The sequence below is a fragment of the Vibrio sp. Vb2131 genome (assembly GCF_033338535.1).
Lineage (GTDB): Bacteria > Pseudomonadota > Gammaproteobacteria > Enterobacterales > Vibrionaceae > Vibrio > Vibrio alginolyticus.
In genome coordinates this window covers 23369-138711 of record NZ_JAWOSW010000013.1, presented here as the reverse complement: position 1 = coordinate 138711, position 115343 = coordinate 23369, and the positions used below count along the sequence as shown (strand labels likewise).

Sequence of the window (115343 nt, the reverse complement as noted above, 5' to 3'; positions counted from 1 at the left end):
AGCTTACATCGCTAATGGCCAGCGCGTACCAGAAGACATTGTGATAGCGCAACCAAAATATATGCTTGCGAAAGCAAATGAACTGTTAGAGAAGTCGACAGAGAACGAACCTCACTTTTGGAACAGTGACAGTGAAGGACTCTAAGGCGGCGGACTACTATGACTGAGAATATGATACACGATCAAGCAAGCGGCCTCCGTCGCTTAACACAACCATCGTTGACCAAAGTGATTGCTGTTACTGGCGGCAAAGGTGGTGTGGGGAAATCAAACGTAACACTGGGTCTGGCGATTTGTATGGCTCGCCAAGGCAAGAAGGTGATGGTTCTCGACGCTGATTTAGGTCTGGCCAATGTGGACGTGATGCTCGGAATTCGTGCAAAACGTAATCTAGGACATGTCTTAGCGGGTGAATGTGAGCTAAAAGATGCGATTGTCGAAGGGCCTTATGGTATAAAGATAATTCCTGCAACTTCTGGCACACAGAGCATGACAGAGCTTTCTCACGCTCAGCATGCCGGACTCATCCGAGCATTTGGTAGTCTTGAAGACGAAATGGATGTCCTGCTGATTGATACCGCTGCTGGTATCTCTGACATGGTAATCAGTTTTTCGCGAGCAGCTCAAGATGTGGTTGTAGTTGTGTGTGATGAACCGACGTCAATCACAGATGCCTATGCATTAATCAAGCTGTTGAGTAAAGAACACCAAGTTCAACGCTTTAAAGTTGTAGCAAATATGGTCAGAAGCTACCGTGAAGGGCGAGAATTGTTTGCAAAGTTGACACTAGTCACAGAGCGATTCTTGAATGTTAGCCTTGAACTCGTAGCATGTATTCCATTAGATGATAAAGTACGACAGGCTGTAAAAAGACAAAAAATTGTCGTTGATGCGTTCCCACGCTCGCCTGCCGCTTTAGCTATCAGCTCACTAGCAAACAAAGCGTTGACGTGGCCACTACCGAAAACACCAAGTGGACACTTGGAATTTTTTGTGGAAAGGTTGCTAAATCGTACCGAATTCGCAGAGGACCCTTTTGGTGAATAAAGCGATAACCTATGACCAACATGGCAAATTTAATAGCCAGCAGGCGTTCATTGAACGTTATTCAGTGTTGGTTAAGCGCATTGCTCACCACCTACTAGGCCGTTTACCGCCGAGTGTTCAGGTAGAGGATTTAATTCAGGCCGGCATGATCGGTCTTATCGAAGCTCAGCAGAATTATGATGGTTCTAAAGGTGCGAGCTTTGAAACTTATGCAGGTATCCGTATTCGTGGCGCAATGTTAGATGACATGCGTAAAGGCGATTGGGTACCGCGTTCTGTTCATAAAAATAATCGAGAGATTAACCAAGCGATTGCGGAGCTGGAAGGCGAATTAAATCGAGATCCTACTGATTCTGAAGTAGCCACGCATCTCGGTATGACACTGGATCAATATCATAGTGCTCTTACCGATATCAACTGCTCAAAATTAGTCGGTATTGAAGATTTAGGCGTTTCTGATGATGTGATTTCACCGGCGGATGAAACCGATGACAGCAACCCATTCAAAGGGGTAGTTGATGAATCATTTCGAAAAGCACTGGTTGAATCAATAAAACAGCTTCCAGAGCGTGAAGCTTTGGTTCTTTCGCTTTATTATGATGAAGAACTCAATTTGAAAGAAATTGGCGATGTGTTAGGCGTAAGCGAATCTCGCGTAAGTCAAATACTGAGTCAAGCGATGCAACGTTTACGTACCAAGCTCAGTGCGTGGACACAAAATGACTAAAAACACTGATTTTACGATTCAGTGGAGGCAATTTTGAATAAAAACATGAAGATCCTTATTGTTGATGATTTCTCAACAATGCGCCGTATTGTTAAAAACCTGCTTCGTGACTTGGGTTTCAATAACACTCAAGAAGCGGACGATGGTTTAACCGCATTACCAATGCTGAAAAAAGGTGACTTCGATTTTGTTGTAACTGACTGGAACATGCCAGGTATGCAAGGCATCGATTTGCTTAAACACATCCGCGCGGATGCAGAACTTAAGCATCTGCCAGTTCTAATGATCACGGCTGAAGCGAAGCGTGAGCAGATCATTGAAGCTGCTCAAGCAGGTGTAAACGGCTACATTGTTAAGCCATTTACTGCTGCAACATTAAAAGAAAAATTAGATAAAATTTTCGAGCGTTTATAACTCTCTCTTTCTCTTTGTTATTCGAGTCATTCATACCAATTATTAAATACCTATTAAATGACTCGTTTAGCGTTTTCAAAGTGATAAGAAGAACTAAACGTAAAAGGGTCTATTCAGAATGATCTCACTAGAGCAGGCGAAGTCACTCGTTCAAATGCTAGAAAACGGGGAACAAGACCAAGCCAATATGCTTGTTGCCTCGATCTACGAAGGTGCCGATAACCCAATGCTGCAAGAAATTGGAGCGTTAACTCGAGACCTTCACGAATCACTCAAGCAGTTCAGTCTCGATCAGCGCATGACCGAAATTGCGAAAGACGAAATCCCTAACGCTAGGGATCGTCTCAATTATGTGATCGAGAAGACAGAGCTTGCAGCCAACAAAACAATGGATGCGGTCGACTGCTGCCTTCCTATCGCTGATAACCTGCATGATTGCCTTCTAAAAGTTCGTCCTCAATGGAATGAACTCATGCACGGGCGCATAGAATTAAGCGAATTTAAAGCACTGTGCCACCGAATTGACGGGCTATTAGTGCAAGTCGAAGGTGACAGCACTGAATTGCGCGGCCAATTGACCGAAATTCTCATGGCGCAAGACTTCCAAGACCTAACTGGCCAAATCATTCGCCGCGTAATTACGTTGGTTAATGAAGTTGAAGGCCGCTTAGTGGAAATCCTAACCGTATTCTCTGGAAATAAACTTGAAGAACACATTCAAGTTTTGTCAGAACCGGCAGATAAAAAGAATACACAAACAAGCGAAGCCGAAGGCCCGATTCTTCATCCAGAACTGAGAGAAGATGCGGTTTCATCGCAGGACGAAGTCGATGACTTGTTGTCCAGTCTTGGATTTTAAAGGTAACGTATGAGCTACGATTTAGACGAAGATATTCTTCAGGACTTTCTCATTGAGGCTGGGGAAATTCTCGAGCTGCTTTCTGAGCAGTTGGTTGAATTGGAAAATAACCCAGAAGACAAAGACTTACTTAATGCTATTTTCCGCGGGTTTCATACCGTAAAAGGCGGTGCCGGCTTCCTTTCATTGGCAGAGCTAGTCGATACTTGTCATGGTGCGGAGAACGTGTTCGACGTTTTACGAAACGGTCAACGCACGGTAACGCAAAACTTAATGGATACGATGCTAAAAGCCTTGGATACGGTTAATACCCAGTTCCAGGCTGTTCAAGATCGTGAGCCGTTAGAAGCTGCGGACCCTGAGCTTCTTGAAGAACTTCATCGTCTATGCAAACCTGAGTCAGAAGATGAAGTAGCGGCAACCGTAGTTGAAGAACCAGTGGCTACTCCAGAACCTATTATTCCCGAGCCTATCATCGAAGAACCTGCTGCACCGTCAGCACCATCAAGTGTCGGCTCTGTTGATGAAATTACCCAAGACGAATTCGAAAAGCTATTGGATGAGCTTCATGGTAAAGGTTCAGCGCCAGGCAACTCAATGTCTGCGACACCTACAACGCCATCTGAACCGCCTCAATCGAGTGCACCATCAGTTGAAAGTGGTGATATCACTGATGATGAGTTTGAACGTTTACTCGATGAACTGCACGGTGTAGGAAAAAGCCCTTCTACGGCAGAGGCTGCTGCATCTGTACCAGTAGAGCCACCTAAAGCGGCAGAGCCTTCCGCTCCAGTGGCATCTTCATCAAATCAAGACAGTGACTTAATGACGGACGAAGAGTTCGAAAAGTTACTCGATGAGCTACATGGTTCAGGTAAAGGTCCAACGCTAGAAGAATTGGACATGGCAACGAAGCCTGCTTCAGCAAACGTAGAGCAAAGCCCTGCGAAACCTGAGCCTGTTGCTAAGCCAGCACCTGTTCAAGCAGCGCCAGCACCAAAGCCAGAATCTAAACCAGTCGCGGTAAAAGAAGAAGCCAAAGCACCAGCGGTTAAAAAACCTCAGGCTGAAGCAACCGTTCGTGTTGATACCTCGACGCTTGATACCATCATGAACATGGTGGGTGAGCTCGTATTGGTGCGTAACCGTCTACTAAGCCTTGGTTTGAATAGCGACAACGAAGAGATGTCCAAAGCGGTCGCTAACCTTGATGTGGTAACTGCGGATCTACAAGGCGCGGTAATGAAAACGCGTATGCAGCCAATTAAGAAAGTGTTTGGCCGTTTCCCACGCGTTGTCCGTGACTTGGCTCGTAACCTAAATAAAGACATCGTGCTAGAAATGCGCGGTGAAGAAACCGATCTCGATAAAAACCTTGTAGAAGCATTGGCCGATCCGTTGATTCACTTGGTGCGTAACTCGGTTGATCACGGTATTGAAATGCCAGACGCACGCGCGAAGGCAGGCAAATCACGCACAGGTAAAGTGATTTTGTCAGCATCGCAAGAAGGGGACCATATTGAACTATCCATCGTAGATGATGGTGGCGGTATGGACCCGAACAAACTGCGTGGCATCGCGGTGAAGCGTGGCATGATGGATGAAGATGCGGCGGCACGTTTAACAGATAAAGAGTGCTTCAACCTTATCTTCGCACCTGGCTTCTCAAGTAAAGATAAAATTTCTGACATTTCTGGTCGTGGTGTGGGTATGGACGTGGTTAAGACGGCGATCAATACCTTAAACGGTTCAATCGATATCGATTCTGAGCTAGGCAAGGGCACTAAGATTACGATCAAAGTACCACTAACGTTAGCGATTTTACCGACTCTGATGGTTGGTGTTGGCGGTCATCCTTTTGCTCTACCACTGGCTTCGGTGAGTGAAATTTTCCACTTGGATCTTAGTCGTACAAACGTGGTAGATGGTCAGCTGACGATCATTGTGCGTGAGAAATCTATCCCACTATTTTACTTACAAAACTGGTTGGCATCCAAATCGCAAAACGTTCAAGAGCGTACTGGTCACGGTCACGTGGTGATTGTACAGATTGGTAACCAGCGCGTTGGTTTTGTTGTGGATACGCTTATTGGTCAAGAAGAAGTGGTTATTAAGCCACTCGATAATCTATTACAAGGCACTCCAGGTATGGCTGGTGCGACAATTACTAGCGATGGCCATATTGCATTAATTCTAGATGTGCCTGATTTACTTAAGCGATATGCTGCGGCTTCACGCCTTTAAGCAAAGCTGACGTTATTAAAAGGAATAAGATGGCGATTAAAGTACTAGTCGTTGATGATTCGAGTTTTTTCCGACGTCGCGTGAGCGAAATCATCAACTCAGAATCGCGCCTAGAAGTGATTGACGTTGCGGTAAATGGTAGAGAGGCGGTTGAGAAAGCCAAATCTCTCAAACCTGACGTCATCACGATGGATATTGAAATGCCAGTGATGGATGGCATTACAGCTGTACGTGAAATTATGGCCGCTGCTCCAACGCCAATTCTAATGTTTTCGTCCCTGACCCACGACGGGGCGAAAGCTACGCTTGATGCGCTAGATGCGGGCGCATTGGACTTCTTACCGAAAAAGTTTGAGGACATTGCGCGTAACCGTGAAGAAGCGGTGTCATTACTTCAACAGCGTGTGATTCAGATTGCCTCGAAGCGCGCTTTCATGCGTCGACCTATCGCTCGCCCAACAGCGAGTACCAGCACGACTACTCGATCATTAGGTTCAAGAACGGCTTCACCTGTGACTCCAACACCAACTCGACCTGCTGCGACAAAGTACCGTGCTTCTGGTAAGAAGTATCAACTGACGGCAATTGGCACATCAACAGGTGGCCCCGTTGCTCTACAAAAAATTCTGACGCGTTTGCCGATGAACTATCCGCATCCGATTGTATTGATTCAACACATGCCAGCAACGTTTACTGCTGCGTTTGCCAGTCGTTTGAACACCTTGTGTAAGATTCAAGTGAAAGAAGCACAAGATGGCGATGTGTTACAGCCCGGTGTGGCATACCTTGCACCAGGTGGGAAACAAATGATGGTAGATGGACGAGCGGGCGCTGCTCGTCTTCGCATTATTGATGGCGGTGATCGCATGAACTACAAACCATGTGTGGATGTGACTTTTGGTTCTGCCGCAAAAGTATATGGCGACAAAGTGCTCTCTTTAGTGTTGACAGGCATGGGTGCAGACGGTCGTGAGGGCGCTCGCATGTTGAAGTCTTCAGGCTCAACAATTTGGGCACAAGATGAAGAAAGTTGTGTTGTTTATGGCATGCCCCAAGCGGTTGCTAAAGCAGGCATTTCTTCAGAAGATTTACCGCTTGACCGCATTGCTGAACGCATGTTGGTGGAAGTTGGCCTAGCTTAGGATTCATCATGATTGTTTGGAGTGTAGCTAACCAGAAAGGAGGCGTGGGTAAAACCACCTCAACAGTGACATTGGCGGGCTTATTGAGCCAGAAAGGCCATCGAGTATTGATGGTTGATACTGATCCTCACGCCTCACTGACTACTTATCTCGGTTATGATCCTGATGCAGTAACTTCGAGCCTATTTGATTTATTCCAGTTGAAGACGTTTTCTCGTGAGACGGTTAAGCCGTTGATTTTAGAAACAGAGCTGGAAGGAATGGATATCATTCCCGCGCATATGTCCCTTGCCACGCTTGATCGCGTAATGGGTAATCGCAGTGGTATGGGATTAATCTTAAAACGGGCGCTGCAAACTGTCTCACAAGACTATGACTATGTGTTGATTGATTGTCCGCCAATCCTTGGCGTGATGATGGTGAACGCGTTGGCAGCCAGTGACCGAATTTTGATTCCTGTTCAAACAGAGTTTTTGGCGATGAAAGGTCTAGAGCGCATGATGCGTACGCTAACCATTATGCAAAAATCTCGCCCGGGCGGTTTCAAAGTGACTATCGTCCCAACCATGTACGATAAGCGCACGAAAGCGTCATTGCAGACATTGATGCAACTGAAAAAAGATTACCCAAATCAAGTGTGGACCTCAGCGGTGCCTATTGATACCAAGTTCCGCGATGCCAGTTTAAAGCACTTGCCAGCGTCGCATTTTGCATCTGGTAGTCGTGGTGTGTTTGCCTATAAACAGCTACTGATTTATCTGGAGAGGTTGGCGTTCGATGAGCAGTAATGATGTGCTGTCCAGTGAACAAGCACTTGATGACTACTTTAATGCATTACTGGATGATGAAACTGAAATAACGACTCTTGAGGAAGACCTTGACCTGTTGGCTCAAGAAGTATCATCTGCAGAGCCAGAGCCAGAGCCAGAGCCAGAGCCAGAGCCAGAGCCAGAGCCAGAGCCAGAGCCAGAGCCAGAGCCAGAGCCAGAATTACAGCTACAATACTCGGAGCCAGAAACGTACCAGTTTCAAGAAACATATCCGCCAGAGTTGGAAGCTCCAAACCTGGAAGATGTTCAAAGGCTATTAAGTCAGCTTGAAGCAAGCAACCCAGTGGCTGAGTTGGATATTGATAGTATTCTTGAACAAAATACGATTGATATTGCCGCAGAGATAAAAGCGGCTGAGCCTGAGGTACAAACCTTTAGTGAGGTGCCTGAGCTTCAGGGTGTTGAGGAAATACAGGACTGGGTGATTGATGAGCCAGTTTTTGAGGAAGCGCAACCAGAGGTGGATGAACCTCACGCAGTGATCGAACAAAGTATCAATATAGAATCGAACGTCGATACTGAACTCGAAACACAAGCAGATTCCGATATACCAACGGTCTGGGAAAGCACGAAGCGAAGTGAGGACTTCCAAGTTCTTTACTTTGATGTGAATGGTGTCACGTTTGCTGTACCTCTTGATGAATTAGGTGGTATTCATCGCATTAGCGAGCTTAACCATTTGATAGGAAAACCCGCCTGGTATTTGGGGCTACAAACAAATCGCGAGCAGCAGTTTGATGTCATCGATACCGCGAAATGGGTGATGGCAGATAAGCTTCGTGATGATAGCTATAAAGATAACTACCAATATGTCGTCATGCTTGGTGAGAGCATGTGGGGGTTGGCCAGTAACCAATTAATGGGGACTGAAACGCTTAATATCGACAAGGTTCGCTGGCGTGAGCAGGCGGGTAAACGCCCTTGGCTAGCGGGCATGGTAAAAGAAAAAATGTGTGCCTTAATTCATGTCCAGGCGCTCATTGACATGCTAAACGCCGGTTTAGATGTCAAATCACTGAATTAGATTTAAGTCGGGAACGACATTAACGAGGATTAACTATGTCTCAAGCTTTTGAAGTAGAAGTGAAGAAAGATGCATCGAATGACGAAGTTCTTCAGTGGGTGACGTTCCAGCTAGAAGAAGAAACGTACGGCATCAACGTAATGCAAGTTCGTGAAGTACTTCGTTATACTGAAATTGCCCCTGTTCCAGGTGCACCAGATTATGTACTTGGTATCATCAACCTACGCGGTAATGTAGTTACTGTTATCGATACACGTTCACGTTTTGGCCTGATGGAAGGCGAAGTCACCGACAACACTCGTATTATTGTGATCGAGTCTGAGCGTCAAGTGATTGGTATCTTAGTAGATAGCGTGGCAGAAGTCGTTTATCTGCGTTCTTCTGAAATTGATACGACGCCTTCAGTTGGTACCGACGAGAGTGCGAAGTTCATCCAGGGTGTGAGCAACCGTGACGGCAAGCTTCTTATCCTTGTGGATTTGAACAAGCTGCTAACAGATGACGAGTGGGACGAGATGGCTCACCTTTAATGGCTGAATGATGATGGCTGAAGAGACTCTTTTATCTGCTCCATTCCTTGCGGGTGGCGTCGCTTTTATCGTGTTAGTATTGGTTGTTTTGCAACTGCGGATTCGCTCGGGGTTACAAAAGCAGTTAGACCAACAACGAGCTCAATCTCGACACGCAGATAAAGAAGTGCAAAAGTTGAGTAAGCAGTTACTCGAAGTGCGCTCGGTTGTCGTTGGTCTTGGGCAAAAAGTGACGGAGCAACAAGACATTATCCAGCACTTAAACGAGAGAATTCGCGAACTCGAACACGCTGATACTGATGGTCGCTTGTACAGTCGCGCTTCTAAAATGGTACAGCTTGGCGCTGATATCAACGAGCTGATTGAAGAGTGCGAACTACCAAAAGCCGAAGCTGAGTTGATGCTTTCACTGCAGAAGAAACTGGCAGGGAAAGAGAAGATTCCACCATTAAGTGGTCAGCCATCAGATGACGCAGAATATCCAGCGCGTGGACGTCGTCGACGCTAAAGGTTATCAAGCGATAAAAAAGAGGCGTTATTACGCCTCTTTTTTTGTTTTTAGCCGCTAATGCTCTTCTTAAATACACCCCTAGATAACCTTCAGTCGATCTTGCTCTTAGCTCTGGCCTCTCAAATTCAAAATGAGCGCTTATAACTACTTATAGTTAATTTTATTAAAGTGTGATGATTAATTAACAAAAATACATGAACTTACATGTAACCTAGCCCTCTTATCCTGTTTTGTCATAACTAAGCTGTGCTAATATAGCGGCTCGTTCATTTTTTAGTTGAAGCTCTATGTTAGAAGTGTCTAACCTGACAGCAATCCGTGATGAAAGGGTTCTGTTTGAAAACCTGCAGTTTGAAATTAAGCCTGGTGAATTGGTCCAGATCGAAGGGCGTAATGGTACTGGTAAAACTACATTGCTACGGATTGTGACAGGGTTAGGTGATAGAGAAGAAGGTGTCATTAAATGGAAAGGCGAAGAGGTTGAAAAATCTCGTGATGTTTTCCATCAAGATCTGCTTTTCTTAGGACATCAAACAGGAGTGAAACGAGAGCTTACCGCATTAGAAAACTTACGTTTTTATCAATCTATTCAAAATAATCGCTCTTCAGACGAAGAAATCTTCATCGCTTTGACTCAAGTAGGATTAGCTGGCCGAGAAGATGTGCCTGTAGCACAACTTTCCGCAGGTCAGCAACGACGAGTCGCATTGGCAAGGTTATGGCTCAGTAAGCAAATTTTATGGATCTTAGATGAGCCGTTGACTGCCATTGATAAGCAAGGTGTCAAGGTGCTTGAATCTTTGTTCGCAAGTCATGCTGATAATGGCGGTATTGTTGTGTTGACGACGCATCAAGATATGTTTGCGGACAGCCCGAAACTTAGAAAAATAAAGCTGGGTGACTGATATGATTTCCTCGATGACCACCATCATTCGTCGTGAGCTCTTAATCGCATTTCGCCGTCAGGCAGACATTCTGAACCCGCTGTGGTTCTTTATTATTGTCATTACTCTCTTTCCTCTGAGTATTGGACCAGAACCTAATTTGTTAGCACGTATTGCAGCGGGCATCGTTTGGGTTGCCGCATTGCTGTCCGCCTTATTATCATTAGAGCGTCTATTTCGTGATGATTTTCAAGACGGTGCACTAGAACAAATGATGCTAATGCCGATTCCATTGCAACTTGTCGTGGTTTCAAAGGTCATAGCACATTGGTTGTTAACAGGGTTACCTCTGATTTTAATTAGCCCATTATTGGCGGTTTTACTTTCGCTCGACTTCAATACTTGGCTATCGGTTGTATTAACCTTGATGATCGGTACACCAACACTAAGTTTTATTGGCGCCATTGGTGTGGCGTTGACTGTTGGGTTGCAAAAGGGTGGCGTTCTTTTGAGTTTGCTTATTCTTCCGCTCTACATCCCAATTTTGATTTTCGCAACATCGGCAATTGATGCTGCGGCACTCGGTATGGCGTATAACGGTCAACTAGCGATTTTAGGTGCGATGCTAATGGGGGCGATGACATTAACGCCTTTTGCCATCAGTGCCGCATTGCGAGTTAGTGTTAACTAACTCAATAAAGTGCCAATGAAGCGGCGCTTGATCAAAGAATTATTATTAAAGCACTGCTACGGTCTCAACCCTTTAGACAGTGTCCCTGAAGTAAGAGTGAGAACAAAACATGTGGAAATGGCTACATCCTTATGCCAAGCCAGAAGCAGCTTATCGTTTGAGTGGTAAGTTTCTGCCTTGGTTTTCTGTATTGGCCCTCGTATGCTTATCGGTTGGTACGGTTTGGGGGCTTGCATTTGCGCCTTCAGATTACCAACAAGGTGACAGTTTCCGAATCATCTACATTCATGTCCCATCAGCTATTTGGTCTATGGGCGTTTATATGTCGATGGCGATCGCTGCATTTATTGGCCTAGTATGGCAAGTTCGCCTATCTGATATGGCGGCACTTGCGATGGCTCCGATTGGTGCAGTATTTACTTTTATTGCTCTACTTACAGGTGCTGTTTGGGGCAAGCCTATGTGGGGCACTTGGTGGGTATGGGATGCCCGTCTTACATCTGAATTGATTCTTCTATTTCTCTACCTTGGTGTGATTGCGCTTTACCATGCGTTTGACGATCAAAAAACCGCCGCAAAAGCTGCTGGTATTTTAGCGATCGTAGGCGTAGTAAACCTACCTATCATTCACTTTTCCGTGGAATGGTGGAACACGCTTCATCAAGGTGCGACGATCACGAAATTTGAACAACCTTCTATTTCATCCGACATGCTTTGGCCGTTATTGCTGAACATCTTTGGCTTTGCGTTCTTCTTTGGTGCCGTGACGATGGTCCGTTTTCGTAACGAAATCATCAGTAAAGAAAGTCACCGCCCCTGGGTGCGCAAACTCGCAACAGAACAAACTCAGTGAGGTAACTGATTATGCATTTTGAATCTCTGAGCGACTTTTTTGCCATGGGTGGCTACGCATCATACGTATGGAGTGCGTTTGGTATTACTTTCTTATCCATGCTGATTCTTCTGATCACTAGCCTTCGCCGCGGTGATGCATTATTGAAAGAAGTGAAAGCAAAAATTGACCGTCAAGCTCGTATCGACGCAGCGAAGAACATGGAGAACACCTTATGAACCCGAGACGTAAAAAGAGGCTAGGTATTGTACTAGCGATCTTTATCGGTATTAGTGCCACCATTGGTTTGATACTTTATGCGCTTAATCAAAATATGGACCTTTTCTATACTCCAACGGAATTGGTTAATGGTAAGCCAGATGGCACCAAGCCAGAAGTAGGCCAGCGTTTGCGTATCGGTGGAATGGTGGTTGTGGGCTCAGTTCGTCGAGATCCTAATTCTTTGAAAGTGAGTTTTGACCTGCACGATGTCGGTCCGAAAGTGACGATTACCTATGACGGTATTCTTCCTGACTTGTTCCGTGAAGGGCAGGGTATTGTTGCTCAAGGTGTACTGAAAGATGCCACGACAGTTGAGGCATTTGAGGTCCTAGCGAAGCACGATGAAGAATACATGCCACCAGAAATTGCAGAAGCGATGAAGAAAACGCATGAACCGCTTCAATACAGCACCGAACAAAAACAAGGAAGCGGCCAATGATTGCTGAAGTCGGTCACTTTGCTCTCATTCTTTCGCTTGCAATGGCAGTGCTGTTGAGCGTATTGCCATTGTGGGGAGCAGCGAATAACAACACCATGCTCATGAACACAGCGCGACCGCTATCTTGGTCTATGTTCCTGATGCTGTTGTTCTCTTTCGCCATTTTATGTTGGGGATTTTATACCAACGACTTCACGTTACAGTATGTAGCGAGCAACTCGAATAGTCAGCTTCCTTGGTACTACCGTTTAACCGCAGTATGGGGTGCACACGAAGGTTCACTGTTGCTATGGGTGTTAATCCAAGCTGCTTGGACTGTCGCTGTAGCGACGTTTAGTCGTGGTATGCCGCAAGAGTCGGTTGCACGTGTACTTGCTGTTATGGGCATGATCTCAGTGGGTTTCCTACTGTTTATCATCCTAACGTCGAACCCATTCCTACGTACGTTACCGTTCTTTCCGGTTGACGGACGTGACTTGAACCCTCTGCTTCAAGACCCTGGTTTGATTGTTCACCCGCCAATGCTTTACATGGGCTATGTTGGTTTCTCGGTTGCATTCTCTTTTGCGATCGCATCCCTAATGACCGGACGCCTTGATACGGCTTGGGCTCGTTGGTCTCGTCCTTGGACAACCGCAGCATGGGTATTCTTAACACTTGGTATCGCACTAGGTTCTTGGTGGGCTTACTACGAACTTGGCTGGGGTGGCTGGTGGTTCTGGGACCCAGTAGAAAACGCATCATTCATGCCTTGGTTAGCGGGTACCGCATTAATGCACTCTCTTGCCGTGACAGAAAAACGCGGCACATTTAAAGCGTGGACGGTACTATTGGCAATCTCTGCATTTTCGTTGAGTTTGTTGGGCACCTTCTTAGTCCGTTCCGGTATTTTAGTATCGGTGCACGCGTTCGCGTCTGACCCGTCGCGCGGTATGTTTATTCTAGGCTTCCTCGTTTTCGTTATCGGCGGCTCTTTATTGCTGTTTGCCGTAAAAGGGGCAGCAGTGCGTGTACGAGGTAACTTCGACTTAGTCTCACGTGAAAATGCGCTCTTAGCCAACAACGTATTACTTATCGCCGCTCTTGTTGTGGTGTTAGTGGGGACACTGTTGCCGCTCGTACACAAGCAGCTTGGTTTGGGGTCGGTCTCTATCGGTGCGCCATTCTTTGACATGCTATTTGCGTGGTTAATGATGCCATTTGCTTTTCTGCTTGGTATTGGTCCTCTTATTCGCTGGAAGCGAGACAGTTTATCTAAACTTGTGAAACCAATGCTCGTTTCAGGTGTGCTTGCTTTCGCCTTGGCCGCGCTATGCGTGTACCTGTTTGCCGATTTCTTCTCAACCATGGCTTACATTGGTTGGGTGATGGCGATTTGGATTATTGCGATGCATGGCTTTGAACTGTACGAGCGCGCAACGCACCGTCATAGCTTTAGTGAAGGTGTTCGCAAGCTGCAACGTAGCCACTGGGCAATGATGTTGGGTCATGTTGGTCTGGCGGTATCTGTTATCGGTATTGCGATGGTACAGAACTACAGCATCGAGCGTGATGTACGTTTAGCACCTGGCGAACACTTCCAAATTCAAGGCTATGATTTCTACTTCTCAGGCTTGCGTGATAAAGATGGTCCAAACTACGATGGCTACATCGCAGACTTTGAGATCACACACGATGGCAAATACGTGAATACGCTTCACGCAGAGAAGCGCTTCTACCGTACGGCTAAGTCTATGATGACTGAAGCAGCCATTGACCGTGGTATTAGCCGCGACTTATACATTGCAATGGGTGAACGTTTAGACGACAACCGATCTTGGGCTGTTCGTATTTACTATAAACCGTTCGTTCGTTGGATTTGGGCTGGCTCTTTGATTATGGCATTAGGCGGCGCACTAGCGATTTCTGATAAACGCTACCGCTTCCGTAAATCGCCGAAGAAAAACGCGAAGTCAAAAGAGCAGGAGGCATAACATGAATAAGAAAATCTTATTTATTCCGCTTGTCGCTTTCATGATTCTAGCGGGCATTTTCGCAACCCAATTAATGCGTAACCAAGAGGGCGATGATCCAACTAAATTGGAGTCGGTTTTGGTTGGCAAGCCAGTTCCTGAATTTCATTTAGAAGACCTGGCTGAGCCTGGAAAACAGTACGACCAATCAATTTTTAAAGGTGAACCGTTGCTCTTGAACGTTTGGGCAACGTGGTGCCCAACGTGTTATGCAGAGCATAAATACCTAAACGAATTGGCGGGTAAGGGCGTTAAGATCATCGGTATGAATTACAAAGATGATCGTAATAAAGCAATAGGTTGGCTGAATGATCTCGGCAACCCGTACTTGATCAGCCTATTTGATGGCAGTGGTATGCTTGGCCTTGACCTTGGCGTTTATGGTGCTCCAGAAACATTCATTATTGATGCAAATGGTGTGATTCGCTATCGCCATGTAGGGGATGTAAACCCACGTAATTGGTCAGAAACACTGGAGCCGCTTTACAACAAATTGGTTGAGGAGGCGAAGCAATGAGAAAGCTAATTCTTGCCGTTTTTGCTGCGATGACATTATCTCTTGCTGCTCATGCGGCCATTGAAGTGTACGAGTTTGATAATTTGGAACAAGAACAGCAGTTCAAAGAGTTAAGCCATACGCTCCGTTGCCCTAAATGTCAGAACAACACGATCTCGGATTCTAACGCTGAACTTGCTCAGGACTTACGCCATAAGGTGTACGAAATGACCAAAGAAGGTAAGTCCAAAGATGAGATTGTTGATTACATGATCGCCCGTTACGGTAACTTCGTGACTTACAACCCACCATTTACGGTCGCGACTGCGATTTTGTGGCTCGGGCCACTCGCTGTAGTACTGGGTGGTTTTGGTTTGATTGTACTGCGTAGCCGTAAATCTAAAGTTAAGGCAAAAGCGAGCAGTGACGAGCAATGGGATGAGCAAAAAGAAGCTCGTTTAAAAGCATTGCTTGAAGAAGAGAACAACGGAGATAAGAAGTAATGACACTATTTTGGATTTCCACCGTTGCTCTCACGCTTATTGCTTGTGCGCTGGTGGCTTTGCCGCTGATTAAACAAAAAGCGAACAATGATGATGTGTTACGCGATGAGCTCAACAAGGCATTTTATAAAGACCGACTATCTGAGCTTGCAGAAGAAACTGACGAAGGTCTGGTTGAAAGTGAAGACGAACTGATTTCTGATCTAAAGCAATCACTGCTTGACGATATCCCTGGTGATAAAGCGCAAAAAGAAACCAAGGTTTCTCCAATCGCGGTTTTAGTTCCATCGGTAATTCTGACGGTGGTGCTGAGCTATGGTTTGTATTATAAATTTGGCGCGTCAGACGATATTGTTCAATGGCAAGAAGTGTCTGCAAATCTACCTGAGTTATCGAAAAAGCTGATGTCGGCTTCTTCTGAGCCGCTGAGTGACGATGAAATGGCGGATTTGACCCTTGCGCTTCGAACTCGCTTACATTACCAGCCGGAAGACTCGACAGGTTGGTTACTGCTAGGTCGTATTGCGTTAGCAAATCGTGATGTCACCACGGCTATCGATGCGATGGAAAAATCATACCGCCTAGAGCCCAAAGATCCTGATGTGATGTTGGGTTATGCACAAGCTCTGATGCTGTCTCAAGAGGAAATGGATCAAGCGACGGCTCGCTCATTACTCGGCAAGCTGATGCAGCAAGACTATGTCGACCTGCGTGTGTTTTCTTTGTTAGCGTTCGATGCGTTTGAGCGTCAAGACTTCCCGGCAGCCATCAAGTATTGGGGAATCATGCAGCAAATGATTGGTCCAGAAGATAGCCGCTACGAGATGTTGTCACGCAGTATTGAGAGTGCTCGTAAGCAAATGGGCGAAGCGGTTTCACCGGATAAGAGTGTAGCTGTGACAATTAATGTGACACCAAATGCTCAGTTGGATCCAAACGCAGTTCTGATTGTGTCAGTACATCGTTCAGATGGCTCTCCAATGCCTGTGGCTGCTGCTCGTTATCCGCTAGGTACTTTCCCTCGCACAGTCGTATTAGATGATGGCAATGCCATGATGCAAGGGCAAAAGTTATCTTCACTCGATAAGCTAATCGTCCGTGTGCGTGTAGATTCTGACGGTAACGTAGCAACGCGTGATCAAGATTGGCACGGAGAAAGTGACGTCGTTGAATTTGGCGCACCAGTAGAAGTGACCATTGATCAGCAGTATTAATTGTTAACATCTGTCTCTGAAACATGACAACGAGGTAGAGTCAGTTGCCTTTAGTGGTATGACTCTAAACGATCGAGTAGAATACCGAAGGCCAGCGATTGCTGGCCTTTATTTATTCCCATATCTGAGTCATCTTTACTATGTATCCTGCTCAACATACGTACTATGGTTAATCGGGGTGACTTAGGTACATTAATAGTCGTTATGGAAAATAAAATGTATAACAAGGGTAAATCTACCTTCTTGTTGCTGTTAGCCGTTGGACTGGTTGGCTGTTCAAGTGCGCCTGATGAAGCAGTAACAGGACAAGAAACAAATCAAACGACTTCTGATGTGTATGACCCGTTGGAAGGCTTTAACCGAACCATGTGGGAACTCAACTACGAATATTTAGATCCGTATTTGGTTCGTCCTGTATCACTTGCGTATGTAGAATACACGCCAGTTCCTATTCGTTCTGGTATTGCTAACTTCTTATCGAACTTAGATGAGCCAGCAAGCATGGTTAATAACTTAATCATGGGTAATGGTACGAAAGCCGTGGACCACTTTAACCGTTTTTGGATTAACTCGACGTTCGGTATTTTCGGTTTATTCGATATTGCAAGTGCCGCGGGTATTACGAAGTACGACGAGAAAGCGTTCAGTGATGCAGTAGGCCACTATGGTGTTGGAAATGGTCCTTACTTCATGGTTCCAGGTTATGGTCCGTATACCTTACGTGAAGTGACAGATACCGTAGATAGTACGTATTTACCCCTCTCTTATCTCAACTTCTGGGCGAGTTTGGGTAAGTGGGCGTTTGAAGGAATGGAGAAGCGTGCTTTATTAGTACCGCAAGAAGCGCAGCTAGACTCGTCGCCGGATCCATATATTCTAACTCGCGATGTTTATATCCAGCGTCAAAACTTTAAAGCAGAAGTTGAAACGGTAGAAGAAGTTAACATCGAAGAAGAAGAGTATTTAGATGAATATCTAGAAGACTTTTAAGCGTTGTTCTTCATAATCGAGAAATGAAAAAAGGCTTAGCTGATGCTAAGCCTTTTTTGTATTTTGCAGCTTGGTTAGAAACGGTAGTTTGCTTGAACACCGATTAGCCAAACATTACCCGTAGTTTCGCCTACAAATTGGCCGCCGACTTGTTCTGCAGTGTCGTCTGACTTGTAACCACGAGACTCAACGATTGGTGCGTCTTTCGCAAAAATATAGGTGAAGCCAGCGTCTAGGCTGAAGTCTTTCGTCCAATCGTACGTTGCGCCAATACTTAGCCAAGTGCGGTCAGTTTCTGGAATAGTAATCGTGCGGTTTTTGTCGCTTACCGCTGAAGTATCGTATGCAATACCAGTGCGTAGCGCTAGCTTAGGATCAAGCTGGTAAGTAGCACCAACAGCAAAGCGATAGTTGTCTTCCCAGTTTTCTACTTTAACCATATGCGTGCCAGCAGTATTTAGACGTGCTTCCAATTTCTCGAAAGAGCTCCAATCCGTCCAGTTAACGCTTGCGTGTAACGCAAGTTGGTCTGTTACTTGGTGGAAGCTTGCCAACTCAGCCGTTGCAGGCAGGTTTAGATACATGTAGCCGTTGTCGCGTTCAGAAGTACCGAAGCCAAAACCAAGACCTTCAGCATGGCCTTCAAGCTTCAGTTCAACTTCAGATTTGTACGCGAAGCCGATACGGTTATTTTCATTGATCTGCCATGCTGTACCAACTTGCCAGCCCCAAGCGGTATCGTCACCTTCCATGTATTTTAGAGCGGTACCTTGAGGAACACTGATTGGTTGATTAGTTTCAGGATTTAACCCTACAACGTTATTCTTAGGAGCTGCTGCGCCAAAGCTGCCTTCGCCGATGATGTAACGGATACCACCACCAACGCTGATCGATTCATTGACTTTGTAAGCTGCGTTTAAGTTCGCTTCCATTGTCGTTACGCTTGCTTCGTTACCAAAGTGCGATGCACCAAAGCCTTTACCTAAATCGGTTTCCATGCCGTAGTTGGTGCCAAATGCCAAACCAATCGCGAATTTCTCATTATATTGGTGTGATAGGTAGAAGTTTGGAATGATTGCATCATGTGCGAAGTCATCTGAAGATGCAGAAGAAGTGCTACCGTGGAAGTTTACATCACCTTCAATATCAATATTTGGGTTCACATAGATTGCACCAACGGACACTTGAGTGCCTTCCAAATAAGTTAGCATTGCTGGGTTACGCCATTGTGCACTTGCGTTGTCAGCCATTGCAGCTTCACCAGCATATGCTCGACCTAGGCCTGTTGCAGAATATTCAGCAAGTTGGAAACCTGCTGCGTTAGCCATGCCCGTTGTGCCAAGTAGGCTTAATGCCACTGCTGTTGATAGAAGAGTCTTGTTGGTTTTCATTCGAATGTTCGCTGATTTGTTTATAACGTGGGACGAAAGTTTAAAGGTAGAGTTTTTACTTTAGAAATGAAAATCCAGCGCAAGTGGTCATTTGGAATATTATCCTTTCAAATATTATTTATGTGGTTTAATAATCTAACTGTGAAAGGCTTGTAAACGGAATTCAGCGAACAGCTGTGCGTCCTAATTGTGAGATTTAGATACACGTGTTCACTCAAATTGAGTGGGCAATAAATCGCAGATATGAAAAAAGGCTGGAAATCCAGCCTTTTATATAAAGTATTTTTCTACTAACTAACAGCGAAGCGTTTAGAAGCTACGGCTGTATTGTAAGCCGAATAGAATTGCATCAGCATGAGTTGTTGCTGTTACACCGGTAGAAAGACCAGGAGCTAATTGAGTATTCTCATTAACTTTTACATCTTCACCTAACAAGTACGTGAAGCCAAAATCGATGTTTGAGCTATTATCAATATGGTAAGAGAAACCTGTGGAGAACCACTGGCGATCTGAGTCTGGTACCGAGATAGACGTTACTTTATCTTGAGCGCTTGTGTCGTACATGTAACCAGCACGAAGTGTCCAGTTGTTGTTTAGGTAGTAAGTACCACCAATTGCGTAGTGCCAGCCATCTTGCCATTGATAGTCTTTCGAGTAACCACCTTTAAGTAAACCCTGATTTAGGTTCTCAAAATCAATTTGGTCGAAATCTTTCCAGCCGATGTATTGGATGCTGTAGTGTACAGCAAATTTAGTGTCTTGGATTTTGTGGAAACCGGAAAACTCGGCCATATCTGGTAGAGGTAGCGTGATTTCCTGACCTTTGTCGTCTTTCGCCGTAAATTCAGGGCTGTAACGATACGCTAGACCAAAACGGTTGTTTTCATCTAGTTCGTACACAGTACCTACGTTAAAACCAACAGCCCAACCATCAGCTTTATCTACGTCCAGAATTTTTTGACCGCCAACCCTTGGGACTGAAGAGCTAGTTGTACGCTTCATTGTGCCTTGGCCGTAGATTAAATCTAAACCAGCACCAAAGCTCCATTGTTCGTTTAAACGGTAAGAACCCGCCAATCCAAAGTTGAAGCTTTTTACATCCGTAAGACCACCGTACTCTTTTGCGGTGTAGTTATCTGAAAATTCAGTTTTAGTGCCGAAATTAGAGTATGCGTTTACGCCCCATGCAAACTTGTCATTTACTGGAACGATTAGGTGAATGTTTGGAGCTATTGACGTATCACCCACATCATCAGTATCAGCAACACTTACAGTATTGGAGCCCAAAGGAGTATTAACGTTATATTTCGCATCTTTCACTTCAATCATTGAAGTAATGCTTTCGAAACCTAGCGACAGTTCCATTTTATCAAACAGAGCCATTGCTGCTGGGTTACGAGCCATTACTGCTGCATTATCTGCGATTACCGCATCACCAGCAAATGCACGGCCGATGCCAGTTGCTGATTGAGCGTTGATTTGGAAACCCGCTGCCATCGATTGACCTGAGGCAAAAGCTACCGTTACTGCTAGGAGAGTCTTTTTAAACAGACGCGTGTTCTGAGTCATTTGTTTTTCCTTATTAGATTCGTCTCTTTGGACGATAAATTGAGCTTTTGCTCAGTGGCGCAGATAGTAGTATCAATAGTTGCTTGGACAAATCCGACCATTGGATAAAATTGAATAAAAATTGCAGAAATGATGTCTAAAAGACGGGAAATTGCACTTAAAATGCATAATTTAGAGTTTAAGCTCTAAATGCGATAGGGGTGGTGAATGTTTTGTGTTCTATTTATACAAAAATGCCGCTAAATAAGATCATTTAGCGGCATTTAACCTTTTGAAGGCTGGAAATCGTCGAAGTTGTTACATCGGCTTAATCATTGATGCAAGAGTCGTAGCGAGCGCATCAATATTTTCACCTTCTTCCCCGACTAAAATCAGGCTTGAACTCCCGACGGGCTGAACGATTCCGGTCATGCCATCCTTACTAAAGTCGGTACTTTGTTCGCTTGGAATACCAGTAATAAATAACGTTACTTTACCTTTTGGACCTTGGAACACCATATGCACCGCATTGGATTCGCCAAAACCGCAGTGGTTTAGGTAGTAAACGTGATATGGAAAGTTTTCACTAAACTGGTAATGAAATGGCGACATTTTCGCATTAATTTGCGAGCTCGGTACATCCTCATCAAGATGACGAACAAACGGTTCTTCATGAATAACGTGTTTCATCGCGGTATCCGCTAAACTGGCTTGTGCTGGAGACACCAAAACATTTCCCCAGTTTACTTGGCCAACTAATAACCCTGCGGTGAACGCAATAGAAGCGGCAAGTGCCATTGCTTTGCGGACAAAGTTTGGTCTTACGACCTTCTCTTCATCAAGTGCACTCGACGTCTGGCTAAATAAAATCTTATCTGCGAGATCTTCGGGTACATCCACATTCATGGCTTGTTTAATTTTTACATCGAGATCCAAAACGTCATCAACAAACTTATTGTTGGCGTCGCTACCAGCTAAAGCTTGCAGAATCTCTTCATCCTTTTGTTTTGGATCCGACAAAATACGACGACGAAATTCTAAATCATCCATTCTTTTGTCCTCTCTTGGTATCTTGAGAATCCAACATCTCTTTAAGTTGATTACGAGCGCGAAATAGTCGAGTCATCACTGTGTTTTTATTTAAATCAAGAATGTCGCCAATCTCTTCTCCACTGAAACCACCGACAACTTGGAGAAATAAAGGCTCACGGTATTCAACATCGAGCTTCATGATCTGTGCCTGCAGCCATTCTTGCTGATGATGTGAGTCATCGCTGACTTTAGCATCATTGCCGTAATCATCGATATCAACTAAATCAAATTGTTTACGTTCGAAGCGGCGCGCGTTTTCTCGTCTCAATATTGTGATGAGCCAAGACTTGGCAGCTTTTTCGTCCTGGAGGCTATCGAGTGACTTCCAAGCTCTAAGACAGGTTTCCTGAACTAGATCTTCCGCGACCGCTTTATCTTTGCACAACCAATATGCGTAGCGGTACAAGTCACGATGATACCCTCGGACGAGCGCTTCGTATTTTCTTTGCTTGTCCATATCAGAGTTGACCGGACTGTTGGAATTTTTCTTTCCAAACATTTTTAATATGGCCACAGGAGCCTCCATCCTCGCTCTGTGAGTTTCTTATTTGTTCTGAGCATGACTTTACTTGCTTTATCGCTTAGCGGTTTTGGTTGCAGGATTTGTCATGCAACCCCTTTGACACAATAAGCCATGTGGTTACCTAAAAGTGTATACGCAAATGTCAGATATCATCGAACACGAATTGATATATATTGTTAACAATATCATCATTAGTAATCAATGGCTTGGATAAGTTCACTAGATGGAGCATTAAAAGGGACTTCTGATGGTGGATTCTTGAATTGTTTTGAATCAATAATCGCTTTAGGTGAGCTTAAAACTCGTAAAATCACTATAAAATTGATCTATTTCAAAATATCAAGCAGTGAAGGGGTTATAGTACACCTTGTCATCTCGTTAGTCATTGCGACTAACATGTTGAGCAAGATGACACTTCCTTTTGAAGGCTGACTTTACTTTCTCCTAATCAGGAAACTGATTACTTTTCAATTGGCGTAAGTTAATTGTTTTATAGATATTCCGACCACACAGTTATGTGTGGTTTTTTTTTTGCTTCGATTTTACTTTCCGTATACCTCTTACCGTTTTAACTCTCTATAGTTAACCATTAGTAATCGCATAAGAATCAAAGAAGTAGAGTAATTGAACTACTTGCTTCACGTTTATTTAAACGCACGTTTGATAAATTTAACAAATTCATTACAATGCATCAGGTCAGACCTCTTGTATTTAAGGAGAAACAATGGGCAAGCAGGAAGTAAAAACACGCAATGGTGAGCGTGTCGCTATTGTCGCGGGGCTTCGAACTCCCTTTGCTCGTCAAAGCACGGAATTTAGCCAAGTGCCAGCGGTCGATTTAGGGAAAATGGTAGTAAGCGAAATGCTTGCTCGAACAGATATTGATCCGAAGCTAATCGAACAAGTGGTATTTGGACAAGTAGTACAAATGCCTGAAGCGCCAAACATCGCACGAGAAATCGTGTTAGGCACTGGTATGAACATCCATACTGATGCATACAGTGTGACTCGAGCGTGTGCGACGAGTTTTCAAGCGGCGGTTAATGTCGCAGAAAGCATCATGGCGGGAACCATTGATATTGGTATTGCTGGCGGTGCAGACTCTTCTTCCGTCCTGCCTATTGGCGTATCAAAGAAACTGGCCGCTAATCTGCTTGCTCTTAGTAAGACAAAAACAATGGGTCAGAAGCTTAGTATCCTCAAAAACTTGAGCTTTAAAGACCTGATGCCAGTGCCACCAGCAGTAGCAGAGTACTCTACGGGTTTATCCATGGGACAAACTGCAGAGCAAATGGCTAAAACACATGGTATTTCTCGCGCAGAACAGGATGCGCTTGCACATCGTTCTCATACGCTGGCTTCTCAAGCTTGGAAAGAAGGAAAAATCCAAGATGAAGTGATGACGGCTTTCCCTGAACCATACAAAAAGTGGATTTCGGAAGATAACAATATTCGTCATGACTCAACGGTTGAGGGATACGCGAAATTGCGACCTGCGTTTGATCGTCAGTATGGCAGTGTTACGGCTGCGAACAGTACGCCATTGACTGATGGTGGTGCGGCAGTGATGTTGATGCGAGAAGGTAAAGCGAAAGAGCTCGGAATGGAGATCCTTGGTTACATCCGAGGTTATGCATTCTCTGCTATCGGCGTGGAAAAGGACATGCTGATGGGGCCGACTTATGCCACAGCGAAAGTGCTTGAAAATACAGGCTTGGAACTGTCAGACCTGACGTTGATCGACATGCACGAGGCTTTTGCTGCTCAAGCATTGGCGAATGTGAAGATGTTTGCTTCCGATAAGTTTGCTCAAGAAAACCTTGGTCGCTCAAAAGCGATTGGTGAAATTGATATGGATAAGTTCAACGTGCTTGGCGGATCAATTGCTTATGGTCACCCATTTGCTGCGACTGGTGCGCGTATGATGACGCAAACCCTACGAGAGCTAAAACGCCGTGGCGGTGGTATTGCATTGAATACTGCATGTGCTGCTGGTGGTCTTGGTGCGGCAATGATTCTGGAGGTTGAGTAATGAGCGAGCAAAAAGCATTTAGTCTAAAGGTTGATGAGCAAAATATTGCTTGGTTAGCCATCGATGTTCCTAATGAAAAAATGAATACGCTGCAGGCGGCTTTTGCTGACGAAATGAAAGAAATTTTTGCTCAGCTAAAAGACTCCAGTGGTATTAAAGGGATGATCATCCACTCCCTAAAACCGGACAATTTTGTTGCGGGCGCAGATGTTAGAATGCTAGAAGCATGCACCACAGCAAGTGAAGCGGAAGCCTTAGCAAGGCAGGGTCAGGAGTTGTTCCAGCAGCTATCGGACTTACCTTATCCTGTCGTTGCGGCTATTCATGGCCCATGTTTGGGCGGTGGTTTAGAACTGGCTCTTGCATGTGATTATCGTGTTTGTACGGATTCTGACAAAACGCGTTTAGGTCTGCCAGAAGTACAACTTGGTTTATTGCCAGGTTCTGGTGGTACTCAGCGTCTGCCACGTTTGATTGGCCTGTTACCGCCGTTGGACTTGATCCTGACGGGTAAACAACTTCGTGCGAAGAAAGCTAAAAAACTGGGCGTTGTGGACGCCTGTGTGCCGGACACCATTTTGCTCGACGTAGCAAAACAGTTTATCGACAAAGGTAAAAACAAGGGTACGAAAAAGCTATCGACGAAAGAAAAGGTGATGTCTGGTAGCGGGCTAGGGCGCAAGTTTGTATTTGAGCAAGCTGCGAAGAAAACGAATCAAAAAACCCGTGGTAACTATCCAGCAACGGTTGCAATTCTAGAAGTTATTCAACATGGCTTAGAGAAAGGCTTCGCTAAAGGCCAAGAACTTGAAGCGAAGCGCTTCGGTGAGCTTGTAATGAGCTCAGAGTCAAAAGCGCTCCGTTCGATCTTCTTTGCCACAACAGAAATGAAGAAAGAAAATGGCACGGATGCGAAACCAGCACCAGTTCATAAAGTTGGTGTGCTTGGTGGTGGTCTGATGGGCGCCGGAATCAGCCATGTGTCTGTTGCAAAAGCAAAAGTACCTGTTCGCATCAAAGACGTTAGCAACGATGGCGTTTTAAACGCGCTCAACTACAACTACAAGTTATTTGAGAAACAGCGCAAACGTCGCATTCTATCCAAGGCCGACCTGCAAGCGAAAATGCTGCAACTGTCTGGTGGTGTCGACTTTACCAGTTTTAATCATATTGATGTCGTAATTGAAGCCGTTTTTGAAGACCTAGATCTTAAGCAAAAAATGGTGGCGGACATTGAAGCGAACGCTAAGACAGAAACTATCTTTGCGACCAATACTTCTTCGTTGCCTATCCACAAAATTGCAGAAAAAGCGGAGCGTCCAGAAAACGTAGTGGGTTTGCATTACTTCAGCCCGGTAGAAAAAATGCCGTTGGTGGAAGTGATTCCGCATGAAACGACGTCAGATGAAACCGTTTCAACAGTTGTTGCACTTGCTAAGAAGCAAGGTAAAACCCCGATCGTAGTGAAAGACAAAGCGGGCTTTTACGTGAACCGCATTCTTGCTCCATACATGAACGAAGCGGCGCATATTTTGTTGGCTAACGAACCGATCGAAAAGATTGATACGGCGTTGCTTGATTTTGGTTTCCCTGTTGGCCCGATTACCTTGTTGGATGAAGTTGGTGTCGACATTGGCGCGAAAATTATGCCGATCCTGGTTAATGAGTTAGGTGACCGATTCAAAGGGCCGGATGTGTTTGATATCTTGTTAAATGATGGACGTAAAGGACGCAAGAGTGGTAAGGGGTTTTACACTTATAAGGGCAAGAAGAAAGATGTCGACAAATCGGTTTACAAACTGCTTAAGCTCGACCCTGAATCTAAGCTAAGCGATAACGATATTGCGTTGCGCTGTGTGCTGCCAATGCTGAATGAAGCGGTACGTTGTTTGGATGATGGCATCATTCGCTCGCCACGTGACGGTGATATTGGCGCGATATTTGGTATTGGTTTCCCACCGTTCTTGGGTGGCCCGTTCCGTTACATGGACCAATTTGGTATTAAGGAGCTCGTAGAGAAAATGAATGAGCTTGCATCGAAATATGGCGATCGTTACGCGCCATGTGATGGTTTGCTTACTCGAGCTGGTGAAGGGACAACGTTCTATTAAAGGTTGCTTCGGTAGAGAAAAAGGCTTGCCAGTGGCAAGCCTTTTTCATAAAGAAGAAATGGTTACTTCTTCTTGTCTTTCTTATCTTTATTGTGGCCTTTACCAGGGTTGTCGTCCCCGTGAACGCTGCTATTACCTTTTTTGTCTTTATCATTCCACTGTTTTGAAGAGCAATCATCTGATTTGATGGATACATTGTCTCCGCTAAGGCGCACACAGTCGTCACTTAGTTCGAAACCATCGCCTTTGACTGAGATTTCAGCGTGAGCAGATGCCAATGGCAGTATAAGAGCCACAAGTAAAAGTGCTTTTTTCATGATTACCTCATTAAGTTATTTTTAGTGCGGTAATTAGAGCATAAGCCGCAATGGCGCAATTTCAATTTTCTGCCAATTATGGTGCCGATTCAATCTATGAGACCGACAACCTCATGGGTTTGTAGGTTCATTCTAGTAATCGACAATTTTATTTCTGCGCAACTAGATCACCCCAAGCCGCAATCTTTTGGCCGAAGTTGGAACTCTTCAATCGATCCTATTTCTTGTCCTAGATGGATGCGCGGAGCCTCCGAATGCGCTTGACCTTGAGAGTGCATGATCAAACGATTTGCAGTACGAGGTTTCAATTCGTTCACAACGAAGCGAATCATGTCTGCGCGCGTCAGCTTCTTCAACTCCGCAAGTACCTTGTCACGTTGGTTAAACTCAGTGTCTTTGTTTCCTATCGCAACCCAAAGACGTTGAGCCCGTCCTCGAAGTGTGGTGTCCGGCGTTGCTATTTGGTTCCACAAGCCGCGCTTACTGCTGTGCCATTGGTAATCGTTTAACTCTAACAGCACCATATAAAAGGCATTTAAAAACTCATCGATTGAGGTAACCAGCTCGGCAGGTGCTGCATTAGGTGACTGCACATACAGTACAATACCAGGGTGACGATTTAGCGGCATATTGCCAGTGCCTACCATGTAACCTAATTGCTGCTTGGTACGGATTTCGTGGAAAAACGTTGCCGACATAAGGTGATTGGCCAATGAGTATAGCGCGATACTACGAGGCTCAATATCCTCGCACTGGTGGTAAATAACGACCGCGGAATCTTGCTGGTTACAATGCACCTCACGTTGAAAACTGCCATTTTTACCTAGCATAATGAGCGGACGAAGTGCCTCTTCATAACGTTGCTCGTTAACTCTTAGAGCATCCTTCAAGGTCGTAGCCATGTCATGGGCTTGCTGGCGTTGCCAGTCTCCGTAAACAAACATTTCAACGTGCAGTTCTGCAAGAATGGATTCTACGAATACCGAGAGTTCATCGACTTCGATTTCTTCTAGCGCTTCGACTAAGGTTGTGAAAGGCGGGTTATTGGGTTGAAGTAACCCAGTAAGTGCGTTAAACAGCTGCGAAATAGGGCGATCTTGTGAAGCATTTCTCCAGTTTCGTAACAGTTGTTGTTTGATGGTTTCAAAGCGAGCAGGGCTGAAATCTCGAGAAGCAAAACGGTGTAGAATCATTTCTAGCAACTGAGGCAGCTTTTGACTGAACCCTGAGAGGGTTAAGGTCACGCCACCTTGGTGAGCGTACATGTTGTAACCCATCCCTGCGATTTCTGCTTGATAGGTTTCTTTTGCTAGCGAATCGAGGAACATCTCTACACATAAGCGCGTTTTGACGATGTTCTTTGGTGATGCAACGGCATGAGAGCTGTCGATAGCGACATAAACGACACCTTTTGGCACGCGAAATTCGTCATCTTGCAAATGCCACAGCCGAAACCCTTCGAGATCCTCAATCAACTCTGGCAGTGAATCACCATTTTCGAGTGGCATGGGGTCGAGGTCGTAGCAAATATAAGGGTTCTTTTCCGGTAAGACGAATTGCCAGCTTGGGTCGATTTGTTGATAGAAACGACGTTGGTCTTCACTAAAAGGTGTGACGGAGTACGGGGTAAAGTACCATTCGGCAGTACGGTTGTATTCCAGGCCTTTAGCAATCAAAGTGACGCGTACATTATCGATGGTTAAGTATCGCAGCAATGAACGCTGTAACTCCTCATCGTAGCCCGCCATTTTGTAGTCACCATAAACCGTGTCTTCCGGTTGATAGTGCTGCATGTTGATCACCAGATGGCTGACGAGATCCATTGGGCGCGATGGCTCTTGGAAGCGAAAAGCCGATTCTAATACCGCTTGTTTTTCGAGATAGCGCCATTCATCTAACCCGTCTTGTTTGATCATCGAGAGGTATTGAAAAACTGCTTGAACGATATCATCAACATGATCTAAGCCGTTTGGCGTCAGGGTGCAGCTTACGGTAAAGTCTCGGTAGTTACTGCCACTCGCGCCGCCGCCCGCTGAGAGAGAAGTAATCCAGCCTTTTTCTTTGAGTTGAAGCATCAAACTGCCTTCTCCTTCATAACCCAACAGGTGAGCAAAGTAGGAGAGTGGCTTCACGCTATAATGCGCATCCATTCCCGGCATGGGGAATGTGAGAATCAGTTTACGGAACTCTTTGAGCGGCTCGACTTGAACCAAAATGCCCGTGCTTTCCTCAGTGCCTATCGGTACATCAATCGATTTTCCACGAAGGTGGTGATTTGGGATGTCGGCAAACATGGTTTCTACCCAAGCTTGCTGTTCATCGAGCGACTGTGGCCCAAATAGAGTCAGTGTCATCAAATCGGCGGAATACTGAGAGTGGTGAAACTCCACAATTTCGTCGCGGATGGATTTACCATCTCGGTCGCCAAGAGTATCTAAGTTTCCGACAGAGAATTTTGAAAACGGGTGCTCTGGATTGATGACTTCTTTGTTAACTTGATACAGGCGACGAGAATCATCATTGAGTTTGAGCTTGTATTCGGAGTCGACAGCCTGGCGTTCTTTGTCTAATGCTTCTTCGTTAAACAAAGGTGCGGTAAAGAATTGGCTAAATCGATCTAAGGCACTTTCAAAGGCATTTGGAGCAATGTTGAAAAAGAAACAAGTGTGCTCTGTACCAGTCCAAGCGTTGTTTGTTCCACCGTGTTGGCTAATATAGCTTTGAAACTCGCCCACTTTAGGGTATTTTTCCGTACCCAAAAAAAGCATGTGTTCTAAATAGTGTGCCAGACCTTGGCGATCGTTTGGGTCGTCGAAGTGTCCAACGTTCACTGCCAGAGCAGCTGCCGACTGTTGAGCTGTATCGGAATGAATCAGCAGTACACGCAGTTCATTGCTCAAGGTAATGTAGCGGTATTGATTTGAATCGTTAGGACTTAGATGCACGATGCGTCTCCAGATTTCGCATTACAGTAATTTAGGCTCCCCTCGCGGGGGGCGCAAAGTTTGCGTTTCGACAAATACTGCTTGCCGTATTTTTGTTATTCGTAGACTTCTGCACAGGCCCATCGCGTTTGCGTATGGGGAAGAACTGTTTGAGTGAATGCTCTGAACTCATTGCACAGTTAAATAGTGTGATGAACTGAGTACATTCTTTTAATAGATTGTTAAGAAAGTCGCTATCTTTAACAAGCGAATTGGTATAATGAACAGATAATTATATCAGTATTTTTGTTTCGTCATTGTTAAAGTTAGCCCCGTCTATCTAATAAAGATAGCAGTCAACCTTTTGGTAGCGTTAGCTATCCCTAGGAAATAACATGAAAATATTCATCATGCGTCACGGTGAAGCCGAGCATTTTGCAGATTCAGACGCAGCACGACAATTGACCCCAAGAGGCAGAGTCGAATCAGAAGCGGTTGCGAGAGCCTGTAAAGAACAGGGTTTTGCGCAATTCAATAAAGTGTTGGTGAGTCCGTACATTAGAGCTCAACAAACTTGGCAAGAGATCAGTGCGTATTTCTCTGCAAAAAGCATTGAAACTTGTGAAGATATTACACCTTATGGCCAGTCCGAGCATGTCTTCGATTTCGCAAGTGCGTTAATAGAAGTCGAACAATTGGACTCGCTTTTGTTCGTATCGCATTTGCCTTTGGTCGGTTATCTGACTTCAGAGTTTGTAAAAGACATGACACCACCGATGTTTCCTACATCAGGGCTAGTGTGCATTGAATATGATTTACAAACACAAAATGGTGAAGTGCTATGGCATATTACGCCATAAGTGTCTAAACCAAAATAAGCGTTTGCAAATTAGAGACAGAATAAGAAAGGCAGGAGATCCCTGCCTTTTCGTTTCGTCGTGTCTACAGCAAGCTTGTTACTTTTCAGGAATTGAAAGCAACACTAACAACGCACCATCACCACCAAATTCTAGTGGCGCTTGGTGAAAAGCCATAACGTCAGGATGCTGTGCTAACCAAAGTGGGGCTTTCTGTTTCAGGATGTGTTTCCCAATACCATGTTGCACACACGCACAATGAATCTCGTTTTTGATGCAATAGGCTATCATCGCACCAAGCTCGCGTTTTGCTTCTTGCTGTGTCATGCCGTGCATATCGAGGAACACGTCCGGTACATACACGCCACGACGTAGACGTTTGACTTCATAAGTGGAGACGTCGTCACGTGCATAACGAGTTGGACCTTCATCGTTTAATAGAGGGACAAACTCGTCTGAAAAGTAAAATTCAGAGTCACTCGCTTCACGGTTGGAGCGCTTGATTTCTTTTTGCTTAGTATTTTTTTTTGGTTGCTGGATTATGGTATCCTGTCGCAACTTTTTTACGCCCTGTACTGCTTCCTGAAACAAGGCGAAATCGTCATCGTTCTCGGTGTCTTTTTTGCTCATTAGGTAAACAATTTCATTAATAAACTTTATTGGCAGTATTGTAGCGCTTTTCGGAGGCAATTTTGGATAAGATTTTTGTAGAAGAAGCGGTATCGGAACTGCATACCCTTCAAGATATGATTCGTTGGACGGTAAGCCGCTTTAATGCAGCGAACCTGTTTTACGGTCATGGTACTGATAATGCGTGGGATGAAGCAGTTCAGCTTATCCTGCCAACCTTATACTTGCCGATTGATGTGCCTCCGCACGTATTGAACTCTCGCCTAACGACAAGCGAGCGTCTGCGTATTGTTGAGCGCGTAGTAAAACGCATCAACGAGCGTACGCCAACAGCATACCTAACAAACAAAGCATGGTTCTGCGGTCTTGAGTTCTTCGTTGATGAGCGTGTACTTGTGCCACGTTCTCCTATCGGCGAATTGATTCAAGCGGAATTCCAACCTTGGTTGGTGGAAGAGCCTACGCGCATCATGGACCTATGTACGGGTTCTGGTTGTATCGCGATTGCTTGTGCGCACGCTTTCCCTGAAGTAGAAGTGGATGCTATCGACATCTCTACAGATGCTCTACAAGTGGCTGAGCAAAACGTACAAGATCACGGCATGGAGCAGCAAGTGTTCCCAATTCGCTCTGATTTGTTCCGTGATCTTCCAAAAGAGAAATACAATCTAATCGTGTCCAACCCACCATATGTGGATGAAGAAGACATGAACAGCCTGCCAGATGAGTTCACGCATGAGCCTGAGCTTGGGCTAGCTGCGGGTACGGATGGTCTAAAACTAGTGCGTCGTATTCTTGCTAACGCGCCAGATTATCTAACAGATAACGGCATTCTTATTTGTGAAGTCGGAAACTCAATGATTCATATGATGGAACAGTACCCAGAGATTCCATTTACTTGGATTGAGTTCGAGAACGGCGGTCATGGCGTGTTTATGCTAACGCGTGACCAGCTGGTTGAGTGTGCAGAAGAGTTTAAACTGTACAAAGACTAATAGAGTCTTGCACTAAACATCAAAACACCGAGCTTTATGCTCGGTGTTTTTTTATGCATACCTCGCCGATATTAACTCTTTACATCAAAACGTAATAAAGCCACTATGAATCCACGAAGAATTGGAAAGCAGCTATGCTCTGTTTTGAGAGAGCGTGGCGATAAAAACTTGAGGAAGTAATGGCAGGAAACAGTATCGGACAACATTTCCGAGTGACGACATTCGGGGAAAGTCACGGTATCGCACTGGGATGTATCGTAGACGGATGTCCTCCGGGGTTGGAAATTACAGAAGCAGATCTACAAATTGATCTCGACCGCCGTCGTCCAGGCACATCACGTTACACCACACAACGTCGTGAACCGGATGAAGTTAAAATTCTTTCTGGCGTTTTTGAAGGCAAAACCACGGGCACATCGATCGGTTTGCTAATTGAAAACACCGATCAGCGCTCAAAAGACTACTCTGACATCAAAGATAAGTTCAGACCGGGTCATGCTGATTACACTTACCACCAAAAATATGGCATCCGCGACTATCGCGGTGGCGGCCGTTCTTCAGCTCGTGAAACCGCAATGCGTGTGGCTGCTGGTGCAATCGCGAAGAAATACTTAAAAGATGAGTTTGGTGTTGAGATTCGTGCTTACTTGTCACAAATGGGTGATGTATCTATCGACAAGGTAGATTGGAACGAAATCGAGAACAATGCATTCTTCTGCCCTGATGCTGACAAAGTAGAAGCATTTGACCAACTTATCCGTGACCTGAAAAAAGAAGGCGACTCTATTGGCGCAAAAATCCAGGTTGTGGCAACTAACGTGCCTGTTGGTCTTGGGGAACCCGTATTTGACCGTTTGGATGCAGACATCGCGCACGCACTAATGAGCATAAACGCGGTGAAAGGCGTGGAAATCGGAGACGGTTTCGACGTGGTAAACCAAAAAGGCAGTCAGCACCGTGATACGCTTGCTCCTGAAGGTTTTGGTAGTAATCATGCGGGTGGCATTCTTGGCGGTATCTCGACTGGTCAAGACATTGTCGCTAACATTGCGCTTAAGCCAACATCAAGTATCACTGTGCCGGGTGAGACCATCACAAAAGAAGGTGAACCAACTCAGTTGATCACCAAAGGTCGTCATGACCCATGTGTGGGTATTCGTGCTGTGCCTATCGCAGAAGCGATGCTGGCAATTGTGGTGATGGATCATTTACTACGCCACCGTGGTCAAAACCATGGCGTAACAACTGAAACACCGAAGATTTAAGAGCTTTGTGTCATTCCAGCGAGCTATAGCGAGACTAGGAATCTAATTTCAGCACGATGAAAAGAGAAAGAAACATCTCTGACAACAGAGTGCTCGGATAATAGATCCTGAATCATGCTCCTTCGTCGCTGTTCAGGATGACTGAATATAAAATTATGCCACTCACTGAATCGCGGGTGGCACAATTTTATCAGGCAACCTTTTTTGTTTAAGTAGTTTTTGCTTAATGAATCGAGCCTTCGGTTTCCAAATGGAAAGAAGGCAGACGCCACTTAAAGCGCACTGCAGCCATACGCAGCATGTAACCAGTAACCAGTGTAATGATCGTGGCAGTGACATCGGGAACATTAAATTCTAATAGCGCTAAGTACATTCCTGATGCGATAAGAGCGACAGAAGCGTAAAGCTCTTCATGCAGTACCAATGGTGTTTGGCGACAGATTAAGTCACGAAGTAGCCCACCGAATACACCAGTTACTAACGCTGAAACCATACAAATACCAGGGTGCAAGCCCATGCCCATCGCAATTTTTGTTCCGATGATACTAAACACGATTAAACCTAGTGCATCGAGGCGAATGAACAGACCTTTCAGCTTAATCACCCATTTCGCTAAACCTGTTGTTAGCACACCTGCAACACACGTAATTGCAAGGAACTCTGGGTTTTTTACCCAACCAAGAGGGTAGTGGCCTAATAGAATGTCACGTACGGTGCCACCACCAATGGCCGTTGCGCTGGCCACCAACATAACACCAAACCAGTCCATCTTTCTTCTACCAGCACTTAACGCACCTGTCATGGCTTCAGCCGTGATACCAATGATATACAACACACTTAGCAACATAGGGAAACACTCAACGTAAAAAGTCACTACGTTCTACGAGAATCAGCGTAGGCGAAGTAACAACACTTACAAACGGTTCTATCTCTCTTAAAAAGTGATTAAAACCAGCAACATGCTTGTAATCAAACGGCTTAAAAATAGCGGTTTGAACGGCATCAAAATAAGGCGAGAGTGTAGTGGTAAATAAGTACGCTGACGAATGAGAAATTGTATGGAGAAAGCGATGTTCAGATAAATTCAACTAATAACCAAAAATGTGGGGTTGCCTTTACCTCATAGCTAAAAACAGCGACAATATGCAGCGCATGTCAAACTGAAGTACAAACTCGACGATGACCCACGAATACCAAGACTTAATCACCATTTTTAATGACACCTTTTTAGAACAATTTAATACGAAATTAGAGTTAGGTGGTGATGAGCCTATTTATCTTCCTGCTGATGATGAACACCCTCATCATCGGATTATTTTTGCTCGGGGTTTTTACGCCTCTGCTTTACACGAGATCTCGCATTGGTGTGTGGCTGGTCCAGAGCGTCGTTTGCTGGAAGATTTTGGTTATTGGTATGAACCTGATGGGCGAACAGCAGAAGTTCAAGCGGAGTTTGAGAAAGTTGAAGTGCGACCTCAAGCTTATGAATGGATTCTGGCACAAAGCGCTGGCTTCCCTTTTACGGTGAGTTGTGACAATCTACACGGCGATTTTGAACCAGATAGGCTCGGCTTTATGAAAAAAGTGCATAAAGAAGTGCTAGGTATTTTGGACGTTGGCTTGCCTTTGCGAGTGAAAATGCTTTCTGATGCCCTGCGCGCATTTTATCAAACTAAGCCACTGGAAGCGTCGGACTTTTGCGTTAAATAACCACTAATAACCTCAGAGATACACCATGATTATTGAATTTGAAGAAAAACTACTGGAACTGATTGATGCTCGAATTGAAACAGCATCTGACGATGAATTGTTTGCTGGTGGTTATTTACGTGGTCACATCTCTTTATCCGCGGCGTCTTGTGAAGAAGAAGGGATTAGCGATATTACTGAGCTGAAGTCACGCATTGAGAGCAGCTTAGAAAATGCGCGTACCGAGTTAAGCCCGGCCGATCGCGTGATTGTCAGTGATTTGTGGCAGGAGCTCCAGGCTCAGGCTTAGTCCCTAAGCAGCGTTCTCCCTTTATTTAATCCTAGTCATTTACTACTTCGAAAAATTCGAACCTCTCCATAAAATTTTTGTGGTTGTAGCGAAACTGTTCAACTTTTATTCTGATCAGCATAAAACGTGAACAAAGGATTACAACCATGAAAATTGTCGCATTTGGTGCATCTACCAGCTCTACCTCAATCAACAAACTACTTGCTACATACGCAGCAAATCAAGTCGAAGGCGCTCAAGTGAATGTTCTAGACTTAAACGATTATCAAGCGCCAATGTTTAGCGAGGACAAAGAGAAAGAAATAGGTCAAGCTGAAGGGGCTGTCGCGTTTTTACGTGACTTGGCGGAGGCTGACGCTCTCGTTGTTTCCTTCGCAGAGCACAACGGTTCGTACCCAGCGGCCTATAAAAACTTGTTCGATTGGGCGACGCGCATTGAGCGTAATGTATTTCAAAACAAACCTGTCGTTTATTTAGCAACTTCCCCAGGTCCCGGTGGTGCGCAAAGTGTTCTTGCGGCGGCGACAGGTTCTGCACAATTTTTTGGCGCGGATGTAAAGGCATCGTTATCTGTGCCGAGCTTCTACGAAAATTTTGACGTGGAATCGGGTAAGGTTGTAAACCCAGAAGTGGCAGAGCAAGTGAAACAGGCAGTTGCACTGCTGAAGTAATCTCAGTACGAGCGACTTAATGAGTTAGCGATTCCCGACACGTGTCTGTGTCGGGAATCAAAACAGAGAATACTCTTACAGCTCGGTAATGGCTTTGCCTTTTCTTAGTTTACGAACCCACATTCGACTTGGGTGAAGTTCGGTCAATACATCAACCGGTAATGGCAGCGGGTCCCCACAGATCTGGGAGGCCAACACTTCAGCTAATAATGGTGCAGAGCTCAGTCCACGAGATCCTAAACCTAAGAAGCAGAATAGGTTAGGGTACTGATGAATGGTTTCTACCTCTTCTTCTTTTTGATTTTGTAAGTTGGTGTATTGCGTTTTGATCGTCTCAAAGTCACCCACATTTCCGACAAATGGTAAGTGATCTCGGCTAACACAACGAATACCTTGGCGAGATTGATTACCAGTGATATCTACCTCTTTTGCCCATGTTTGATTCGGTACACATTTCACTAGCTTTTCTGCATTATCTTTTTGGGCGTTTTCATCAAATTCGTAGTCAAGGTGACTGCGGTCGTAGCTTGCACCGATACACAAGTGTTGATTACTTGGGTTAACAGGTGTCATGTAACCGTCGTAACACAACACCGTTTTCAGCTGACTCAGCGTTTCGGTTGCTGGCGCATGACTGACTTGTCCTTTCACCTGCCCCATTGGGAGGGAAGCGGTTTGACTCAATGTCTGGAACTCATGGCCGTTCGCAATCACAACCGTTGAGTGCTCAAATGTTTGACCACTCGCTGTTAGTAGCCAGAGCTGACGCTTTTCATCCCAATCTAATGCCTCAACATGGTGTTCAAACTTCGTTGAGAGTAACGACGTCTTCTCCAATTGTTTTATTAACCCACGAGTTAACTCGGCAGGGCACAGCCACCCTCCCATTGGGTAGTGCACAGATGCCATATCAATAGGTAACCCGATAGTGTTCGCAGTCTCCTCGGCGGACAGCTTGTGAATGAGCTCTGGTGTGAAGTTACCCGCAAGTATTTTCTCCAGTTTGTCTGTGGATTTGTCATCCCACATCAACTGAGTTACGCCACACCAGTCATGATCAAAATCGATCTCTTGTGCTGCTTGTTCAACAAACTGACGTGCGAACAAAAATGCAGGAGCAAACACACGCGAAACGCCAGTATGGGGACCGTTCAACAATGGATACACGGCCCCTTGACGATTACCCGACGCTCCTTTGGCTGGTTGTTTGTCTTTACAGTAAAGGGTGACGTTTTGGCCACGACGAACTAACGTTTTCGCTAACGCCGCGCTGGCTATACCACCGCCAATGATGGCAATCGAATCAAGATTGCTAGATGCTGTGCGATTGAACCAAGGGAGATGGTTCGACTGCTTTTCACGTTGCTCCATAGAGCCGGCGATCATTTCTCGCTTAGTGCCGAAACCTTTCACCTTTTTCATTGTAAAGCCAGCTTCGTTCAAACCACGACGTACAAAGCCTGCTGCGGTAAACGTGGCAACTGTACAATCTTGCTTGGCTAGCTTTGCCATGTTGTTGAACAGGCCTTGGTTCCACATCTCTGGGTTTTTGCTTGGCGCGAATCCATCTAAGAACCAAGCATCAATCAAACCTTGTTCGTTGTATGGGACTTGCGGCATGCAGTCTTTAATGTCACCAAACCAAAGGTCGAGTGTGATTGCGCCGTCTTCTAAAACGATGCGATGACACTCCGGCACAGCGGCAGGGTAGTGCTTTTGTAACTTTTCCGCGTATTCAGCTAGCTCAGGCCAAGCTTCATGCGCCTTCTTTAAATCGGCTTTGCTTAATGGGTATTTTTCAAAGCTAATAAAATGCAGCTCTTTCAATGTTGCGTCCGGATGCTGACGACGAAACTCACTAAACCACTGGCATACTGCTAAGAAGTTTAATCCCGTGCCAAATCCTGTTTCACCAATGACAAAACGTCTTTGGTCAAATTCCTGCCATCTTTCTGGGAGATGATTTTGTTTTAAGAAAACGTAGCGTGTCTCTTCAAGACCGTTTACGTTAGAGAAGTAAACATCATCAAATTGGTCTGAAACCGGAGTACCAGCTTCGTTCCAACCAAGTTCTGCGTTTTTTATTGAAGTCATAATGGTGCAAATTTGTGATTTGGCGCGGTAAGAATGGGGCGATTGTACGAATTTATGGGAAAGCTGACCACTTTTGTTGACTATCTTAGTTATCATCTAGCGGATTTTTGAATTATAGGAATGTCATAATGAAACGAGTCGTAATCACCGGTATGGGTATTGTTTCAAGTATCGGTAACAACGTCGAAGAAGTTCTAGCGTCTCTTAAAGCGGGCAAATCTGGCATCACTGCATCTGAGCAGTTCAAAGAACACGGTCTTCGTTCGCAAGTATGGGGTGATCTAAAAATCAACCCGGCGGAACACATCGACCGTAAGCAGATGCGCTTTATGGGTGATGCGGCTGCTTATGCATACCTATCAATGGAGCAGGCAATCGCAGACGCTGGTCTTACAGAAGAGCAGGTTTCAAACGATCGTACCGGTATCGTTGCAGGTTCTGGCGGTGCTTCTGCATACAATCAAACGGTAGCGACAGACACGATGCGCGCCAAAGGCGTAAAGCGAGTTGGTCCTTACATGGTTCCTCGTACTATGTCTTCTACTGTTTCTGCTTGTCTTGCTACGCCATTTAAGATTCGTGGCGTGAACTACTCAATGAGCTCTGCATGTGCAACATCTGCACACTGTATCGGCCATGCTATGGAGCTTATTCAACTAGGCAAACAAGATATTGTTTTTGCTGGTGGCGGCGAAGAGCTAGATTGGTCTCAAACTATGATGTTTGATGCGATGGGCGCACTGTCAACCAAATACAATGACACGCCAGACAAAGCATCTCGTACATACGATGCAGACCGTGACGGTTTTGTTATCTCGGGCGGCGGCGGCATGCTGGTTATTGAAGAACTAGAGCACGCACTGGCACGTGGTGCGAAAATCTACGGTGAAATCGTAGGTTACGGTGCGACATCAGATGGCTACGACATGGTAGCGCCATCAGGTGAAGGCGCAATTCGTTGTATGAAGATGGCGATGCAAGACGTTGATGGTGTGGATTACATCAACACGCACGGCACATCGACACCAGTTGGTGACGTGAAAGAGCTTGGTGCTATCCAACAATTGTTTGGTGAGAACAGCCCTGCAATCTCTGCAACAAAAGCAATGACTGGCCACGCACTCGGCGCAGCGGGCGTGCACGAAGCGATTTACTCAACACTTATGCTAGACAAAAACTTCATTGCTCCAAGCATCAATATTTCAAACTTGGACGAAGCAGCACAAGGTCTGGACATCGTGACAGAAGCACGTGATGCAGAGCTAACGACCGTAATGTCAAACAGCTTTGGCTTTGGCGGCACAAACGCAACTTTGGTTATTAAAAAGTACCAAGGTTAACTGAATTTGTTGGCGCCTTGCGAGAGTACTGTAAACGCCAACAATCCAGTTTCCAGAGCTTGATCAGTCACACTGATCGAACAGACGCAGACTCTATCCCATGGAGAGCGGGATAGGATCCTTTTGTTCTGGAACTTTGCCCGGCTATTTAGCCGGGCTTTTTCTTTTCTCTGTTTCTGCTTTTCTCTAGGCTTCCCGTCAATCGATTCTATAGGAGTTACCTCCTTGAGGTTTATTGGTGTTATATCTTGAGATTTTTCGGGAAAAGGGCACAATCGCTTTAGTTTCGCATCTTGCGAATAAACGAACTCTTACAAATGGATGTTAGAACGCTGGCGCTATGAAAATTATTGTTGATGAAAATATGCCGTATGCTGAAGAGCTATTCAGCCAACTCGGTAACGTAATTCTAAAACCAGGTCGTACACTGACCGCCGATGATTTAGTGGATGTTGATGCCCTAATGATTCGCTCAGTCACCAAAGTTAATGCTGACCTGATCAGCAAAGCAAACAAGCTGAAGTTTGTTGGTACGGCCACGGCAGGCATGGATCATGTTGACCAAGCACTCTTAAAAGAGAAAGGCATTTTCTTCACTGCGGCGCCAGGGTGTAACAAAGTGGGTGTGGCGGAATACGCGTTCAGCGTGATGATGGTGCTCGCTCAGCAACAAGGTTTCTCGGTATTTGACAAGACGGTAGGTATTATTGGTGCAGGCCAAGTAGGTAGCTACCTAGAGAAATGTTTGAAAGGCATGGGTATGAAAGTTCTCATCAATGACCCATTCAAACAAGAGTCTGGTGATCCTCGTAGCTTTACTCCGTTGACAGAACTGATTGAAAGCTCAGACATCATTACACTACATACGCCAATCACCAAAGATGGCCCATACCCAACGCATCATTTGATTGATGAGAAGGTATTAAATGGTCTCCGCAGCGATCAAATTTTGATTAACGCGGCTCGAGGTCCCATCGTTGACAACGCTGCTTTGAAGCAACGTCTTTTGAAAAATGATGGCTTTACAGCGGCACTCGACGTATTTGAATTTGAACCAGAGGTTGATATGGAGCTTCTGCCTCTGCTAGCATTCGCAACCCCTCACGTTGCAGGCTACGGCTTGGAAGGGAAAGCTCGCGGTACAACGATGATTTTCAACAGCTACTGTGAGTTCTTAAATAACGAATTACGTGCGCATGCCAGCGATTTACTGCCAACCGCGCCTGTTCCTACTATGGTATTGGACAGAGCTTGGGACGAAGCAACACTGCATAACATCACGCAGTTAATCTATGATGTGCGTAGAGATGACGCTCTTTTCCGCCGTGAAATCAGTAAGCCAGGCGCTTTTGACCTGATGCGTAAAAACTACTGGGATCGCCGTGAATACAGCGCTGTCACGCTAGTGGGTAACAAAACATGTAACCTTGCTCCATTAGCAGAACTAGGTTTTCAGATTGAGGTAAGTCAATGAGCCAGCAATATAATGTTGCCATTTTAGGTGCGACCGGTGCGGTCGGTGAAACAATTTTGGATGTGCTTCAAGAGCGCAAATTCCCAGTAGGCGAAATCTTCCTACTCGCGAGTGAGCGCAGCGAAGGCAAGACTTATCGCTTCAATGGTAAAACGGTACGCGTTCAAAACGTAGAAGAGTTCGATTGGTCTCAAGCGCATATCGCACTGTTTTCTGCTGGTGGTGAGCTATCAGCCAAGTGGGCTCCAATTGCCGCTGATGAAGGCGTGATTGTTATCGACAATACATCACACTTCCGTTACGAGTACGACATTCCTCTTGTTGTGCCAGAAGTAAACCCAGAAGCGATTGCAGAGTTTCGTAACCGTAACATCATCGCGAACCCGAACTGTTCAACCATCCAAATGCTGGTGGCACTAAAACCAATTCACGATGCGGTGGGCATTGAGCGTATTAACGTATCAACTTACCAATCGGTGTCTGGTGCAGGCAAAGCGGGTATCGATGAGCTAGCAGGTCAAACGGCGAAGCTGCTAAACGGTCTGCCTGCAGACAAGAAGCAATTCTCTCAACAGATCGCGTTTAACTGTATTCCACAAATCGATCAAATGATGGAAAACGGCTACACCAAAGAAGAAATGAAAATGGTGTGGGAAACACAGAAGATCTTTAACGATCCATCAATCACAGTCAATCCAACGTGTGTACGTGTTCCTGTATTCTACGGTCACGCAGAAGCACTTCACATTGAGACTCGTTCACCTATCGATGCACAAGAAGTCGTTAACTTGCTTGAGCAAACTGACGGTATCGAAGTGTTCCACGGTGAAGACTTCCCTACACAAGTCCGCGATGCGGGCGGTAAAGACCATGTAATGGTTGGCCGTATCCGTAACGATATCAGCCATCATAGCGGCGTAAACCTGTGGGTTGTTGCTGATAACGTGCGTAAAGGCGCGGCAACTAACGCGGTGCAAATCGCAGAAGTTCTGATCCGCGATTACTACTAAGTCGCTTACAGTTCATTTCAAAGCCTCGCACAGTGCGAGGCTTTTTTGTACGAACGAAACAAAATAGTGTGAGATTAGTACGAATATGGCGAGAGCCACACATTTTTTATTCTCAACGCTATAGTTTTGCATGCGATATCCGATATATTTAACCGATCACCATTTCAAATTGTATTTAGCACAAAACTGAGCCTTCTATGCGTCAAAATTATAAGCGTTTGTTAGCAGCCCTTGTGTTGATGAGCGCGACTCAGACATCATCAGTGGTTCAAGCCGAAGGAATTCGTCTTGTTGGACCGTCTGGTGAAGTGCAATCATCTCCGAGCTATGCTGAAGATATTGAGCGAGCATTACCTGCTCCTCCTGCGAATACTCAACCGTCACGTTTCTTTGGTCCGACTGGTGAAAATCAAACACTATGGTCGATCGCTTCAGAATTACGACCTTCACGCGGTGTTACCGTTCAACAAACGCTTCTTGCCATTTACCGAATTAACCCTCAAGCGTTTGAGAACCAAAACATTCATGAATTGATCCCAGGGAGTCGGCTACGAGTACCTTCTCTAGAGCAAGTGCAAAGCGCGACCACAGCGCAAGCTGTTGCGATTATGAAGGCGCATGAAGCTAAGTTAAAACAGCCGAAGCCGACAAATAGAGCGACGCCAGCACAACGAGTCACCGAGCAACCAAAGCCACAAATTAAAGTAGAACCCAAGCCTGCGACTAAGCCAGAGACAGTGGCAGCAAAGGAGCCAAAACCAACTCCGAAAACAATACCCGTCATCCCTGCGCCACCAGTAACCACCTCTCCGCAGGGTGAAAAGCAGGTCAGTGCGCTGAAGGACAAACTTCAAGGCTCACAAAGTGAATTAGAGTCATTAGAAGAGAAGAACCATCGTCTTCGATTGATGCTGTCAGAAGTGCAAAGCGAAGTCGAAACTTTGAAAAGCGAGTTGAATGACGAAGAACGCATTCGCTCAGAAGTCGAGAAGCTGCTTGCTGAAGAGCGCCAACGCCTTGCTGAACAACAGCGCATGCAACCAAGCACCATGGACAAAATTTTGTCTAATGGTTGGCTCGTTGGTCTTGCGGCATTAATTCCTGGTGCTTTGATTGCGTTGCTAGTTGTTATGCTTCTTGGCCGACGCTCTAAAGCGAAAGAGGAAGAAGCGGCTGCGCAGGAACAGCAAAACGTTGATCCTCTTGCGGCGCCAATCGGTTTAGCGGCGGCGGATGAGCTGGATGAAGAGCTCACGCTTGATGATGAATTGTTTGCAGATGAAGATATCAACGCACAGTCTTTACAAGAAGAGAAGTCAGATTTAGAAGAAGACGTCTTTGCTAACCTCGACGATGAAGAACTTGATTTCAATCTGGAAGGGGACGATGACCCATTTGCAGATATTGGCGATGACGGTGACCTAGATGTTGGTCTGGATGAGTTTGAGTCATCGAACAATGGTATCCAAGTCAACGGCGAAGAAAAGGCGCTTGGTTTAGAAGAAATGGAGCGAGCCTTAGATGAGGTTGCTCCAGAACTAGAAGTGCTCGATGACGATGAGTCTGGCTTCGATCTTTCGGATGATGCGAATGAGAAATCAGACTCGCTTTCAGACGACGCATTTGCCGAGTTACTTGCAGCCGATGAGCCGTCAGAAGAGTTACCAAGTGACACTGTCGACCAGGATATGCTTGATGACTTGTTTGCTGAACTTGGCAACGATGACTTCGATTTAGATACTGATGAGCCTGAGTTAAAACAGCCCGTTTCGGATGATGACTTTAGTGTAGGAGAGGCATCTGACGACGATATCGATAAGCTATTGGCCCAGTATGAACAACCGGCTAGTGAATCGGAAGTTCGAGAAGCTGACGCCAATGAAGGTCCTGTTCTAGATGAAAACAGTACAGAGCTACTCGATGAACTCATTGATTTTGATGAAGATGACACAGACGAGTTTGATCCACTAAACGAGCTAGAAGCAATCTCTGGTTTTGAAGGTGATGACTCGATCGAAGAGTTAGACGCAGATAGCACAGACTTACTGGACGAACTCATTGATGATGTTACCTCTGAACTTGATGAAGAGACTGAAGCTGATTTAGATCCGTTTGATGATCTGATTCGAGAGGACGAGAGCCCAGAGCAGAATAAATCGGAAGAGGAAGAGTTACTGAAATCACTTGGTTTTGGTGAGCCAGACGCCGACGAAAAGCCATCTCCCGTAGTTGGGTCAGAACAAACTCATGAAGATCAGGACATTGAGTCTGGGTTGGACATCGACGCTTTATTAAGTGAAAGCCAGCCAGACACGCAACAAGCTGTAGAAGATCAACCATTAACCGAGCCAGAGGCTGCCTCAGAGCCATTTAGCAGCGATGAATTTCTTGGTGATTTAGAGGACCTCTCACCAGAGAATGATCCTTTAATGAGCGAGCTAGACGACCTATTTGAGTCAGACAGTGAAGAACTTCTGCCAACAGAACAAGAAAAAGCGGATTTTTCTGCTGAACTTGACGCTCTATTTGATAGTGAAGACGATTTACCGCAGCAAGTTGAAAAAACACAAACGGAGATAGAGGAAGCTTCATCACTACAACAAGAGGCTACCGATACTGATTCAACACAAGAACCATCCGTGGAGTCCGATGCTGAGGTACAGCCTCACGTTGAGCAAGAGGAAGACATTCCAGCCTTCACGCCGACACCAAATACAATAGAAAATGAATTCGGTGTTCCACAAGAAGAAGATTGGCTACTGGATGAGCCTGAATTGGAGCCGGAAACTGAGTCGACCAACGATTCAGAAGAAGAATTCAATTTTGATGAGCTAGATCTTCCAGAATTCAGCGAAGAAGATGCTCTAGCATCTATGGCTGGCGAACCTGCGTTAGAAACGTCCGAGTCCGTTGAACCAGAACAAATTGAAGCCGACTTGCCAGCTGAGTCCGAAGAAGAGTTCAATTTTGACGAGCTGGATCTTCCTGAGTTTAGTGAAGAAGACGCATTGGCGTCCATGGCTGGCGAACCTGCGTTAGAAACGCCCGAGTCCGTTGAGCCAGAACAGGTTGAAGCAGACTTGCCAGCTGAATCAGAAGATGAATTCAATTTTGATGAGCTGGATCTTCCTGAGTTTAGTGAAGAAGACGCATTGGCGTCTATGGTGGATGAGCCGGAGTTAGAAACGTCCGAGTCCATTGAACTAGAACAAGTTGAAGCCGACTTGCCAACTGAGTCCGAAGAAGAGTTCAATTTTGATGAGCTCGATTTGCCAGAGTTCAGCGAAGAAGATGCCTTGGCGTCGATGGAAGAAGAGCCAGAATTACCGAGCTCTGAGACTGCAGATATAGAACCAATCTCCGGTGAGGATGAAGAGTTAAGTTTTGACGACCAAGATCTTCCAGAGTTCAATGAGGAAGATGTTCTCGCGTCAATGAACGAGGGTGCTTCAGGGAGCCCTAAGGTTGAAGCAGAGACATCGAGACCAGCTATTCAAGCCGATAACGATCATGATGCTTTGTTTGAAGTATTTGCGCAGCAAAACGGCTTTGATACTGACCCAGAAGTGCAGCCAACAGCGACAGAGGGTGAGCCGCTCAGTAATTTGGATGATGAATCATCAATGGCTAACCTTCTTGCGGAAGACGCAAACTCAGAAGTATTTGAAGGTAAACTAGACAGTGACACCATCGCAAGTGCAGGTATGGATTTTGAAACCATGCTTGATGTTGGAGATGATTGGGATGGCTTTAAACCCGCTGCTGATAACGTAAGTTCTACTGAAGAAGTGCCTGAGGACCAGCGTGATGTTTGGAATTCGAGTGATGCACTAAGTCAGCCAGAGATCGCGCAAGAAAACTGGGCAGAGCAAAGCGACTTGGATGACTTCGACCCGAAGAAAAATCAATTTATGACGATTGATGAATTGATGGCTCAGGTCGACAGAGAAGGTGGTGAGTTCGAAGAAGAAGACCTTAAGCTCGATGTCGGATTGAACGAGTTTCCAGATGTTATCGGTGAGATCGGCGATATTGACGTAGATAGCAATGCTGAAGCGGCTGGGAAACTGGATTTGGCTAAAATCTATCTCGAGATGAACGATTCTCAAGGGGCGATTAAACTACTAGAAGAGGCGATTGTTTACGGTGAGGATGATATTCGCCGCGAAGCAAAAAGCCTGATTGACGCCATTAATGGCCGATAAACCGAAACAAAAGGGTAGCGTTTGCTACCCTTTTTGTGTCCCGTTAGTAGGATGCTACCTTTATGTCACCCTTGGTGAAACTGGCAACTTGAGGTGACTTGAGTATATACTTCCCGCCCCATTTTAGAGTTCGAAGGTTAAGATGAGAATCGCATTAGGTATCGAGTACAACGGTACAAACTACTTTGGTTGGCAGCGCCAAAGAGAAGTGAAAAGTGTCCAAGAAGAGCTAGAGAAAGCATTGTCCGTCGTCGCTAATCACCCAGTTGAAGTTCAGTGTGCTGGTCGGACAGACGCAGGCGTGCATGGCACGGGACAAGTTGTGCACTTTGATACCAACGTTACTCGAAAAATGGTAGCTTGGACCATGGGCACAAACGCGAACATGCCGAGCGATATAGCGGTTCGTTGGGCTCAAGAAGTTTCAGATGATTTCCATGCAAGATTCTCAGCGACAGCGCGCCGTTATCGTTACATTATTTTCAATCATGCTTTACGTCCAGGCATCTTAAACTCGGGGGTTAGTCACTATCATGGTGAGCTCGACGAGAAAAAAATGCATGAAGCAGGGCAGTTCCTACTCGGCGAAAATGATTTTACGTCGTTTCGCGCGGCGCATTGTCAGTCTCGCAGTCCATTTCGAAACTTGATGCATCTGAACGTTACGCGCCATGGAAACTATGTGGTTATTGATATTAAAGCCAATGCGTTCGTGCATCATATGGTTCGTAATATCACGGGTAGCTTGATAAAAGTTGGACGTGGCGAAGAGAGTCCTGAATGGATCAAGTGGTTATTAGACGCCAAAGATCGCAAAGTAGCGGGTGCGACAGCGAAAGCGGAAGGTCTGTACCTGGTAGATGTAGACTACCCAGAAGAGTTTGGGTTACCTGAAGTGCCGATCGGTCCACTGTTTTTACCAGATAATTTGAACTAATTTTACAAACTTATTTCAAAATATCGGTAGTGTTTATATTGAATGTGAACGGAAAACATACGCTATTTACGATATCAAAAATAGGTACAACCAGTTTTTTATCTACAGTAGCTGCAAGATATGGTTTAATCCGTCGGTATTATGTCGAATTTATATCTTTCGCAATGAAGCGGAAGAGTTGAGAGAAAAGGTCTTCCATGAGTTGGCTTGAAAAGATTTTAGAGAAAAGCAATCTAGTAAGTTCACGCAAAGCTTCTATCCCAGAAGGTGTGTGGACTAAATGTACCTCTTGTGAACAGGTTTTATACCATGCTGAACTAGAGCGTAACTTAGAAGTTTGTCCAAAGTGTAACCATCACATGCGTATGAAAGCGCGTCGTCGTTTGGAAACATTTTTAGATGAAGGTAATCGAGTTGAATTAGGTTCCGAACTTGAGCCACAGGATAAACTGAAATTTAAAGATTCTAAGCGATACAAAGAGCGTATCTCTGCTGCACAAAAAAATAGCGGTGAGAAAGATGCGCTAGTTGTGATGCAGGGTGAATTGCTTGGTCTGCCGCTTGTGGCGTGTGCGTTTGAATTCTCCTTTATGGGTGGTTCAATGGGTTCAGTCGTTGGTGCTCGCTTTGTGAAAGCAGTGGATGCAGCCATTGAAAATAACTGTGCGCTTGTTTGTTTCTCAGCAAGTGGTGGTGCTCGTATGCAAGAGGCTTTAATGTCTCTTATGCAAATGGCAAAAACCAGTGCTGCGCTTGAGCGTTTATCAGAAAAAGGTCTGCCGTTTATTTCTGTTCTAACTGACCCTACAATGGGTGGTGTATCAGCAAGTTTGGCTATGTTAGGTGATATCAACATCGGTGAACCTAAGGCCCTCATTGGCTTTGCTGGTCGTCGTGTAATCGAGCAAACTGTACGTGAAGATCTTCCTGAAGGTTTCCAGCGTAGTGAGTTCCTACTTGATCACGGTGCTATTGATATGATCGTTGACCGTCGTGAAATGCGTCAGCGTGTGGGTGGTCTTATCGCTAAGATGACTAACCACAAGTCTCCTTTGGTGGTTTTGGTTAACGAATCTCCAAATGAAGAGCCATATTCTGTACCAGAAGCGGACGAAAAAGGGTAAAGTATCAACTAACATAAAAACCAAAGAATTTAATGGTTAAAGTTAGATGACCCAAAACCCAATTCCTCAAGCCACATCTTCATTAGAGATGTGGCTTGATTATTTAGCAAATATTCATTCCTCAGCAATTGATCTAGGCTTAGACCGTGTCCAAGCGGTAGCAAACAAAGCCAATCTTACCAAACCAGCTCCAACCGTAATCACCGTTGCCGGAACCAATGGCAAAGGCTCAACGTGTGCGTTAATGGAAGCCATTTTACTTGATGCTGGCTATTCAGTCGGTGTTTATAGTTCTCCGCACCTGATTCGTTACAACGAGCGTGTACGCATTAATGGCGTTGACGTTGTAGATGCCAAGCACTGTGAAGCATTCGATTATGTAGAAAAGCAGCGTGGTGATGTTAGCCTTAGCCTCTTTGAATTCGGTACGCTTGCTGCGCTACGTATTTTCCAAGTAGAGAAAGTTGACGTTGTCTTACTTGAAGTAGGACTTGGCGGCCGTCTAGACGCCACTAACGTTGTTGACCATGATGTTTCTGTTATTACGAGCTTAGCGATCGATCATGTGGATTGGCTTGGTGATGACATCAATGTTATTGGTTTTGAAAAAGCGGGCATTTACCGTTCAGGGAAGCCAGCAATTTGTGGTCAACCGACGCCACCAGCGACCGTGGCGGCTCATGCTGACGATATTGGTTCTGAGTTCTTCCAAGTAGGTATTCAGTACGATTACCAACTAACTGATAATGGTTGGAAATGGAGCAGTGGGGCATTTGAGTTAGAGGATTTACCAATCCCATCGCTACCATTACAAAATGCAGCCACTGCACTGATGGCACTAGGGGCTTCGGAATTGCAAATCACTGACATAAATATTGTCAATGGCTTGAATAATGCTCGTTTGGCGGGGCGTATGCAGGTACTGCATCACGAACCTGAAATAGTCCTTGATGTCGCTCATAACCCGCACTCTGCTGAGTATTTGGTAGAGAGAGTGAAGCAACAATATCTGGGTAAGAATATCCATATTGTGGTTGCAATGCTGCATGACAAGGACATTAAAGCAACCATTGAAGCTCTAACTCCAGTTGCAACACAATGGTATCCAGCGTCGCTTACTGGACCGAGAGCGGCGACCGCTGATGAATTGTGCCAATACTTACCTGATGGGCAAGTTCATTTTGAAAACCCTGTTGACGCCTTCGAGAGTGCGAGAAGCCACGCAAAGACAGGAGACGTTATTCTGGTGGTTGGCTCATTCCATACCGTCGGAGAGGTATTGGAACATTGGCAATCAAATAATAAATAAGTAAAGGTATTTTGATGGCAAGTAAATTCCAAAGTCGTTTAGTCGGCACCATCATTCTAGTCGCAGTCGGAGTCATTGTTCTTCCCGATGTGCTAGATGGTAAGAAACTGCACTACAAAGAAGAATTTGCCAGTATTCCTATCAAACCAGAACTTGATAGTGATGTGGAAAACTTCGAAATATTAGAGCCAGTGGAAGACGACATTACGTTACCGGATTCTCCGGTTGAAGCTGTAGTGCAAGAACGTGAGGATGCTCAAGTAGCCGTTTCTGAGCCCGAGCCAGCGCCAACATCTAAACCTGAGGTCATCAAACAACCAGAGCAAGTTGAGGTCGTCACTCGTCCTGTTCAAGAGAAAAATCAATATGAAGATTCAGCTTGGATCATTCAGTTGATGGCACTTAAGAATCACGAAAATGCTGTCGCGCTTGTCGCGGATTTGCAAAAGCGTGGTTATCAAGCTCACACAAAGAAAGAAAACGAGTTTACGAGAGTGATTGTTGGCCCTGATGTGTCAAAAAGTAAACTTGAACGACAAGTTCAAGAATTACAAAAAATTACAGGTTCAAAAGGTCAATTGCTTAAATTTAAGCCATTAAATCCATAAGAAAACGTTTGCGTCAGCATTTTTTCTGTTAAAATGCGCGCCAACTTAAGATGAAGAAAAGATGAATTGGATAGATTTTATCATTTTAGGTGTGATCGGATTTTCAGCTCTGATCAGTTTAGTTCGCGGTTTTGCTAAAGAAGCTTTGTCTTTGGTGATTTGGTTCGGAGCGTTTTTTATCTCCAGTAATTACTATGCCAAATTGGCGGTGTACTTCACCAACATCGAAGATGATATGTTTCGTAACGGAGCGGCGATTGCGGCGTTATTTGTCGCAACCTTGGTAGTTGGTGCAGTGGTGAATTACGTCATTGGTCAACTGGTACAAAAAACAGGGCTATCAGGTACGGACCGAATTCTCGGGATTGTATTTGGTGGTCTACGCGGAGTCTTAATTGTTTCTGCGGTGCTGTTTTTTATGGATGCGTTTACTGCATTCCCAAGCTCGGATTGGTGGAAAGATTCACAGTTGATCCCTGAGTTCAGCCGTATCATCGCCCCATTCTTCGAGCATTTACAAGCAACATCAAGTTTTCTGTCTGGCACTATCTAGTAGTGCCAGCTACTGTCGCAAATCGAGGATTAGGACATGTGTGGTATTGTTGGAATCGTGGGCACAACGCCTGTAAACCAGTCTATTTATGACGCGTTAACGGTGTTACAGCATCGTGGCCAAGATGCCGCTGGTATTTGTACCATAGAAAGCAATCGTTTTCGTCTGCGTAAGGCGAACGGTTTAGTCAAGGATGTATTTGAAGCAAGACACATGCAGCGCCTGCAAGGCGAGGTCGGAATTGGTCATGTTCGTTACCCTACAGCAGGCAGTTCAAGTGCTTCAGAAGCTCAACCTTTCTACGTAAACTCTCCTTTCGGTATTACACTTGCCCACAACGGTAACTTGACCAACGCTAACGAAGTTCGTCAGAAGCTGTTTGAAAAAGATCGCCGTCATATCAATACCACTTCAGACTCTGAAGTATTACTAAATGTACTGGCGCACGAAATTGACTCAGTAAAAGGAAATGTCACGACCGAAGACGTATTCCGCGCAGTCACCAATGTTCATCGCACAATTCGCGGTGCTTATGCTGTGACCGCCATGATCATTGGTCATGGTATGATTGCATTTCGTGACCCACACGGTATTCGCCCGCTGTGTTTAGGTAAGCGTGAAGTTAACGGCAGAGCAGAGTACATGGTTGCGTCTGAATCGGTGGCATTGGATGCGGTCGGTTTTGATTTCGTCCGTGATGTTGCACCTGGTGAAGCGATTTACGCAACGTTTGACGGTGAGCTTTACACGAAGCAGTGTGCAGATAATCCTAAGCTTAACCCTTGTATTTTCGAGTTCGTGTACTTTGCTCGTCCGGATTCGTTCATCGATAAAATTTCGGTATACAGCGCTCGCGTTGAAATGGGTAAAAAGCTGGGCGAACGTATTCGTGAAGATTACGCAAACCTTGATATCGATGTTGTCATTCCTATCCCTGAAACGTCTTGCGACATTGCACTGCAAATCGCTCAAGCGATCGATATCCCTTATCGCCAGGGTTTCGTGAAAAACCGTTATGTTGGACGTACGTTTATCATGCCTGGCCAGCAACAACGTAAGAAATCAGTACGTCGCAAGTTGAATGCTATTCGTTCGGAATTCAAAGGTAAGAATGTGTTGCTGGTGGATGACTCTATTGTTCGAGGTACAACGTCAGAGCAGATTATTGAGATGGCTCGTGATTCTGGTGCCAAGAAAGTGTACATGGTCTCAGCGGCTCCTGAAGTTCGTTTCCCGAACGTATACGGCATTGATATGCCAAGTGCTACAGAGCTTATTGCCCATGGCCGTGACAACGATACAATTTGTAAGCAGATTGGTGCCGATGCGCTTATTTATCAACGTCTAGAAGATTTGGTAGAGGCTGTAGGTCTTGGAAACCAAGACATTACTCAGTTCGATACTTCCGTGTTTAACGGCGAATACGTAACGGGTGATATCGACCAACAATACCTAGATTTCTTAGATGGTCTTCGTAATGATGATGCGAAAACACAACTTGAAATCCAACAGGATTTAGCAAACCTAGAGCTTCATAACGAAGGCGCATAGGATGCGCTTTCTTAAGTCGTAAAAAAACCAGAGCTTCGGCTCTGGTTTTTTGTTTTCGCTATCTAGTTAGTGAATGTTATAAGCGATCACAAAGTCAATAAAGAGGCGAACTTTCTCTGGCAGGTGGTCTTTGTGGTTGTAAAGCATATAAATGTCGCGCGGGTTTGCACTCCAATCTGGCAGTACGCGTACCAAATCGCCGCTCTCGATGTACTCTTTGATCATTACATCTGGCATTAGTGTGATGCCTAAACCTTCGGAACAAGCGCTGCGCACCACATTGAGCGCGTTTGCTTGAAAACGACCACGATCAACATTCACCACAGACTCGCCTTTGCTATTAATCAAGGTCCACTTAATAAGTGGGTACCCTTTTAGCAATGAATGGTTAGATAGCTCTTCTGCATGGTGTGGCGCAGGATTCGAGGTTAGATAGTCAGGGCTTGCAACGAGAATATCCTTCACTTCGCCAATCTTACGCGCGATGAGGCTAGAGTCGCGTTGCGGTCCCACTCGAAAAATTACATCCCATTCAGTAGGGTCAAGCTTGTCCGCATTATTCTCTGTCGTTAGCTCAATGTTGATGTCCGGGTACTGCTTCATAAAGCTGTTGAACATCGGCATCATCATTCGTTTAGTTAAGTTGTAAGGCGCGGATATCTTAATCTTGCCGGATGCTCCTCGGCAGTCGTCAGTGATTTCCTCTGCTGCGGTTGTTAGCCTTTGTAGTAAAGGAGAGCACTCATGGTAAAAACGTTCCCCTGCTTCAGTGAGCGAGAGTTTGCGAGCATGACGGTTCAATAGTCGAAGATTGACAGAGTCTTCTAGCGCTTGAATGCGTCGGGTGATGGTCGCAACCGGGATCATGGTTTTTCGCGAAGTTGCGGTGTAGCTCCCATTTTCGACAACCAGTCGAAACAGGTTTAAGTCATCTAATTTCATATTTCCAGACACATTAAATTACCGATTACGGTTAATTTATAATTAACTTTGTGATCAAAGCTTGCTTTAAGTCAACATGTTGCATCATTTGAACACAGCAACCCTGTTTGAGTAAATACTGTTATACGCCGTAATATTTGTATTAATGCAGTTTCCGAGCTAAGTTTTATAACAAGGCGAAGCGGCCTCAGGTCTTGCTGTGACACGTTTTGCTGGAAGTAAACACAACAAAAATAATGACTTAATAATAAATCTGTTTTTTTGACTGAGCTTTGTGAGGGATAAAGGTATGTTTAAGACTCACAGTCAAACGGCAATGGTCTCGGCACAGGAAGTGATTAATCAAAAACTAATAATGTTGGTGGACGATGATCCAATATTTCGTAAAGTAACCAATGCCTATTTAGAAAGTCAGGGTTTTAAAGTAGTAGAAGCAGAAAACGGCCTAGAAGCGCTTCAACAACTCAGGGAATGCCAACCCGATCTTATCTTATGTGATTTATCGATGCCGGTCTTAGATGGTATCGAGTTCGTCGAAGAAGTTAGTCTCGAATATCCATATATGCCGCTTATCGTGGTATCAGGCACGGATGAAATGTCCGATGTCGCGAAAGCGTTGCGATTTGGTATTAAAGATTTTCTTCCTAAACCGATAGGTAATTATGAGCACCTATCTCAGGCGATAGAGAATACGCTAGAAGATACCGATAGCCACTTCTCAGAACAACGTGACTTTTCAAGTCAGTGGTTCAGGGTTGATGATGGTGGTGAAATCCCAGATGAACAAGAGCTGTATTGGCATCTGGAATATTTACAACAGAATCCGAGTGCGGCAAGAGATTTACTGCAAGCTCTATTGCCAGAGAAGGATGCTGCTCAGGGAGATTGGCGCTGCTCGTACCGTTTATTGCAATCGACGGATGTGATGCCCTTGGTTTTCGATTATCGTTGGTTAATGAATGGTCAATTTGCGTTTTATCTCGTTGATTCTGCTTCCCAAGCTAATGATGGAGTTGCGACGACATTGCTCGTTAGGGCATTGTTTGACGATTATCTCCGTAACTTGAAAAGTTTCAGTGCTGATCTCAAGGACATGGTAGGGATCATTGAAAAAGGAATTGAGTGTTCGGAGTGTGCGGGTGCAGTCAATGCTGTGTTTGGTGTCGCCGACCTCGCTTCATCCTCGGTCTCTATATTGCCTGCGGGTTTAGATAGCCATTGGTCTGACGGAAATACGAATCAACACATCGCAGCAGGTAACCGTTTAGGGGGAGGAAGTATGAAAAACTTCATCACCCGCGATTTACCGCTTAGTGTTGCAGGACAGTTGTCCATCGGGTGTTTAGGTTCTTCAAGTTTTAGTTTAAGTATTACCCGGAAATCCCGACTAGTATAATTATGACTTGCAAACCAATAAGCAGCGTCCTGACGCTGCTTATTATCTTTTTAGAACCACCAAAACAACATACGTTTAGTTCAATAACCTTACTTTTTACTGGTGTTTAGATTTGGCTGTTTAATGTATAGTCAGCGCTTAAAACAATAATGACCCATTTGTGCAACGATAATTTAACGCTGTGCCTTGGGAGAAGCAAAGTCAACTAGTGAGAAGACACATCATGGCAGACAAAGATTTTAAAGAGCCTTATAATATTTTTTACTTTTTAGGTTTTATTGCAGTTCTTTTGATCCCAACACTTCCTGCAACGCTAACCTGGCTTCGTGTAATGAATGGTTACGCAGGCTTTTAATCTAGCTATTTTGTACCGGAGTTCACCATTCGTATTAAGCGTTACTTTTTCAATACTGTTGGTGGACTCTGTATTGTGCTCGGCATAGCCGGCATAGCCCTTCCACTTTTACCCACCACACCTTTTATTTTGCTTGCTAGCGCATGTTTTATGCGTGGTAGCCCCGCATTTCATCAATGGTTACATAACCACAAAACGTTTGGACCCATTCTCGACAATTGGCATAAGCATCGGGCTGTTACTTCAAAAGTAAAAAAGCGTGGTGCGATTTTTATTGCGCTTAGTTTCATGGTTTCAATCGTTGTTGTCCCCCTCGTTTGGGTAAAAATTGGTCTTTTAGTGATGCTAATCGTTTTACTCAGCTGGTTTATGCGTCTGCCTGTGATTGAGTTGGTTGCTGACCGAGAAGAAAATCACTAAGATTGTAGAGAATAGTGTGCCCGCTCTTCGAGTGGGCGTTTGTATTTTCAGCGCCTGTGACTTTTACGAAAATAAGCACATAGTGGTGAAAACCTATTGTTCGTTGCCCTCGTGATACTGCGATTAGAGAGGGCGATGAGCCAATCTAAGTAAATCGGTATTATGACTACAGAAACAATTTCACTGATCAAATCTAGCATCAAAAGCATCCAAGACTACCCAAAGCCAGGCATTCTATTTCGTGATGTGACGAGCCTTCTTGAAGACGCGAAAGCATACCAAGCAACGATCAACTTACTTGTTGAACGTTACAAAGATATGGGCTTTACCAAGGTTGTGGGTACGGAAGCTCGTGGCTTTCTATTTGGCGCGCCTTTAGCGCTTGAGCTAGGTGTTGGTTTTGTACCAGTGCGTAAACCAGGCAAGCTACCACGCCCTACTGTTGCTCAATCTTATGAGCTTGAATACGGCGTTGATACACTAGAAATCCATACAGATGCCATCGTTGAAGGCGACAAAGTACTGGTTGTCGACGATTTATTGGCAACGGGCGGTACTATTGAAGCGACGACTAAGCTGATTCGCCAACTGGGTGGTGAAGTTGAGCACGCTGCGTTCGTTATCAACCTACCAGAAATCGGTGGCGATAAACGTTTAGAAGCATTAGGTCTAAACGTGTACAGCATCTGCGATTTTGAAGGACATTAATACATTCAATGAGTTATTTAGCTTTAGCGCGAAAATGGCGTCCTAATCAGTTTGACCAAGTTGTCGGACAAAAACATGTCCTGACGGCGTTGGAAAACGCACTGGCGCAAAACCGTTTACACCATGCTTATCTGTTCAGCGGGACTCGTGGTGTGGGTAAAACGAGTATCGGTAGGCTGTTTGCCAAAGGCTTGAACTGCGAAACCGGCATTACCGCGACACCTTGTGGTAAGTGTGATACTTGTCGTGAAATTGATGAAGGTCGCTTTGTCGATCTTCTTGAAATCGACGCAGCATCACGTACTAAAGTTGAAGACACTCGTGAACTGTTAGACAACGTTCAATACAAACCTGCTCGTGGACGTTTTAAAGTGTACCTCATCGATGAGGTGCACATGCTATCGCGTCACTCTTTCAATGCGTTGTTGAAAACCCTGGAAGAGCCGCCAGAGTATGTGAAGTTCTTACTCGCAACAACTGATCCACAAAAGCTGCCTGTCACTATATTGTCGCGTTGTCTTCAGTTTCATCTGAAACCAATCAGCGTTGATGATATTCACCAGCAACTTGATTACATCCTAGGTCAAGAGCAAGTTTCAGCAGAGCCAAAAGCGTTGGGTATGATCTCACATGCTGCAGATGGCAGTATGCGTGATGCTCTCAGCTTGACTGATCAAGCAATTGCATTAGGTAACGGTGCGGTGCAAGCCGATATTGTCAGCCACATGTTGGGGACGATTGATACCGACCAAGCGATTCACTTACTAGAGTCAATCAGCAGCAAGAAACCTCAACAAGCTATGGATAAAATCCAACAATTAGCGGCAAATGGTGTTGAGTGGGATGGTTTGTTGCAGCAAGTCGCAACACAGTTACACCGAATTGCGATGTATCAAGCGTTGCCCGCGTCGTTAGACCGAGCACAACCAGATGCAGAGAAAATTGAGCTGTTGAGTAAAGCTCTAAGCCCGCAAGACGTTCAGCTTTACTATCAAATTGCATTGAAAGGTCGTGAAGATTTGACCCTCTCGCCAAATGGGCGAGTCGGTTTGGAAATGATTGTGCTGCGTATGATGGCGTTCCGCCCATCAAATAACAGTGGGGCAAATGTTGTTTCTAGTAACTGCGAGCCAGCGTCATCTCCGGCTCAAAGTACCAGTCAACCAAAGGCTGCGCCAGCTCAGACAGCCGCTGCTCCTCGAGCTCAGCAGCCGAGTCCAGCACAAAGCACACCACAAGTGGCGCCTCAACCTTCATCCAGTTCGCAACCTGAGTATCAAGCGAGTGGATATGAGACGGTTCCACCACAGTATGATATGGCGCCGCCGATGAGTGAAAACCCAGCGCCGCAGCATGAAACGCCACCTCAACAAATGCAAGAGAGCGTTTCAACACCAGCGCGCGGTGGTCTAAGCGGTTTACGTCACCAATTACGTTCTCAGCGTCAAGGCCTACAACAGAACACTCCTCAAAATGGTGGCTCAAAAAAGCCTAAAGCGGCATCTGCACAACCAGAATCGGTTATCGACCGAGTAGCGCAATTGCATGGCAGTTCCGCGCAGGTGTCGCCAAACTCAGCTCCGAAGTCGACGGAGCCACAAGTTGAGGAAGCGTATCGCTGGCGTCCAAGCAAGCCTGTTGAGACAAAAGTAAATACAAAACTGACACCTACGCAGCTCAAGCAGGCACTTGAGCATGAGAAAACGCCTGAAATGGCACAAAAGCTCATCGATGAGTCATTAGAACATAATGAATGGGCGAAGCTAATCAGCTTAATGGAGATCCCTAAGCTGGTAGAGCAACTTGCGCTAAACTCTCATTATAGTAAGGAAGGAACAACCGTTTCGTTACTATTGAGAAGCAGCCAAGCTCATTTGAATACTGATAGAGCTCAAGCCGAATTGCTTAAAGCACTTAATACCGTGTTGGGTGAAGAGTGCCACATGAGCATCGAAATAGGGGAGAGTGGAGAAACACCACTTGAACTGAGAGATAGGCTCTACCAAGAGAAATTACAGCAAGCGCTGAACAGTTTAGAAAACGATCCAAATGTTCAATTTATTGAACGTCGTTTTGCTGCAGAGCTTGATAAAGATAGTGTGCGCCCTATCTAATAATCGAATGGAATGGGGTTGAAAACCCAAAGGTATAACCCCATTAATTGATGCAACACCTCATTAAACCAGAGAGATAAACATGTTTGGTAAAGGCGGTATGGGCAACCTAATGAAGCAAGCCCAGCAAATGCAAGATCGCATGCAAAAGCTTCAAGAAGAAATCGCGAATATGGAAGTAACTGGCGAGTCTGGTGCTGGCCTAGTTAAAGTTACTATCACTGGTAGTCACAGCGTACGTCGTGTTGACATCGATGAAAGTTTGATGGAAGACGACAAAGAAATGCTTGAAGATCTGATCGCTGCGGCGTTCAACGATGCAGCCCGTCGTGTTGAAGAAACTCAAAAAGAGAAAATGGCTTCTGTAACTGGCGGTATGCAACTACCACCAGGCATGAAAATGCCATTCTAATCTGCTGATATTTAATTAAGCGGACTTTTAATGCGTACCAGTCATATGCTGGAGCAATTGATGGAGGCCTTACGTTGTCTACCTGGGGTTGGCCCCAAGTCAGCGCAGCGTATGGCCTTTCATTTGTTACAGCGCGATAGAAAAGGCGGTTTGCAGCTTGCAGATGCGCTGAGTCAGGCAATGACAGAAATAGGTCATTGTACTGAGTGTCGAACCTTCACCGAAGAAGAAGTCTGTCACATTTGTACCAACCCAAAACGCCAAGAAAATGGTCAAATTTGTGTGGTAGAAAGCCCGGCAGACATCGCAGCCGTTGAAGCAACAGGCCAATATTCTGGTCGGTATTTTGTTCTTATGGGGCATTTGTCGCCATTAGATGGTATTGGTCCAAGTGATATTGGATTAGATGTCCTTGATTACCGCTTACGTCGCGGTGATATTACCGAAGTGATTTTGGCGACAAACCCAACAGTTGAAGGTGAAGCCACTGCCCACTACATCGCAGAGCTATGTAAAGAGCACCAAGTTGATGCCAGCCGCATCGCGCATGGTGTGCCTGTCGGTGGGGAGCTAGAGCTTGTTGATGGCACGACGTTGTCACATTCGCTATTAGGTCGACACAGAATTTAATAAAAAGCCGCTGAATTCAGCGGCTTTTTTGATTTTGGGAGTTAGGAACGATTAATCGTTCGATTCTTTACCAAGAAGATTTTTGTAGATAACCGCACCAAGCACGCCACCCACAATAGGAGCAATCCAGAACAGCCATAGCTGAGAAACCGCCCAGTCACCCACATATACTGCGACTGCCGTGCTACGAGCAGGGTTTACTGACGTATTGGTGACAGGAATGCTGATCAGGTGAATGAGAGTCAAACACAGGCCAATTGCGATAGGTGCAAAGCCTTGTGGCGCACGTTTGTCTGTTGCACCCATAATGACAATCAGGAACATCATCGTCATGACAACTTCAGTCACAAGTGCAGCGATCATCGAGTATTGGCCTGGAGAGTGTTCACCATAACCATTGGCGGCAAAGCCAGAACCCACAACATCGAATCCTGCTTGTCCAGATGCAATAACGTAAAGCACACCACCTGCGATAAGCCCGCCGATAACCTGTGAGATGATGTAGGGAGCAACGTCTTTTGTCTCAAAACGACCGCCAGCCCAAAGGCCAACTGTCACTGCAGGGTTCAAGTGACAACCTGAAATATGACCGATAGCAAATGCCATCGTCAGAACGGTTAAACCGAATGCCAAAGAAACGCCCAACAGACCAATACCCACTTCAGGGAAACCCGCAGCCAACACCGCGCTACCACAGCCGCCTAACACTAGCCAGAACGTGCCAAAAGCCTCAGCCAAATACTTATTCATGTTCTTTCCTGATCTTTAATTAAATGACCCGCTGAACATAGTCGAGAATTGTCAATAAATTGTGAGGGAGATCGCGCAAAAACCGCAAATGGAACGCTATGTGGCAAGAGTTCTCAAAGGTGAGATAAAAAGCAGAGGGGGGGAAGTGCTAAATCTTGAGTTTGCTTTGATTACTGCCTCGGAGAGAAACAACCGAGGTACTAACTTTAAACGTGTGGTCTAGAGTCGCATTACGTCAATTGTTCTAATTCAGTGATGTTGTCGAGTGCTTCTTGATTGGTGTTACCGCATACAATCGGACACGGTTTAAAATCGTGACAGACTTTGGGGCGTTCAGGCTTACCAAATAGCTTGCACAAATTGTCGTCGTTGAGTTGCACACAACGAACACCTGCAGGTTTGCCCTTTGGCATTCCAGGTATTGGTGAAGAGATACTTGGCGCAATACAGCACGCTCCACATCCTAATCGACAATCCATAATGTAAACCTCTTAAAAATTAAGGGGGCAATTATGGTCATTTTGACGTGGATTGGAAGAGTGAAGAAAGAAAAAAATAAAAGGGCGCGCTTAACATTACGCTCCCTTTTTGGTTTTTTGCTTTTAAATCATCGTGATTATTTTAAGAAACGGTTATAAACAAACAACAGAATAAATGCGCCTAGTGTTGCGGTAATGATACTACCAATGTTGACGCCAGTTGCTCCGCCGAAACCGAGAATGCCGCCAAGGAAGCCACCTACAAATGCCCCAGCAATACCAAGTAACATTGTTGCAATCCAACCGCCCCCATCTTTTCCTGGCATGAGCCATTTAGCAAGTGCGCCGGCGATTAAGCCCAAAATAATCCAAGAAATAATACCCATGAAAACTCCTTAATGCCTTCTTGATCAATTGAGTAATGGAAACTTGTTTAAGGATAGAACAGTAAAACGAAAGTAGTTGAATATCTCCACCGTTATGTGGGAAGGATGCAAGATCTTCTCAAAACTTGAACTTTTGCGTTGAGAAGAGTATAAATCGCCCCCTAAATTCCCTTGGTGAGACTTGAAGTATGAGCACTCCATTTTGGCAAAGTAAATCGTTAGAGCAGATGACAGAAGAGGAATGGGAATCTCTCTGTGATGGTTGTGGCAAATGTTGTTTGCATAAGCTTATGGATGAAGATACCGATGAAATCTACTATACCAATGTGGCTTGTAGCTGGCTGAACAGTAAAACGTGTTCGTGTAAGGATTACCCAAACCGTTTCACTTCGGGTGAAGAGTGCACCAAGCTGACCCGAGAAGACATTGACGATTTTACTTGGCTGCCACACACGTGCGCTTACCGTCTGTTGGCTGAAAAGCAGCCTTTACCAGAATGGCATCCGTTGATTACCGGCTCTAAGTCCGCAATGCATGCGGCAGGGGAAAGTGTCCGTAACAAAGTTGTTTACGAGATTGATGTGGTGGATTGGGAAGACCATATTTTAAATCATCCCAACCGTCCTTAGTCGAATAAAAACAAGCCTTTCATTGATTAAATGAAAGGCTTGTTTGCTATTGGGGCTCCCAACTTTGACGTCTCGCTAACGAAATGCTGCTCAGTTTATTATTTAGTGTTGTAAACTTAGGAGTATGATTTCAACGCTTTACACTTCTATTTCTGATTGTTTTGATCAGGATTGTTCCCTATGAGGTAAACATGACGTTTCATTTCCCCCAGAAACTGCGCCTGACATCTTGGGTGACATTATTCGCACTTGCCGTCATTATGTTCTCCCCAATGGCTGTTCATGCGACTGCTACTGACGATATCCAAGAGCCTTCTGCTGCCGAAATCTCGATTGACAACTTGAACCGAGAGATTGTGGATTTATCCCAAAGCCTCTCGCAAGCGAGTGGCGACGAGCGTGATGCCCTTCAACTGCAACTATTCCAAAAGAATGAAGAATTAAGAAGCCAGTTAGCGTCAGCGATTGAACGTGAAACTATCTCTCGCGACAAGCTGATCTTGCTAGTTAAAAAACAAGAACAATACTCTGAGGACGCGACGAACTATCTATCGGAAAAAATAAAGAAAGTCGTCGAGGATTTAAATAAGGCTAAGGATGAAGAGAAGCTTGCTCTTGTTAATGATTATCGAGAGCTACAGCGTTATCTTGATGTTAGCTTCGATTCGAGCTGGCAAAATCTCGCTTGGTTGAAGGAGCTAGGGGCCCAAAACGAGCGCGCAGAAGCGGAACTAAAAGATAAAATTGATAAACGTATGCGCTTACTGTCTGCTTCAATTGAGTACTTGAGTCAGCAAAGTGAGATCATTGGCTCCCAACTTTCGTCTAGCCCAGAGTCGGAAAAAGCGTCGTTGCAACTTAGTCAGCTCATTACTAAACAAAGGCTAAATATTGCGACAGAAAGCTTACGCAACCTGATTTCAATTGGTGATAAAGTCGGTTTAGAAACGTCTGAATACAAACGCCAAATTTTTGAAGTGACGGGTAATATCACCCATGATTTACTGAATACCAAAGTTGTGTGGTCAATACTGAGTCACTGGTCCAACTCGGCACTGGATTGGTTTGCCGAGAATGCACCGCAGCATATCTTCCAGTTGTTTGTTTTTGCGCTGATTTTATTGATCGCTCGCGGACTGGCTAAGTTAACTCGCAAAGTCGTCCGTAAAGCAGTTGCATCGAAAAACTTAAAACTTTCCCACTTGATGCAGGACTTCTTTATCTCGATGTCCGGCAAATTCGTGTGGGTGATCGGTATCATGGTGGGCTTATCTCAGCTTGGTTTGAACCTAGCGCCAATCCTAACCGGTTTCGGTATTGCTGGTGTGATTATTGGTTTCGCGTTGCAAGACACGTTATCCAACTTCGCGGCGGGTATGATGCTGCTTATTTATCGCCCATTTGATGTTGGTGATTTTGTGTATGCTGGCGGTGTGGATGGCAAGGTAAGCCATATGAGTTTGGTGAACACCACAATCCGTACGTTTGATAACCAAATTATTATTGTTCCTAACAGCAAAATCTGGGGAGATGTTATTAAGAACGTCACGCATGAACGCATTCGCCGCGTGGATATGGTGTTTGGCATTGGCTATGCGGATGACCTCTTAAAAGCGGAGTCAGTATTGTCTGATATCATTACCTCTCACCCGTCGGTACTTCGCACTCCAGAGCCAATGATCAAAGTTCATACATTAAATACGTCTTCTGTAGATTTTATTGTGCGCCCTTGGGTAAAAACGGATGATTACTGGGATGTATACTGGGATGTGACTAAAGAAGTGAAACTACGCTTCGACCGAGAAGGTATTTCGATTCCTTTCCCACAACAAGATGTGCATTTGCATATGGTGGAGAAGCAAGACGCTTAATCACAGATCCCAACTAGTGAAAGGCACTCTAGATAGAGTGCCTTTTTTGATCTTCGGTTAGCGCTATAGTTACAGTTCGTTAAAGAACACCAGTTTCGGCTCGCATTCTAACAAGTTGTCGATCTGGCTAATCAAAAGAGCAAAGTGTTCTGTTTTACCATGAAGCTCAAATGCTTGTTGGTCTTTAAATTGCTCCTGAAAAACGAAGTGGCATGTATTGTCTTTATCTTGGAACAATTGATAACGAACACAACCTTCTTCATTGCGAGTAGGTTCAAGCGCTCGGGTAAGTACCTCTTTCAACTCTTGTTCTTTTCCCGGTTGTGCATGAAAGGTAGCCGTCAAGTGAATCATAATGTTTACTCTTTTTGTTATAGGTAACGCCCTTGGCGTTGCAGGAACTCAATTTTGTAACCATCAGGGTCGGTTACAAAAAAGAACGTTGCTAAATGCTTTTGTTGATGGTCAAAGGCTTTGATGTCACCAGTTTCAATGCCGAGAGATTTAATGCGTTTGTGGGCTTGTTCAATGTCCTCCACGCTGACGGCAAGGTGGCCGTAACCTGAGCCGTGAGTGTAGGGCTCACTTTGGTCGTGATTGTGCGTCAGTTCCAATTCAAAGCCAGTTTCTTGGTTGGCTAGATAGGTTAGAGAAAAGCCATCAAAGATGTATTGATCAGCGACTTCTAGTTCAAGTACGCCACAGTAAAATTGTAGAGAGCGGTCCAGATCACTTACTCGGATCATGGTGTGAATCATTTTTGTCATAGGTACTCCTTGATAGTCCGCACAGGTTAGCGATTTCAAAAGGAGTCTGGGTAGTACTCTAGTACGACAAATTAGAAGATGCTCAAGGGTTTATAATACGGATGCATAGCCTAGGATGGTTATTGCTCGGTTGGTTGCTATTAACTGTTAAGTTGCGCAAGTGCTTGACGAGTGGTCTCTTGAGGTTGGCGGGCGTAAGTGAGGCAAGCGCATCGAAGTAAGGAGGCAAAGTTGTTCACTTCACCATTGTATTCGAGTGCTTCTTGATAAACAGTGCTTATGAATTTAGGAACCGTCATGTTTTGAGCACTAGCGATTTCCTCAAGAATTGTCCAAAAGCTCGCTTCAAGTTTTACACTGGTCGCGTGACCATCAATACGGATAGAGCGGGTGATGAACTGATAGTTGTCTTGGGGTTGCTTAGCAAAGATTTCGCACATTTTCTTTATTCATATAATTAAAGACCCATAATTATTGTGGTGTACGATTTAAAACGTCAACTGTTTTCATGCATAAAAAAACGCTCCCTTGCGAGAGCGTTGAAACATCACGAGTTGTGAAGTAAGTGCAAGTTGATTATTTAATTTGTTGCTTCAAGTACTCGCCTAGTTGCGAGTGGTGCATGATTTTTGATACCGGAAGGATAGTTTCTGCAGGTCCCCAAGCAAATACGTTGACAGGAGTATGCGTATGAGTACCCGTCCCCCATACTGTGTTTTGCTTTGTTGCATGCTCACGCGCTAGCAAGTTGCCACGGTCGTTGTAAGGAAAGAAAGCATCAAAGTCATTGATTGTCGGTACGTTCTCTTCGCTTAAGTATTTGTGTCCAGCGAGTCGGTATGGATTTGGTTTACTTGCTAATACGCGTTCTGCTTGCTCAGGCGTAATCGAAAAATCGCTATTTGCGTTCACGACTTCCGCAAACTTCTCTGGAGTTTGCTCTTTCTTATCAAGCGCTTGGAACTCACTGATCATGCCGTAGTAACTTTTCTTTTGGTTGTATAAACCATCGAGGATCTCGAACTGACCAAAGTTGAAGTTTGGCGCGTAATCCTGATTTTTGAATGCTTCGCCGTCGCGTTTTTGTGGTTTAGGCAAGTTTGCTGATGAGTAGCTAAAGCCAAAAGAGCCGGTTTCGTGGTCAGCAGTAACAATGATCAGGGTGTCATCACGGCCTTTTGCCCACTCATAAACTGAGTTTACCGCTTCATCGAATTTAAGCATTTCATGCAGCATCGTACCTGCATCGTTACTGTGGCCAGCCCAGTCAATTTGGCCGCCTTCAACCATCAAGAAAAAACCGTCTTTGTCTTTTGAAAGAATGTCGATTGCTTTGGTGGTCATTTCTTTCAGCGATGGCTGCGTGCGTTTTGGATCGTTTTTGCTTTGACTGTAGGCAATACCATCGTTCATGCCCGAGTAAGCAAAAAGTCCAAGTAATTTGTCACCTTTAGCTTGTGTGAGCATATCGCGGCTGAAAGCCAGGTTGTAACCTTGGTCTTGCGCCTCAGTAAGCAAGTTGCGCTCATCTTTACGTTTCGACTTTAGGTAGACATTACCTTCAGTGAGCTTTTCAAGTTGCTCGTATGTCTCTCCCTTGTCGTTTGTCGACTTTGGAATCCAATGACGAAGTCCCCCAGACATCATCACGTCTACGCCTGTTTCGAGCATATCCGCCGCAATACTGTTTTCTAGGGAGCGATGTGGTTGATGAGCGGCAAATGCTGCTGGCGTTGCGTGGGTCATACGCGTATCAGAGACGAGCCCTGTTGCTTTACCTTTACTTTTGGCTTTTTCCAAAATAGTTTCGACATGGTTGCCTTGGCTATCAATGCCAATGACTTCAGAAGCGGTAGGGATTCCTGTCGCTAGCATCGTAGCTGAGCACGCAGAGTCGACGACAATTGCGTCTTCTGGATTGGTCAGTGATGATCCAATCACACCTTCTTGAGCGAGTTTGTATAACGCTGTGCTTTCGCCTTTGTAAACCGAGTTAGGTGCGTGTTTTGCGTAGGTCTCGAGTAAACCAACTTGTTGAGGACCCATGCCGTCGCCGATCATCAAAATGACGTTTTTGATTTCAGCTGAGAGTGCGTTGAAAGAGAGGGTAGATGCAGCCACTGCCGTAACGATTGGAGATACTAAGCGCTTCATTATATTTTCCTTGTTTATTGAAAGCGCAGGCATTAAAGCAATGATTTATGAAGGTTTTGTGTCGGTAATAAAAGTTTAACCAAATTGTCGTTTTTGTTTGGTTTTGCAGAAAAAATGAGTCGCTCTGTAACGTTCGTTAGTTTGGAAAGAAGAAAGCCCATAAACGTGGGCTTGGATTACGCTTAGGAGTTGAAAGCATGGACTAAAGTTATCCATTCAGTGCCTTCACAAGAAACCTAGTTTAGGGAGCAATAAACGAGCATGTATTATCGGGCCACAAGAGCGGTCGAATTCACTTACGTTTGCATCATATCGTTCTTTGGCCTATTAAATTATGGGCTGCAGTAAGTGTTTGGTTCAAATAGGATTTGTTGTCGTGACGATTATCAGACTGGTTATCAGACTAATGCCAGTATGATGCCACCAACGGTAAGTGCCGCAGAAAGGTATTGACCCGCAGAATATGAGCCATCCTCTTCTTTCTCGATTTTATCGGGGTGATCCATGCCAAGCGCACCATGCGTGAAAGATTCGACCTTTTCACCAACAGATTTATCTTCTGCTTCTATTTTCTTGCTGTCGTGCTCGATTTGTTGCAGAGCGGCAAGTAGCGCTTTGCCTTCGGTCGAAAGCGTCACCTTATTGTGTTCGACTTTCAGCGGCGAAGCACTAGTTTCTTCTTGTGCAATACTTGCTTGTTTAGAGGCGACAGATTGTTTGGCATAGCTATTAACAGAAGTGCTTCCTACTGGATTCATCGAATACTCCTTGGAACATCGACACTCGGTCACTGAGTGCGGGTAAAAAGCAGTTATATTTTTATCGGCGGCAAAGTTTATTTCTGAAGCTATTTGGATAAAAACAGGTCTGCTTTTGCCGCTTCTAGTTTCTATTGGTGATCATTAGCAAAAAATAGACCAGCAGGAAGCAGACCCTTGTCACTCGATGAACTCGGAGCGGTGTGATGATGCAACGCAACGGCAAGGTAGTAACTTAAATTGAAGAGCAGCTACTTACATTGAAGATCGTTATTGCGTTTAGTTAGATGTTGATATGCCGCCATGCGGTGAGCATCTTGTACATACCGTACTGGTGGTGCGAGAACCTCTAACTGATAGTCAGTATTATCAGAAAGCACGTTATCTGTTGGGCTAATTACAACCACTTTTAAGCTCGGGTTGCGGCTGAAGATTGATGCTGCCGTACCCAACCCTTGCTCGGTGTGAAACTTGCCCGCAACATGGACAATCTGAGCGCCTGGGTTGTCGTCTAGATAGCTAACGATAGATTCCGCCATAGTTTCATCCCAAGTAACTTGAGCTGCAAACTGTTTTTCCGTCTGCTCTGGCTTACCGTGATGCATGGATGCCATGAACTTTTCTTTGTACGGACTACTACCAGTGTTGATGGCTTGTGCAATGAACATCCGCTGATCATCATCGAGCTTGTTAATGTAATCTAGCCCTTGTCGACCAATGCATCGAACAATGCTCTTTGGTGCATTTGCTGCAATGACCGGGAGATTTTTCTGCTTAGCAAACTCCACGAGAGGGCGATAGTCGCTTTCATAATTGGGCCAAGCGTTGGCTTGTTTCATTAAGTACTGTTCGCCGATCTCCCCACGTAGGTAAGCGTCAACAACAGGTTGTTTGTCGCGGGTAAATTGTTCCATAGATAACGCGAGTGAGCGGTCGTAGGACGTAAGTTGTTTGAGCATATCGGTTTGAAAGCGATGAACGCCGGCGTGTGTGTGCCATTCACCAATAAGAATGACATCTGCTTGTTGCAGCTCAATTGGCAGTTTGCTTAGAGCGATGTGCTCGCCAGAAGGGGTGTATAGTTGGTAGTCGTAAAAACTAGTGACTTCCGCTGAGGTTGCGTGAGAGTTGGTGTGCGTATATGAAGAGCAACCAGTAAGTAAGCCTGCAAAGAGCAAGCTCAAAGTAGAAAAGCGCATTGAAAAGCCTCCAAAAATGTCCGGATGATATTAATGGAGGCTGAGCAACGAATCAATATAAATGATAACTATTTGCGTTTGTTGTTTTTTTGACTTATTAATTGAGTGTTTTTTTGCGATATACACGCAACATAAAATCAGCCTCACATTGGAAAAGTGTAGCGGATTTCAACTCTTCACGAAGAGCATCGGTTGCTTTCCATGCGAATGGCGTCATTTGCAATAAATCGATTGCGGCTCCGTTTTTCAAGTCCATAACATAGTTAAGATGCTGCTGGTGCTCTAATTCAAACCCTTCAATATGTTCTGGTTCTTCATTGTGAAGACGAACTTCTTGATAAATGCGCTCACGCAGTTGGTATAAGTGGCGGCTAGCAGGAGTAACCGTGACAACAACGCCGTCGTTTTTTACAACGCGCTGCAGCTCCTCAGCTTTACACGGGGCATAAATGCGCAAAATGGCATCTAAGGATTCATTTGCGAAGGGAAGTCGGTGACTAGAAGCCACACTAAAGTTGCAGTGCGTGTAACGCTTCGCCGCGTAACGAATGGCAACTTTGGAAATGTCTAAGCCATAAATCGTGGCATGGTTCGCTTGTGTTTCTATCGTCTTTTGTACTTGATCTGTGTAGTAACCTTCACCACAACCAATATCTAATAATTGATGGGTGCTCCCCTCAGTGTATGTTGCACACAGCTGCGCCACTTCTTGGCGCATTGGGTTGTAGTAATCTCCTTCGAGGAATCGACGACGAGCTTGCATCATCTCTTTGTTGTCACCAGGATCTTTAGAACGTTTGTGGTGCGCTGGCATCAAGTTAACGTAGCCTTCTTTTGCTAAGTCAAACTGATGATTGTTTTCGCACTTAAACGTTTTTTCATTTAACGCTAGAGCTTGGTGGCATAGAGGGCATTGATAGTTCATGACGATCTCGAACAGAAAGTAGGGCGGCAAATTCTATCAAAAAGCGTGGTATCAAGTGAAACAAAAAGAGCCGACTGGGTCGGCTCTTATTAAGTATTAGTGGAAGAAGTCGACTTGCTCTTTCAAGTTTCGTGCTTGTTGTTGAAGTTCAATGGCACTTTGCGAGGTTTTTGCGCTCGTGTTGCGGCTTTCTCGGTTAAGTTCACTGATAGAATGGGCATTTGCTGCAATTTCTTGTGAAACTTGAGCTTGTTCTTCTGAAGTCGCTGCAATGGCGTCGGCTTGAGAGGCTATCGACTGCACTTGTACTGCGATGGCTTCTAATGCTGTGCCCGCGTCTTGTGCTTTGTCCAAGACCTGGTTTGCACTGCGTTGGCTGTCTGTCATCATATTAACTGCATTATGAGTCGACCCTTTTAGTTTCTCGATAATTTCCACGACATCTTGAACTGAGCTTTGGGTTCGGTGCGCAAGTGTGCGCACTTCATCTGCTACAACTGCGAAGCCACGGCCTTGCTCACCTGCTCGTGCTGCTTCAATGGCGGCATTCAAGGCAAGTAAATTGGTTTGCTCAGCAATTTCATCAATCATTTTAGTGACGGTTTGAATACTCTCGCTATCGCGATTTACTTGCTCGATAGCCGTTGCTGATTGATCCAATTGATCGTTAAGTTGAGCAACGTCGATACATACGCCTTCAACAATCGCGAGACCAGATTGACTATCAGTATTTGCTGAGCGTACGTTTTCCGCAATGCTTTCGACTTGTTGTGCGACAGATTGAGCGGAAGAGGCCATTTCTTCAATCGCTGTCACAACTTGCTCGACTTCTTGTTGTTGTCGGTCGGCTTGGGTCAAATTGCTATGTGCATCGTTGGCAACGCTGGTGGAGTTGCTCTCCACTAAGTCGCTTGTTGAACGGATCTTACCGACAAGTTCATTGAGCTGACTTGCCATACTGGCGACACCCGAGCTCAGGTTCGTAATTTCATTCTTTGATGCTTTACGAGACGCTGGGATGTTCAAGCTGACTTCGCCGCCCGCTAAGCGAGTCATGTATGAGTTTAGAGTCGTGAGAGGTTGTAAGCTGTGATTCAAGAAAAGTGTCAGTACAACAAAAGTAATGATTGCCGCTACCGAAGAAATGATGGCAATGAGTGTGAGAAGCGTGTCGCTACCTTTTGTAACTTCTTTGATAAACGTACCACCTAGCAGTTTCCAGTTCCAACCTGGAACCTCTGTGTAGACAAGATACTTTTCGCCTACGTTACCTTGGTACTCGAAAGGGTAGCGAATTAATCCACTAGATTGTTCGAAAATCTGACCAAAAGGCTTGTGACCATTGTAGTCGGCGACTTCTAGTATTGACGAATCTGAGCCGCTTTTTGCTGGATGAAGTAGGTATTTACCAAGATTGTTTTCGTCGTTATCAACGATAATGGTGTAACCAGTGTCGCCCCATTTTATCTCTTCGAGTGCATCGAATAAGGTTTGTGTCGCTTGGTCTACTGGTAAGCCAATAAACGATAGGCCTACTACCTTTCCTGTCGCATCTTTGATTGGGGCATAGTAGGTAATGTAGCGCTCGCCATACAATTTAATTTGAGCGTAATACGGTTGTCCTGCTTTAAGTTGCTGATAACCAGGATGGTTGATGCCTAGCGTGGTTCCGACCGCTCGTTGACCTTGTGGATCTTTTAGGGAGGTGGACACCCGAATAAAGTCGTCACCCAACGGTGCGAATAGCGTTGCTATAGCGCCGGTATCACGTGTGAAACTGTCGACCAACTTGGTGTTATTAATTAAGCTTTCACTGTATTGAGTGATGTTTGGTACTTCATGTCCCATGAAGTCAACCGTGTAATTTTCGACATAGACACCGGCAAGGTAGCCATTGCGAAAAGTAGATTCGAGGACTTTAGCGGTGTGCAGGTAAGCATCGAATTGGCCAGCAATGGTTTTTGCCATTGATTCTACTTTAGATTGGTGTTCTTTCAGTGTGCTTTCCAATAGAACATCGGAAGCGTTGCGGTAAACAAGCGCTGCAATACTGCTGAAAGCAATGAATAGACACAAAGTAATCACCAGTTTCAACTGGAATCCGACACTTTGATTTCGGTATCTCTCTAACATAGACTAATTCCTGATATTTTTATTATTTATGAGTTTTGTATCGGTATGCTATCGGTTTATATGATCAATTTTTTTGATATTTATTAATGAAACCGTCAAAAGTGACCAGTAACCAATAAGTTAGTAAAGATAGGACCATCTAAGCAGAGCTTTTATTACAAAAAAAAGCCGGGTATCCCCGGCCTTTATATGGTGATTCTTACTGCGCTGAAATGACAGTGACAAGTTCATGTGTCTCACCTGGTTGGAGCGTTTGACCTTGCTCAATACTTGGTGCATGAACAGCAGACTCCACACACAACATGGTTTGATAACCATCGTCAGCCATGTCACCCATGCTTTGCGCACCTTCTGCCCAAGGGTTCCATAATACTGCTGAGTTGTGGCCTTGGTTGTGTACGCTTAGCGTACGATCCAATACCGGGTCTTTTACCAAAATTTTCGCTTCTGGTTGCGTGTAAACGCGATCAATCGTGTCAGTTAGTTGTAGAACATTACCACCTTGGCATACCGCATCAGCTTTCAAGCTATCAATGTACTCGGCACCCATGCCTGTCGTTTGTGCTTGCTTAATGTCTCCAACGTTTAGGTAAGTATGTAATGCGCCAGAGAAGGTCCAAGCCTCGTCATCAATGTTCATGACTTTGAGCGTCACTTTTAGCTCATCGCCCACTTCAATCACCAAACGAGCGTCAAACATATGGGGCCAAATATCGTGGATTTCTTCTGTCGGGAACAGAGCAAGTTCAACAATCACACCGTTATGGTTCTCACGATGTTCAACCAACTCCCATTCTGCGGTGCGGGCAAAGCCGTGAGCTGGAGCAGCGATACGCCCAAACCAAGGCCAACAAACCGGAATACCACCGCGAAGAGCAGCTTTACCATCGAAGACAGCTTTTTCGCTCATCCAGATCAGATCTTCTTGACCTTTAGGCGTGAACGACACGACATGACCACCGTGTAGCGAGATGCCTGCCGTTGCTTTGTCATGAATCACGCGGACGATTTTTATCTGATCAACTTCAACGATAGTGACGTTATCAGATAGCACCGTTAGGGCTGGGAGAGTTTTTAAATCCATGTGTAGTTTCCTATCGCTGGGGAGAGCTTTTAGACGCGCTTCGCACATTAAATGCAACATCGAGCCTGTATTCTCTCAAATTCCAGATACAAAAAAGGCGACTCTAGAGCCGCCTTTTCTTTAACGAAGTTATTCGCTAATTGCTAACTTTCTAATTACTTAGAGATGTGAGCGATTAGGTCTAGAACTTTGTTTGAGTAACCGATTTCGTTGTCGTACCAAGATACAACCTTAACGAATTTGTCAGTTAGCGCGATACCAGCTTTAGCATCGAATACTGAAGTGCAAACTTCGCCGATGAAGTCTTGAGATACAACTGCATCTTCAGTGTAGCCTAGAACGCCTTTTAGTTCGCCTTCAGAAGCTTCTTTCATCGCTTTACAGATGTCTTCGTAAGAAGCACCGTTAACTAGGTTAACAGTTAGGTCAACTACAGAAACGTTAGCAGTTGGTACGCGGAAAGCCATACCAGTTAGTTTGCCGTTTACTTCTGGAAGTACAACGCCTACAGCTTTAGCAGCACCAGTTGAAGATGGGATGATGTTTTGAGAAGCACCACGACCACCGCGCCAGTCTTTAGCAGAAGGACCATCTACAGTTTTTTGAGTTGCTGTAGTTGCGTGAACTGTAGTCATAAGACCAGATTCGATACCGAACTTGTCGTTAAGAACTTTAGCGATAGGCGCTAGACAGTTAGTAGTACAAGAAGCGTTAGAAACGATGTCTTGACCAGCGTAAGTGTCGAAGTTTACGCCGTTAACGAACATTGGAGTAGCGTCTTTAGAAGGACCAGTTAGTACAACTTTTTTCGCGCCAGCAGTGATGTGCTTACGTGCAGTCTCGTCAGTTAGGAAAAGACCAGTTGCTTCAGCTACAACGTCAACACCGATTTCGTCCCATTTTAGGTCTTCAGGGTTGCGCTCTGCAGTAACACGTACAGTTTTACCGTTAACGATTAGGTTACCGCCTTCAACTTCAACAGTACCGTTGAAACGGCCGTGAGTTGAGTCATACTTAAGCATGTATGCCATGTAATCTACATCGATAAGGTCGTTAATACCTACTACTTCGATGTCGTTGCGCTCTTGCGCTGCACGGAATACGAAACGACCGATACGGCCAAAACCGTTAATACCTACTTTGATAGTCATTATAGTTGCTCCACAACTTAATTTCTGATTAAAGATAACTGGTAGTAAAATTACAGAATCCAGTAAACATCTGCAAGTGATAATCGGACTTAACTTGTTTAAAGTCAAAAAAAAGCGACGCTTTTTTTAACAATTCTTTGCAAATGTACGTTTTTTAAACTTTTAACTGATTCTTCTGTAGCCCAGTTGGCGTAATATAACTGGTGAGATAAGTGCTCTTATCAAATTAATTACGCATGGTGTCCTGGTGAGAAAGTATGTGCTACAACTGTTAAGAGAAGCAAGTTTTTTGCTAAAAAAGTCAATACCAAGAACAGCAAATAAGGAGCCGAAAGTCGTGGAACAAAGCGGGAAAAAAGTGACGAAGTCAGATGAACAGTGGCGTGAGCAACTGTCTGATGAAGAGTTCCGTGTTTGCCGAGAGCAAGGTACAGAGCCTCCTTTCAGCGGTAAGCTACTGCATAATAAGGAAACTGGTGTTTATGCTTGTACTTGTTGTAATGCCCCTCTCTTTGTCTCTGATAACAAGTATGACTCTGGCTGCGGATGGCCAAGTTTTGATGCGCCTATCAACGATCAAGCGGTGCGCTATTTAGAAGATCTAAGTCACGGAATGGTACGTACAGAGATTCGTTGTGCAACGTGTGATAGCCATCTAGGGCACGTTTTTGAAGATGGCCCACAGACCACAGGAGAGCGTTTTTGTGTTAATTCTGTGTCGTTAATTTTCAACAAATCAGAATAATAACGACAAAATTGTGCTCGAGATTGTTTTATCCTTTCAGGATGATTCATGCTCAACAGTGATCTGAGTGTCGCTCGACTTAAATAAAAACTCCCGCTCATTGCGGGAGTTTTTCGTTTATATCTCACTGGGTATCATTGCTGGGGAATAGATACCTTTCTCTATGGCTTTCGCCACCGATTCGGCTAATTCATCCAACTGCTTATATCGCTCTGGATGACTGAAATTGAACATACGTTGGAGCTGCTTTTCATCAGCAAGCGGTACGTCGAATCTCTTCGCGACCATTGCCCATAGATACGCTTGCTCTTTGTCTCCAAGCCCCTGATGAATACTTGCCATTGACTTGAGAATGACCGGATTGATGTTGTCTTCATCAGATAAAGACAACGCGTTATTAAGAAGCTCCAGGGTTTTCTTGGTATCTCGGTTGGTATAAAAAGTGGCTAATGCATATTGCATCTCAGCATTATTTAATTGGGGAGACCCTTCCATTTGTAAAAATGCGCGCCGAGCTTGAGTATCTCCCGTTTGAGACCATAAGAAATACAAAGTAGCCGGGTCTTCTGAGCCTTTTAACTCGTTTACGATGCGCTCTAGCTCATCAATACTGTGTACCAATGCATTAAAGCGTTGTCTTTTGAGAGCACTTTGATCAATAGGGGTGATCTGGGAGGCGAGTTCTAAGCATTTCCTATATTCAGCGACCAGACCGTATTCGATGATTTGGTTGGCCTCTGATGGGTTTTTCAATTGCTCAAACCGATGCCAAACCAAATTTGTTCTTGGAATTCGACATTGGCCGTCATCCATATTGAGCTGCTCGCAACGCAGCTCTGGTGTTTTTTGGCACAACTCTTCGGTTGTCACGTTACCTTCAAAACAGCCCGATAGCGCAAAACATGCGAGGCTGAGAAGTAACCAGTTTGTTCTTTTCATGGCTTTGCTTGTGATCCGTTACACCAATTCATTTTCGTATTCTTGACTCAGTTTCTTAACCCGTTATGTTCTGTAAATAGAATGTAATAAGAAGGTACACTATGGACGCAGAACAACTATTACAAGCGATGACTCCAGAAGTTTATGATCGCTTAGTCTATGCAGTAGAAACGGGAAGATGGCCTGAGGGTACAACACTTTCTAAAGAGCAGCGAGATTCGTGTATGCAAGCTGTGATGTTGTATCAATCAAAACATAATACTGATGCGCAGCATATGACGGTTGCAGCCGGTGGTGAAATCAGTTTTAAATCAAAACAAGAGCTTAAAAAACAATTCAGCGGAGAAGAGAGCGATATTGTTCGTGTCAATCCGAACATTGATTAATCCTTACGCCTTATTTCTCAAAATTTTATTATTTTGATTTTGAAAGAAAAAAGCCCAAATTGTATTGGGCTTTTTAGATCGTAGAAAGCTTGAACTTACAGGCTCATTTCACCACGCAGTACTTGTTGCATTCTCTCTTTTACTTCTTCGTAAGAAAGGTTTTGGCTTAGAAGGTAGTGTAGTTTTGCCAGCGCCGCTTCGGGCGTCATGTCAAAGCCACTGATAACACCAGAGTCTGCGAGAGCACAACCTGTGGCATATCCGCCCATATTCACTTTACCTGCCAAACACTGAGTTAGGTTTACGACAATAACGCCGCGCTCAGAGGCTTCTTTCAGGTGACCAAGCAGCTCAGGGTTCTGAGGAGCATTACCGACACCAAAAGTCAGAAGAATCATCGCATTCACGGGCTGACGAAGCGTGTTGCGGATAACTTCGTGTGAAATACCAGGGTACATGGTGATCACACCGATTGGTTGTGGCGTGATGTTGTGAACCTTAAACTCACCTTCTGGTTGTGCACCAACGGTTACGCTGTTGCTAACTTGAATATTGATCCCAGCTTCCAATAGTGGAGGAAGGTTTGGTGAAGTAAAGGCATTAAAACCGTCTGCATGAGATTTTGTACTGCGGTTACCACGCATCAATTGATTATTGAAGAACAAAGTTACTTCGTTGATCGGGTAGTTTGCCGCAATATGTAGCGCGTTTAATAGGTTTGCTTGGCCGTCAGAACGCAGCTCTGCGAGAGGGATTTGTGAACCCGTTACAATCACTGGCTTACCAAGGTTTTCAAGCATGAAAGACAATGCGGACGCTGTGTACGCCATGGTGTCAGTACCATGTAGGATAACGAAACCATCGTATTTGTCATAGTTGTCACGAATATCATTCGCAATCTGCTGCCAGTCAGCAGGTGTCATATCTGATGAGTCAATCAGAGGGTCGTATTCGTGGATGGTGTAATCCGGCATTTCAGGACGATGGAATTCGGGCATGCTTGCTAATTGCTTTTCCATAAAGCCAGCAACAGGCACATAGCCGTGGTCGGATTTTTGCATTCCGATGGTACCACCGGTGTAAGCGATGTAGATGTGTTTTCTAGTCATCGTTTTTTCTTTCGTGTAGGGGAACAGAGGCGGGGATTATATACCTAAATAACCTTGAGATGCGAGGCTATACGCACAGCATCAGAAAGTCATCTGAGGAGATGCAAAGCCTAATAAAAAGGGCACTTCAAGTAGAAGTGCCCTTTGTAATATTGATGGAAAAACTACTGCACTTGGCAGTTCAAACAAAATGCGTATTGACCTTTAGGATCGTTGAAGCTTTGGAGCAAGCTTGCGTCTTGTTCGAATTGTTGAGCTACGGGTTGAAGACTTTTTGGTAGCAAGCTTGTTGCATCAATACCTAGAGAGACTTTCACCTGTTTCATAAACTCTTGTAGAAATAGTTCAGTAGGTGAAAGAGGCTCTTCTACCCAGTAAATGCCATAATCGGTCACGTTCGCTAGTTTCGCCGCTAGCTCTACAGCATCATCAAAGTCACCCATTTGATCGACAAGACCAAAGGATAGTGCATCTTGGCCAGTCCAAACTCGACCTTGAGCAACTTTGTCAACTTCCTCTAGAGACATATCGCGATTCTCGCCAACTAGAGAAATAAAGCGCTTGTAACCGTGCTCGATACCTAACTGGAACACTTGAGACGCGCCCTCAGAAAGGCCAGTGGTAATACCGTCACCTGAGAACGGCGATGTGCCAACGCCATCAGTATTAATACCTAACTTGCTAAAGCCTTTTTCAAACGTGGTGATGACACTAAATATACCAATGGAGCCCGTCAGGGTTGTTGGCTGAGCAACGATTTTGTCTGCGCTCATTGAAATCCAATAACCACCAGAAGCGGCCAAACTCGACATGGATACAACAACCGGCTTACCTGCTTGCTTCAGAGCTTCTACTTCGTTACGAATCACTTCAGAAGCAAAGGCACTGCCTCCTGGACTATCTACTCGTAACACGACCGCTTTCACTTTTTCATCATTGCGTGCTTGACGCAGCAAGCTTGCGACCGTGTCACCACCAACAGTTCCGCGAGGTTGTTGACCGTCCATAATCGCGCCACTGGCTAGAACAACGGCGATGTCGTGTTGAGGTAGTGTGTAATCAGGACGAATCGTTGCAAGGTAGTCGTAGTAACCAATCGCGTTGTAGCTGTCTTTGCCGTCGCTACCAAACTGTTTTGCAAATAGAGTGCGAATGTCTTGGCGTGTCGCGAGTTCATCCACTAGCCCCAATTTGACTGCGAGCTGAGCAATATCGCCATTTACAGACTTCATCTCGTTAATCAGCTCATCCATGGTTGGATTAAGCACTTTCGCATCAATGTTTCGGTTTGTTGTTACGTCATCAACAAAAGCACTCCATAATTGAGTAACCCAACGTGTTGCTGACTCTTTCGCCGCATCGGACATGTCATCACGAATAAAAGGTTCGATAGCGGATTTATAAGTACCTACGCGAAAAACATGAGTAGAAACGTCAAGCTTTTCAAGTAACGTTTTGTAGTACATTGAGTAAGCGCTGTAACCTTTAATCAATACACCACCATCAGGTGCCAGATAAACTTTATCGGCGTAACTTGCCAAGTAATATTGGCTTTGGTTGTAGAAATCACCTACGGCGTAAACGGGTTTGCCTGATGCTTTAAATTCGTTCAACGCTTTCGCGATGTAACGTAGTTTCGTGAGATTTGTTTCTGGCATGTCTCGTAGTGCTAGCACTAATCCAGACACTTTAGGATCGTCTTTCGCGTAGCGAATAGTATCAACGATATCGAAAAGGACGTTTTCTTTCGGTAACTCATTACCCAAAAGGGAACCAGCAAAAGAGTCCATTGGGTTTACATAACGTCTTTGTTCGACAATTGGGCCTGAAAGGTTCATCACCAATGCAGATTCTTTTTCGACGACAGGTTGACCGTCTCCGGTATAAGTAAAGGCAAAGTAGAAAACGGCAATCATCAGCAAGAAAATTAGGTTTGCCAGTGCGAGTCTGATGAAAGTGATACTTTTCCATATCCCTTTAAATATCAAACCAATAAATTTGAAGAGTTTTTTCATCTTGTCTCCATAACGAGATAGTTACGCCGAGTCTAACAAAGTATGGGTTCTTATCTCTAAGATCTCAAAAGATAACATTTTTTTAGCTTATCACGACCACTCAACAATTGGCATATTTTCACACGAGATTGATCGGTGTTACAAAAATGTAAACGCTTGTTTGATTTTTTGGTTGAGCAGGCTTAATCTGGTCAGACCATGATAATAACAATGGATGTTAAGTGATGTCTGCCATGTACCCAAACCTATTAAAGCCACTGGACCTCGGTTTCACACAATTACGAAACCGAGTTCTGATGGGATCAATGCACACGGGCTTAGAAGAGCACAAAGAAGGATTACACAAGCTCGCTGCTTTTTATGAAGAACGCACGAAAGGCGGTGTCGGACTGATTGTAACCGGAGGTTTTTCTCCTAACTTACGCGGTCGTTTACACCCGTTGAGTGCTGAATTCAGCAAGCCAAAACATGCTAAAGCCCATAAAGTTGTGACAGAAGCGGTGCACAAGCACGGTGGTAAAATTGCGTTGCAAATTCTCCATGCTGGGCGTTATGCAATGCATCCATTCTCGCAAAGTGCATCTGGCATTAAAGCGCCAATTGCAAAGTTTGCTCCGAGTGAAATGAGCGACCGCCAGATAAAGAAAACCATCGACGCGTTTGCTAATAGTGCGGAGTTAGCACAGCTTGCTGGTTATGATGGCGTCGAGTTAATGGGCTCGGAAGGTTACTTGATAAACCAATTCTTATGTAAACGTACTAATATGCGTTACGACGAATGGGGTGGCAGCTATAAAAAACGTATGCGTTTTCCGCTAGAAATTGTTAAAGCGGTACGCAAGGCGGTAGGTGACAAGTTCATCATCATCTTCCGTCTTTCTATGCTGGATCTTGTCGAGCAGGGCAGCACTTTTGAAGACGTTATCGAATTGGCGAAAGCACTTGAAGAGGCTGGCGTCACGATTATTAATACGGGTATCGGTTGGCATGAGGCTCGAATTCCGACAATTGCGACTCAAGTACCACGCGGTGCGTTTACATGGGTTACGGAAAAAGTTAAACCTCACGTTTCGGTTCCTATTATCACTTGCAACCGTATAAATACGCCAGATGAAGCAGAACGCATTTTATCTTCCGGTCATGCCGACATGGTTTCGATGGCGCGCCCATTCTTGGCCGATCCTTACTTTGTTGCTAAAGCCGAACAGGAAAAAGCGCAGCTTATTAATACGTGTATTGGTTGTAATCAGGCGTGTCTAGATAACGTGTTTAAAGGTAAACGCGCCAGTTGCTTAGTGAACCCTCTAGCGTGCTATGAAACCGAAATTGTTGTTGAACCAGCCTTTAAAAAGAAAAACATTGCAGTTGTTGGTGCTGGACCTGCGGGCTTGGCTTGTGCGACCACACTGGCTGAACGTGGCCATAAGGTTGATTTGTTCGAAAAGAACGACCGCATCGGTGGTCAGTTCCGTCTTGCGATGCAGATCCCTGGTAAGGAAGAGTTTCGAGAGACGATACGATATTTCGCTAACCGTATTGATGAAACAGGCGTGAATCTGCACTTATCGACGGAAGCGAACTATGACTTACTCACAGAATACGATGAGATAGTGATGGCATCGGGTGTTGAGCCACGTAAAGTCAATATTGATGGAATTGATAACCCAGAGAAAGTCGTCGACTATCAAACTCTCATTCGAGACAAAACGCCAGTCGGTGAGAAAGTGGCTATCGTTGGTGCTGGTGGCATTGGCGTAGATGTCGCGACCATGCTCACAGAGCCAGTTGGACAAACGTTGGATGACTGGTTGCATGAATGGGGAATCGACAAGGAGATGTCTCAGCCGGGTGGTTTATACCCTTATCCTGATGCGGTCAGCGATAAAGAAGTCTGGGTGCTTCAGCGTCGTAAAGGTCGTGTAGGTAAAGGTCCGGGTAAAACAACAGGTTGGATCCATAAACGTACCCTTGAAAAACGTGGCGTACATTTAGTCGGTGGCGTGTCTTACGATAAAATTGATGATCAAGGTTTGCACATTCATGTAGACGGAAGCGCGCAGGTACTTAATGCAGACAAAGTTATCATTTGTGCTGGGCAAGAGTCTGTACGTCCGTTTGAAGATAAATGGTCTGAACTTGGAGAGAAGATTCATATCATTGGCGGAGCTGACCATGCGGGTGAACTTGATGCTGTGCGTGCGATTCGTCAAGGCGTTAAATTGGCGGTAAAACTCTAGTCTTTCAAGGTGTGTTTACTATGAAAGCTGCGCTTTGAGCGCAGCTTTTTTGTATAGAACTAGTCACTAATATCTGGCAGTTGTTTGGCCATTACCACGCCAGAAAGAGTAATAAAAGAGAACACTAACACCACAGCTGAAAGGCTCAAGAAGTTCGACATAACACCAAGAGAGCTCATTAGAAGCAGCATTATCCCAACCACTGTGTTACTCACGGCTACATAGCTCGTCCGTTTGTCACCTTCTGCGATATCAACTAAATAGGTTTTTCGTCCGACTCGTATTCCGTCGTGGGCAATACAAACACAAAAGTAAAGCAGAGGAATCACGAATAGGAAGCTTTGGCTAGCGGTGACCCATGTATCGTAAACAAATAACACAACACCAAGTAGCGCGCTCATCATTGCGCCTATGACCATCACACTGCGGCTAGAGCGATCGGACATTCTTCCCCAGAAAGGACCTGACACAAAGGAGGCTAAGCCACTCGCAAACATAAAGAGAGCTAGCACCCAGAGCTGTCCACCCAGAGATTGCTGTGCCAGCACAACGTAGTACGGTGCACTCAGCGCAGAACATAAAAATAGTGTCCGCGTGATAACGAATCGACGAAAGGTCACGTCTGTCTTAAGTAACGCGAGTTGTTTAAATGCTTCGAGGACGCCATTTCGACCACCGTCTACCTCACCGGCATACTCATTAATTCGCGCATAGACGAATGCCGCGATGAGCCATATGACGCCCGCTAAGCCTAAACTCAGACCGTAAAAGCGCTCTGTCGGCTCTACGTCCCATAACCAGGCTAGTGCCAGAAGGCTAGCGAAAAGCAGCGTAACCAGGCCAGCAGCGCTTGAAGACCAGCCGTTGACTTGACCTCGTTGGTTTTTAGGGATGGTTTTGCCCAATACATCTTTTGATGCGACGGAATTTAAACCGCGTGAGAGGCTGAAGATCACAAGACATGCAATCACACCATAACCCGCAGCTGCTCCTGTTAGAGTTAATGCGACCAATCCGATTGCAAATATGGAAAGAGCCTGCAAGATGCTGCCAATTACCCAGACCCATTTTCTTACTGGAATGCGTCGGATGTAGTGCGCGATGCTAAGTTGTGGGATAAGGGAGCCTGACTCACGAATAGGAACCAGCCAACCAATTAAGTAAACCGGAGCCCCGAGACTTTGTAGTATCCACGGCAACGTGACTTTAGGATTGATTAACGCATCGCCGACTTTCGTTAAAAACTGAGCGAGAATGATTTTAAGAAAGTTGCCGGGAACTTGATGACAAGCTGATTCAGGAATCGCCTTACAGGCACGGGCATCTTCGTCATTAACGATCTTTTCGTAAATGCTGTTTTGTTTGTCCTTGTTCATCAACCTGCCTATGTTCAACTTATTCATTTCGCGAATAAATTAACATTAAACCCAGTTTGATGTTAAGTGAAGCACGTTATCAAGCCCCCAGAAAACCGGTTGTTATTCGCAGGAGCAGATTGTGCTAAAGTGGCGTAAACAAAATAACAACGATATTCAATAAGGATTCTTTCATGGACGCTCTCGATCTTTTGCTCAATCGCCGATCTATCGCGAAGTTATCCGCGCCTGCACCAGAAGGTAAAGCACTTGAGAACATCATTCGTGCAGGCCTTCGTGCGCCTGACCATGCGGGATTAACCCCTTGGCGTTTCGTTATCGCACAGGGCGATGGTTTGAAAAAACTGTCAGATATCTTGGTAAAAGCGGCAGAAGCTGAAAATAGTGATGAAGCGGTGGTCGAAAAGGTAAAGAATGCCCCATTTCGCGCACCAATGGTGATCACTGTTATTGCTAAAGTAACAGAACATGAGAAAGTACCAGCACTAGAGCAACACTTATCTGCGGGATGTGCTGTACAAGCGATGCAAATGGCAGCCGTAGCGCAAGGCTTTCAAGGGTTTTGGCGCTCAGGTAAGTGGATGTTCCATCCAGAAGTTCATCAAGCATTTTGTTTAGAAGGTGACGATGAGATTGTTGGTTTCTTGTACTTAGGCACGCCTGGTTGTACACCGATGAAAGTTCCTGAGCGTGATCTTTCTCAGTTTGTTGAGTTTCTATAACTGAAAACTCAAATATACTGACTGTTTATTTATACAGTTTTTCTTGATTTATTAGGGCTACATTCGATAATGTGGCCCTAATTATATTTATTTCCAAAACGTTATGTCTCGTCTGTTTATTGCTGAAAAACCAAGTTTAGGCCGTGCGATTGCCGCTGCACTGCCAAACCCTCAAAAGAAAGATCAAGGATTCATCCGCTGTGGGAACGGGGATATCGTTACTTGGTGTATCGGCCACTTACTCGAACAGGTCGAACCCGACGCTTACGATGAGCGTTACAAAAAGTGGAATATGGCAGATTTACCAATTGTTCCGCAGCAATGGCAGCTCAGACCGAGGAAAAGCGCAAGTAAGCAATTAACAGTGATTCGTAAATTGCTCAAAGAAGCTAAAGAAGTCATTCATGCAGGAGACCCAGATCGAGAGGGTCAGCTGTTAGTTGATGAAGTTCTGGACTATTGCAAGTTATCTAAAACCAAGAAGGAATCCACACAGCGTTTGCTGATTTCCGACTTGAACTTACCTGCGGTGAAACGCGCACTCAGTTCTATGCGCAGTAATCGCGAGTTTATCCCACTTTCAGTTTCTGCATTGGCTCGCTCTCGGGCTGATTGGTTGTATGGCATGAACATGTCTCGTGCTTATACCTTGCTTGGTCAAAAAGCAGGGTATCAAGGTGTTCTCTCGGTAGGGCGAGTGCAAACGCCAGTTCTTGGCTTAGTGGTGCGTCGTGATGAGGAAATCGAAAACTTTGTCCCGAAGGACTATTTTACCCTACATGCTCTGATCCCATATCAAGATGCCAATGGTACTTTTGATATTCGTGCTCGTTGGAAGCCAAGTGAGGCATGCAAGCCTTGGCAGGATGAAGAAGGGCGAGTGTTAAACCGTAAGTTAGTGGAAAACGTTGCAAACCGTATTGCAAATCAACTCGCGAAAGTGACGGAGTCGGAACAAAAGCAAACCAAGCAATCAGCACCATTACCTTATTCATTATCTGCTTTACAGATCGATGCAGCGAAGCGCTATGGTATGAGTGCGCAACAAGTACTAGATACTTGTCAGGCATTGTATGAAAAGCACAAGCTGATCACTTACCCGCGTTCAGATTGTCGCTATTTACCGATGGAACACTACTCACAAGCAGGGACGGTGACAACTGCTATTGCGAATAACGCAAAAGAGTTGCAAGTTGCCGTTCAGGGAGCAGACTTAACATTAAAGTCCAAAGCCTGGAACGATAAAAAAGTGGATGCGCACCATGCGATTATCCCTACACCGAAGCAAGCTAATGTGAATGCGCTTTCCGGCAATGAGATGAAAGTGTATCAATTGATTGCGCGCCAGTACCTCATGCAGTTCTATCCGGCGGCGGTTTACGCAGAAGCGAAATTGGTTTTCGATATCGCTGGTGGTACGTTTGTCGCGAAAGGTCGTCAGTTAGTTTCGCCGGGTTGGAAAGCGCTAATGGGCAAAACTGACAAGGAAGATGAAGGTATTGATGCCGTGCCACCGCTACCCGAAGGCACCGTGTTAACTTGTCGTGAAGGGGAAATAAAAGACCGAAAAACCGAGCCACCAAAGCATTTTACCGAGGCATCGCTGTTGCAAGCGATGACCGGGATCGCCCGTTATGTTGCGGATAAAGAACTGAAAAAAATCCTTCGTGACACTGATGGGCTAGGCACGGAAGCGACTCGCGCTGGTATTTTGGACACGCTGTTCAAACGCCAACTGCTTACGCGTCAAGGTAAGTCAATTCTCAGTTCTCCTGCTGGAAGAGGTCTCATTCATGCCTTGCCAGAAGATTCAACATACCCTGATATGACGGCTCATTGGGAGCACCAGTTACAAGGTATGGCAGAGAGAAATCAAGCATATCAGCCTTTCATGCAAGCACTGGAACAACGCATTGATAGCTTGATGGCACAAGTAAAAGCAGGGCCTATCCCTGATTCATTACGTCATCTACCCAAGGTGGAACGTCCTGCGTTTAAACGTAAAAAGCGCAGTTATTCAAAGAATGGTGGCGCGACTAAATCTCGTGCAACCAAAGGTAAGCAGGCATAGGACAAGCGCGGCGTAATTAAACTCCGCGCATGCTTGAAAATAGATTACTCGAACAGATCACCGTGGTTTTGGATCGCGCCTCTTACTTCACCTTGAGTTAACACGCGTTTGTCCAGTACCTCTTTCACCTGGTTGCCCAAGTCAACTAATGTATCTCGATTCGCTTGAGTTTGGCGTTTACCAGCACTTCTCAAGCAGTAATTTAGTTCGTGCTCTTCGCTAAAATTAACCAAATCCCTATCTGCTGCCATCGTGCTTTCTCCTTATTTGTTCTACTTTTTCCTAAGTCTGGATTGGATGTAGATAAATTCAAGTTAGATTGCGTGAATTATGCTGGTGGATCACTGATGAACATTATGTTTGCCAACCAAGTCACGATTATGAAGCCTGGCTTTGATGGTATTTGGTTTAGTGATGGTTGTGTCTTAATGCTGCTACCAAGGTAACTCAGTACCATCGTAGTTAATAAATCGACCTGAAAGCTGCGGTGTGCTCAGCTCTATCACGTTCGCTAGGCCTTGCGCGGAGGTTTGCGTATCTATCAAAGCATTTGGCCCACCCATCGCCGTTTTTACCCAACCAGGGTGAAGCGCTAAAACGGTAAATCCTTCAGGTGTTAAATCATTACTTAAGCTTTTCACAACCGAGTTAAGCGCCGCTTTCGATGAGCGATAAATATAACCGCCACCGGACGTATTTTCGGTCATGCTCCCCACTTTTGATGAGATACAAGCAATCTTTTTTATCTTGCCTTGTTGTAAGCGAGGGTAACAGTGCTCAACCAGTTTTAACGGTGCAATGGTGTTTACTTCGAAGGCTTTACGCCATTCTTCTACGTCAGTGTTTCCAAAGCCATATCCCTTGGGGCCGTAATATCCTGCATTATTGATGAGTAAGTCGATGGCAGGGAGTTTATCGGCAAGCTTAGCGACTTGTTCGTAATGAGTGACATCCAGTTCGTGCAAAACCAGATTACTGAATTGTGAGGCTAGAGTTTGTAGTTCTGAACTGTTCTCTAAGGAACGGCTAGTAGCATGTACTTGGTGGCCTTGCTTCAGGTACAGCTCAGTTAAGCTAAGGCCAATGCCGCGATTTGCTCCGGTAATAAAGACGGTTTGACTCATACAAACACCTATGTTTTTTTGATTTCAGTTGAAAGTCATTGTGTTAGTTAAGCACAATAAAATCAACCAACCACCACGCACCAACAACAAGAGATGAAAATAGGGATAGGGCACAAAGAGAGCCAAACAGTGCGCCGAGAATAGCAAAGAAAGTAGAATTCATATGTATATTAAATTTAATTGATATTGAAAATCATTATCAATTAAATTGCGTTTTATTCAACCCTTTAAGTTGATACTATTTCGTTACCATTGTTATTAAGAATTTCTCATGCTGCCATTTATCTACCACCCGATTTATTCTCAACTTGAGTTGCCAGAGGGGCATCGTTACCCAATTATGAAATACCAGTACCTCTATGAATCGGTATTGGTGCATATGGAGAAAGATAACTGGAAAGAGCACACGCAGTTTTTCCAGCCCGAAGCATTAACTGTTGGGGAAGTAAAACGTGTTCATGACGAGGAATACGTCGAGTTACTTGTTAGTGGAAACATGCCAGCTGCGAAGATGCGCCGAATAGGTTTTCCTTGGAGTGAGTCTCTCATTACCAGAACGCTAACTTCAGCAGCGGGCACGGCTCTGACCGCAAAAAAGGCACTTGAGTACGGTGTGGCCATTCATTTGAGTGGTGGGTATCACCACGCACACAAAGAGTTTGGCAGTGGTTTTTGTTTATTTAATGACTTAGTGATCGCGGCCAGGCAAGCGCTCGAAGTCGAGCATGTCGATAAAGTATTGATCATTGACAGTGATGTTCATCATGGGGATGGAACAGCAACTTTATGTGACGATGAGCCAGATATCATCACGCTTTCTTTCCACTGTGATAAAAACTTCCCAGCGAGGAAGCCTCAGTCTGACCTCGATGTGCCTATGGTGCGAGGAACAGGTGATGAGGATTTTTTAATGGCGTTTAAAGAAGTGGTCGATATGGCACTTAATCTTCATCGCCCTGATTTGGTTATCTACGATGCTGGTGTCGATATACATCAAGACGATGAGCTTGGATATTTTGATGTGTCGACGCAAGGGATTTTAGAACGTGATAGATTTTTAATGCAAACAGTGAAATCTCGAGGTATCCCTGTCGCAGCTGTCGTTGGAGGTGGATATCGAACGAATCATGCTGACCTCGTCCCAATTCATTTGCAGCTTATCAATGCCGCTAAAGAAGTCTTTATTGATGAGTAGATACAACTAGACGTAAATATCAAATTGATTCAACACTGAAACGAACGAAAAGGGCATTAATTTTTTGTGGGTTCTTTCTGAGAGTGGCGGAGTGCTTAGTTGCGTTCAAGAAGTGATAAGCGATTTGTACAAATCTTTTTAAGTCTGGAGATGCGAAAAAGCCCGCTAATTTCTTAGCGGGCTTTTTCTAAAAGTGGCGGAGAGATAGGGATTTGAACCCTAGATACGCTATTAACGTATGCCGGTTTTCAAGACCGGTGCTTTCAACCACTCAGCCATCTCTCCGTTGTTGAGGCGCATAATATAAGGCTTTGAAAATGTTGTAAACCCCTAGTTGAACTGATTGGATGTTTACTGCGCAAATTTGTGGTTTGTGTTGTTTAAATAAACAAAAACTCCCCAAAAAGGGGAGTTTGAATAGTATATGGATTGCTAGGTATTAATCGTTTTTAGAATAAAAACGCTGTAACTCAGTTAAACCTTGCATCAAAACTGGCAACTTCGGTGCATCATCTCGAAGTCGTTTGTAGTTTTTGTCATACAGCTTGTAGTTGCCAAACTTATCGATCACTGTGGTTTGTGAGCTAGTAATTAAGGCAAGCTCGCGAGTATCGCCCGCCAAGATCCAGCGACGACGACTTTCATCGAATAGGTTGCGACCACTACTGTAATCATATGGGTTGGAAGATACGCCGAGCATATCTTGCAATAGTGTAACCGAGAGGTCCAGGTGGCTTGTGCTGTGATTAAATTCGCCAGCCAGCATTCCAGGCCAATGGATCACCATCGGAACTTGTAATTGATAACGGCTGTAGTTGCTGTTTGCTCCCCAGCTGTTCGTATTGGTTTCGTTAAATTCACTACCGTGATTAGAAGTGATGATTACGATGGTGTTTGTCAGTTGTCCCGTCGTTTCTAGTTCATCAATAATACCGGCGATAGTTCTATCCGCCGACTTCACTGCATATTCATAAGCTTTTTTGAATCGCTCACTTGCGGGCATTTCTTCGTCATTATTTGAAGGAATCGATTCAAAATTATCAACGGTGGTGACTTCGATGTAACTAAACCATGGCTGACTTGCTTTCTCTGCTAACCATGTATTCCAGTTTGCGATAGATTGTTTATCGGTATGAGCTTGCGTGCCATCTAGGTCTTCCGCTAAGTTCAAGTCGCGGAAAATAATTTCTGAGTAGAGATCATCTTCAAACCCACTGCCACTGAATAAACCAAAGTTGTAGCCCTGATCTTTCAGTACATCGAGCAATACTGGGGAAGCACCTTGCGCCTTGATGCTTGATGCATAACTGGTCGGTAAGCCATAGAACAAACCAAAGGCCCCGTATGTATCATTACTTGAGCTGTAATGATTACGGAAGTTCTGATTGTTTTCAGCAAACTCATAGAGGTTAGGCATCTCTTCTTGGTTCAGCGCATCCGCTCGTAAATTGTTTATGCTTATCATCAACACATTGAGCTTATTAACTCGGCGGTTAAACTCAAGCTTTTCAAGAGGGTAGTTGACTAACTCTACGTTGCCTTCGTTTTCTGCTAAACGTTTTAGGTATTCCTCACGGTCAAGTAGACCATGTTTTTCCATAAAACTCTTCGCTGTCATCGGGTAAGACAACGGGAAGTTTGAACGCTGGCTAGTAATTGGGTTGTAAAAATACGCATCTGCCCAAATGTAAACCAAATGGCTGGTCATAAAGCTGAGGAAAAAGACGGCCGCGAGAGGGCGTCCTACGTGCTTATGAGATAGTTTGCGCTGTTTTCGCCATACCCATTCGGATAGTGCGAGTTGAATAAGGAAGATCAGCGGCATCACAACAAATAAATGTTGTAGGTCAGTGCTGAGCGCACTTTTGTCTTCGCTGAATAGTAACTCCCAGACAACGGGAGTTAAGTGCAAATTGATCGACTGATACGCTTGGGTATCAATTAATAATATGGTTTGCCCAACGGTTGCGAAAATCACTGCCACCAAACGGAACAACTTCCGCGATGGCAGGATAAACGTCAACGGGAATAGAACAAGCAAGTAAAGTGCGAAAACTAGAAAGCCAAAGTGACCAACCCAAGAAACCGCCAGATAAAACTGACCAAGTAACGTCTCGGGCCAAGGAGACTGAACAATGTAGCGTGTGCCTATCAACATCGACGCAACGATATTGAAGAATGCAAACCAGTGACCCCAACCAACTAGTCGAGATACACGTTCGCCGTATGAGTTTCCGCTGTCTACCATGTATGTGTTCTATTGTCCGTGATTAGTGTGTTTTTGGTGTTTCTAAAGAAGACATCAGCGCCTGAGCAAATTTTTCAGCAATCGCTTTGCGTTGTGAAGCAGCAACACGTTGATTTAAGACATTGGTTGCGATATTTCCGGCAATCATTAGCGTCAACTCAGGAGAAGCAGCGTGTTTTTCAAGAACTGTTGCTACTTCAGCAAGAATTTTTTCTACTTGCTCGTCAGTATATTTAGATGTAATCGGCATAAAGACTCTAATAATGATAGTAAAAGCGGCTTATGATAACCTACAATGCCCATCAACTAAAACCTTGTAGCAAGATAAAATCACTATGAGTCTTCATCTTTCAAACGTTATTCTGCATCAACTGTGCAAAAACGATCAGGACGAGCTGGTTGTAAACTTTCGTCCAGCATCATTAGAGAACGATGCATCTACAGAAAACTTAGTCGCTGAGCTTCACCGAGTATTCCATTCTAAAGCTGGTAAAGGTTTTGGCGCTTTCCAGTCAGACAGCGAATTTCAATTTTGGCTTCAAGAAATGCGCAAAGGAGAGCGAGACTTTTACGACTTCTCACAAATTAGTGCAAATCGCTTGAAAGAAGAGTTGATTAAGTACCCATTTGCGGATGAAGGTATCTTGGTTTTCGCTGAGTATCAGAGTTTAGCAACGGACTACCTGTTCATCGGTATCTTACCAATGAATCAGAGTTTAAAAGTGACCGAAGGTTTGGACATCAGTGCGACAGATTACCTTGATATCACCAAAATGGATATTGCCGCACGCATCGACCTGTCGAGCTACGAGACCGACAAGGAATCCAATCGTTATCTGCAATACATTAAAGGACGCGTTGGCCGTAAAGTGGCGGACTTCTTCCTAGATTTTCTGCAAGCGGATATTGGCTTAGATACTAAACAACAAAACTTAGTGTTGATGCAGGCGGTGGATGATTTTTGTGCTGACTCGAAGCTGGAAAAGCAAGAAGTGAACGAGTACAAGAAACAAGTTTACGACTACTGCAATGAGCAAATTAAATCCGGTGATGAGGTTCAAATCTCAGAGCTTTCCGGAGAGCTTCCTCAAAGCCAAGATGGCACGAGCTTTATGGATTTCACCAAAGAGCAAGGGTACGAGCTTGAAGAGTCTTTCCCAGGTGATCGTGCGACGGTTCGCAAACTGACTAAATTTGTTGGAGCTGGTGGTGGTTTGAATATTAGCTTCGATAGTCTCTTACTTGGCGAGCGTATTTTTTATGATCCAGAGACGGATACCTTAACGATTAAAGGGACGCCTCCAAATCTAAAAGATCAGTTAAGTCGCAATTAAAATCATATCGTTAAATAAAGAGAGCAAACGGCTCTCTTTTTTTATGTGAATAAGAAACATCCATAGTATATGCTTGTAATTAATGGAGATATGCGAGGGGCAAGTGTTGCTGAAGCTAAAAGAAGGAATACGGCGGTTTGTTTGGTTCTGGTTCGTTTTGTGGTGTGTTTTAGCACTTGGCATTTGGCTGCAAGCCAAACAAACGATTCAAACGATTTCGACTGTAAATGAGTTAGGAAGTAAAGTTGAAGAAGTCAGGCACTTTTTTAACTTCGATCTGCCTTACCGTGTTAAACACGTCGACCAAATTTCACTGAAACTTCAGTTGGCTTATGCAGTTCGCTTACAGCTTGAAAGTGAGTTTTCTGAAGGGAAAATCACACCAGACATCACTCAATTACTTTATACGACCGACCGATTTTTAGAAAGTGCTCGAGCTTTTGTAAGAAGTGACAGTGAATTGGTTTCGTTAGCAGAACAGTTACGAAGCAGCCGTGCTCGAACAGAAAACTCTGAGCAAATTCAGGCAATGTACTATCGCTTAGGTGCGCTTGTTTTTGAGTCTGTCTTTAGTGACTCTGCAACGAATAGCGATACTTACCGTGACTTAGACCGACTTTTTATTGAATCAGAGACGCTCTCTCCCGAAGAGCGAAGTGCTCTTCAGCGCCAGCTTGCTCAAACCTCAAGCGCACTATCTGCTCAGGCACAGGGCAGTTATTTATCCAATCACCTGCTTAATCCAGATTTCCCGAACCAGTTAACTTCGATAAATGATCAGTTGGAACAGAAGCTAATGACTTTTATTGTTTGGTTGTCTGTAATCAGTGGTTTGCTCCTTTTCCTCATTTCATGGGGAGCCTTCTCCCCAAAAACGATTCAACCGATACCACTACCCAGAACCGATGATAAAAAGTCAGAGCAAGTTGGCGATGATGAAAATGGAGCTAACGCTGTTCCCTCAGCTCAGTCAGAAAATTTTCAAAACGTCCAAATGAACGAAGAAAGTTGTAATGAGGTGAATTCATCACAAGTGGAAGTAGTGGAACGTGAGCCGTACATAGATATCAATAAAATGTTAGATTCTCTGTCTGGTGACGAGGGCGCTGTGCGGATGTTACTGGAGGTCTTTATTCAGGATCACTCTGGCGATGGCACTAAAATGTATCAGCTGTTAGAAGAGGATAAAGAGCAAGCGCAAAGAGCCGCACACAGTCTTAAAGGGGTCTCAGGGAGTTTAGGTGCAATGCCATTGCACTGTATTTCGGGTGATATTGAACTGTTGATTAAACAAGGGCAAAAAGTGCCGGAAGAGAAGTTGGCATGTTTAGATGATGTCCTAAAACAAACCATACTTTTTGCTAATAATGTTCTCAATAGTGAAAAGATAACAGAAGCGCTAACAGATTGATATTGCTCTGACTTAATGTCATAAAAGTTGAGGTAATAAAGGCTCGAACTATATGACTTAGTTCGCTTTATTCCTGTTCTATACAATTTGTTAAAGGTGTTTTCATGTCCGTTCGCCGAATGTCTTCAATGATGTTGATAGGGCTGGTTATGATGCTTTCAGGGTGCTCCCTGCTCGAAGTCAAGATCGAGAGTCAAACCGTCCCCCTTACCAAACAAGAGCTCAATATGCGTCTTTTGACTCGTGAGTATGCGCAGCAGTTTTTTGCTCAGGTTGAGCAAGCAGCAGACGCACTACACGAACAATATGAGCCTCATGATAAAGTTCATCAATCTTATATTTTACTTTGGAAGATAAATGCTGAAGAAGGCATCCAAGCTTCTGCATACCAAGTGTCCCCAATGGCTGCACTGATTGATACATGGACTTTCACGCTACAAATGGAACAGTTCTTTACTATCGCTTCTGGTAATGAGCTCTTTGCGTCTGATGAGGCTAAGTTAGTTTCCGTTTATTTAGCGAAAGAGGTAGATAAACTGGCTCAATCTTTATTGAAGAAAGAAGCATACATCAAGACAAAAACGTTTGTTGCAGAGTTCGCCAAGCAGCATCCATTCGCTGATTTAAGCATGATTAGGACTCCGGCTTACCGTAGGTGGTTAGATGCAAACCAAATTAGCGAAGAGGAAGCCGTTACAACGCTAGGCACGATGCCAGAAGCACTTGGGGATGTCTCTGATCGTCTAAGTCTGGTATCAGAGCAGACACCAAAAATGATGACGTGGAAAGCGCAGTTGTTGGCCTTGAATAGCTCTGCCAGTATCGAAAAAGTCAATGCGGCGCTCAATAGTTTGCAAGTTACCGCTGATTCGATGAGGGATTTTATCGATAACAACCCAGAGTACATGCGTTATTTGGCAGAACAAATGGCGCTGGAGTTACAACCTTTGGTTGACGATATCGATCAAAGGACGGAGGCGCGTTTATCTCAGTTGGGTGAAGAACGCCAAGCTATAGAGCTGATGGTTGCCAGAGAGCGCCAAGAAATCGCACAGATCATTACCCATGAGCGCGAGAAGTTTGCTCAAGATATGGATCGAGTGTCGCAAGAGGTTGTGAATCTCGCCATGACTAAGCTGATTGAACTTGTCAAAAGTACCATCATCTACTTTATTCTGTTCATTGCCGTTATATTCTTTGCACCGCTTGGATTGGGCTATTGGTTTGGGAAGCGTGCAGCCGTGAAAGCGCCAGTCAAACAAAGCTAACGATTTGTTTTGGAAATAAAAAAAGAGCGCTTTAAAGCGCTCTTTTTTAGTATTGAATTCGGAAGGGAGGTTCTTCCTATCTCTGCGAAGTTAAGCGGTTTGCTGCTTTAATTCGCCTTCAGCTTCTTCAACTGCTTCTGCTGTTGGTTCGCACTTATCAACAAACCAACCCATGTAAGAAGTGAAGATCGTTACGATGATACATACAAAACTCAGCCACATGAACGGGGCATAAGACAGTGTAGCAACACCCAAAATACTGGCCATGTAGATACCGTTGTCACTCCAAGGGACCATACCTGAGGTTAGCGTGCCGCCAAATTCTGCGTTACGAGACAAATTCTTACGTTTGTAGCCTAGACGGTCATAGTTCTTCGCACAGATTTTTGGGGTCAGGATAAGTGAAACGTACATCGCTGAACCAAATACGTTGCCCATAAAGGCCGTACCAATTGTGCTTGTTGCCAATGAACCTGCACTTTGAACGCGTTTTTCAAACAGCTTCGCGATAGTCTCTAGCACGCCTACTTTATCTAGTAGACCGCCAAAACCAAGGCCGAATACGATAACCGCTACCGACCCAAGCATTGAAGACATGCCGCCACGGTTAAGGATTGAGTCAATGAAATCTACGCCAGATGAGATTGCAAACGGAGCCCAAGCCGTGTTGAACGCGGTTAGGAAATCGACATCTTGGATCATCACTGCCCAAATAATACCTAGCAGAGAACCAAAACTGATCACTGGGAATGAAGGCATACGCATCGCTAGAAGTGACAATACGATGACCACAGGAACAAATGAGTAAGGGGTGATGTAGAACTGCTGTTCCATCGCCTTAATGACAGAGTCTACCTGGCTCATGTCAACTTGACCTGCGTAGTGGAAGCCAAATGCAGTAAACATAATGCCTGTAATAATGTAGCTAATGAGTGCTATCGGCAACATGCCTTTAATATGTTCCATCACTTCAACGTTAGACATAGATGAAGCAAGGATTACTGAATCCGATAGAGGCGACATTTTGTCACCAAAGTAACAGCCTGAAAGTACGGCACCTGCAGTGATTGGCGCAGGAACACCAAGACCTTGACCGATGCCCATCATTGCAATACCTGCCGTGCCAGCCGCACCCCAAGATGTGCCAGTCGCTAGCGCAGTCAATGAACAGATGATCATGGTCGCGAGCAAAAAGATGGAAGGGTGGATTGCTTTAAGGCCGTAGTAAATAATGGTTGGAACAATACCACCAGAGATCCAAGTACCTACAAGCGCGCCAACGGCCAAAAGGATTAAAACGGCTCCAAGTCCATTGGAAATGCCATTTAGTGCTGCTTTTTCCAGATCTTTATACTGATGGCCAAGCTTTATGCCCAATATCATGACAATGAACCAACCGATGTATAGCGCTAGCTGAATCGGTAGGTCTAGCTTGGCTGTGAACGAAAATGCCAGCAGGAGAAATAAACCGAGCGAGATAAATACCTGTATCAAGCTTGGTAGGCGTGGTGTAACTTGCTTCATATGTGCCTCTGTCAATCTTGGAGCAATAGAGGAAGGCGCTCCTTGTTGTAATCGCGCATAACATACATTAACAAAAATTATATTTCGAACATTTGGTGTTTTATCTTGATGTTCGTCGGTAAAAACGTTTGCTTGTGAAATTAACTGTTAGTTTGTTTTAACTTTTTTGGTTTTAAATGTTGTGTAATGTGAAATTATTGTGCTTCATGTGTTATTTTCTCATTGAGTGGTAAGACCAATTAGGGGGCTAAAGTGCTTTCCCTACTTGAAAAATGGTTAAAACCGCAAACCAAACACTAAAAAATCTCGTGTAACCCGTTTTTTCAGAGGAAAAGGTTAAAAAACGCGCTTATTTACAAAATAGGGGTTGAGATTTTGCTGTGAAAAATTAACTATGGGGTAGGTTTTTTAATACATGGAGAGTTAATACGATGAGAGTTGGTTTAGTTGGTTGGCGCGGTATGGTTGGTTCAGTCCTTATGCAGCGTATGGTTGAAGAGAAAGACTTCGACCTAATCGAACCAGTATTCTACAGTACTTCTCAAGTTGGTATTCCTGCTCCTAACTTAGGAAAAGACGCAGGCTTACTGCAAGACGCATATGATATTGAAAGCTTAAAACAGCTTGATGCGGTAATCACCTGTCAAGGTGGTAGCTACACAGAAAAAGTTTTCCCTGCACTTCGTCAGGCTGGTTGGAAAGGCTACTGGATTGACGCGGCCTCTACGCTACGTATGGCTGAAGATTCGATCATCACACTTGATCCAGTGAACTTAAAGCAAATCCAACAAGGCATCCACGGTGGCACGAACACATTTGTCGGTGGTAACTGTACGGTTAGTTTAATGCTAATGGGGCTAGGTGGTCTATTTGAGAAAGGCCTTGTTGAGTGGACAAGCGCAATGACTTATCAAGCCGCATCTGGTGCTGGTGCGCAAAATATGCGTGAGTTGATCTCGCAAATGGGCGTTATCAATGACTCTGTGAGCTCTGAACTTGCAAACCCATCAAGCTCTATCCTAGATATCGATAAGAAAGTTGCGGATACAATGCGCAGCGGCTCTTTCCCTACCGATAAATTCGGTGTGCCACTAGCTGGTTCGTTGATCCCATGGATCGATGTGAAGCGCGATAATGGTCAGAGTAAAGAAGAGTGGAAAGCGGGCGCTGAGGCGAATAAAATTTTGGGTTCTCAAAGTTCACCTGTTCCAATTGACGGTACTTGTGTGCGTATTGGCGCGATGCGTTGTCACTCTCAAGCACTTACTATCAAGCTTAAACAAAATGTACCAATGGACGAAATCGAAGAAATCATCGCCACTCATAACGATTGGGTGAAAGTGATTCCTAACGACCGTGACATCACTGCTCAAGAGCTAACGCCGGCAAAAGTTACGGGCACAATGTCTGTACCAGTGGGTCGTCTACGTAAGATGGCAATGGGTGATGATTTCCTAAATGCTTTCACTGTTGGTGACCAACTGCTTTGGGGTGCTGCGGAGCCATTGCGTCGTACTCTGCGAATTATTCTGTCTGAGAAAGCATAATCACATCAATCCTTTATTTGATGACAAAATAAAAGAGCTCCTTAGGGAGCTCTTTTTTCATGCGTCGTCTTCCGTTCGAACGACTCTTTTGTCTGGATCGGCCAGTTCACTACCACAATGTTTACAGTAAATTGCGTCAGAGTCGTGCCCTGCGTGGGAGCAGTTTGGGCATTTCACCAATACTTTGTGCGATTGCATCTCTTGGTGTAATTCGGCAGTGAAAATACCTGTAGGTACCGCCAAAATGGAATAACCCAGTAACATGGTGAGTGATGCAAGCCCTTTACCTAGGTCTGTTTGAGGGACCAAGTCACCATAACCAACCGTTGTGATGGTCACGATCGCCCAATAAATACTTTTAGGAATGCTAGTAAATCCGTTTTCAGGTCCTTCAATGATAAAAATCAATGAGCCGAAAATCGTTACCATAATGGCGACGGAACTAAAGAAGATAAAAATCTTTCTGCGCGCCATAAGCAGTGAACGTAAGAGGATATTGGACTCTTGGAGGTATCGGACTAACTTGAGTATGCGGAATATTCGCATCACTCGCAGCGCCCTGATCACACCCATAAACGAAGCGGATGGGAAGAAGAGTGCTAAATAGGTGGGCAAAATCGCAAGTAAATCGACGACACCATAAAAACTCTTTGCGTAGGCGGCAGGTTTAGGAGAGCAATAAAGCCTTAGAAGGTATTCAATCGTGAATAGGCCAGTAAATGTGTATTCAATAAACTTCAGCTCTTTTTCCCACTCGGCCCGAACGGAGGGTATCGAATCTAACACCAGTACGATTAACGAACTGATGATCGCGATAATGAGAGCAATATCGAACGTTTTACCAGCTTTGGTATGAGTACCAAAAATGGTGACATATAGAGTATGTTTAAGAGAGTCAGTCGTCATGACAAAGCGATCCATTGTTGAATCGCTCTATCATACAATTTTATAGAAACTCAGGCTAATCCTGGAAATAAGTTGCGTAAGCCATTCGCAATGAACTCTATGCCAAGCGCGCCCAATATCAAACCCATGATACGAGTAATGACGTTGATTCCAGTTTGACCTAAAAATCGTACGATCAATGGGGCAGAGCGGAATAATAGCCATGAACAAAGGCAGAACAAACCAATCGTAATACTAATGCCCACGGTATCGAACATGCTTGGGTAGCGTGCACCATAAACAATAGTCGAACTGATTGCACCAGGACCTGCCATTAAAGGCATTGCAAGAGGGACCACACCAATCTGTTCACGACTGACGTATTCCGTTTTCTCTTGTTTGTTCTGCTTATCTTCCCCCAGTTTACCGCTCATCATCGAGAATGCGATGCTAAGTAATAGCAACCCGCCAGCGACACGAAACGAATCCAGAGAAATACTGAACATGTCTAACAGTAACTGACCAGCAAAAAGCGAAATGATCAGGATGATCGCAACAGCCACATTTGCTGTTGTTGCCGTATTGCGCTTTTCGTCTGGTGTCATATGCCCGGTTAGTGACACAAACACAGGCATGATACCAACAGGGTTTACTGCGGCGACCAAACCGAGAAAAAACTGCAAGAAGATAGCAAGTTCAAAAGTTTGCATGTTGCGTACTCATCAAAGTTCACATTAGTGAAAAGGAGAAGGGGTAATTTGGGCGTAATGTAAGGCAAAAGTTAGGTTGTAAGAAATGAAAAAAACTAACGCATTCCCTGCCATTTAAGTGAGAAAAACTAATTCTTTAATAAACTGTATCTAATCTGGAAAGGAAATGTTACGTATAAAGTTGCTGATAAATTGCACTGTTTTACATAAACGTTAACATTCGCACATTTTTGATAAAAACCAAGGTGGTTTGTAGAGAGATGTATTCGGTTCGATATACTCTCAGTAGCACAAAGAATTGGGCCTACATGTAATTTTGTTGGTCAAAAATGAAACTTTTTTACAGGTTGTTGTAGTTTCTTTTATTTATTTGTCCATTTGCTTCTTTTTTACTCAATAAAAAATGAAAGTTAATTTATTTGTTTATCAGTGATTTATGTCATTTTGGTGTGATGAGGCACCACTTTGGTAGTATTTAGGTGGTGAGAACTGATCCAAGTCAATTTTTTTCACACTCTGAAATATTATACTCAGTCCTGAAAGCAATTTACTAAGACGTTTGTTTTCTAAGTGACTGATAAACAGTAAAAACGATAAGTAATAGCCTTAGTAAAAAGTTTTTAATATTTGTTAATTTTAGGAGATTCCCTATGCCTGTAACTAATATGGCTGAACTAGATGCAATGGTTGCTCGCGTTAAGAAAGCGCAAGAAGAGTTCGCTACTTACTCTCAAGAGCAAGTAGATAAAATCTTTCGTGCAGCATCGCTTGCAGCTAACCAGGCCCGTATCCCGCTAGCTCAACAAGCGGTAGAAGAATCTGGTATGGGTATTGTTGAAGATAAAGTAATCAAGAACCACTTTGCTTCTGAGTTTATCTACAACAAATACAAAGACGAACAAACGTGTGGCATCTTAGAAGAGGATGACAACCTAGGTACTATGACTATCGCTGAGCCTGTAGGCATCATCTGCGGTATCGTACCAACGACTAACCCAACTTCTACAGCGATCTTCAAATCTCTAATCTCTTTGAAGACTCGTAACGGTATCATCTTCTCACCACATCCACGTGCGAAAAACTCAACTAACGATGCAGCTAAACTCGTTCTAGATGCAGCAGTAGCAGCAGGCGCACCAAAAGACATCATCGGTTGGATCGACCAGCCTTCTGTTGAGCTTTCAAACGCTCTAATGAAACACGATGACATCGCGCTTATCCTTGCAACTGGTGGTCCAGGCATGGTTAAAGCAGCATACTCTTCTGGTAAGCCAGCAATCGGTGTAGGTGCAGGTAACGTGCCGGTTGTTATCGATGAAACAGCAGACATCAAACGTGCTGTTGCTTCTATCCTTATGTCTAAGACTTTCGACAACGGGGTAGTATGTGCTTCTGAGCAAGCTGCAATCGTAGTTGATGAAGTATACGACGAAGTGAAAGAGCGTTTTGCTTCTCACAAAGCTTATGTCCTAAGCAAAGCAGAAGCTGATAAAGTTCGTAAAGTGCTTCTTATCGATGGCGCGCTAAACGCGAAAATCGTAGGTCAGCCAGCAGCAGCAATCGCTGAAATGGCAGGCGTTAAAGTTCCAGCAGACACTAAAGTTCTTGTTGGTGAAGGTCTGGGCAAAGTATCTCACGATGACGCATTCGCTCACGAGAAACTATCTCCAACTCTAGGTCTATTCCGTGCTGACAACTTCGAAGACGCGGTTGCTCAAGCGGTAACTATGGTTGAGATTGGTGGTATCGGCCACACATCTGGTCTTTACACTAACCAAGATACTAACGCTGACCGTATCCGTTACTTCGGTGACAAGATGAAGACAGCTCGTATCCTAATCAACATCCCGACTACTCACGGCGGTATCGGTGACTTGTACAACTTCAACGTTGCGCCATCTCTAACGCTAGGTTGTGGTTCTTGGGGTGGTAACTCTATCTCTGAGAACGTAGGTCCTAAACACCTAATCAACAAGAAAACTGTAGCGAAGCGAGCTGAAAACATGTTGTGGCATAAACTACCTAAGTCAATCTACTTCCGTCGTGGTAGCCTTCCAATCGCACTGGGCGACCTAGAAGGTAAGAAACGTGCATTCCTAGTAACTGACCGTTTCCTATTCAACAACGGTTACGCAGATGACGTAGTAAGCCTACTAAAAGCTCAAGGCATGGAAGTTCAAACATTCTTCGATGTTGAAGCTGACCCAACACTGTCTGTAGTAGAAAAAGGTGCGGCTCAAATGGCTAGCTACCAACCTGACGTTATCCTAGCGCTAGGCGGTGGTTCACCAATGGATGCAGCGAAAATCATGTGGGTAATGTACGAGCACCCAGAAACTCACTTTGAAGAACTAGCAATGCGCTTTATGGACATCCGTAAACGTATCTACAAGTTCCCTAAAATGGGTAAAAAAGCTGAGCTTGTATGTATCACTACAACTTCAGGTACTGGTTCAGAAGTTACTCCATTCGCGGTTGTTACTGACGACAAGACTGGTGCGAAATACCCACTAGCTGACTACGAAATCACGCCAAACATGGCAATCGTTGATGCGAACCTAGTAATGAACATGCCTAAGTCTCTAACAGCATTTGGTGGTTACGATGCCGTAACTCACGCTCTAGAAGCTTACGTTTCTGTTCTTGCTAACGAATACTCAGATGGCCAAGCTCTTCAAGCACTTAAGATGCTAAAAGAGTACCTACCATCAAGCTATGCGAACGGTGCAAATGACCCAATCGCTCGTGAGAAAGTACACAACGCAGCTACTATCGCTGGTGTTGCATTTGCGAACGCATTCCTAGGTGTTTGTCACTCAATGGCTCACAAACTGGGTGCTGAGTTCCACTTGCCACACGGCCTAGCTAACGCACTACTTATCTCTAACGTGGTACGTTACAACGCGAACGACAATCCAACTAAACAAACTGCGTTCTCTCAATACGACCGTCCACAAGCACGTCGTCGTTACGCTGAAGTTGCTGACCACCTAGGCCTAAGCCAAGAAGGTGACCGTACTGCTCAGAAGATTGAACGTCTACTAGCATGGTTGGATGAACTAAAAGTTAACCTAGACATCCCAATGTCTATCCAAGCGGCAGGTGTTGCTGAATCAGATTTCGTAGCGAAACTGGATGAGCTAGCGGTAGAAGCGTTCGATGACCAATGTACTGGTGCGAACCCACGTTACCCTCTAATCAGCGAACTTAAAGATGTGTTGATGGCTTCTTACTACGGTAAAGCATTTGTTGAAGGCGAAACTTTCGAAGGTACAACTGTTATCAAGAAGAAAGCAGACCAAGAAGCAGCAAAAGCAGCACCTAAAGCAAAGAAAGAAAAAGCTGACGCGTAATTAAAAAATCGAGTGAGCAAGGTTTTCGCTAGCACGGAACCTTAATCGGGAAAAGGTTAAAGCCTCAGTCAAATGACTGGGGCTTTTTTTATTTTGGTGCAGGATTTACATCTGGCTTGGGAAAACAGAGTTGCTGTGTATGCTTACACTTCGGTCGCAACTACTCGGCCACTGAAGTATTCATTCGCGACGATGTATGCTGTGTTGCGGACTAGTTCGTCTTGGATCTCAGCCCAGTGCCTCTCGTTGAGCTCTTCTTTTGTATGATTTACCGAGGGAATAACGCCGCCCACTCGAATGTTGAATGGTGTGAGTTCTTTTGCCCAGCTGTGAGTAAAACCTGACACCAACGCCGCCATGCTTTCAACTCCCGTAAAGTCTTCATGGTTGTCATGAGAAATGACGTTAACAATGACGCCTTTCTTGTTTCTGGCTCGAAAGCGCTCTGCTCCTACTTGGCCGTAGGTATAAAGGAAGCGTGCCGCAGACGACAAGTGATCAATGTAAGTACTCATTGGTTCTGGCGCCATTAAGCCAGGCATAGGGGAGCTGGTCCAGCAATTAACAATCACATCTGGTGTCGCACGTAGCTGTGATTCTATCTGGTCAAACAATAAGTTAATGGACGTTGTGTTATCACTACACACATTCATCGCATACACTTTGTCAGTGAAAGCGCTGATTTGCTCATAGCTCGCTCTCAAAGCGCTAGAATTTTGGTCACAAAGAATCAACGTTGCTCCAAGGTGAGCAAAGTGATTTGCACAGGTTCTTCCTATAACCGAACCTGCAGACGTGACGAGAATAATTGATTCTTTGATATCCATAGCACCTTCACTGTATCCATATGTGAAAAACAATACACCAGTGGTTTGTGCTAATAGCATGGTTGAAATTCGTTGGGTTCAGTGTGAAAGGCTTCAAACTAACGCTTTCGAGTGAGGACTATTGTGCGGTAATTTGTAAGATGTCACATTTCTGACGTGTAGGTATTGCAAGCTATTGGATAAAAAGCGGATCTCTATGCTTTAGCTTGAATTTGATGCTGACGTTGAGCCGTCACTAGCTGATTATATAGCCCAGCATCTGGGATCAGTTGTTTGTTGCGTTCGCCCAATCTGCGTCGCTCATGACCAGATAGGTTGTGATAAACCTCCTCTGGTAGGTTGAATGTGTCTTCAGGCAGGTAAGTCAGCGCATCTGGTTTTAGGTAATGGCTCAGCTTTGCGGAAGGCAATCCTGCATCGTGAAACTGTTTCGCTTGTTCAGCTGCGAGTTCATAGCTGCTGCTATCAGAACGAAGAGCTTGAGGTTGCGATAAACCCAATTGTTGGCGAAGAATACTGTCACTGGTGATGACTTCCTGGACCTCTTCAACTGGGACCACATCGCGAACATCATTAGAGAACATAGACAGAATCAGCGAGAAATCCGCACGACGACCTTCGTGTACGGCATGGTTAATACCATTACCGAACTGAAGTTCGTTGATAATTGCAGCTTTGTCTAACGTATGAATTTGCATGATGTTCCTCGCTCGATGCTCTTTTAACGGCGTGGATAAGAAGAACTTTAGTAAAAGAGGGAATTATTTAAAGGTGCTAGGGAAGGCGAAACAAAAAAGCCCGCTAAATAGCGAGCTTTTGAATAAGACTAAATTGAACTTAGGGGGAAGTATATTACTTCGCTAGGTTCTCAGCTACGAAGTCCCAGTTTACTAGAGCCCAGAAGCCGTTCATGTAATCAGGACGTACGTTGCGGTAATCGATGTAGTACGCGTGTTCCCATAGGTCAACAGTTAGAAGTGGTGTTGTACCTTCTTCTGTTAGAGGAGTAGCAGCGTTAGAAGTGTTAACGATCTCTAGAGAGCCATCAGCTTTCTTAACAAGCCAAGTCCATGAAGAACCGAAGTTGTTGATTGCTGAATCAGTAAACTTCGCTTTGAATTCTTCAAAAGAACCGAATGCTGCGTTGATTGCGTCTGCAACTGCGCCAGTTGGCTCGCCGCCCGCATTTGGAGCAAGACAGTGCCAGTAGAACGTGTGGTTCCAGATTTGCGCTGCGTTGTTGAATACGCCACCAGTAGAAGTCTTGATGATCTCTTCTAGAGTTTTGCCTTCGAACTCAGTACCAGGGATAAGACCGTTAAGCTTAACAACGTAAGTGTTGTGGTGCTTACCGTGGTGGTAGTCTAGAGTCTCTGCTGAGATGTGTGGTTCTAGTGCGTCTTTCGCGTAAGGAAGAGCTGGTAGTTCAAATGCCATTACTCGATTCTCCATTGATTTGAAAGGATGACCTTTCGATTGCTTCCAGTGTTTTTTTATAGCTATGTCGCCTTTAAGGCTGACTTGCTAAGTATTTTAGCAAGTTTTTACTTTATTAAAACCCCGATATGAAAATATTTTAAGAGGTTAGCAGTGGTGAAGTGCTGCATTGCTCGCCAATGAGCAATCTAAAATTAAGCCTTATTAATTATATGGTTTTTATTCTGTCGTTATTGAGTAGAATGTGGCAAATAAATAAAGTTCAAACCCATGAATGAGGAAGCGATGGAAACTATCGACAAAATCAAACAGCAGATCTCTGAAAACTCAATCCTGCTGTACATGAAAGGATCACCGAAACTACCTAGCTGTGGTTTCTCTTCTCAAGCGTCACAGGCACTAATGGCATGTGGTGAGAAGTTCGCTTACGTAGACATTCTGCAAAACCCAGATATCCGTGCTGAGTTACCAAAGTACGCGCAATGGCCAACTTTCCCTCAACTATGGGTTGAAGGTGAGCTTATCGGCGGTTGTGACATTATTCTAGAAATGTTCCAAAAAGGTGAACTGCAGCCTCTAATCAAAGAAGCAGCAGCGCGCGCTGAAGATCAAGCTGAGTAATTCGTAAATACTCACATTTAGCGATAGAATACGAAGGAGCCGTACTGGCTCCTTTTTCTTTTTAGGTTAGTGGAATGAACATAAAGCTTTGTTCTAACTGCCTATCTCGTAAACCTCGCGAAGCCATGTTAATCCCGCCTAGTGTATACAAAAATTCCAGTATGAATTTTGATGTATATTGGCGTGTAATTACGATGTATGCTGCCATCTATTTCGTAAAGTCGTTTTCAAACATCATTGCTTACACGTCTTTGATAAGGGAGTTGCTACAAATGGTATTTGGTTAAGGAATTACACTAAAGGCAATTTAACTCCCCAGAATTTTTAGGCCAACTTATTTCGGCACAAAATGCACTCGAAGAGTAAGCCCCATCATAAATCAGCATTGGACGCTAAGAACCAAGTTTTGGGAGGATTATGACAGTTTACAAGATAATAGATAATTTAAGAGAATTTCAAACGGTCTGCTCTGGTCCCGATGAAATCGCTAGCCAGTTAGGTGACTTCGACTATTTTGAGAGGATCTTATTACAGGCTATTAAAAACCAATCTCTGCAAGATATTTGGAAGCCTGTGGAGGTAAAGTTTCAAGATGTATTTAAGTACAATTCTCTATTGCCTGATATTAGTTTATGGGCGCGAACATACCTTGTTTTATCTCCGAGGGCATATGAAATATTGAATGCTTATCTAAGTGAACACGGGGAGTTTTTACCTGCTAACTACCAAGGTGGGCAATGGTATTTATATGCATCACTGACTTTTGGACAGGAAAACAAGAGAAAGTGTGTAGAAAAAATCGCATATGGGAGCCGAGATGGGTTAGATACCCTTGTTTTTATTGACGATGATGTTAAAGACAAAATGGTTTTCAAGTCTCGGTTAGAAGGAGCGGGCACCTTGTACTGTACAGATAAGTTTAAGGCTTTGTGTGAACAAAATCAGCTCAATGGCATCATGTTTTCTTCTAATTTGACAGATCCATTTAATTAGTGATTTTTATTAATATGAAAATACTATTTCTCTGATTTTGAGGTTTGTAAGCACTGTAATGGTCGACGAGAAAATTAGCTTTCTCCTCTAAAACGCAGCTTTTTTAGGCCTGTTTCCTTCATGAAAAATGATTTGAAAAGTAACTTACCCATAGGTAGCACTTGGTAGTAAAACATGAGGAGTTGATAGATTAATGACGGTTTATAAAATTTTCGACTGTCACAATGAATATAAAATCGTGAGCACTACGCCTAGCTCTGTAGCTAGGCAGTTAGGTGACATGGATTTAATAGAAAAAATCTTTGTGCAGCCATTAGAAAACTTTTCTTTCAAAAGTATATGGGGTGAAGTAGATATTGAGTTTGAAAATGTTCTCAAGAAAGACTCATTACTTCCTGATATCAGTTTATGGTTACGGGTTTTCTTAGTGCTTTGCCCTAAAGCTTATGCATCTTTAAAAGAGCCATTGAGCAAAGTAGGCGAGTTCTTATCGATTCGCTATAAAGAAGAGGAATGGTACCTGTATACACCGTTGGAGTTTGGGCAAGAAGATGAAGATAAGTGCGTCCAAAAAAATTGAATATGGCAGCTTAGCAGGTGTAGAGGTGTTAGTATTTAATGAAAGCGACGTTGCAGAAAAGGTTGTTTTCAAGTCAAAGATGCTAGGAGCGAGCTTTCTGTATTGTACTGAACATTTTAAGAGTTTGTGCGAACAAAATGAGCTAGGTGGGCTAGAGTTCTCAGCTGACAGACTTGTTTATCTAACCTAAGATCTACAATGAAACTTAACACGCCTCGTATAGACTGGCTTTAGAGCGAATTATTAAGATAAAGCAGTTTTTCAACTTATGAGACTGTATAATTACTCTGAGATTTTGAGATGATTTTAAAGGTTTAATTATTAAAGTGGATATAAAGCTTTACTACGTGCATGACCCAATGTGCAGTTGGTGTTGGGGTTACAAACCAACGCTGGATAAACTAAAACAGCAACTGCCAGGTGTGATTCAGTTTGAGTATGTGGTTGGTGGTCTTGCGCCAGATACTAATTTACCGATGCCGCCCGAGATGCAACAAAAACTCGAAGGTATTTGGAAGCAGATTGAGCGCCAGTTAGGCACTAAGTTTAACTACGATTTCTGGAAGCTTTGTACGCCAGTTAGAAGCACTTACCAATCTTGTCGTGCGGTTATTGCAGCGGGCTTTCAAGACTCTTATGAGCAGATGCTAGAAGCGATTCAGCATGCGTATTACTTACGTGCGATGCCTCCTCATGAAGAAGCCACTCACTTGCAACTAGCGAGAGAAATTGGCTTGAATGTTCAGCAATTCAAGAATGACATGGATGGCTCTTTCTTAGAAGGTGTGTTCGAAGATCAATTGAGCCTTGCAAAGAGCCTAGGTGTGAGCTCTTACCCTAGCTTGGTTCTTAAAATTAACGACGCTTATTTTCCGATTGCCATCGATTACCTGTCGACAGAACCAACCTTGAAGCTGATTCGTGAGCGTATTATTGACAATATGCCAGCGCAATAACCACAGTTATGAATAACAAAAAGCCGCTCATTGAGCGGCTTTTTCGTAACTAATGTATATCCATCCAAACAATAGTATTAAAGCACCATTGCTGCAATCCAACCAAAGATGATTAGAGGGATATTGTAATGGATAAAGGTTGGAACGACTGTTTCCCAAATGTGCTCATGTTGACCGTCGGCATTTAGACCAGATGTAGGGCCTAATGTAGAGTCAGAAGCTGGAGAGCCTGCATCACCTAACGCCGCCGCAGTACCTACCAGTGCAATCGTTGCCATCGGCGAGAAACCGAATGCTAGCGCAAGAGGCACATAGATAGTTGCAAGGATTGGAATCGTAGAGAACGATGAACCAATGCCCATTGTTACTAATAGACCAACGATCAGCATCAGTAGTGCAGCTAGAGGCTTATTGTCACCGATGCTGGTTGATAGCGATTGTACTAGTGTTTCAACACCGCCAGTTTGCTTCATTACTGCTGCAAAACCTGCCGCTGCGATCATGATGAAGCCAATCATTGCCATCATGTGTACACCTTTAGTGAACACGTCGTGCGTCTCTTTCCATGCGATAACGCCGCCGAAAGTGAACACCATAAAGCCAGCTAGAGCACCGATAATCATTGAACCCGTGTAAAGCTGAACACCCAAAGCAGCGACAATACCAAGTGCCGCAACTAAGATGTGCTTTTTATTAATGACGTGATCGGTTTCGTCAACGACAGTCAACTCAGTTTCTTTGTAGACACGCGGTTTACGATAGCTCACAAAGATAGCCAGTAATAGACCAAACAGCATCCCTGCACCTGGCAGTAACATGGCGGTTGGGACTTGGCTTGCAATCACATTCTCCAAACCGTTGTCATGTAGGTTCTTTAATAGAATGTTGTTTAAGAAAATACCGCCGAAACCAACAGGTAAGATCATGTAAGGTGTGATCAAACCGAAGGTAAGAACACACGCGACCAAACGTCGATCGAGCTTAAGTTTCGCAAATACGCCCAAAAGAGGTGGAATCAAAATTGGAATAAAGGCGATATGGACCGGAATTACGTTTTGAGATGACATAGTGACAAGAACGAGCGCGACTAACACCGCGTACTTTAACCCGGTAGTTGACGCCGAGTTTTCTTTACCATTTAAGCGCTTGATAACACTTTTGGCCAGTAGATCCGTGATGCCTGATTTCGAGATGGCAACAGCGAAAGTACCTAACATGGCGTAGCTTAGCGCGATAGTTGCACCGCCACCTAGACCACTTTCAAATGCGGCAACCGTATCCCCAAGGCTCATGCCTGCGACTAGGCCGCCTACGATGGCACTAAACGTGAGGGCAACTACCACGTTTACGCGCATCAATGCTAACACGAGCATGACGCACACTGATATAACGACAGGATTCATACTTTTCCTAATATGTTGTGTTTACTTATTATTCTTCGTCGACAAGCGGCCAACCGCCGAGGGCCTTCCATTTGTTGACAATACCGCAGAATAATTCTGCTGTTTTTTGTGTATCGTAAAGCGCAGAGTGTGCTTCACGGTTATCAAATTCCATCCCGGCTGTTTTGCATGCTTTAGCGAGAACTGTTTGGCCATAAGCAAGGCCACTTAATGTAGCCGTATCAAAAGTAGCAAAGGGATGAAAAGGGACTCTTTTTAGTTTACAGCGTTCATTTGCTGCATTTACAAAACCCAAGTCGAATGCTGCGTTATGAGCAACCATAATTGCACGTGAGCAATCTGCGGCTTTTTGTTCTTTGCGAATAAGCTTATAAATTTCCTTTAGCGCCTCTTGCTCAGAAACAGCACCTCGAAGAGGGCTGAAAGGGTCACGAATACCAATGAATTCAAGCGCTTCTTTTTCTAAGTTAGCGCCTTCAAATGGTTCCACATGAAAATGAATGGTGGAGGCCGGATGCAACACGCCATGTTCGTCCATTTTCAACGTAACGGCACAGATTTCTAAAAGTGCATCAGTTTGAGCATTGAAACCAGCGGTCTCAACGTCTACTACCACAGGGAAATAACCACGAAAGCGTTTTTTCAAGGTTAGAGCTTCATTTTCTAGTGTCATGTTGGCTTATTTTTGTGTGACGAAGGCTGCATTATTGCAGATTATACCGATGAGAAAAACCGCAATTTAAGAGAAAACCGGAATTCTATTTTGCATCCAATCAATAAGTTTGTATTGCATATTATGTAGACGTTTATTCGCCATACTTTGCATCATGTAAACCGATAAAACATGAGGAAGTAAAACGCTAAGTGGCGGTTAAGGTGATTGGAACACGGTGGCTCACATTAATGGCATTGTGACAGATAACCCTATATTGGCGAGATTTTTGCATGCCGGTTGAAGTGGTTTTATTGATGCAAATTGACGGCAACAGACTGCCGTTTAAGAGACAGTATTAGATGAAGAAATGGCTGATTACCAGTGGTGTTGTATTTTCGTTGTTTAGCACAAGCAGCTTCGCTTTGATGGGCAAACGTTATGCTGCGACTCCACAGCAATCTCAATGGGAAATGGTGGTCAATACACCATTAGAATGTCAGCTTGTACACCCCATTCCAAGCTTTGGAGATGCGGTATTTTCATCTCGTGCGAATAAAAAAATCAATTTAGACTTTGAGTTAAAAATGCGTCGCCCGATGGGAGAAACACGTAACGTCAGTCTCATTTCTATGCCGCCACCTTGGCGACCAGGTGAACACGCCGATCGAATTACAAACCTAAAGTTTTTTAAACAGTTTGATGGTTATGTCGGAGGGCAAACAGCATGGGGCATTTTGTCTGAGCTGGAAAAAGGCCGTTATCCGACTTTTAGCTACCAAGATTGGCAGAGCCGAGATCAGAGAATTGAAGTCGCATTGTCATCAGTACTATTTCAAAACAAGTACAACGCGTTTAGCGACTGTATTTCAAACTTATTGAAATACAGTTTTGAGGACATTGCTTTTACGATTTTGCACTACGAAAGACAAGGTGATCAGTTAACCAAGGCTTCTAAAAAGCGTTTATCACAAATTGCAGATTATATCCGACATAATCAAGATATCGATCTCGTGCTGGTGGCGACTTACACAGATTCAACCGATGGTAAAAGTGCGAGTCAAAGTTTATCAGAGCGACGTGCAGAGTCACTTCGTGACTATTTTCAGTCTCTAGGGCTACCGGAAGATCGAATTCAAGTGCAAGGGTACGGCAAGCGTCGTCCTATTGCAGATAACGGTTCCCCAATAGGAAAAGACAAAAACCGCCGAGTCGTGATATCTCTAGGGCGAACCCAAGTGTGATGCATATAAAAACGCCGAAGCTGAAAGCTTCGGCGTTTTTGATTTACTGACGTTGTTAATAATATTTTAGTGGTATTTTGCCAAGCACCTTTCGGTGATTCCTGCTGTATAATTTGAATGTTAGTTTAAGCGGAATTTGGCAATGACTTCGCAATTGGTTGCGGTATCTATTTTTTCAACCTGTTTGGCAATAGCTGGATTAGGGTGACGCTTCATAAAGTCTATCAACGCCTTAGTACAGCATCCTATCGAGTCGATAAAGCTTGCACACTCTTTATTTGGGCATTGTGGGATAAGTGTTAAGACTTTCTCAGAGGCCAGTTGAAGGTATTTGAGTTCATAGTCAGTATCTCCAGCCCAACGCCAGAACTGAGCTAAGTTATGACAAGAAATCACAGAAATTAATAATCGCTCGTCCGCCTCAATTTCCACACATTCGCTAATATCTTCACTCAGGCTTAGGGCTTGCTGGTAATGAAGAATGCTGCGAACAGGGTCATCTAGTTGAAGTGCCGTATCGGCTAGAAGTGTGTGTTTTTCCCATTCACTGATCATTATCGTAATCCCGCATATCGAAGTTGCGGACAAATCTAAACGATAACTATTATCAAGTAAAGGGTTTTGTTTATAAAAGGACAGGCAGATCGCAGACCTGCCTGTAATCGGAGTTCAACTTGCAGTACAAGTGATTATTAGAAGTGCCGCTTAGCCTTCAAGACCTGCTGAAGCTTGCTTGTTTTGAATAAGCTCAATCATATAACCATCCGGGTCTTTTACGAATGCAATGTGCGTGCTTCCGCCTTTTACTGGACCTGGCTCACGAGTCACATTACCGCCCGCTGCTTTGATAGCGTCGCAAGTTGTGTAGATATCATCAACACCAATGGCGATATGACCAAAAGCAGTACCTAGGTCATACTCAGTTTTACCCCAGTTGTAAGTCAGTTCGATCACTGCACCTTGGGATTCGTCACCATAACCAAGAAACGCTAGCGTGTATTCGTACTCTTTATTTTCGTTAGTACGAAGCAGCTGCATGCCCATAACTTCAGTGTAAAACTTGATGGATTTGTCTAGATCACCTACGCGAAGCATAGTGTGGAGAATTCGACCGTTTGACATTTTTTGCTCCTAGCTTTGATTTACAAATAGCGTTAGCTATCTGGGTATACTTTCTCTTTATATTCGCACAAATCTTCGATAATGCAGCTACCGCAGCGAGGCTTTCTTGCTACGCACGTATAACGACCATGAAGAATGAGCCAGTGGTGCACATCGAGTTTGAACTCTTTTGGCACAACTTTTAATAGCTTCTGCTCGACATCATCAACCGTTTTTCCCATCGCAAATTTAGTGCGATTCGACACGCGATAAATGTGCGTATCGACGGCAATAGTTGGCCAACCAAAAGCGGTGTTGAGCACGACGTTTGCGGTCTTGCGACCTACGCCTGGTAGCGCTTCTAACGCTGCACGATCTTCAGGAACTTCACCATTGTGTTTTTCCAACAAGATCTTACAAGTCTTGATTGTGTTTTCTGCCTTTGAGTTAAACAAACCGATGGTCTTTATGTATTCTTTTAAGCCATCGACTCCCAAATCAAGAATGCTTTGAGGTGTATTCGCTACAGGGAAAAGCTTATCGGTGGCTTTATTGACGCTTACATCGGTTGCTTGAGCTGATAGTAATACAGCGATTAGCAGCTCAAAAGGGGAGCTCCAGTTAAGCTCAGTTTGAGGATTCGGATTGTTTTCTCGTAATCGCTCAAGAATTTCGATTCTTTTTATTTTGTTCATTGCTGACTTCCAATACCGTCTCTGCGGTTTATGAAAAAGGCTCCTATGACAGAGCCTTATCTTGTTATGCGTTAGTGACGCGAGCACGTTCTATGGTTGGTTTTTCTACTTTCGGTTGACGTGCCTGAATTGAATTATCTATGACATTTTTGAGCGCTACCAACAGCCCAACACCGATAAATGCACCAGGTGGGAGAAGCGCTAACAGGAAGTTATTGTCAAATTGGAAAACTTGAATCCGTAGAGCTGAAGCCCAGTCTCCTAGGAGAAGGTCTGCTCCGTCGAATAGTGTGCCATTACCAATTAATTCGCGCATGGCACCTAAAACAACCAAGACGCTCGTCATACCAAGGCCCATCCACAAACCATCTAGCGCAGCGGGTGCAACATCATTTTTTGAAGCATATGCTTCAGCTCGACCAATAATGATGCAGTTGGTTACAATCAGAGGAATAAAGATACCTAGAGACAGGTACAAACCGTACGCATAGGCATTCATTAACAACTGAACGCAGGTAACGAGTGAGGCAATGATCATAACGAATACAGGTATACGGATCTCTTTTGGCACATAGTTACGGATAAGAGAAACTGTTACGTTGGATCCAACTAGCACGAGTAAGGTTGCAATACCAAGACCTAATGCATTGGTTATCGTGGAAGAAACCGCTAGCAGTGGACATAAGCCCAGCAGTTGTACGAGAGCGGGGTTATTACTCCACATACCGTTTTTCATCAGTAATTTATTCTCATTCATTACTGCTCTCCTTCACAGCCTAACGGCTGGCTAAGAATGTCTTCACGAGATTGGTTTACGTAGTTAACGGTATTTCGCACCACTTTTACGACGGCTCTTGGCGTGATCGTTGCACCAGTAAATTGATCGAAATCGCCGCCATCTTTACGAACTTTCCACGAATTCCAATTGTTTTCCGTGACTTGTTTTCCTGTAAAGCTCAGGATCCAGTCTGTGACACGAAGATCGATTTTATCGCCCAGACCAGGGGTTTCTTGGTGGTTTAGGACGCGTGTCCCCAAAATATTGCCCTGATTATCAATCCCAGTAATTACTTTTATCTCACCATTGTAGCCATCTGGCGCGATAGATTCTATTGCGATTGCTGTTGGTTCACCATTCTTCGTGGCGAGGTAGGCTGGCATCGCACGTAATGTCCCCAGATCTGGAGACGTGACCATTGTACAAGCTTGCGTGAGTGCGTTGTCATGCATATTTTCTGGAATGACTTGATTCAAAACAGAAAGTAATTGTTTTTGCTCTTGTACCTTGATTTGGTCTTTTGTTAGGTACTGAGTAAGGGCGACTAATCCGGTTGTTGCACAGGCAAATATCGCGAGTGTCAGACCATTTTTTCTAATAGCGGTTAACATGTTTACCTCAGTGACCGTAAGTTCTAGGTTTGGTGTAGTAATCGATCAGTGGCACACACATATTTGCAAGCAACACTGCAAATGCAACACCATCTGGGAAACCGCCCCAACTGCGAATGATAAAGACCAAAGCACCAATAAGCGCACCGAAGATTAAACGTCCTTTGACGGTGGTAGACGCCGAAACGGGATCGGTTGCAATAAAGAATGCGCCAAGCATGGTTGCACCAGATAACAAGTGTAAAATTGGCGACGCAGTTTCCCCTGGCGTCAGCAACGTGAACACTAGGCTAAACAGAGTCAGACTCGCAAGGAAACCTGCTGGAATATACCATTGGATGATACGCTTTTTGATCATGACTATGCCGCCAAGAAGGTAAGCAAGGTTTACCCATTGCCAACCAATACCACCTAAGCCATCAAATATCGGCTGCGACATTACTTCGCTTGGAGTGGCACCTGTAAGAATGCCAGTCTTAAATGCATCAAGTGGTGTCGCCATTGTCACGCCGTCAACACCTGAGCGAACTTGCTGAAGTGATAAGCCGTCGTAATCATAGCCCGCAAAAATTAAAGAGAGTGTATCTGCAAAATTTACATGATCAGGTATGAGTGATGTCGGTGCACTCCAACTCGTCATTTGTACTGGGAAAGAGATCAACAAGACCACATAAGCGACCATTGCAGGGTTGAATAAGTTTTGTCCAAGGCCACCATAGAGGTGTTTAGCAATTACTATCGCAAAAATAAGCCCGATCACCATAATCCACCACGGAGACCATGGTGGTATAGCAACGGCTAACAACCAAGCGGTAACTATTGCACTGTTATCACGTAGCGCTCTCATTGGTGAGCGTTTACGACAGATCATGACTAAGGCTTCAAGGGATACAGCGACTGCAATGGCAAAAATCAGCTGAATAAGCGTACCCCAGCCAAAGAAGTAGGTTTGAGCTACTAAACCTGGAAGTGCGCAAAGTGCCACCCATTTCATTAAGTCTGGCGTACTACGACGACTGTGGGTATGCGGTGAACTGGCAATAAAAAACGACACTACTCGTTCTCCTCAGTATTATTTTTATTAGCTTCTTGTTGCGCTTTGCGTGCCTTCGCGCGCGCAATTGCTGCGGCAACCGCGGCTTTCTTCGGATCCACTTCTGGTTCTTCGGAGGTTGCTTCTTCAACAGGCTCTGTTTGCGTTTCTTGCTTCGCTTTGCGCGCTTTGGCTCGAGCGATGGCAGCAGCCACGGCGGCTTTCTTCGGATCGTCGGTTTGCTCGGTAGGTGCGTCAGCTTCTTCCGCTTCAGTTGAGTCTGCTTGTTTCGCTTTACGAGCCTTCGCGCGCGCAATTGCTGCGGCAACCGCGGCTTTCTTCGGATCCACTTCTGGTTCTTCGGAAGTGGCTTCTTCAACAGGCTCTGTTTGCGTTTCTTGCTTAGCTTTACGCGCTTTGGCACGTGCAATGGCAGCAGCCACGGCGGCTTTTTTCGGATCTTCGGTTTGCTCGGCAGGTGCTTCAGCTTCTTCCGCTTCAATTGAGTCTGCTTGCTTCGCTTTTCGTGCTTTGGCTCGAGCAATTGCAGCGGCAACTGCGGCTTTTTTCGGATCGTCGGTTTGCTCGGCAGGTGCGTCAGCTTCTTCCGCTTCGGTTGAGTCTGCTTGCTTCGCTTTGCGCGCTTTGGCTCGAGCAATTGCAGCGGCAACTGCGGCTTTTTTCGGATCGTCGGTTTGCTCGGCAGGTGCGTCAGCTTC

Annotated in this window: 109 protein-coding genes, 1 tRNA gene and 1 pseudogene (1 of these 111 cut by a window edge); 64 read left to right on the top strand and 47 right to left on the bottom strand. The window is 44.6% G+C overall.

Translation table 11 applies throughout. The annotated features are described in order from the left end of the window. The 21 genes from flhF to R7E38_RS14955 form a co-directional block, all read left to right on the top strand. Positions 1-145, top strand: partial view of a flagellar biosynthesis protein FlhF gene (gene flhF / locus R7E38_RS15055; protein WP_085569739.1) — the end only. It extends 1373 nt beyond the left edge of the window; the window shows 145 of its 1518 coding nt (coding positions 1374-1518); its start codon lies off the left edge, out of view; it ends in the stop codon at positions 143-145. Between the two features lie 14 nt (positions 146-159). After that, complete coding sequence (locus R7E38_RS15050; protein ID WP_005380498.1) at positions 160-1047, top strand: MinD/ParA family protein; 888 nt, start codon at positions 160-162, stop codon at positions 1045-1047. After that, positions 1040-1774, top strand: a complete 735-nt coding sequence (locus R7E38_RS15045) for an RNA polymerase sigma factor FliA (protein WP_005380499.1) — start codon at positions 1040-1042, stop codon at positions 1772-1774. Before R7E38_RS15050 ends, R7E38_RS15045 begins: the two co-directional genes overlap by 8 nt. Positions 1775-1819: 45 nt before the next feature. Beyond that, positions 1820-2188 (top strand): chemotaxis response regulator CheY, encoded by a 369-nt coding sequence (cheY, locus tag R7E38_RS15040; protein WP_017635949.1) that lies wholly within the window; start codon positions 1820-1822, stop codon positions 2186-2188. A 118-nt stretch (positions 2189-2306) separates the two neighbouring features. Next, entirely contained in the window at positions 2307-3047 is a 741-nt protein-coding gene (locus R7E38_RS15035) for a protein phosphatase CheZ (protein ID WP_005380502.1), read from the top strand. Between the two features lie 9 nt (positions 3048-3056). Beyond that, positions 3057-5291, top strand: a complete 2235-nt coding sequence (locus R7E38_RS15030; protein ID WP_186584733.1) for a chemotaxis protein CheA — start codon at positions 3057-3059, stop codon at positions 5289-5291. A gap of 29 nt (positions 5292-5320) precedes the next feature. Next, a complete protein-coding gene (locus R7E38_RS15025; RefSeq protein WP_005380504.1) occupies positions 5321-6433 on the top strand; it encodes a protein-glutamate methylesterase/protein-glutamine glutaminase in 1113 nt (370 codons plus the stop codon). A gap of 8 nt (positions 6434-6441) precedes the next feature. Beyond that, complete coding sequence (locus R7E38_RS15020) at positions 6442-7221, top strand: ParA family protein (protein ID WP_005380505.1); 780 nt, start codon at positions 6442-6444, stop codon at positions 7219-7221. Further along, on the top strand, positions 7211-8287 hold the full coding sequence (locus tag R7E38_RS15015) for a chemotaxis protein CheW (RefSeq protein WP_171344353.1): 1077 nt from the start codon (positions 7211-7213) through the stop codon (positions 8285-8287). The genes R7E38_RS15020 and R7E38_RS15015 overlap by 11 nt, the downstream gene beginning before the upstream one ends. A gap of 35 nt (positions 8288-8322) precedes the next feature. Beyond that, on the top strand, positions 8323-8817 hold the full coding sequence (locus R7E38_RS15010; protein WP_005380507.1) for a chemotaxis protein CheW: 495 nt from the start codon (positions 8323-8325) through the stop codon (positions 8815-8817). Positions 8818-8830: 13 nt separating this feature from the next. After that, positions 8831-9325, top strand: coding sequence for a DUF2802 domain-containing protein (locus R7E38_RS15005; RefSeq protein WP_025998721.1), 495 nt, complete (start codon positions 8831-8833; stop codon positions 9323-9325). A 290-nt stretch (positions 9326-9615) separates the two neighbouring features. Further along, positions 9616-10233: a cytochrome c biogenesis heme-transporting ATPase CcmA gene (gene ccmA, locus R7E38_RS15000; RefSeq protein ID WP_005380511.1), complete on the top strand. Its 618-nt coding sequence runs from the start codon at positions 9616-9618 to the stop codon at positions 10231-10233. Position 10234: 1 nt separating this feature from the next. Further along, positions 10235-10903: a heme exporter protein CcmB gene (gene ccmB / locus R7E38_RS14995; protein ID WP_005380512.1), complete on the top strand. Its 669-nt coding sequence runs from the start codon at positions 10235-10237 to the stop codon at positions 10901-10903. A gap of 109 nt (positions 10904-11012) precedes the next feature. After that, a complete protein-coding gene (locus R7E38_RS14990) occupies positions 11013-11756 on the top strand; it encodes a heme ABC transporter permease (protein ID WP_005380513.1) in 744 nt (247 codons plus the stop codon). Between the two features lie 11 nt (positions 11757-11767). Continuing rightward, complete coding sequence (ccmD, locus tag R7E38_RS14985) at positions 11768-11974, top strand: heme exporter protein CcmD (RefSeq protein ID WP_005380515.1); 207 nt, start codon at positions 11768-11770, stop codon at positions 11972-11974. Then, the gene (gene ccmE, locus R7E38_RS14980; RefSeq protein WP_005380516.1) at positions 11971-12456 is read left to right on the top strand and encodes a cytochrome c maturation protein CcmE; all 486 of its coding nucleotides are present in this window, start codon (positions 11971-11973) and stop codon (positions 12454-12456) included. Before ccmD ends, ccmE begins: the two co-directional genes overlap by 4 nt. Next, on the top strand, positions 12453-14429 hold the full coding sequence (locus tag R7E38_RS14975) for a heme lyase CcmF/NrfE family subunit (RefSeq protein WP_005380517.1): 1977 nt from the start codon (positions 12453-12455) through the stop codon (positions 14427-14429). The genes ccmE and R7E38_RS14975 overlap by 4 nt, the downstream gene beginning before the upstream one ends. Before the next feature lies 1 nt (position 14430). Continuing rightward, positions 14431-14985 (top strand): DsbE family thiol:disulfide interchange protein, encoded by a 555-nt coding sequence (locus tag R7E38_RS14970; protein ID WP_005380518.1) that lies wholly within the window; start codon positions 14431-14433, stop codon positions 14983-14985. Then, on the top strand, positions 14982-15467 hold the full coding sequence (locus R7E38_RS14965) for a cytochrome c-type biogenesis protein (protein ID WP_005380519.1): 486 nt from the start codon (positions 14982-14984) through the stop codon (positions 15465-15467). The genes R7E38_RS14970 and R7E38_RS14965 overlap by 4 nt, the downstream gene beginning before the upstream one ends. Then, positions 15467-16681, top strand: coding sequence for a c-type cytochrome biogenesis protein CcmI (ccmI, locus tag R7E38_RS14960; protein WP_005380521.1), 1215 nt, complete (start codon positions 15467-15469; stop codon positions 16679-16681). Before R7E38_RS14965 ends, ccmI begins: the two co-directional genes overlap by 1 nt. A 216-nt stretch (positions 16682-16897) precedes the next feature. After that, positions 16898-17671: a VacJ family lipoprotein gene (locus tag R7E38_RS14955; protein WP_005380523.1), complete on the top strand. Its 774-nt coding sequence runs from the start codon at positions 16898-16900 to the stop codon at positions 17669-17671. A gap of 74 nt (positions 17672-17745) precedes the next feature. Here R7E38_RS14955 and R7E38_RS14950 read toward each other — a convergent pair whose 3' ends face one another. From R7E38_RS14950 to R7E38_RS14935, 4 genes are all read right to left on the bottom strand, one after another. Beyond that, positions 17746-19062: an outer membrane protein transport protein gene (locus R7E38_RS14950; RefSeq protein ID WP_005380525.1), complete on the bottom strand. Its 1317-nt coding sequence runs from the start codon at positions 19060-19062 to the stop codon at positions 17746-17748. A 309-nt stretch (positions 19063-19371) separates the two neighbouring features. Further along, complete coding sequence (locus tag R7E38_RS14945) at positions 19372-20631, bottom strand: outer membrane protein transport protein (protein ID WP_005380526.1); 1260 nt, start codon at positions 20629-20631, stop codon at positions 19372-19374. Between the two features lie 297 nt (positions 20632-20928). Further along, positions 20929-21660, bottom strand: coding sequence for a DUF3379 domain-containing protein (locus R7E38_RS14940; protein ID WP_033907380.1), 732 nt, complete (start codon positions 21658-21660; stop codon positions 20929-20931). Beyond that, positions 21653-22228, bottom strand: coding sequence for a sigma-70 family RNA polymerase sigma factor (locus tag R7E38_RS14935; protein ID WP_005380528.1), 576 nt, complete (start codon positions 22226-22228; stop codon positions 21653-21655). The genes R7E38_RS14940 and R7E38_RS14935 overlap by 8 nt, the downstream gene beginning before the upstream one ends. Positions 22229-22949: 721 nt before the next feature. Here R7E38_RS14935 and fadI point away from each other — a divergent pair. Both fadI and fadJ read left to right on the top strand, forming a co-directional pair. After that, positions 22950-24257 carry an acetyl-CoA C-acyltransferase FadI gene (gene fadI, locus R7E38_RS14930; RefSeq protein ID WP_005384447.1) on the top strand — a complete coding sequence of 436 codons (1308 nt, stop codon included), beginning with the start codon at positions 22950-22952 and terminating at the stop codon, positions 24255-24257. Continuing rightward, positions 24257-26368, top strand: a complete 2112-nt coding sequence (gene fadJ / locus R7E38_RS14925; protein WP_318081854.1) for a fatty acid oxidation complex subunit alpha FadJ — start codon at positions 24257-24259, stop codon at positions 26366-26368. The genes fadI and fadJ overlap by 1 nt, the downstream gene beginning before the upstream one ends. A 62-nt stretch (positions 26369-26430) precedes the next feature. On the opposite strand, the gene R7E38_RS14920 is transcribed toward fadJ, so the two are convergent. Together R7E38_RS14920 and R7E38_RS14915 are read right to left on the bottom strand one after the other, a co-directional pair. After that, positions 26431-26685 (bottom strand): hypothetical protein, encoded by a 255-nt coding sequence (locus tag R7E38_RS14920; protein ID WP_005384444.1) that lies wholly within the window; start codon positions 26683-26685, stop codon positions 26431-26433. A gap of 167 nt (positions 26686-26852) precedes the next feature. After that, positions 26853-29630, bottom strand: a complete 2778-nt coding sequence (locus R7E38_RS14915; protein ID WP_226083882.1) for an insulinase family protein — start codon at positions 29628-29630, stop codon at positions 26853-26855. Between the two features lie 374 nt (positions 29631-30004). Between R7E38_RS14915 and sixA the strand changes: the two genes are divergently transcribed. After that, positions 30005-30469 (top strand): phosphohistidine phosphatase SixA, encoded by a 465-nt coding sequence (gene sixA / locus R7E38_RS14910; protein ID WP_226083883.1) that lies wholly within the window; start codon positions 30005-30007, stop codon positions 30467-30469. 96 nt (positions 30470-30565) lie between these two features. Here sixA and smrB read toward each other — a convergent pair whose 3' ends face one another. Next, positions 30566-31096 (bottom strand): endonuclease SmrB, encoded by a 531-nt coding sequence (smrB, locus tag R7E38_RS14905; protein ID WP_005380539.1) that lies wholly within the window; start codon positions 31094-31096, stop codon positions 30566-30568. Between the two features lie 62 nt (positions 31097-31158). Between smrB and prmB the strand changes: the two genes are divergently transcribed. Both prmB and aroC read left to right on the top strand, forming a co-directional pair. Further along, positions 31159-32091 (top strand): 50S ribosomal protein L3 N(5)-glutamine methyltransferase, encoded by a 933-nt coding sequence (gene prmB, locus R7E38_RS14900; protein ID WP_213907162.1) that lies wholly within the window; start codon positions 31159-31161, stop codon positions 32089-32091. A 179-nt stretch (positions 32092-32270) separates the two neighbouring features. After that, on the top strand, positions 32271-33356 hold the full coding sequence (aroC, locus tag R7E38_RS14895; RefSeq protein WP_017820803.1) for a chorismate synthase: 1086 nt from the start codon (positions 32271-32273) through the stop codon (positions 33354-33356). Between the two features lie 223 nt (positions 33357-33579). Here aroC and R7E38_RS14890 read toward each other — a convergent pair whose 3' ends face one another. Further along, positions 33580-34203 carry a trimeric intracellular cation channel family protein gene (locus R7E38_RS14890; protein ID WP_005380544.1) on the bottom strand — a complete coding sequence of 208 codons (624 nt, stop codon included), beginning with the start codon at positions 34201-34203 and terminating at the stop codon, positions 33580-33582. Between the two features lie 332 nt (positions 34204-34535). Here R7E38_RS14890 and R7E38_RS14885 point away from each other — a divergent pair, with 332 nt between their 5' ends. The 3 genes from R7E38_RS14885 (at position 34536) to R7E38_RS14875 (ending at position 36026) form a co-directional block, all read left to right on the top strand. Further along, the gene (locus tag R7E38_RS14885) at positions 34536-35066 is read left to right on the top strand and encodes an elongation factor P hydroxylase (protein ID WP_005380546.1); all 531 of its coding nucleotides are present in this window, start codon (positions 34536-34538) and stop codon (positions 35064-35066) included. 25 nt (positions 35067-35091) lie between these two features. Next, positions 35092-35355, top strand: a complete 264-nt coding sequence (locus R7E38_RS14880; protein WP_017635933.1) for a YfcL family protein — start codon at positions 35092-35094, stop codon at positions 35353-35355. 146 nt (positions 35356-35501) lie between these two features. Then, the gene (locus tag R7E38_RS14875; protein ID WP_005380552.1) at positions 35502-36026 is read left to right on the top strand and encodes an NADPH-dependent FMN reductase; all 525 of its coding nucleotides are present in this window, start codon (positions 35502-35504) and stop codon (positions 36024-36026) included. A gap of 75 nt (positions 36027-36101) precedes the next feature. On the opposite strand, the gene mnmC is transcribed toward R7E38_RS14875, so the two are convergent. Beyond that, positions 36102-38120: a bifunctional tRNA (5-methylaminomethyl-2-thiouridine)(34)-methyltransferase MnmD/FAD-dependent 5-carboxymethylaminomethyl-2-thiouridine(34) oxidoreductase MnmC gene (mnmC, locus tag R7E38_RS14870; RefSeq protein WP_017820802.1), complete on the bottom strand. Its 2019-nt coding sequence runs from the start codon at positions 38118-38120 to the stop codon at positions 36102-36104. A gap of 128 nt (positions 38121-38248) precedes the next feature. Between mnmC and fabB the strand changes: the two genes are divergently transcribed. The 10 genes from fabB to purF all read left to right on the top strand — a co-directional run bounded on the left by fabB (position 38249) and on the right by purF (position 52231). After that, a complete protein-coding gene (gene fabB / locus R7E38_RS14865; protein ID WP_005380557.1) occupies positions 38249-39460 on the top strand; it encodes a beta-ketoacyl-ACP synthase I in 1212 nt (403 codons plus the stop codon). 340 nt (positions 39461-39800) lie between these two features. Then, a complete protein-coding gene (locus tag R7E38_RS14860) occupies positions 39801-40934 on the top strand; it encodes a 4-phosphoerythronate dehydrogenase (protein WP_017820801.1) in 1134 nt (377 codons plus the stop codon). After that, positions 40931-41944 (top strand): aspartate-semialdehyde dehydrogenase, encoded by a 1014-nt coding sequence (locus tag R7E38_RS14855; RefSeq protein ID WP_005380562.1) that lies wholly within the window; start codon positions 40931-40933, stop codon positions 41942-41944. Before R7E38_RS14860 ends, R7E38_RS14855 begins: the two co-directional genes overlap by 4 nt. Before the next feature lie 197 nt (positions 41945-42141). Beyond that, the gene (locus R7E38_RS14850) at positions 42142-46149 is read left to right on the top strand and encodes a FimV/HubP family polar landmark protein (RefSeq protein ID WP_226083884.1); all 4008 of its coding nucleotides are present in this window, start codon (positions 42142-42144) and stop codon (positions 46147-46149) included. 142 nt (positions 46150-46291) lie between these two features. After that, entirely contained in the window at positions 46292-47086 is a 795-nt protein-coding gene (gene truA / locus R7E38_RS14845; RefSeq protein ID WP_226083885.1) for a tRNA pseudouridine(38-40) synthase TruA, read from the top strand. A gap of 197 nt (positions 47087-47283) precedes the next feature. After that, a complete protein-coding gene (accD, locus tag R7E38_RS14840) occupies positions 47284-48210 on the top strand; it encodes an acetyl-CoA carboxylase, carboxyltransferase subunit beta (protein ID WP_206954218.1) in 927 nt (308 codons plus the stop codon). 46 nt (positions 48211-48256) lie between these two features. Beyond that, positions 48257-49519 (top strand): bifunctional tetrahydrofolate synthase/dihydrofolate synthase, encoded by a 1263-nt coding sequence (folC, locus tag R7E38_RS14835; RefSeq protein WP_017820798.1) that lies wholly within the window; start codon positions 48257-48259, stop codon positions 49517-49519. 14 nt (positions 49520-49533) lie between these two features. After that, entirely contained in the window at positions 49534-50127 is a 594-nt protein-coding gene (locus R7E38_RS14830) for an SPOR domain-containing protein (RefSeq protein WP_017820797.1), read from the top strand. 61 nt (positions 50128-50188) lie between these two features. Then, on the top strand, positions 50189-50680 hold the full coding sequence (locus R7E38_RS14825; RefSeq protein ID WP_005380590.1) for a CvpA family protein: 492 nt from the start codon (positions 50189-50191) through the stop codon (positions 50678-50680). 36 nt (positions 50681-50716) lie between these two features. Beyond that, positions 50717-52231, top strand: coding sequence for an amidophosphoribosyltransferase (gene purF / locus R7E38_RS14820; protein WP_005380592.1), 1515 nt, complete (start codon positions 50717-50719; stop codon positions 52229-52231). A 66-nt stretch (positions 52232-52297) separates the two neighbouring features. On the opposite strand, the gene R7E38_RS14815 is transcribed toward purF, so the two are convergent. Next, a complete protein-coding gene (locus R7E38_RS14815) occupies positions 52298-53173 on the bottom strand; it encodes a LysR family transcriptional regulator (RefSeq protein ID WP_005384959.1) in 876 nt (291 codons plus the stop codon). Positions 53174-53462: 289 nt separating this feature from the next. On the opposite strand from R7E38_RS14815, the gene R7E38_RS14810 reads away from it, so the two are divergent. From R7E38_RS14810 to recR, 7 genes are all read left to right on the top strand, one after another. Continuing rightward, positions 53463-54569, top strand: coding sequence for a response regulator (locus R7E38_RS14810; protein WP_005380606.1), 1107 nt, complete (start codon positions 53463-53465; stop codon positions 54567-54569). A gap of 223 nt (positions 54570-54792) precedes the next feature. Continuing rightward, positions 54793-54924: a hypothetical protein gene (locus R7E38_RS14805; RefSeq protein WP_005380608.1), complete on the top strand. Its 132-nt coding sequence runs from the start codon at positions 54793-54795 to the stop codon at positions 54922-54924. Between the two features lie 33 nt (positions 54925-54957). Beyond that, positions 54958-55344 (top strand): YbaN family protein, encoded by a 387-nt coding sequence (locus R7E38_RS14800; protein ID WP_080276930.1) that lies wholly within the window; start codon positions 54958-54960, stop codon positions 55342-55344. 162 nt (positions 55345-55506) lie between these two features. After that, positions 55507-56052 (top strand): adenine phosphoribosyltransferase, encoded by a 546-nt coding sequence (apt, locus tag R7E38_RS14795; protein WP_005380615.1) that lies wholly within the window; start codon positions 55507-55509, stop codon positions 56050-56052. A gap of 8 nt (positions 56053-56060) precedes the next feature. After that, positions 56061-58166, top strand: coding sequence for a DNA polymerase III subunit gamma/tau (gene dnaX / locus R7E38_RS14790; RefSeq protein ID WP_104975518.1), 2106 nt, complete (start codon positions 56061-56063; stop codon positions 58164-58166). An 82-nt stretch (positions 58167-58248) separates the two neighbouring features. Next, positions 58249-58578 carry a YbaB/EbfC family nucleoid-associated protein gene (locus tag R7E38_RS14785; protein WP_005380618.1) on the top strand — a complete coding sequence of 110 codons (330 nt, stop codon included), beginning with the start codon at positions 58249-58251 and terminating at the stop codon, positions 58576-58578. A 30-nt stretch (positions 58579-58608) separates the two neighbouring features. Beyond that, the gene (gene recR / locus R7E38_RS14780) at positions 58609-59208 is read left to right on the top strand and encodes a recombination mediator RecR (protein WP_005380619.1); all 600 of its coding nucleotides are present in this window, start codon (positions 58609-58611) and stop codon (positions 59206-59208) included. Positions 59209-59259: 51 nt separating this feature from the next. Here recR and aqpZ read toward each other — a convergent pair whose 3' ends face one another. From aqpZ to R7E38_RS14765, 3 genes are all read right to left on the bottom strand, one after another. After that, a complete protein-coding gene (gene aqpZ / locus R7E38_RS14775) occupies positions 59260-59958 on the bottom strand; it encodes an aquaporin Z (protein WP_005384951.1) in 699 nt (232 codons plus the stop codon). 230 nt (positions 59959-60188) lie between these two features. After that, entirely contained in the window at positions 60189-60437 is a 249-nt protein-coding gene (locus R7E38_RS14770; protein WP_017820793.1) for a YkgJ family cysteine cluster protein, read from the bottom strand. A gap of 137 nt (positions 60438-60574) precedes the next feature. Next, positions 60575-60823 carry a GlsB/YeaQ/YmgE family stress response membrane protein gene (locus R7E38_RS14765; RefSeq protein WP_005380625.1) on the bottom strand — a complete coding sequence of 83 codons (249 nt, stop codon included), beginning with the start codon at positions 60821-60823 and terminating at the stop codon, positions 60575-60577. A 188-nt stretch (positions 60824-61011) separates the two neighbouring features. Between R7E38_RS14765 and R7E38_RS14760 the strand changes: the two genes are divergently transcribed. Further along, positions 61012-61452: a YcgN family cysteine cluster protein gene (locus R7E38_RS14760; RefSeq protein WP_005384948.1), complete on the top strand. Its 441-nt coding sequence runs from the start codon at positions 61012-61014 to the stop codon at positions 61450-61452. A gap of 191 nt (positions 61453-61643) precedes the next feature. Continuing rightward, complete coding sequence (locus R7E38_RS14755) at positions 61644-63323, top strand: mechanosensitive ion channel family protein (RefSeq protein ID WP_005380681.1); 1680 nt, start codon at positions 61644-61646, stop codon at positions 63321-63323. Between the two features lie 69 nt (positions 63324-63392). Here the strand turns inward: R7E38_RS14755 and R7E38_RS14750 are convergent, their stop codons facing one another. From R7E38_RS14750 to gap, 10 genes are all read right to left on the bottom strand, one after another. Next, positions 63393-63677 carry a putative quinol monooxygenase gene (locus tag R7E38_RS14750; protein WP_226083886.1) on the bottom strand — a complete coding sequence of 95 codons (285 nt, stop codon included), beginning with the start codon at positions 63675-63677 and terminating at the stop codon, positions 63393-63395. A gap of 17 nt (positions 63678-63694) precedes the next feature. After that, positions 63695-64090, bottom strand: a complete 396-nt coding sequence (locus R7E38_RS14745) for a VOC family protein (RefSeq protein WP_226083887.1) — start codon at positions 64088-64090, stop codon at positions 63695-63697. A gap of 140 nt (positions 64091-64230) precedes the next feature. Beyond that, on the bottom strand, positions 64231-64530 hold the full coding sequence (locus R7E38_RS14740; RefSeq protein WP_005384938.1) for a ribbon-helix-helix domain-containing protein: 300 nt from the start codon (positions 64528-64530) through the stop codon (positions 64231-64233). A gap of 136 nt (positions 64531-64666) precedes the next feature. Beyond that, a complete protein-coding gene (locus R7E38_RS14735; RefSeq protein ID WP_025767190.1) occupies positions 64667-66244 on the bottom strand; it encodes an alkaline phosphatase in 1578 nt (525 codons plus the stop codon). Between the two features lie 398 nt (positions 66245-66642). Beyond that, the gene (locus R7E38_RS14730; RefSeq protein ID WP_005380688.1) at positions 66643-67002 is read right to left on the bottom strand and encodes a hypothetical protein; all 360 of its coding nucleotides are present in this window, start codon (positions 67000-67002) and stop codon (positions 66643-66645) included. A 251-nt stretch (positions 67003-67253) separates the two neighbouring features. After that, positions 67254-68201, bottom strand: coding sequence for a ChaN family lipoprotein (locus R7E38_RS14725; RefSeq protein WP_054577619.1), 948 nt, complete (start codon positions 68199-68201; stop codon positions 67254-67256). 97 nt (positions 68202-68298) lie between these two features. Further along, positions 68299-69126, bottom strand: coding sequence for a 23S rRNA (guanine(745)-N(1))-methyltransferase (rlmA, locus tag R7E38_RS14720; protein ID WP_005380691.1), 828 nt, complete (start codon positions 69124-69126; stop codon positions 68299-68301). A 96-nt stretch (positions 69127-69222) separates the two neighbouring features. Continuing rightward, positions 69223-71259: a methyl-accepting chemotaxis protein gene (locus R7E38_RS14715; protein WP_054577620.1), complete on the bottom strand. Its 2037-nt coding sequence runs from the start codon at positions 71257-71259 to the stop codon at positions 69223-69225. A 199-nt stretch (positions 71260-71458) separates the two neighbouring features. After that, positions 71459-72343, bottom strand: coding sequence for a D-hexose-6-phosphate mutarotase (locus R7E38_RS14710; protein ID WP_017820788.1), 885 nt, complete (start codon positions 72341-72343; stop codon positions 71459-71461). A 155-nt stretch (positions 72344-72498) separates the two neighbouring features. Then, entirely contained in the window at positions 72499-73494 is a 996-nt protein-coding gene (gene gap, locus R7E38_RS14705; protein ID WP_005380697.1) for a type I glyceraldehyde-3-phosphate dehydrogenase, read from the bottom strand. A gap of 337 nt (positions 73495-73831) precedes the next feature. Between gap and msrB the strand changes: the two genes are divergently transcribed. Then, positions 73832-74239 (top strand): peptide-methionine (R)-S-oxide reductase MsrB, encoded by a 408-nt coding sequence (msrB, locus tag R7E38_RS14700; RefSeq protein ID WP_005380698.1) that lies wholly within the window; start codon positions 73832-73834, stop codon positions 74237-74239. Positions 74240-74356: 117 nt separating this feature from the next. Here the strand turns inward: msrB and R7E38_RS14695 are convergent, their stop codons facing one another. Continuing rightward, positions 74357-75178 (bottom strand): DUF2989 domain-containing protein, encoded by an 822-nt coding sequence (locus tag R7E38_RS14695; protein WP_017821139.1) that lies wholly within the window; start codon positions 75176-75178, stop codon positions 74357-74359. 101 nt (positions 75179-75279) lie between these two features. Between R7E38_RS14695 and R7E38_RS14690 the strand changes: the two genes are divergently transcribed. Beyond that, positions 75280-75564 carry a YeaC family protein gene (locus R7E38_RS14690; protein WP_005380700.1) on the top strand — a complete coding sequence of 95 codons (285 nt, stop codon included), beginning with the start codon at positions 75280-75282 and terminating at the stop codon, positions 75562-75564. A 95-nt stretch (positions 75565-75659) separates the two neighbouring features. Here the strand turns inward: R7E38_RS14690 and ansA are convergent, their stop codons facing one another. Both ansA and sppA read right to left on the bottom strand, forming a co-directional pair. Continuing rightward, positions 75660-76673 carry an asparaginase gene (gene ansA / locus R7E38_RS14685; protein ID WP_017635822.1) on the bottom strand — a complete coding sequence of 338 codons (1014 nt, stop codon included), beginning with the start codon at positions 76671-76673 and terminating at the stop codon, positions 75660-75662. A gap of 164 nt (positions 76674-76837) precedes the next feature. Then, complete coding sequence (sppA, locus tag R7E38_RS14680) at positions 76838-78688, bottom strand: signal peptide peptidase SppA (protein ID WP_005380705.1); 1851 nt, start codon at positions 78686-78688, stop codon at positions 76838-76840. A gap of 224 nt (positions 78689-78912) precedes the next feature. Here sppA and R7E38_RS14675 point away from each other — a divergent pair, with 224 nt between their 5' ends. Further along, positions 78913-80925 (top strand): NADPH-dependent 2,4-dienoyl-CoA reductase, encoded by a 2013-nt coding sequence (locus R7E38_RS14675; protein ID WP_054729697.1) that lies wholly within the window; start codon positions 78913-78915, stop codon positions 80923-80925. A 59-nt stretch (positions 80926-80984) separates the two neighbouring features. On the opposite strand, the gene R7E38_RS14670 is transcribed toward R7E38_RS14675, so the two are convergent. After that, complete coding sequence (locus R7E38_RS14670; RefSeq protein ID WP_226083888.1) at positions 80985-82301, bottom strand: MFS transporter; 1317 nt, start codon at positions 82299-82301, stop codon at positions 80985-80987. Between the two features lie 173 nt (positions 82302-82474). Here R7E38_RS14670 and R7E38_RS14665 point away from each other — a divergent pair, with 173 nt between their 5' ends. Together R7E38_RS14665 and R7E38_RS14660 are read left to right on the top strand one after the other, a co-directional pair. Next, entirely contained in the window at positions 82475-83023 is a 549-nt protein-coding gene (locus R7E38_RS14665; RefSeq protein WP_226083889.1) for an NAD(P)H nitroreductase, read from the top strand. Between the two features lie 103 nt (positions 83024-83126). Next, a complete protein-coding gene (locus R7E38_RS14660; RefSeq protein ID WP_226083890.1) occupies positions 83127-85094 on the top strand; it encodes a DNA topoisomerase III in 1968 nt (655 codons plus the stop codon). A 44-nt stretch (positions 85095-85138) separates the two neighbouring features. On the opposite strand, the gene R7E38_RS14655 is transcribed toward R7E38_RS14660, so the two are convergent. Further along, on the bottom strand, positions 85139-85345 hold the full coding sequence (locus tag R7E38_RS14655) for a hypothetical protein (RefSeq protein WP_005380717.1): 207 nt from the start codon (positions 85343-85345) through the stop codon (positions 85139-85141). Positions 85346-85528: 183 nt separating this feature from the next. Further along, the gene (locus R7E38_RS14650) at positions 85529-86218 is read right to left on the bottom strand and encodes an SDR family oxidoreductase (protein ID WP_017635826.1); all 690 of its coding nucleotides are present in this window, start codon (positions 86216-86218) and stop codon (positions 85529-85531) included. A 271-nt stretch (positions 86219-86489) separates the two neighbouring features. On the opposite strand from R7E38_RS14650, the gene R7E38_RS14645 reads away from it, so the two are divergent. Further along, positions 86490-87413 carry a histone deacetylase gene (locus R7E38_RS14645; RefSeq protein WP_025767197.1) on the top strand — a complete coding sequence of 308 codons (924 nt, stop codon included), beginning with the start codon at positions 86490-86492 and terminating at the stop codon, positions 87411-87413. A gap of 194 nt (positions 87414-87607) precedes the next feature. On the opposite strand, the gene R7E38_RS14640 is transcribed toward R7E38_RS14645, so the two are convergent. The 3 genes from R7E38_RS14640 to R7E38_RS14630 all read right to left on the bottom strand — a co-directional run bounded on the left by R7E38_RS14640 (position 87608) and on the right by R7E38_RS14630 (position 89911). Beyond that, positions 87608-87698: transfer RNA gene (locus R7E38_RS14640), tRNA-Ser, on the bottom strand. A gap of 154 nt (positions 87699-87852) precedes the next feature. Then, positions 87853-89661, bottom strand: a complete 1809-nt coding sequence (locus R7E38_RS14635) for a DUF3413 domain-containing protein (protein WP_005380721.1) — start codon at positions 89659-89661, stop codon at positions 87853-87855. Between the two features lie 22 nt (positions 89662-89683). Beyond that, entirely contained in the window at positions 89684-89911 is a 228-nt protein-coding gene (locus R7E38_RS14630; RefSeq protein ID WP_005380722.1) for a YejL family protein, read from the bottom strand. An 85-nt stretch (positions 89912-89996) separates the two neighbouring features. Here R7E38_RS14630 and yejK point away from each other — a divergent pair, with 85 nt between their 5' ends. From yejK to R7E38_RS14615, 3 genes are all read left to right on the top strand, one after another. Further along, positions 89997-90995 carry a nucleoid-associated protein YejK gene (yejK, locus tag R7E38_RS14625; protein WP_005380723.1) on the top strand — a complete coding sequence of 333 codons (999 nt, stop codon included), beginning with the start codon at positions 89997-89999 and terminating at the stop codon, positions 90993-90995. Between the two features lie 82 nt (positions 90996-91077). Next, complete coding sequence (locus tag R7E38_RS14620; RefSeq protein ID WP_080996147.1) at positions 91078-92406, top strand: Hpt domain-containing protein; 1329 nt, start codon at positions 91078-91080, stop codon at positions 92404-92406. 104 nt (positions 92407-92510) lie between these two features. Continuing rightward, entirely contained in the window at positions 92511-93674 is a 1164-nt protein-coding gene (locus R7E38_RS14615) for a chemotaxis protein (protein WP_226083892.1), read from the top strand. A 90-nt stretch (positions 93675-93764) separates the two neighbouring features. Here the strand turns inward: R7E38_RS14615 and nhaC are convergent, their stop codons facing one another. Then, complete coding sequence (nhaC, locus tag R7E38_RS14610) at positions 93765-95198, bottom strand: Na+/H+ antiporter NhaC (RefSeq protein ID WP_206954792.1); 1434 nt, start codon at positions 95196-95198, stop codon at positions 93765-93767. A gap of 431 nt (positions 95199-95629) precedes the next feature. On the opposite strand from nhaC, the gene asd reads away from it, so the two are divergent. Next, positions 95630-96745 carry an aspartate-semialdehyde dehydrogenase gene (gene asd / locus R7E38_RS14605; protein ID WP_005380727.1) on the top strand — a complete coding sequence of 372 codons (1116 nt, stop codon included), beginning with the start codon at positions 95630-95632 and terminating at the stop codon, positions 96743-96745. Between the two features lie 57 nt (positions 96746-96802). Here the strand turns inward: asd and R7E38_RS14600 are convergent, their stop codons facing one another. Together R7E38_RS14600 and R7E38_RS14595 are read right to left on the bottom strand one after the other, a co-directional pair. Further along, the gene (locus R7E38_RS14600) at positions 96803-97666 is read right to left on the bottom strand and encodes an ion transporter (RefSeq protein WP_005380728.1); all 864 of its coding nucleotides are present in this window, start codon (positions 97664-97666) and stop codon (positions 96803-96805) included. 35 nt (positions 97667-97701) lie between these two features. After that, complete coding sequence (locus R7E38_RS14595; RefSeq protein ID WP_005380729.1) at positions 97702-98340, bottom strand: YchE family NAAT transporter; 639 nt, start codon at positions 98338-98340, stop codon at positions 97702-97704. Between the two features lie 650 nt (positions 98341-98990). Between R7E38_RS14595 and adhE the strand changes: the two genes are divergently transcribed. Continuing rightward, positions 98991-101693 carry a bifunctional acetaldehyde-CoA/alcohol dehydrogenase gene (gene adhE, locus R7E38_RS14590; RefSeq protein ID WP_005380731.1) on the top strand — a complete coding sequence of 901 codons (2703 nt, stop codon included), beginning with the start codon at positions 98991-98993 and terminating at the stop codon, positions 101691-101693. 143 nt (positions 101694-101836) lie between these two features. Here adhE and R7E38_RS14585 read toward each other — a convergent pair whose 3' ends face one another. From R7E38_RS14585 to sodB, 3 genes are all read right to left on the bottom strand, one after another. Next, entirely contained in the window at positions 101837-102580 is a 744-nt protein-coding gene (locus R7E38_RS14585) for an SDR family oxidoreductase (RefSeq protein ID WP_005380732.1), read from the bottom strand. A gap of 134 nt (positions 102581-102714) precedes the next feature. Continuing rightward, positions 102715-103218: a VC2046/SO_2500 family protein gene (locus tag R7E38_RS14580; protein ID WP_033907342.1), complete on the bottom strand. Its 504-nt coding sequence runs from the start codon at positions 103216-103218 to the stop codon at positions 102715-102717. Between the two features lie 154 nt (positions 103219-103372). Further along, positions 103373-103957 (bottom strand): superoxide dismutase [Fe], encoded by a 585-nt coding sequence (gene sodB / locus R7E38_RS14575; RefSeq protein WP_005396533.1) that lies wholly within the window; start codon positions 103955-103957, stop codon positions 103373-103375. A 285-nt stretch (positions 103958-104242) separates the two neighbouring features. Between sodB and R7E38_RS14570 the strand changes: the two genes are divergently transcribed. From R7E38_RS14570 to R7E38_RS14555, 4 genes are all read left to right on the top strand, one after another. Next, the gene (locus R7E38_RS14570; protein WP_017635833.1) at positions 104243-104578 is read left to right on the top strand and encodes a Grx4 family monothiol glutaredoxin; all 336 of its coding nucleotides are present in this window, start codon (positions 104243-104245) and stop codon (positions 104576-104578) included. 417 nt (positions 104579-104995) lie between these two features. Further along, positions 104996-105571: a hypothetical protein gene (locus tag R7E38_RS14565; protein WP_033907341.1), complete on the top strand. Its 576-nt coding sequence runs from the start codon at positions 104996-104998 to the stop codon at positions 105569-105571. Between the two features lie 193 nt (positions 105572-105764). Further along, on the top strand, positions 105765-106151 hold the full coding sequence (locus tag R7E38_RS14560) for a hypothetical protein (RefSeq protein ID WP_226083894.1): 387 nt from the start codon (positions 105765-105767) through the stop codon (positions 106149-106151). Positions 106152-106477: 326 nt separating this feature from the next. Next, positions 106478-107107, top strand: coding sequence for a DsbA family protein (locus tag R7E38_RS14555; protein ID WP_017821191.1), 630 nt, complete (start codon positions 106478-106480; stop codon positions 107105-107107). 77 nt (positions 107108-107184) lie between these two features. On the opposite strand, the gene R7E38_RS14550 is transcribed toward R7E38_RS14555, so the two are convergent. Both R7E38_RS14550 and rnt read right to left on the bottom strand, forming a co-directional pair. Then, positions 107185-108510 (bottom strand): Na+/H+ antiporter family protein, encoded by a 1326-nt coding sequence (locus R7E38_RS14550; protein WP_005384889.1) that lies wholly within the window; start codon positions 108508-108510, stop codon positions 107185-107187. 28 nt (positions 108511-108538) lie between these two features. Then, entirely contained in the window at positions 108539-109183 is a 645-nt protein-coding gene (rnt, locus tag R7E38_RS14545) for a ribonuclease T (RefSeq protein WP_226083895.1), read from the bottom strand. Positions 109184-109524: 341 nt separating this feature from the next. Here rnt and motY point away from each other — a divergent pair, with 341 nt between their 5' ends. Beyond that, complete coding sequence (gene motY / locus R7E38_RS14540) at positions 109525-110406, top strand: flagellar protein MotY (RefSeq protein ID WP_005384887.1); 882 nt, start codon at positions 109525-109527, stop codon at positions 110404-110406. Between the two features lie 120 nt (positions 110407-110526). Here motY and R7E38_RS14535 read toward each other — a convergent pair whose 3' ends face one another. From R7E38_RS14535 to R7E38_RS14505, 7 genes and pseudogenes are all read right to left on the bottom strand, one after another. Continuing rightward, positions 110527-110961 carry a DUF2753 domain-containing protein gene (locus tag R7E38_RS14535; RefSeq protein WP_005384886.1) on the bottom strand — a complete coding sequence of 145 codons (435 nt, stop codon included), beginning with the start codon at positions 110959-110961 and terminating at the stop codon, positions 110527-110529. A gap of 150 nt (positions 110962-111111) precedes the next feature. Then, positions 111112-111528: a lactoylglutathione lyase gene (gene gloA / locus R7E38_RS14530; protein ID WP_005380739.1), complete on the bottom strand. Its 417-nt coding sequence runs from the start codon at positions 111526-111528 to the stop codon at positions 111112-111114. A gap of 32 nt (positions 111529-111560) precedes the next feature. Further along, on the bottom strand, positions 111561-112202 hold the full coding sequence (gene nth / locus R7E38_RS14525; RefSeq protein WP_005380743.1) for an endonuclease III: 642 nt from the start codon (positions 112200-112202) through the stop codon (positions 111561-111563). A 64-nt stretch (positions 112203-112266) separates the two neighbouring features. Continuing rightward, positions 112267-112959 (bottom strand): electron transport complex subunit E, encoded by a 693-nt coding sequence (locus R7E38_RS14520; protein WP_226083896.1) that lies wholly within the window; start codon positions 112957-112959, stop codon positions 112267-112269. Next, the gene (gene rsxG, locus R7E38_RS14515; RefSeq protein WP_005380747.1) at positions 112959-113591 is read right to left on the bottom strand and encodes an electron transport complex subunit RsxG; all 633 of its coding nucleotides are present in this window, start codon (positions 113589-113591) and stop codon (positions 112959-112961) included. Before rsxG ends, R7E38_RS14520 begins: the two co-directional genes overlap by 1 nt. Before the next feature lie 7 nt (positions 113592-113598). Then, entirely contained in the window at positions 113599-114645 is a 1047-nt protein-coding gene (gene rsxD, locus R7E38_RS14510; protein ID WP_226083897.1) for an electron transport complex subunit RsxD, read from the bottom strand. After that, positions 114645-115343 (bottom strand): annotated as a pseudogene (locus R7E38_RS14505) (electron transport complex subunit RsxC); the annotation flags it as partial. The gene rsxD and the pseudogene R7E38_RS14505, both read right to left, overlap by 1 nt.

Coding starts and splice junctions, on each gene's coding strand:
- nth (WP_005380743.1), bottom strand. CDS start 112,202: ATGAACAAAATAAAAAGAATCGAAATTCTTGAGCGATTACGAGAAAAC.
- R7E38_RS14630 (WP_005380722.1), bottom strand. CDS start 89,911: ATGCCGATTACATCTAAATATACTGACGAGCAAGTAGAAAAAATTCTT.
- ansA (WP_017635822.1), bottom strand. CDS start 76,673: ATGACTAGAAAACACATCTACATCGCTTACACCGGTGGTACCATCGGA.
- R7E38_RS14595 (WP_005380729.1), bottom strand. CDS start 98,340: ATGCAAACTTTTGAACTTGCTATCTTCTTGCAGTTTTTTCTCGGTTTG.
- R7E38_RS14990 (WP_005380513.1), top strand. CDS start 11,013: ATGTGGAAATGGCTACATCCTTATGCCAAGCCAGAAGCAGCTTATCGT.
- R7E38_RS14875 (WP_005380552.1), top strand. CDS start 35,502: ATGAAAATTGTCGCATTTGGTGCATCTACCAGCTCTACCTCAATCAAC.
- folC (WP_017820798.1), top strand. CDS start 48,257: ATGACCCAAAACCCAATTCCTCAAGCCACATCTTCATTAGAGATGTGG.
- R7E38_RS14725 (WP_054577619.1), bottom strand. CDS start 68,201: ATGCGCTTTTCTACTTTGAGCTTGCTCTTTGCAGGCTTACTTACTGGT.
- rlmA (WP_005380691.1), bottom strand. CDS start 69,126: ATGAACTATCAATGCCCTCTATGCCACCAAGCTCTAGCGTTAAATGAA.
- R7E38_RS14615 (WP_226083892.1), top strand. CDS start 92,511: ATGTCCGTTCGCCGAATGTCTTCAATGATGTTGATAGGGCTGGTTATG.
- sixA (WP_226083883.1), top strand. CDS start 30,005: ATGAAAATATTCATCATGCGTCACGGTGAAGCCGAGCATTTTGCAGAT.
- fadJ (WP_318081854.1), top strand. CDS start 24,257: ATGAGCGAGCAAAAAGCATTTAGTCTAAAGGTTGATGAGCAAAATATT.
- R7E38_RS14600 (WP_005380728.1), bottom strand. CDS start 97,666: ATGGATCGCTTTGTCATGACGACTGACTCTCTTAAACATACTCTATAT.
- R7E38_RS14755 (WP_005380681.1), top strand. CDS start 61,644: ATGACGTTTCATTTCCCCCAGAAACTGCGCCTGACATCTTGGGTGACA.
- R7E38_RS14825 (WP_005380590.1), top strand. CDS start 50,189: ATGAATTGGATAGATTTTATCATTTTAGGTGTGATCGGATTTTCAGCT.
- accD (WP_206954218.1), top strand. CDS start 47,284: ATGAGTTGGCTTGAAAAGATTTTAGAGAAAAGCAATCTAGTAAGTTCA.
- sppA (WP_005380705.1), bottom strand. CDS start 78,688: ATGAAAAAACTCTTCAAATTTATTGGTTTGATATTTAAAGGGATATGG.
- R7E38_RS14645 (WP_025767197.1), top strand. CDS start 86,490: ATGCTGCCATTTATCTACCACCCGATTTATTCTCAACTTGAGTTGCCA.
- cheY (WP_017635949.1), top strand. CDS start 1,820: ATGAAGATCCTTATTGTTGATGATTTCTCAACAATGCGCCGTATTGTT.
- R7E38_RS15010 (WP_005380507.1), top strand. CDS start 8,323: ATGTCTCAAGCTTTTGAAGTAGAAGTGAAGAAAGATGCATCGAATGAC.
- R7E38_RS14940 (WP_033907380.1), bottom strand. CDS start 21,660: ATGGATGATTTAGAATTTCGTCGTCGTATTTTGTCGGATCCAAAACAA.
- R7E38_RS14965 (WP_005380519.1), top strand. CDS start 14,982: ATGAGAAAGCTAATTCTTGCCGTTTTTGCTGCGATGACATTATCTCTT.
- R7E38_RS14935 (WP_005380528.1), bottom strand. CDS start 22,228: ATGGAGGCTCCTGTGGCCATATTAAAAATGTTTGGAAAGAAAAATTCC.
- R7E38_RS14850 (WP_226083884.1), top strand. CDS start 42,142: ATGCGTCAAAATTATAAGCGTTTGTTAGCAGCCCTTGTGTTGATGAGC.
- R7E38_RS15030 (WP_186584733.1), top strand. CDS start 3,057: ATGAGCTACGATTTAGACGAAGATATTCTTCAGGACTTTCTCATTGAG.
- R7E38_RS14735 (WP_025767190.1), bottom strand. CDS start 66,244: ATGAAGCGCTTAGTATCTCCAATCGTTACGGCAGTGGCTGCATCTACC.
- R7E38_RS14670 (WP_226083888.1), bottom strand. CDS start 82,301: ATGAACAAGGACAAACAAAACAGCATTTACGAAAAGATCGTTAATGAC.
- R7E38_RS14560 (WP_226083894.1), top strand. CDS start 105,765: ATGACGGTTTATAAAATTTTCGACTGTCACAATGAATATAAAATCGTG.
- gap (WP_005380697.1), bottom strand. CDS start 73,494: ATGACTATCAAAGTAGGTATTAACGGTTTTGGCCGTATCGGTCGTTTC.
- yejK (WP_005380723.1), top strand. CDS start 89,997: ATGAGTCTTCATCTTTCAAACGTTATTCTGCATCAACTGTGCAAAAAC.
- R7E38_RS14770 (WP_017820793.1), bottom strand. CDS start 60,437: ATGGATTGTCGATTAGGATGTGGAGCGTGCTGTATTGCGCCAAGTATC.
- R7E38_RS14945 (WP_005380526.1), bottom strand. CDS start 20,631: ATGACTCAGAACACGCGTCTGTTTAAAAAGACTCTCCTAGCAGTAACG.
- ccmB (WP_005380512.1), top strand. CDS start 10,235: ATGATTTCCTCGATGACCACCATCATTCGTCGTGAGCTCTTAATCGCA.
- R7E38_RS14785 (WP_005380618.1), top strand. CDS start 58,249: ATGTTTGGTAAAGGCGGTATGGGCAACCTAATGAAGCAAGCCCAGCAA.
- ccmD (WP_005380515.1), top strand. CDS start 11,768: ATGCATTTTGAATCTCTGAGCGACTTTTTTGCCATGGGTGGCTACGCA.
- R7E38_RS14580 (WP_033907342.1), bottom strand. CDS start 103,218: ATGCAAATTCATACGTTAGACAAAGCTGCAATTATCAACGAACTTCAG.
- R7E38_RS14715 (WP_054577620.1), bottom strand. CDS start 71,259: ATGTTAGAGAGATACCGAAATCAAAGTGTCGGATTCCAGTTGAAACTG.
- R7E38_RS14585 (WP_005380732.1), bottom strand. CDS start 102,580: ATGCTATTAGCACAAACCACTGGTGTATTGTTTTTCACATATGGATAC.
- R7E38_RS14750 (WP_226083886.1), bottom strand. CDS start 63,677: ATGATTCACTTGACGGCTACCTTTCATGCACAACCGGGAAAAGAACAA.
- R7E38_RS14885 (WP_005380546.1), top strand. CDS start 34,536: ATGACCCACGAATACCAAGACTTAATCACCATTTTTAATGACACCTTT.
- R7E38_RS14740 (WP_005384938.1), bottom strand. CDS start 64,530: ATGTGCGAAATCTTTGCTAAGCAACCCCAAGACAACTATCAGTTCATC.
- R7E38_RS14620 (WP_080996147.1), top strand. CDS start 91,078: ATGGAGATATGCGAGGGGCAAGTGTTGCTGAAGCTAAAAGAAGGAATA.
- R7E38_RS14675 (WP_054729697.1), top strand. CDS start 78,913: ATGTCTGCCATGTACCCAAACCTATTAAAGCCACTGGACCTCGGTTTC.
- R7E38_RS14890 (WP_005380544.1), bottom strand. CDS start 34,203: ATGTTGCTAAGTGTGTTGTATATCATTGGTATCACGGCTGAAGCCATG.
- ccmE (WP_005380516.1), top strand. CDS start 11,971: ATGAACCCGAGACGTAAAAAGAGGCTAGGTATTGTACTAGCGATCTTT.
- R7E38_RS14695 (WP_017821139.1), bottom strand. CDS start 75,178: ATGAAAAGAACAAACTGGTTACTTCTCAGCCTCGCATGTTTTGCGCTA.
- R7E38_RS14710 (WP_017820788.1), bottom strand. CDS start 72,343: ATGGATTTAAAAACTCTCCCAGCCCTAACGGTGCTATCTGATAACGTC.
- mnmC (WP_017820802.1), bottom strand. CDS start 38,120: ATGACTTCAATAAAAAACGCAGAACTTGGTTGGAACGAAGCTGGTACT.
- ccmI (WP_005380521.1), top strand. CDS start 15,467: ATGACACTATTTTGGATTTCCACCGTTGCTCTCACGCTTATTGCTTGT.
- R7E38_RS14745 (WP_226083887.1), bottom strand. CDS start 64,090: ATGACAAAAATGATTCACACCATGATCCGAGTAAGTGATCTGGACCGC.
- R7E38_RS14635 (WP_005380721.1), bottom strand. CDS start 89,661: ATGGTAGACAGCGGAAACTCATACGGCGAACGTGTATCTCGACTAGTT.
- R7E38_RS14690 (WP_005380700.1), top strand. CDS start 75,280: ATGGACGCAGAACAACTATTACAAGCGATGACTCCAGAAGTTTATGAT.
- R7E38_RS14970 (WP_005380518.1), top strand. CDS start 14,431: ATGAATAAGAAAATCTTATTTATTCCGCTTGTCGCTTTCATGATTCTA.
- R7E38_RS14805 (WP_005380608.1), top strand. CDS start 54,793: ATGGCAGACAAAGATTTTAAAGAGCCTTATAATATTTTTTACTTTTTA.
- R7E38_RS14810 (WP_005380606.1), top strand. CDS start 53,463: ATGTTTAAGACTCACAGTCAAACGGCAATGGTCTCGGCACAGGAAGTG.
- aqpZ (WP_005384951.1), bottom strand. CDS start 59,958: ATGAATAAGTATTTGGCTGAGGCTTTTGGCACGTTCTGGCTAGTGTTA.
- R7E38_RS14815 (WP_005384959.1), bottom strand. CDS start 53,173: ATGAAATTAGATGACTTAAACCTGTTTCGACTGGTTGTCGAAAATGGG.
- rsxG (WP_005380747.1), bottom strand. CDS start 113,591: ATGTTAACCGCTATTAGAAAAAATGGTCTGACACTCGCGATATTTGCC.
- R7E38_RS14650 (WP_017635826.1), bottom strand. CDS start 86,218: ATGAGTCAAACCGTCTTTATTACCGGAGCAAATCGCGGCATTGGCCTT.
- R7E38_RS14730 (WP_005380688.1), bottom strand. CDS start 67,002: ATGAATCCAGTAGGAAGCACTTCTGTTAATAGCTATGCCAAACAATCT.
- ccmA (WP_005380511.1), top strand. CDS start 9,616: ATGTTAGAAGTGTCTAACCTGACAGCAATCCGTGATGAAAGGGTTCTG.
- R7E38_RS14665 (WP_226083889.1), top strand. CDS start 82,475: ATGGACGCTCTCGATCTTTTGCTCAATCGCCGATCTATCGCGAAGTTA.
- truA (WP_226083885.1), top strand. CDS start 46,292: ATGAGAATCGCATTAGGTATCGAGTACAACGGTACAAACTACTTTGGT.
- R7E38_RS14920 (WP_005384444.1), bottom strand. CDS start 26,685: ATGAAAAAAGCACTTTTACTTGTGGCTCTTATACTGCCATTGGCATCT.
- R7E38_RS14860 (WP_017820801.1), top strand. CDS start 39,801: ATGAAAATTATTGTTGATGAAAATATGCCGTATGCTGAAGAGCTATTC.
- R7E38_RS14880 (WP_017635933.1), top strand. CDS start 35,092: ATGATTATTGAATTTGAAGAAAAACTACTGGAACTGATTGATGCTCGA.
- apt (WP_005380615.1), top strand. CDS start 55,507: ATGACTACAGAAACAATTTCACTGATCAAATCTAGCATCAAAAGCATC.
- nhaC (WP_206954792.1), bottom strand. CDS start 95,198: ATGAAGCAAGTTACACCACGCCTACCAAGCTTGATACAGGTATTTATC.
- dnaX (WP_104975518.1), top strand. CDS start 56,061: ATGAGTTATTTAGCTTTAGCGCGAAAATGGCGTCCTAATCAGTTTGAC.
- rnt (WP_226083895.1), bottom strand. CDS start 109,183: ATGACACTAGAAAATGAAGCTCTAACCTTGAAAAAACGCTTTCGTGGT.
- asd (WP_005380727.1), top strand. CDS start 95,630: ATGAGAGTTGGTTTAGTTGGTTGGCGCGGTATGGTTGGTTCAGTCCTT.
- R7E38_RS15005 (WP_025998721.1), top strand. CDS start 8,831: ATGGCTGAAGAGACTCTTTTATCTGCTCCATTCCTTGCGGGTGGCGTC.
- R7E38_RS14765 (WP_005380625.1), bottom strand. CDS start 60,823: ATGGGTATTATTTCTTGGATTATTTTGGGCTTAATCGCCGGCGCACTT.
- R7E38_RS14550 (WP_005384889.1), bottom strand. CDS start 108,510: ATGAATCCTGTCGTTATATCAGTGTGCGTCATGCTCGTGTTAGCATTG.
- R7E38_RS14760 (WP_005384948.1), top strand. CDS start 61,012: ATGAGCACTCCATTTTGGCAAAGTAAATCGTTAGAGCAGATGACAGAA.
- R7E38_RS14830 (WP_017820797.1), top strand. CDS start 49,534: ATGGCAAGTAAATTCCAAAGTCGTTTAGTCGGCACCATCATTCTAGTC.
- R7E38_RS14975 (WP_005380517.1), top strand. CDS start 12,453: ATGATTGCTGAAGTCGGTCACTTTGCTCTCATTCTTTCGCTTGCAATG.
- R7E38_RS14535 (WP_005384886.1), bottom strand. CDS start 110,961: ATGATCAGTGAATGGGAAAAACACACACTTCTAGCCGATACGGCACTT.
- adhE (WP_005380731.1), top strand. CDS start 98,991: ATGCCTGTAACTAATATGGCTGAACTAGATGCAATGGTTGCTCGCGTT.
- purF (WP_005380592.1), top strand. CDS start 50,717: ATGTGTGGTATTGTTGGAATCGTGGGCACAACGCCTGTAAACCAGTCT.
- recR (WP_005380619.1), top strand. CDS start 58,609: ATGCGTACCAGTCATATGCTGGAGCAATTGATGGAGGCCTTACGTTGT.
- R7E38_RS14570 (WP_017635833.1), top strand. CDS start 104,243: ATGGAAACTATCGACAAAATCAAACAGCAGATCTCTGAAAACTCAATC.
- sodB (WP_005396533.1), bottom strand. CDS start 103,957: ATGGCATTTGAACTACCAGCTCTTCCTTACGCGAAAGACGCACTAGAA.
- R7E38_RS14660 (WP_226083890.1), top strand. CDS start 83,127: ATGTCTCGTCTGTTTATTGCTGAAAAACCAAGTTTAGGCCGTGCGATT.
- R7E38_RS14565 (WP_033907341.1), top strand. CDS start 104,996: ATGACAGTTTACAAGATAATAGATAATTTAAGAGAATTTCAAACGGTC.
- R7E38_RS15050 (WP_005380498.1), top strand. CDS start 160: ATGACTGAGAATATGATACACGATCAAGCAAGCGGCCTCCGTCGCTTA.
- fabB (WP_005380557.1), top strand. CDS start 38,249: ATGAAACGAGTCGTAATCACCGGTATGGGTATTGTTTCAAGTATCGGT.
- R7E38_RS14950 (WP_005380525.1), bottom strand. CDS start 19,062: ATGAAAACCAACAAGACTCTTCTATCAACAGCAGTGGCATTAAGCCTA.
- aroC (WP_017820803.1), top strand. CDS start 32,271: ATGGCAGGAAACAGTATCGGACAACATTTCCGAGTGACGACATTCGGG.
- R7E38_RS14655 (WP_005380717.1), bottom strand. CDS start 85,345: ATGGCAGCAGATAGGGATTTGGTTAATTTTAGCGAAGAGCACGAACTA.
- smrB (WP_005380539.1), bottom strand. CDS start 31,096: ATGAGCAAAAAAGACACCGAGAACGATGACGATTTCGCCTTGTTTCAG.
- R7E38_RS15015 (WP_171344353.1), top strand. CDS start 7,211: ATGAGCAGTAATGATGTGCTGTCCAGTGAACAAGCACTTGATGACTAC.
- motY (WP_005384887.1), top strand. CDS start 109,525: ATGAAGAAATGGCTGATTACCAGTGGTGTTGTATTTTCGTTGTTTAGC.
- R7E38_RS15025 (WP_005380504.1), top strand. CDS start 5,321: ATGGCGATTAAAGTACTAGTCGTTGATGATTCGAGTTTTTTCCGACGT.
- R7E38_RS14520 (WP_226083896.1), bottom strand. CDS start 112,959: ATGAATGAGAATAAATTACTGATGAAAAACGGTATGTGGAGTAATAAC.
- R7E38_RS14855 (WP_005380562.1), top strand. CDS start 40,931: ATGAGCCAGCAATATAATGTTGCCATTTTAGGTGCGACCGGTGCGGTC.
- gloA (WP_005380739.1), bottom strand. CDS start 111,528: ATGTCAAACGGTCGAATTCTCCACACTATGCTTCGCGTAGGTGATCTA.
- R7E38_RS15035 (WP_005380502.1), top strand. CDS start 2,307: ATGATCTCACTAGAGCAGGCGAAGTCACTCGTTCAAATGCTAGAAAAC.
- R7E38_RS15020 (WP_005380505.1), top strand. CDS start 6,442: ATGATTGTTTGGAGTGTAGCTAACCAGAAAGGAGGCGTGGGTAAAACC.
- R7E38_RS14955 (WP_005380523.1), top strand. CDS start 16,898: ATGTATAACAAGGGTAAATCTACCTTCTTGTTGCTGTTAGCCGTTGGA.
- fadI (WP_005384447.1), top strand. CDS start 22,950: ATGGGCAAGCAGGAAGTAAAAACACGCAATGGTGAGCGTGTCGCTATT.